The 109187-nt window shown below is 62.4% G+C and carries 128 protein-coding genes and 1 pseudogene (2 of these 129 running past the window's edge); 77 read left to right on the top strand and 52 right to left on the bottom strand.

The window, feature by feature from the left end; genetic code table 11:
* From carB to NKI01_RS15955, 3 genes are all read left to right on the top strand, one after another.
* Positions 1–771, top strand: partial view of a carbamoyl-phosphate synthase large subunit gene (carB, locus tag NKI01_RS15965; RefSeq protein ID WP_352963862.1) — the final stretch only. The gene continues 2733 nt to the left of window position 1, outside the view; only the last 771 of its 3504 coding nucleotides appear in the window; its start codon lies beyond the left edge, outside the window; it ends in the stop codon at positions 769–771.
* Positions 772–1094: 323 nt separating this feature from the next.
* The gene (locus NKI01_RS15960; protein WP_352963860.1) at positions 1095–2417 is read left to right on the top strand and encodes a DUF3696 domain-containing protein; all 1323 of its coding nucleotides are present in this window, start codon (positions 1095–1097) and stop codon (positions 2415–2417) included.
* Complete coding sequence (locus NKI01_RS15955; protein WP_352963859.1) at positions 2414–2896, top strand: hypothetical protein; 483 nt, start codon at positions 2414–2416, stop codon at positions 2894–2896. The genes NKI01_RS15960 and NKI01_RS15955 overlap by 4 nt, the downstream gene beginning before the upstream one ends.
* A 179-nt stretch (positions 2897–3075) precedes the next feature.
* On the opposite strand, the gene NKI01_RS15950 is transcribed toward NKI01_RS15955, so the two are convergent.
* The 4 genes from NKI01_RS15950 to NKI01_RS15935 form a co-directional block, all read right to left on the bottom strand.
* A complete protein-coding gene (locus NKI01_RS15950; protein WP_352963858.1) occupies positions 3076–3540 on the bottom strand; it encodes a DUF6644 family protein in 465 nt (154 codons plus the stop codon).
* Positions 3541–3924, bottom strand: a complete 384-nt coding sequence (locus tag NKI01_RS15945; protein WP_352963857.1) for a DUF6152 family protein — start codon at positions 3922–3924, stop codon at positions 3541–3543.
* 346 nt (positions 3925–4270) lie between these two features.
* Positions 4271–4759, bottom strand: coding sequence for a GNAT family N-acetyltransferase (locus tag NKI01_RS15940; RefSeq protein ID WP_352963855.1), 489 nt, complete (start codon positions 4757–4759; stop codon positions 4271–4273).
* Complete coding sequence (locus tag NKI01_RS15935; RefSeq protein ID WP_352963854.1) at positions 4752–5573, bottom strand: transglycosylase SLT domain-containing protein; 822 nt, start codon at positions 5571–5573, stop codon at positions 4752–4754. Before NKI01_RS15935 ends, NKI01_RS15940 begins: the two co-directional genes overlap by 8 nt.
* A gap of 162 nt (positions 5574–5735) precedes the next feature.
* Between NKI01_RS15935 and NKI01_RS15930 the strand changes: the two genes are divergently transcribed.
* Positions 5736–6305 (top strand): methylated-DNA--[protein]-cysteine S-methyltransferase, encoded by a 570-nt coding sequence (locus NKI01_RS15930; RefSeq protein ID WP_352963852.1) that lies wholly within the window; start codon positions 5736–5738, stop codon positions 6303–6305.
* A 52-nt stretch (positions 6306–6357) separates the two neighbouring features.
* On the opposite strand, the gene NKI01_RS15925 is transcribed toward NKI01_RS15930, so the two are convergent.
* A complete protein-coding gene (locus tag NKI01_RS15925) occupies positions 6358–6684 on the bottom strand; it encodes a hypothetical protein (protein WP_352963851.1) in 327 nt (108 codons plus the stop codon).
* Between the two features lie 300 nt (positions 6685–6984).
* On the opposite strand from NKI01_RS15925, the gene NKI01_RS15920 reads away from it, so the two are divergent.
* Positions 6985–7197 carry a cold-shock protein gene (locus tag NKI01_RS15920; RefSeq protein WP_023678332.1) on the top strand — a complete coding sequence of 71 codons (213 nt, stop codon included), beginning with the start codon at positions 6985–6987 and terminating at the stop codon, positions 7195–7197.
* A gap of 473 nt (positions 7198–7670) precedes the next feature.
* On the opposite strand, the gene NKI01_RS15915 is transcribed toward NKI01_RS15920, so the two are convergent.
* From NKI01_RS15915 to NKI01_RS15905, 3 genes are all read right to left on the bottom strand, one after another.
* Complete coding sequence (locus NKI01_RS15915; protein ID WP_352963849.1) at positions 7671–8279, bottom strand: glutathione S-transferase family protein; 609 nt, start codon at positions 8277–8279, stop codon at positions 7671–7673.
* 262 nt (positions 8280–8541) lie between these two features.
* Positions 8542–9396 carry an EAL domain-containing protein gene (locus NKI01_RS15910; RefSeq protein WP_352963847.1) on the bottom strand — a complete coding sequence of 285 codons (855 nt, stop codon included), beginning with the start codon at positions 9394–9396 and terminating at the stop codon, positions 8542–8544.
* Positions 9393–10286, bottom strand: a complete 894-nt coding sequence (locus NKI01_RS15905; protein ID WP_352963845.1) for an EAL domain-containing protein — start codon at positions 10284–10286, stop codon at positions 9393–9395. The genes NKI01_RS15910 and NKI01_RS15905 overlap by 4 nt, the downstream gene beginning before the upstream one ends.
* A 215-nt stretch (positions 10287–10501) precedes the next feature.
* On the opposite strand from NKI01_RS15905, the gene NKI01_RS15900 reads away from it, so the two are divergent.
* A complete protein-coding gene (locus NKI01_RS15900) occupies positions 10502–11704 on the top strand; it encodes a pyridoxal phosphate-dependent aminotransferase (protein ID WP_023719377.1) in 1203 nt (400 codons plus the stop codon).
* Between the two features lie 6 nt (positions 11705–11710).
* On the opposite strand, the gene NKI01_RS15895 is transcribed toward NKI01_RS15900, so the two are convergent.
* Positions 11711–12106, bottom strand: coding sequence for a (R)-mandelonitrile lyase (locus NKI01_RS15895; protein ID WP_023719378.1), 396 nt, complete (start codon positions 12104–12106; stop codon positions 11711–11713).
* Between the two features lie 44 nt (positions 12107–12150).
* Positions 12151–12744 (bottom strand): methyltransferase family protein, encoded by a 594-nt coding sequence (locus NKI01_RS15890; RefSeq protein ID WP_245278596.1) that lies wholly within the window; start codon positions 12742–12744, stop codon positions 12151–12153.
* 144 nt (positions 12745–12888) lie between these two features.
* Between NKI01_RS15890 and NKI01_RS15885 the strand changes: the two genes are divergently transcribed.
* The 3 genes from NKI01_RS15885 (at position 12889) to NKI01_RS15875 (ending at position 17307) form a co-directional block, all read left to right on the top strand.
* On the top strand, positions 12889–13755 hold the full coding sequence (locus NKI01_RS15885) for an alpha/beta fold hydrolase (RefSeq protein WP_023719380.1): 867 nt from the start codon (positions 12889–12891) through the stop codon (positions 13753–13755).
* Positions 13756–13920: 165 nt separating this feature from the next.
* Positions 13921–15972: an elongation factor G gene (locus NKI01_RS15880; RefSeq protein ID WP_352963844.1), complete on the top strand. Its 2052-nt coding sequence runs from the start codon at positions 13921–13923 to the stop codon at positions 15970–15972.
* Between the two features lie 837 nt (positions 15973–16809).
* Complete coding sequence (locus NKI01_RS15875) at positions 16810–17307, top strand: methyltransferase family protein (protein WP_352963842.1); 498 nt, start codon at positions 16810–16812, stop codon at positions 17305–17307.
* A gap of 138 nt (positions 17308–17445) precedes the next feature.
* Here NKI01_RS15875 and NKI01_RS15870 read toward each other — a convergent pair whose 3' ends face one another.
* Entirely contained in the window at positions 17446–18342 is an 897-nt protein-coding gene (locus tag NKI01_RS15870) for a LysR family transcriptional regulator (RefSeq protein WP_023719100.1), read from the bottom strand.
* A gap of 97 nt (positions 18343–18439) precedes the next feature.
* Positions 18440–19414: a thioredoxin-disulfide reductase gene (trxB, locus tag NKI01_RS15865; protein WP_352963840.1), complete on the bottom strand. Its 975-nt coding sequence runs from the start codon at positions 19412–19414 to the stop codon at positions 18440–18442.
* A 268-nt stretch (positions 19415–19682) separates the two neighbouring features.
* Between trxB and NKI01_RS15860 the strand changes: the two genes are divergently transcribed.
* Positions 19683–20159 carry an Lrp/AsnC family transcriptional regulator gene (locus tag NKI01_RS15860; protein WP_352494920.1) on the top strand — a complete coding sequence of 159 codons (477 nt, stop codon included), beginning with the start codon at positions 19683–19685 and terminating at the stop codon, positions 20157–20159.
* Between the two features lie 210 nt (positions 20160–20369).
* Entirely contained in the window at positions 20370–21266 is an 897-nt protein-coding gene (locus tag NKI01_RS15855; RefSeq protein WP_352494919.1) for a DMT family transporter, read from the top strand.
* 517 nt (positions 21267–21783) lie between these two features.
* On the opposite strand, the gene NKI01_RS15850 is transcribed toward NKI01_RS15855, so the two are convergent.
* The 3 genes from NKI01_RS15850 to NKI01_RS15840 all read right to left on the bottom strand — a co-directional run bounded on the left by NKI01_RS15850 (position 21784) and on the right by NKI01_RS15840 (position 24617).
* Positions 21784–22359, bottom strand: a complete 576-nt coding sequence (locus tag NKI01_RS15850; protein WP_352791417.1) for a D-sedoheptulose-7-phosphate isomerase — start codon at positions 22357–22359, stop codon at positions 21784–21786.
* Positions 22360–22366: 7 nt separating this feature from the next.
* Positions 22367–23845 carry a D-glycero-beta-D-manno-heptose-7-phosphate kinase gene (rfaE1, locus tag NKI01_RS15845; RefSeq protein WP_352963839.1) on the bottom strand — a complete coding sequence of 493 codons (1479 nt, stop codon included), beginning with the start codon at positions 23843–23845 and terminating at the stop codon, positions 22367–22369.
* Between the two features lie 139 nt (positions 23846–23984).
* A complete protein-coding gene (locus NKI01_RS15840) occupies positions 23985–24617 on the bottom strand; it encodes a LysE family translocator (RefSeq protein WP_023719109.1) in 633 nt (210 codons plus the stop codon).
* Positions 24618–24791: 174 nt separating this feature from the next.
* Here NKI01_RS15840 and rfaD point away from each other — a divergent pair, with 174 nt between their 5' ends.
* Genes rfaD through waaC form a run of 3 tightly spaced genes read left to right on the top strand, consistent with a single transcriptional unit; the run spans position 24792 to position 27690 of the window.
* Entirely contained in the window at positions 24792–25742 is a 951-nt protein-coding gene (gene rfaD, locus NKI01_RS15835) for an ADP-glyceromanno-heptose 6-epimerase (RefSeq protein ID WP_352963838.1), read from the top strand.
* Positions 25715–26722: a lipopolysaccharide heptosyltransferase II gene (waaF, locus tag NKI01_RS15830; RefSeq protein ID WP_352963836.1), complete on the top strand. Its 1008-nt coding sequence runs from the start codon at positions 25715–25717 to the stop codon at positions 26720–26722. The genes rfaD and waaF overlap by 28 nt, the downstream gene beginning before the upstream one ends.
* Positions 26719–27690 (top strand): lipopolysaccharide heptosyltransferase I, encoded by a 972-nt coding sequence (gene waaC, locus NKI01_RS15825; RefSeq protein ID WP_352963835.1) that lies wholly within the window; start codon positions 26719–26721, stop codon positions 27688–27690. The genes waaF and waaC overlap by 4 nt, the downstream gene beginning before the upstream one ends.
* Before the next feature lie 139 nt (positions 27691–27829).
* On the opposite strand, the gene greA is transcribed toward waaC, so the two are convergent.
* Both greA and NKI01_RS15815 read right to left on the bottom strand, forming a co-directional pair.
* Positions 27830–28303 carry a transcription elongation factor GreA gene (greA, locus tag NKI01_RS15820; protein WP_023719113.1) on the bottom strand — a complete coding sequence of 158 codons (474 nt, stop codon included), beginning with the start codon at positions 28301–28303 and terminating at the stop codon, positions 27830–27832.
* A gap of 327 nt (positions 28304–28630) precedes the next feature.
* Complete coding sequence (locus NKI01_RS15815; protein WP_023719114.1) at positions 28631–29188, bottom strand: tetratricopeptide repeat protein; 558 nt, start codon at positions 29186–29188, stop codon at positions 28631–28633.
* A 237-nt stretch (positions 29189–29425) separates the two neighbouring features.
* Between NKI01_RS15815 and NKI01_RS15810 the strand changes: the two genes are divergently transcribed.
* The 3 genes from NKI01_RS15810 to NKI01_RS15800 all read left to right on the top strand — a co-directional run bounded on the left by NKI01_RS15810 (position 29426) and on the right by NKI01_RS15800 (position 31867).
* Positions 29426–29851: a DUF3775 domain-containing protein gene (locus tag NKI01_RS15810; RefSeq protein ID WP_023719115.1), complete on the top strand. Its 426-nt coding sequence runs from the start codon at positions 29426–29428 to the stop codon at positions 29849–29851.
* Positions 29852–29927: 76 nt separating this feature from the next.
* A complete protein-coding gene (locus NKI01_RS15805; protein WP_352483137.1) occupies positions 29928–30899 on the top strand; it encodes an extensin-like domain-containing protein in 972 nt (323 codons plus the stop codon).
* Between the two features lie 170 nt (positions 30900–31069).
* Complete coding sequence (locus tag NKI01_RS15800) at positions 31070–31867, top strand: extensin-like domain-containing protein (RefSeq protein WP_352963833.1); 798 nt, start codon at positions 31070–31072, stop codon at positions 31865–31867.
* A gap of 57 nt (positions 31868–31924) precedes the next feature.
* Here the strand turns inward: NKI01_RS15800 and NKI01_RS15795 are convergent, their stop codons facing one another.
* Together NKI01_RS15795 and NKI01_RS15790 are read right to left on the bottom strand one after the other, a co-directional pair.
* Positions 31925–32446, bottom strand: a complete 522-nt coding sequence (locus NKI01_RS15795; RefSeq protein ID WP_352963864.1) for a gamma-glutamylcyclotransferase — start codon at positions 32444–32446, stop codon at positions 31925–31927.
* Complete coding sequence (locus NKI01_RS15790; protein WP_352963831.1) at positions 32446–32643, bottom strand: hypothetical protein; 198 nt, start codon at positions 32641–32643, stop codon at positions 32446–32448. The genes NKI01_RS15795 and NKI01_RS15790 overlap by 1 nt, the downstream gene beginning before the upstream one ends.
* A 123-nt stretch (positions 32644–32766) precedes the next feature.
* Here NKI01_RS15790 and NKI01_RS15785 point away from each other — a divergent pair, with 123 nt between their 5' ends.
* The gene (locus NKI01_RS15785; RefSeq protein WP_352963829.1) at positions 32767–33474 is read left to right on the top strand and encodes an LssY C-terminal domain-containing protein; all 708 of its coding nucleotides are present in this window, start codon (positions 32767–32769) and stop codon (positions 33472–33474) included.
* 47 nt (positions 33475–33521) lie between these two features.
* On the opposite strand, the gene NKI01_RS15780 is transcribed toward NKI01_RS15785, so the two are convergent.
* Entirely contained in the window at positions 33522–34541 is a 1020-nt protein-coding gene (locus NKI01_RS15780; protein ID WP_352592476.1) for a zinc-dependent alcohol dehydrogenase family protein, read from the bottom strand.
* 126 nt (positions 34542–34667) lie between these two features.
* Between NKI01_RS15780 and NKI01_RS15775 the strand changes: the two genes are divergently transcribed.
* From NKI01_RS15775 to NKI01_RS15765, 3 genes are all read left to right on the top strand, one after another.
* Positions 34668–35582 carry a LysR family transcriptional regulator gene (locus tag NKI01_RS15775; RefSeq protein WP_352856873.1) on the top strand — a complete coding sequence of 305 codons (915 nt, stop codon included), beginning with the start codon at positions 34668–34670 and terminating at the stop codon, positions 35580–35582.
* A gap of 190 nt (positions 35583–35772) precedes the next feature.
* Complete coding sequence (locus NKI01_RS15770; RefSeq protein WP_352592482.1) at positions 35773–37083, top strand: hemolysin family protein; 1311 nt, start codon at positions 35773–35775, stop codon at positions 37081–37083.
* 76 nt (positions 37084–37159) lie between these two features.
* Complete coding sequence (locus NKI01_RS15765; protein ID WP_352592485.1) at positions 37160–37897, top strand: class I SAM-dependent DNA methyltransferase; 738 nt, start codon at positions 37160–37162, stop codon at positions 37895–37897.
* A gap of 132 nt (positions 37898–38029) precedes the next feature.
* Here the strand turns inward: NKI01_RS15765 and arr are convergent, their stop codons facing one another.
* A complete protein-coding gene (gene arr, locus NKI01_RS15760; protein WP_502895871.1) occupies positions 38030–38437 on the bottom strand; it encodes an NAD(+)--rifampin ADP-ribosyltransferase in 408 nt (135 codons plus the stop codon).
* 198 nt (positions 38438–38635) lie between these two features.
* Between arr and NKI01_RS15755 the strand changes: the two genes are divergently transcribed.
* Complete coding sequence (locus tag NKI01_RS15755) at positions 38636–38929, top strand: hypothetical protein (RefSeq protein ID WP_352494911.1); 294 nt, start codon at positions 38636–38638, stop codon at positions 38927–38929.
* Positions 38930–38982: 53 nt separating this feature from the next.
* Here NKI01_RS15755 and NKI01_RS15750 read toward each other — a convergent pair whose 3' ends face one another.
* Positions 38983–39273: a hypothetical protein gene (locus NKI01_RS15750; RefSeq protein WP_352494910.1), complete on the bottom strand. Its 291-nt coding sequence runs from the start codon at positions 39271–39273 to the stop codon at positions 38983–38985.
* 168 nt (positions 39274–39441) lie between these two features.
* Positions 39442–39747: a hypothetical protein gene (locus NKI01_RS15745; protein ID WP_352963826.1), complete on the bottom strand. Its 306-nt coding sequence runs from the start codon at positions 39745–39747 to the stop codon at positions 39442–39444.
* On the opposite strand from NKI01_RS15745, the gene NKI01_RS15740 reads away from it, so the two are divergent.
* The 3 genes from NKI01_RS15740 to NKI01_RS15730 are packed head-to-tail and all read left to right on the top strand — an operon-like array spanning position 39740 to position 41188.
* Positions 39740–40300 (top strand): MBL fold metallo-hydrolase, encoded by a 561-nt coding sequence (locus tag NKI01_RS15740; protein WP_352963823.1) that lies wholly within the window; start codon positions 39740–39742, stop codon positions 40298–40300. The genes NKI01_RS15745 and NKI01_RS15740 overlap by 8 nt on opposite strands.
* Positions 40297–40770, top strand: a complete 474-nt coding sequence (locus tag NKI01_RS15735) for a MarR family winged helix-turn-helix transcriptional regulator (RefSeq protein ID WP_023719127.1) — start codon at positions 40297–40299, stop codon at positions 40768–40770. Before NKI01_RS15740 ends, NKI01_RS15735 begins: the two co-directional genes overlap by 4 nt.
* A 7-nt stretch (positions 40771–40777) precedes the next feature.
* Positions 40778–41188 carry an SRPBCC family protein gene (locus tag NKI01_RS15730; RefSeq protein WP_023719128.1) on the top strand — a complete coding sequence of 137 codons (411 nt, stop codon included), beginning with the start codon at positions 40778–40780 and terminating at the stop codon, positions 41186–41188.
* Between the two features lie 58 nt (positions 41189–41246).
* Here the strand turns inward: NKI01_RS15730 and NKI01_RS15725 are convergent, their stop codons facing one another.
* The gene (locus NKI01_RS15725) at positions 41247–41570 is read right to left on the bottom strand and encodes a GFA family protein (protein ID WP_084642673.1); all 324 of its coding nucleotides are present in this window, start codon (positions 41568–41570) and stop codon (positions 41247–41249) included.
* Between the two features lie 159 nt (positions 41571–41729).
* Here NKI01_RS15725 and NKI01_RS15720 point away from each other — a divergent pair, with 159 nt between their 5' ends.
* Entirely contained in the window at positions 41730–43775 is a 2046-nt protein-coding gene (locus NKI01_RS15720; RefSeq protein ID WP_352856867.1) for an ABC transporter ATP-binding protein/permease, read from the top strand.
* A 41-nt stretch (positions 43776–43816) separates the two neighbouring features.
* On the opposite strand, the gene NKI01_RS15715 is transcribed toward NKI01_RS15720, so the two are convergent.
* Complete coding sequence (locus NKI01_RS15715) at positions 43817–44068, bottom strand: hypothetical protein (protein WP_156948077.1); 252 nt, start codon at positions 44066–44068, stop codon at positions 43817–43819.
* On the opposite strand from NKI01_RS15715, the gene NKI01_RS15710 reads away from it, so the two are divergent.
* Together NKI01_RS15710 and NKI01_RS15705 are read left to right on the top strand one after the other, a co-directional pair.
* Complete coding sequence (locus NKI01_RS15710) at positions 44061–44534, top strand: VOC family protein (RefSeq protein ID WP_352846771.1); 474 nt, start codon at positions 44061–44063, stop codon at positions 44532–44534. The genes NKI01_RS15715 and NKI01_RS15710 overlap by 8 nt on opposite strands.
* Positions 44535–44654: 120 nt before the next feature.
* Positions 44655–45431 carry a class I SAM-dependent methyltransferase gene (locus tag NKI01_RS15705; RefSeq protein WP_023719131.1) on the top strand — a complete coding sequence of 259 codons (777 nt, stop codon included), beginning with the start codon at positions 44655–44657 and terminating at the stop codon, positions 45429–45431.
* Between the two features lie 70 nt (positions 45432–45501).
* On the opposite strand, the gene NKI01_RS15700 is transcribed toward NKI01_RS15705, so the two are convergent.
* Positions 45502–46386, bottom strand: a complete 885-nt coding sequence (locus NKI01_RS15700) for a transcriptional regulator GcvA (protein ID WP_352494906.1) — start codon at positions 46384–46386, stop codon at positions 45502–45504.
* A 192-nt stretch (positions 46387–46578) separates the two neighbouring features.
* On the opposite strand from NKI01_RS15700, the gene NKI01_RS15695 reads away from it, so the two are divergent.
* From NKI01_RS15695 to NKI01_RS15670, 6 genes and pseudogenes are all read left to right on the top strand, one after another.
* Positions 46579–46764, top strand: a complete 186-nt coding sequence (locus NKI01_RS15695; protein WP_352483125.1) for a DUF1127 domain-containing protein — start codon at positions 46579–46581, stop codon at positions 46762–46764.
* 72 nt (positions 46765–46836) lie between these two features.
* Entirely contained in the window at positions 46837–47322 is a 486-nt protein-coding gene (locus tag NKI01_RS15690; RefSeq protein WP_352483124.1) for a VOC family protein, read from the top strand.
* Positions 47319–48086 carry an SDR family oxidoreductase gene (locus NKI01_RS15685; RefSeq protein ID WP_352963819.1) on the top strand — a complete coding sequence of 256 codons (768 nt, stop codon included), beginning with the start codon at positions 47319–47321 and terminating at the stop codon, positions 48084–48086. Before NKI01_RS15690 ends, NKI01_RS15685 begins: the two co-directional genes overlap by 4 nt.
* Positions 48087–48323: 237 nt before the next feature.
* Positions 48324–48758 (top strand): FKBP-type peptidyl-prolyl cis-trans isomerase, encoded by a 435-nt coding sequence (locus NKI01_RS15680; protein ID WP_023719136.1) that lies wholly within the window; start codon positions 48324–48326, stop codon positions 48756–48758.
* A gap of 90 nt (positions 48759–48848) precedes the next feature.
* Positions 48849–48932 (top strand): annotated as a pseudogene (locus NKI01_RS15675) (helix-turn-helix domain-containing protein); the annotation flags it as partial.
* An 83-nt stretch (positions 48933–49015) separates the two neighbouring features.
* Positions 49016–49693, top strand: coding sequence for an HAD family acid phosphatase (locus tag NKI01_RS15670; RefSeq protein WP_352963817.1), 678 nt, complete (start codon positions 49016–49018; stop codon positions 49691–49693).
* 49 nt (positions 49694–49742) lie between these two features.
* Here NKI01_RS15670 and NKI01_RS15665 read toward each other — a convergent pair whose 3' ends face one another.
* Positions 49743–50723: a quinone oxidoreductase family protein gene (locus NKI01_RS15665; protein ID WP_352963814.1), complete on the bottom strand. Its 981-nt coding sequence runs from the start codon at positions 50721–50723 to the stop codon at positions 49743–49745.
* Between the two features lie 98 nt (positions 50724–50821).
* On the opposite strand from NKI01_RS15665, the gene NKI01_RS15660 reads away from it, so the two are divergent.
* Positions 50822–51214, top strand: a complete 393-nt coding sequence (locus NKI01_RS15660) for a winged helix-turn-helix transcriptional regulator (protein ID WP_352483120.1) — start codon at positions 50822–50824, stop codon at positions 51212–51214.
* A gap of 75 nt (positions 51215–51289) precedes the next feature.
* Here the strand turns inward: NKI01_RS15660 and NKI01_RS15655 are convergent, their stop codons facing one another.
* Complete coding sequence (locus NKI01_RS15655; protein ID WP_352963811.1) at positions 51290–51895, bottom strand: NADPH-dependent FMN reductase; 606 nt, start codon at positions 51893–51895, stop codon at positions 51290–51292.
* Positions 51896–51985: 90 nt separating this feature from the next.
* On the opposite strand from NKI01_RS15655, the gene NKI01_RS15650 reads away from it, so the two are divergent.
* Complete coding sequence (locus NKI01_RS15650) at positions 51986–52354, top strand: winged helix-turn-helix transcriptional regulator (protein WP_352494900.1); 369 nt, start codon at positions 51986–51988, stop codon at positions 52352–52354.
* A gap of 50 nt (positions 52355–52404) precedes the next feature.
* On the opposite strand, the gene NKI01_RS15645 is transcribed toward NKI01_RS15650, so the two are convergent.
* The 6 genes from NKI01_RS15645 to NKI01_RS15620 form a co-directional block, all read right to left on the bottom strand.
* Positions 52405–52725 carry a hypothetical protein gene (locus NKI01_RS15645; RefSeq protein WP_023719143.1) on the bottom strand — a complete coding sequence of 107 codons (321 nt, stop codon included), beginning with the start codon at positions 52723–52725 and terminating at the stop codon, positions 52405–52407.
* Between the two features lie 142 nt (positions 52726–52867).
* A complete protein-coding gene (locus NKI01_RS15640) occupies positions 52868–53263 on the bottom strand; it encodes an acyl-CoA thioesterase (RefSeq protein WP_023678380.1) in 396 nt (131 codons plus the stop codon).
* A gap of 157 nt (positions 53264–53420) precedes the next feature.
* A complete protein-coding gene (locus NKI01_RS15635; protein ID WP_352963808.1) occupies positions 53421–54392 on the bottom strand; it encodes an MBL fold metallo-hydrolase in 972 nt (323 codons plus the stop codon).
* 584 nt (positions 54393–54976) lie between these two features.
* Positions 54977–55429 (bottom strand): nuclear transport factor 2 family protein, encoded by a 453-nt coding sequence (locus NKI01_RS15630; protein ID WP_352963805.1) that lies wholly within the window; start codon positions 55427–55429, stop codon positions 54977–54979.
* 39 nt (positions 55430–55468) lie between these two features.
* Positions 55469–56110, bottom strand: a complete 642-nt coding sequence (locus NKI01_RS15625; protein ID WP_352963802.1) for a hypothetical protein — start codon at positions 56108–56110, stop codon at positions 55469–55471.
* A 130-nt stretch (positions 56111–56240) separates the two neighbouring features.
* Positions 56241–57527 (bottom strand): LuxR C-terminal-related transcriptional regulator, encoded by a 1287-nt coding sequence (locus NKI01_RS15620; protein WP_352963799.1) that lies wholly within the window; start codon positions 57525–57527, stop codon positions 56241–56243.
* On the opposite strand from NKI01_RS15620, the gene NKI01_RS15615 reads away from it, so the two are divergent.
* On the top strand, positions 57516–57818 hold the full coding sequence (locus tag NKI01_RS15615) for a hypothetical protein (RefSeq protein WP_352846658.1): 303 nt from the start codon (positions 57516–57518) through the stop codon (positions 57816–57818). The genes NKI01_RS15620 and NKI01_RS15615 overlap by 12 nt on opposite strands.
* Before the next feature lie 328 nt (positions 57819–58146).
* On the opposite strand, the gene NKI01_RS15610 is transcribed toward NKI01_RS15615, so the two are convergent.
* A complete protein-coding gene (locus NKI01_RS15610) occupies positions 58147–59073 on the bottom strand; it encodes a LysR family transcriptional regulator (protein ID WP_352963796.1) in 927 nt (308 codons plus the stop codon).
* A gap of 106 nt (positions 59074–59179) precedes the next feature.
* Between NKI01_RS15610 and NKI01_RS15605 the strand changes: the two genes are divergently transcribed.
* Positions 59180–59971, top strand: coding sequence for an alpha/beta fold hydrolase (locus tag NKI01_RS15605; protein WP_352963793.1), 792 nt, complete (start codon positions 59180–59182; stop codon positions 59969–59971).
* A gap of 115 nt (positions 59972–60086) precedes the next feature.
* The gene (locus NKI01_RS15600; RefSeq protein WP_352963790.1) at positions 60087–60671 is read left to right on the top strand and encodes a GNAT family N-acetyltransferase; all 585 of its coding nucleotides are present in this window, start codon (positions 60087–60089) and stop codon (positions 60669–60671) included.
* 36 nt (positions 60672–60707) lie between these two features.
* Here NKI01_RS15600 and NKI01_RS15595 read toward each other — a convergent pair whose 3' ends face one another.
* Entirely contained in the window at positions 60708–61388 is a 681-nt protein-coding gene (locus NKI01_RS15595) for a hypothetical protein (RefSeq protein ID WP_352963787.1), read from the bottom strand.
* Between the two features lie 322 nt (positions 61389–61710).
* Here NKI01_RS15595 and NKI01_RS15590 point away from each other — a divergent pair, with 322 nt between their 5' ends.
* The 4 genes from NKI01_RS15590 (at position 61711) to NKI01_RS15575 (ending at position 66201) form a co-directional block, all read left to right on the top strand.
* Complete coding sequence (locus tag NKI01_RS15590; protein ID WP_352963783.1) at positions 61711–62313, top strand: SMI1/KNR4 family protein; 603 nt, start codon at positions 61711–61713, stop codon at positions 62311–62313.
* 143 nt (positions 62314–62456) lie between these two features.
* Positions 62457–64073, top strand: a complete 1617-nt coding sequence (locus NKI01_RS15585; RefSeq protein WP_352963780.1) for a GMC family oxidoreductase — start codon at positions 62457–62459, stop codon at positions 64071–64073.
* Positions 64070–65281 (top strand): mandelate racemase/muconate lactonizing enzyme family protein, encoded by a 1212-nt coding sequence (locus tag NKI01_RS15580; RefSeq protein ID WP_352963777.1) that lies wholly within the window; start codon positions 64070–64072, stop codon positions 65279–65281. Before NKI01_RS15585 ends, NKI01_RS15580 begins: the two co-directional genes overlap by 4 nt.
* Positions 65278–66201, top strand: a complete 924-nt coding sequence (locus tag NKI01_RS15575; RefSeq protein WP_352705278.1) for an NAD(P)-dependent oxidoreductase — start codon at positions 65278–65280, stop codon at positions 66199–66201. Before NKI01_RS15580 ends, NKI01_RS15575 begins: the two co-directional genes overlap by 4 nt.
* A 92-nt stretch (positions 66202–66293) precedes the next feature.
* Here NKI01_RS15575 and NKI01_RS15570 read toward each other — a convergent pair whose 3' ends face one another.
* Positions 66294–67232 carry a diacylglycerol/lipid kinase family protein gene (locus NKI01_RS15570; RefSeq protein WP_352963774.1) on the bottom strand — a complete coding sequence of 313 codons (939 nt, stop codon included), beginning with the start codon at positions 67230–67232 and terminating at the stop codon, positions 66294–66296.
* 737 nt (positions 67233–67969) lie between these two features.
* On the opposite strand from NKI01_RS15570, the gene NKI01_RS15565 reads away from it, so the two are divergent.
* The 3 genes from NKI01_RS15565 to NKI01_RS15555 all read left to right on the top strand — a co-directional run bounded on the left by NKI01_RS15565 (position 67970) and on the right by NKI01_RS15555 (position 70217).
* Positions 67970–68404, top strand: coding sequence for a hypothetical protein (locus NKI01_RS15565; RefSeq protein ID WP_352963771.1), 435 nt, complete (start codon positions 67970–67972; stop codon positions 68402–68404).
* Positions 68405–68410: 6 nt separating this feature from the next.
* The gene (locus NKI01_RS15560; RefSeq protein WP_352640806.1) at positions 68411–69541 is read left to right on the top strand and encodes a hypothetical protein; all 1131 of its coding nucleotides are present in this window, start codon (positions 68411–68413) and stop codon (positions 69539–69541) included.
* A 160-nt stretch (positions 69542–69701) separates the two neighbouring features.
* Positions 69702–70217, top strand: coding sequence for a hypothetical protein (locus NKI01_RS15555; RefSeq protein ID WP_352963768.1), 516 nt, complete (start codon positions 69702–69704; stop codon positions 70215–70217).
* Between the two features lie 8 nt (positions 70218–70225).
* Here the strand turns inward: NKI01_RS15555 and NKI01_RS15550 are convergent, their stop codons facing one another.
* A complete protein-coding gene (locus tag NKI01_RS15550; protein ID WP_352963766.1) occupies positions 70226–71848 on the bottom strand; it encodes an FAD-binding oxidoreductase in 1623 nt (540 codons plus the stop codon).
* 118 nt (positions 71849–71966) lie between these two features.
* On the opposite strand from NKI01_RS15550, the gene NKI01_RS15545 reads away from it, so the two are divergent.
* Complete coding sequence (locus tag NKI01_RS15545) at positions 71967–72464, top strand: YegJ family protein (RefSeq protein ID WP_023719161.1); 498 nt, start codon at positions 71967–71969, stop codon at positions 72462–72464.
* A 15-nt stretch (positions 72465–72479) separates the two neighbouring features.
* Here NKI01_RS15545 and NKI01_RS15540 read toward each other — a convergent pair whose 3' ends face one another.
* Both NKI01_RS15540 and NKI01_RS15535 read right to left on the bottom strand, forming a co-directional pair.
* Positions 72480–73451, bottom strand: coding sequence for a hypothetical protein (locus NKI01_RS15540; protein WP_352640800.1), 972 nt, complete (start codon positions 73449–73451; stop codon positions 72480–72482).
* 73 nt (positions 73452–73524) lie between these two features.
* On the bottom strand, positions 73525–74562 hold the full coding sequence (locus NKI01_RS15535) for a CapA family protein (protein WP_352963764.1): 1038 nt from the start codon (positions 74560–74562) through the stop codon (positions 73525–73527).
* Positions 74563–74703: 141 nt separating this feature from the next.
* Between NKI01_RS15535 and NKI01_RS15530 the strand changes: the two genes are divergently transcribed.
* From NKI01_RS15530 to NKI01_RS15500, 7 genes are all read left to right on the top strand, one after another.
* Positions 74704–75957 (top strand): hypothetical protein, encoded by a 1254-nt coding sequence (locus tag NKI01_RS15530; RefSeq protein ID WP_352483099.1) that lies wholly within the window; start codon positions 74704–74706, stop codon positions 75955–75957.
* 113 nt (positions 75958–76070) lie between these two features.
* Positions 76071–79241 (top strand): excinuclease ABC subunit UvrB, encoded by a 3171-nt coding sequence (uvrB, locus tag NKI01_RS15525; RefSeq protein ID WP_352963761.1) that lies wholly within the window; start codon positions 76071–76073, stop codon positions 79239–79241.
* A 69-nt stretch (positions 79242–79310) separates the two neighbouring features.
* A complete protein-coding gene (locus NKI01_RS15520) occupies positions 79311–79796 on the top strand; it encodes a hypothetical protein (protein ID WP_023719166.1) in 486 nt (161 codons plus the stop codon).
* 289 nt (positions 79797–80085) lie between these two features.
* The gene (locus tag NKI01_RS15515) at positions 80086–81615 is read left to right on the top strand and encodes an ABC-F family ATP-binding cassette domain-containing protein (protein WP_352963759.1); all 1530 of its coding nucleotides are present in this window, start codon (positions 80086–80088) and stop codon (positions 81613–81615) included.
* A gap of 104 nt (positions 81616–81719) precedes the next feature.
* A complete protein-coding gene (locus NKI01_RS15510; RefSeq protein WP_023719167.1) occupies positions 81720–81893 on the top strand; it encodes a hypothetical protein in 174 nt (57 codons plus the stop codon).
* 128 nt (positions 81894–82021) lie between these two features.
* Entirely contained in the window at positions 82022–82450 is a 429-nt protein-coding gene (locus tag NKI01_RS15505; RefSeq protein ID WP_352483095.1) for a VOC family protein, read from the top strand.
* Positions 82451–82521: 71 nt separating this feature from the next.
* The gene (locus tag NKI01_RS15500; protein WP_023719169.1) at positions 82522–82875 is read left to right on the top strand and encodes a DUF1428 domain-containing protein; all 354 of its coding nucleotides are present in this window, start codon (positions 82522–82524) and stop codon (positions 82873–82875) included.
* Positions 82876–82984: 109 nt separating this feature from the next.
* Here the strand turns inward: NKI01_RS15500 and NKI01_RS15495 are convergent, their stop codons facing one another.
* From NKI01_RS15495 to NKI01_RS15485, 3 genes are all read right to left on the bottom strand, one after another.
* The gene (locus tag NKI01_RS15495) at positions 82985–84619 is read right to left on the bottom strand and encodes a tetratricopeptide repeat-containing sulfotransferase family protein (RefSeq protein WP_352483092.1); all 1635 of its coding nucleotides are present in this window, start codon (positions 84617–84619) and stop codon (positions 82985–82987) included.
* Between the two features lie 172 nt (positions 84620–84791).
* Positions 84792–85058, bottom strand: a complete 267-nt coding sequence (locus tag NKI01_RS15490) for a DUF1488 family protein (RefSeq protein WP_023719171.1) — start codon at positions 85056–85058, stop codon at positions 84792–84794.
* A 9-nt stretch (positions 85059–85067) separates the two neighbouring features.
* The gene (locus NKI01_RS15485) at positions 85068–85250 is read right to left on the bottom strand and encodes a hypothetical protein (RefSeq protein ID WP_023719172.1); all 183 of its coding nucleotides are present in this window, start codon (positions 85248–85250) and stop codon (positions 85068–85070) included.
* 334 nt (positions 85251–85584) lie between these two features.
* On the opposite strand from NKI01_RS15485, the gene NKI01_RS15480 reads away from it, so the two are divergent.
* From NKI01_RS15480 to NKI01_RS15465, 4 genes are read left to right on the top strand one after another with little or no spacing between them, the layout of a single operon-like run.
* On the top strand, positions 85585–85851 hold the full coding sequence (locus tag NKI01_RS15480) for a hypothetical protein (RefSeq protein WP_352815424.1): 267 nt from the start codon (positions 85585–85587) through the stop codon (positions 85849–85851).
* Positions 85848–86093, top strand: a complete 246-nt coding sequence (locus tag NKI01_RS15475; RefSeq protein WP_023719174.1) for a hypothetical protein — start codon at positions 85848–85850, stop codon at positions 86091–86093. Before NKI01_RS15480 ends, NKI01_RS15475 begins: the two co-directional genes overlap by 4 nt.
* Before the next feature lie 38 nt (positions 86094–86131).
* Positions 86132–86269 (top strand): hypothetical protein, encoded by a 138-nt coding sequence (locus tag NKI01_RS15470; RefSeq protein WP_023719175.1) that lies wholly within the window; start codon positions 86132–86134, stop codon positions 86267–86269.
* A gap of 35 nt (positions 86270–86304) precedes the next feature.
* Positions 86305–86529, top strand: coding sequence for a hypothetical protein (locus tag NKI01_RS15465; protein WP_292661267.1), 225 nt, complete (start codon positions 86305–86307; stop codon positions 86527–86529).
* 10 nt (positions 86530–86539) lie between these two features.
* Here the strand turns inward: NKI01_RS15465 and NKI01_RS15460 are convergent, their stop codons facing one another.
* Complete coding sequence (locus NKI01_RS15460) at positions 86540–86938, bottom strand: Kazal-type serine protease inhibitor family protein (RefSeq protein ID WP_352894579.1); 399 nt, start codon at positions 86936–86938, stop codon at positions 86540–86542.
* A 507-nt stretch (positions 86939–87445) separates the two neighbouring features.
* Here NKI01_RS15460 and NKI01_RS15455 point away from each other — a divergent pair.
* From NKI01_RS15455 to NKI01_RS15445, 3 genes are all read left to right on the top strand, one after another.
* Positions 87446–87658, top strand: a complete 213-nt coding sequence (locus NKI01_RS15455) for a cold-shock protein (RefSeq protein WP_006202520.1) — start codon at positions 87446–87448, stop codon at positions 87656–87658.
* 229 nt (positions 87659–87887) lie between these two features.
* The gene (locus NKI01_RS15450) at positions 87888–88100 is read left to right on the top strand and encodes a cold-shock protein (RefSeq protein ID WP_006202521.1); all 213 of its coding nucleotides are present in this window, start codon (positions 87888–87890) and stop codon (positions 88098–88100) included.
* Between the two features lie 190 nt (positions 88101–88290).
* Positions 88291–88701 carry a BA14K family protein gene (locus NKI01_RS15445; RefSeq protein ID WP_023719178.1) on the top strand — a complete coding sequence of 137 codons (411 nt, stop codon included), beginning with the start codon at positions 88291–88293 and terminating at the stop codon, positions 88699–88701.
* A gap of 81 nt (positions 88702–88782) precedes the next feature.
* Here the strand turns inward: NKI01_RS15445 and NKI01_RS15440 are convergent, their stop codons facing one another.
* The 3 genes from NKI01_RS15440 to NKI01_RS15430 form a co-directional block, all read right to left on the bottom strand.
* Positions 88783–89424, bottom strand: a complete 642-nt coding sequence (locus NKI01_RS15440) for an MBL fold metallo-hydrolase (protein WP_023719179.1) — start codon at positions 89422–89424, stop codon at positions 88783–88785.
* 181 nt (positions 89425–89605) lie between these two features.
* On the bottom strand, positions 89606–89920 hold the full coding sequence (locus NKI01_RS15435) for a hypothetical protein (protein WP_023719180.1): 315 nt from the start codon (positions 89918–89920) through the stop codon (positions 89606–89608).
* Between the two features lie 145 nt (positions 89921–90065).
* Complete coding sequence (locus NKI01_RS15430) at positions 90066–90959, bottom strand: branched-chain amino acid aminotransferase (RefSeq protein WP_352483089.1); 894 nt, start codon at positions 90957–90959, stop codon at positions 90066–90068.
* 249 nt (positions 90960–91208) lie between these two features.
* Here NKI01_RS15430 and NKI01_RS15425 point away from each other — a divergent pair, with 249 nt between their 5' ends.
* The 4 genes from NKI01_RS15425 to NKI01_RS15410 all read left to right on the top strand — a co-directional run bounded on the left by NKI01_RS15425 (position 91209) and on the right by NKI01_RS15410 (position 95136).
* Positions 91209–91736, top strand: a complete 528-nt coding sequence (locus NKI01_RS15425) for a MarR family winged helix-turn-helix transcriptional regulator (protein WP_023719182.1) — start codon at positions 91209–91211, stop codon at positions 91734–91736.
* The gene (locus tag NKI01_RS15420) at positions 91723–92442 is read left to right on the top strand and encodes a response regulator (RefSeq protein ID WP_023719183.1); all 720 of its coding nucleotides are present in this window, start codon (positions 91723–91725) and stop codon (positions 92440–92442) included. The genes NKI01_RS15425 and NKI01_RS15420 overlap by 14 nt, the downstream gene beginning before the upstream one ends.
* A 51-nt stretch (positions 92443–92493) precedes the next feature.
* Complete coding sequence (locus NKI01_RS15415; RefSeq protein ID WP_023719184.1) at positions 92494–93909, top strand: ATP-binding protein; 1416 nt, start codon at positions 92494–92496, stop codon at positions 93907–93909.
* A gap of 204 nt (positions 93910–94113) precedes the next feature.
* Positions 94114–95136 carry a glycosyltransferase family 4 protein gene (locus tag NKI01_RS15410; RefSeq protein ID WP_023719185.1) on the top strand — a complete coding sequence of 341 codons (1023 nt, stop codon included), beginning with the start codon at positions 94114–94116 and terminating at the stop codon, positions 95134–95136.
* An 11-nt stretch (positions 95137–95147) separates the two neighbouring features.
* Here NKI01_RS15410 and NKI01_RS15405 read toward each other — a convergent pair whose 3' ends face one another.
* From NKI01_RS15405 to NKI01_RS15395, 3 genes are all read right to left on the bottom strand, one after another.
* Positions 95148–95507, bottom strand: coding sequence for a tRNA-binding protein (locus NKI01_RS15405; protein WP_352483084.1), 360 nt, complete (start codon positions 95505–95507; stop codon positions 95148–95150).
* A 6-nt stretch (positions 95508–95513) separates the two neighbouring features.
* Positions 95514–96014, bottom strand: coding sequence for a type III secretion system chaperone family protein (locus NKI01_RS15400; RefSeq protein ID WP_023678420.1), 501 nt, complete (start codon positions 96012–96014; stop codon positions 95514–95516).
* A gap of 329 nt (positions 96015–96343) precedes the next feature.
* Positions 96344–96646 (bottom strand): accessory factor UbiK family protein, encoded by a 303-nt coding sequence (locus NKI01_RS15395; protein WP_023719187.1) that lies wholly within the window; start codon positions 96644–96646, stop codon positions 96344–96346.
* A gap of 130 nt (positions 96647–96776) precedes the next feature.
* Here NKI01_RS15395 and lgt point away from each other — a divergent pair, with 130 nt between their 5' ends.
* The 6 genes from lgt (at position 96777) to NKI01_RS15365 (ending at position 102671) form a co-directional block, all read left to right on the top strand.
* Positions 96777–97628 carry a prolipoprotein diacylglyceryl transferase gene (gene lgt / locus NKI01_RS15390; protein ID WP_352483082.1) on the top strand — a complete coding sequence of 284 codons (852 nt, stop codon included), beginning with the start codon at positions 96777–96779 and terminating at the stop codon, positions 97626–97628.
* A complete protein-coding gene (locus NKI01_RS15385) occupies positions 97625–98713 on the top strand; it encodes a class I SAM-dependent methyltransferase (protein WP_352910510.1) in 1089 nt (362 codons plus the stop codon). The genes lgt and NKI01_RS15385 overlap by 4 nt, the downstream gene beginning before the upstream one ends.
* A 154-nt stretch (positions 98714–98867) precedes the next feature.
* On the top strand, positions 98868–99656 hold the full coding sequence (gene pgeF, locus NKI01_RS15380; protein ID WP_352910508.1) for a peptidoglycan editing factor PgeF: 789 nt from the start codon (positions 98868–98870) through the stop codon (positions 99654–99656).
* On the top strand, positions 99656–100807 hold the full coding sequence (locus NKI01_RS15375; protein WP_023678425.1) for a M24 family metallopeptidase: 1152 nt from the start codon (positions 99656–99658) through the stop codon (positions 100805–100807). Before pgeF ends, NKI01_RS15375 begins: the two co-directional genes overlap by 1 nt.
* Before the next feature lie 54 nt (positions 100808–100861).
* Positions 100862–101482 carry a hypothetical protein gene (locus tag NKI01_RS15370; RefSeq protein WP_352591747.1) on the top strand — a complete coding sequence of 207 codons (621 nt, stop codon included), beginning with the start codon at positions 100862–100864 and terminating at the stop codon, positions 101480–101482.
* Positions 101483–101735: 253 nt separating this feature from the next.
* Complete coding sequence (locus NKI01_RS15365) at positions 101736–102671, top strand: ribose-phosphate pyrophosphokinase (RefSeq protein ID WP_023678427.1); 936 nt, start codon at positions 101736–101738, stop codon at positions 102669–102671.
* Positions 102672–102770: 99 nt separating this feature from the next.
* Here NKI01_RS15365 and NKI01_RS15360 read toward each other — a convergent pair whose 3' ends face one another.
* Positions 102771–103652, bottom strand: a complete 882-nt coding sequence (locus NKI01_RS15360) for an AraC family transcriptional regulator (RefSeq protein ID WP_352591744.1) — start codon at positions 103650–103652, stop codon at positions 102771–102773.
* Positions 103653–103781: 129 nt separating this feature from the next.
* Between NKI01_RS15360 and NKI01_RS15355 the strand changes: the two genes are divergently transcribed.
* Positions 103782–105023 carry an MFS transporter gene (locus NKI01_RS15355; RefSeq protein ID WP_352963754.1) on the top strand — a complete coding sequence of 414 codons (1242 nt, stop codon included), beginning with the start codon at positions 103782–103784 and terminating at the stop codon, positions 105021–105023.
* Positions 105024–105123: 100 nt separating this feature from the next.
* On the opposite strand, the gene NKI01_RS15350 is transcribed toward NKI01_RS15355, so the two are convergent.
* Complete coding sequence (locus NKI01_RS15350; protein ID WP_352496089.1) at positions 105124–105801, bottom strand: ArsR/SmtB family transcription factor; 678 nt, start codon at positions 105799–105801, stop codon at positions 105124–105126.
* 94 nt (positions 105802–105895) lie between these two features.
* Here NKI01_RS15350 and NKI01_RS15345 point away from each other — a divergent pair, with 94 nt between their 5' ends.
* From NKI01_RS15345 to ychF, 5 genes are all read left to right on the top strand, one after another.
* The gene (locus NKI01_RS15345) at positions 105896–106390 is read left to right on the top strand and encodes a DUF2938 domain-containing protein (protein WP_023719195.1); all 495 of its coding nucleotides are present in this window, start codon (positions 105896–105898) and stop codon (positions 106388–106390) included.
* Positions 106391–106644: 254 nt separating this feature from the next.
* Positions 106645–107289, top strand: coding sequence for a 50S ribosomal protein L25/general stress protein Ctc (locus NKI01_RS15340; RefSeq protein WP_023719196.1), 645 nt, complete (start codon positions 106645–106647; stop codon positions 107287–107289).
* Between the two features lie 23 nt (positions 107290–107312).
* Positions 107313–108038: an aminoacyl-tRNA hydrolase gene (pth, locus tag NKI01_RS15335; protein ID WP_352496088.1), complete on the top strand. Its 726-nt coding sequence runs from the start codon at positions 107313–107315 to the stop codon at positions 108036–108038.
* Between the two features lie 3 nt (positions 108039–108041).
* Complete coding sequence (locus NKI01_RS15330; RefSeq protein ID WP_352482088.1) at positions 108042–108605, top strand: hypothetical protein; 564 nt, start codon at positions 108042–108044, stop codon at positions 108603–108605.
* A gap of 77 nt (positions 108606–108682) precedes the next feature.
* On the top strand, positions 108683–109187 hold the beginning of the coding sequence (gene ychF, locus NKI01_RS15325) for a redox-regulated ATPase YchF (protein WP_352963750.1). 599 nt of this gene lie beyond the right edge of the window; 505 of the gene's 1104 nt are visible here — the first part of the coding sequence; it begins with the start codon at positions 108683–108685; the stop codon falls past the right edge of the window.

The raw sequence follows: 109187 nt of genomic DNA, 5'->3' as shown, positions 1-109187 counted from the left end.
GTCGGCGGGCTGATGAACGTGCAATATGCGATCAAGGACGGCACCGTCTATGTGCTGGAGGTCAACCCGCGGGCGTCGCGCACCGTGCCGTTCGTCGCCAAGACCATCGGGCGGCCGATCGCCAAAATTGCCGCCCGCATTATGGCCGGCGAAAGCCTGGAAGACGCCTTCGCCCATTACGGCGCCATGCCCGACCCACGCAATCCCGGCCACATCGCCGTCAAGGAAGCGGTATTCCCCTTTGCCCGCTTTCCCGGCGTCGACATATTGCTCGGCCCGGAAATGCGCTCGACCGGCGAGGTCATGGGCCTCGACCGCGACTTCGCGCTGGCCTTCGCCAAGAGCCAGCTCGGCGCCGGCGTCGACCTGCCGCGTTCCGGCACGCTGTTCGTCTCGGTGCGCGACGAGGACAAGAAGGGCATATTGCCGGCAGTCAAGCGCCTTGCCGGCCAGGGTTTCAAGGTGCTCGCCACCTCCGGCACCGCCCGCTTCCTCGCCGAGAACGGCGTCGCCGCCGAGAAGATAAACAAGGTGCTGGAAGGCCGCCCGCACATCGAAGACGCCATCCGCAACCGCCAGGTGCAGATCGTGTTCAACACCACGGACGGCCAGAAGGCGGTGTCGGACTCGAAGTCGCTGCGCCGGGCGACGCTGATGCAGAAAGTGCCGTATTACACGACTCTGTCGGGGGCGGCCGCGGTGGCCGAGGCGATCGCGGCACTGAAGGCGGGGAGCCTCGAGGTCAGGCCGCTGCAGGAGTATTTTACCTAGGCGACTAGCCAATCTCCCTCCTTGTGGGGGAGATGGCCGGCAGGCCAGAGGGGGGGTGCTGTCCCGCCGACGCCACACCCTAGATCCGTTCACCGCTTGCGGGTTCATCCTGCCTTTTCTCACCAGGCGGGTTTGAGTGGCGACCTAAGCAAAGGTCTTTTTTCCGCAGTCAACTGGACAATCTCGGTCCAATCGAACAACAGTATGTCCAACTAGGAGTCGTCTCAGAATGAGCCAAACATCTCCGATGTTCGGCGGCCCTGCTAGATTTTTATAGGATTACTCGCAATGCTCGAGTCTATACATTTTGAAAATTTTAAGACGTGGAAAAAGCAGATATAAAATTTGGAAGGATAACTGGCTTATTTGGAACTAATTCATCCGGCAAATCTAGCATACTTCAGTTCTTGTTGCTATTAAAGCAGACAAAAGAAGCAACAGACAGGAACTTATCACTAGAGTTGAACGGGCTCTACACAAATCTTGGTGGATACGGGGACGTAGTTTACAACCACAACGAAGAGCTCGACATAAAATGGAGTCTTTCTTTTTCAACATCTGACCCAATAGCGCTTGTAGATCCATCCGCCAAACGGACCCAAGCTTTTGTTAAGTCAAATGAAATAGAGCTACAGGGTAGCGTTGGACTTAGCGCCTCCGGCATTGTTGGGCGCCGCCTAGCCTATCAAGTAGGAGACAATCAGGCATTCTCGCTTACAGCTAAGCGGTCAGATTCCAACGCGTTCGATCTGAAGGCTACCGGCGGAAGCTTTCGGTTCATCCGCACGCCAGGTAGAGCTTGGCAAATCCCGGGACCGGTCAAGGGATATGCATTTCCCGATCAAGCGCGAACATATTTTCAAAACGCTTCGTTTCTCTCTGACCTGGAATCAATTTACGAAACTCAAATTGACAATATTTATTATCTTGGCCCCCTCCGCGAATATCCGAAGAGGGAATACGTGTGGGCAAGATCGCGGCCGAGAGACGTTGGTACACGCGGAGACAAAACAATAGATGCTATCCTTGCTGCAACCATCAGCAATGAAACAAGGAATTTGAAACCAAAGGCGCGCCTCAAGAGCTTTCAAGAGATGGTGGCTCATTGGCTATCTGAGTTGGGCTTAATAGAAAGTTTTGACGTCATCGAGCTGGCGAAAGGCTCAAATTATTGGCAAGCTCGCGTCGAAGTTAGGAAGGGCGGACCCAGTGTTTTACTGACGGATGTTGGGTTCGGAATTTCTCAGGTTTTGCCGATAATAACACTGCTCTATTTTGTTCCAGAAGGATCAACAGTAATACTTGAGCAGCCGGAAATACACCTTCACCCGATTGCGCAGGCAAATTTAGCTGATTTGATAATCAGCGTTTCGCAAAACAGGCGTATACAGATAATTTTTGAAAGTCATTCCGAGCATCTGCTTCTTAGACTTCAAAGAAGAATGGCTGAAGGGGAATTGAGTAATAACGATATCAGCTTATATTTCTGTGATGTAATTGATGGGAACTCAAGCCTACACCCATTGAAGATCGACTTGTACGGCCAAATTGAAAACTGGCCACAGAATTTTATGGGCGACGCGTTCGGCGAAACGCTGGCGGCCGAAAAGGCCCGGCTAAAGCGAATGCGGGCTGAATCTAAATGAGATATGTGGTGGACACTAATGTTCCCATAGTTGCAAACGGGCGGGATACAAATGCCTCCGCAGAGTGTAGGCTTTTTTCCATAGACTTCTTAGAAAACCTTATGGCAAAAGGTCACCTCATATTGGATGTTGGAGGAGAAGTTGAGCAAGAGTATTCAAGGCATTTAAGCATCGGGCAACCCGGGGTGGGAAATAGATTTATCCAAGCGTTTTTGACAACTGCAGTTAAACGAGTAGAAAGAATAGAAATCACAAAAGCAAAGGACGGTAGCTACGATGACTTTCCTTCATCAAAAGCGTTAAGGACCTTCGATCTAAGTGACAGAAAATTTGCTGCTCTTAGCAAAAAAAGCGGCGCGCCAGTCGCCAACGCGGTGGATTCGGATTGGTTGGAGCACAAGGAAGGTCTTGAGAAGTGTGGCGTAAAAATCCACTTCATCTGCGGGACTGACAAAACTAAATGGACGAAGCCGAAATAGCATAATCCTCATTTTCGTCTATTAACATCGATCTGACCGCCGTCGAGCACGGTAGGCCGAGCGCCCGGACCTGGCCGACATCACCGGCACCTCGATAACTTCTTTCTTCATGGCAAGCTTCCCTGGAATTGCAGGGAGCTTATCTGTCCGCCTTGGCAAATCCAGTGCGCTCAGTCGCCCTAGTCGAGAAACCCAATGAACCGCCCCGCAAACAGCACGGACGTCCACAACACCAGCGAAAGCCCCGCCAGCACGGTCATGGTCCCACCGGCCGGCTCGTCACCGCCTTTTGCGCGGCGCATGAAGACGAGGAAGTTGGCGCCGGCGAGAAGGATCAGGGTCATCTTGGCGAGAAAAATCGGCATCGCCGCATATTCGCTCGCCCTGACCGAAAACAGCAGCGAGCCCGTGACAAGCGCGCCGCCGAAGGCGGCCAATGCGGTGCGGCGCAGCAGCGCCACGAACGCCGCCTGCGGCAGCGAGCGGAAGGCGCCCAGGATCCTGAGGTCCATGAGCCAGACGCTGGTCAGCAACGCGCCGATCGACATGATGTGCAGCGCATTGACGATGGGGTAGGCGACGAAGGAGGACTTCAGTCCCCGCACCAAAGCGAGTTGCTCGATGCCGGCGAGGAGCCCGTCCATTCAGGCCGGCGGCACGCGGTCGGGATAGACGTCGTAAGTCTTGCCGCCGACGATGATGCGGACTGCTTTCATGCGCTTTTCGCTCTCGTCGCGCGAGCGGTGGCCGATCGCGGTCACCTCGTCGCCGACCTTGGCGACCTCCTCCGTGAAACCGGCGGCGATCGTGCGGGACGGCGGCGCCATCTCCACCCGCCAGGCCTCTCCCTTCGCGTCGACGTCCAGCGTGGCGTGCGGGTTGCCGATATAGATGGCCGTGATCGTGCCTTTGAGTTCGAAAAACCCCTCCTGGGTCCACGACCAGCCGTGATGGGCATAGGCTGCGGTTTTGGCGGCAAGGATCACCGCCGCGGCCAGCGCGACGCTCCGGTTGAAAGGTGACTGCATCGCTCGTCTCCTCGGTTCCGGCATTAGAGGGTAGGTCAGCGCGCGGCAGCGTCAAATCACATGAGGGCCTTTTGGGTCGCTGCGCTCTACGGCCATAGCAACGGCATGTATCCTAGGGTCTGCGCTCCGCTTCGCGTTCGCTCCGCCCTAGGATGACGAAGCGAGGGGAGGTTTCCAGCCAATCTCCAACGTCCGCGATTGGCCTTATGCACTGTACCTTCGTCATCCTAGGGCGGAGCAGGAGCGAAGCGACGTCGCGGAGACCCTAGGATCCATGCCGTTACCTTCGAGTGTCGCAGCCTCTGCTGAGCATCGCCGCACTTACCGAGGCGCTTGCCCCGACCTCTCACCCCGCCCAATCCACCTCGACCATCCCCAGCCGCTGATAGAGCCTGACGGCGGCGGCGTTCTCGACCGTGTTGGTCTTGAGATCGACATGTTCGGCGCCCCGCGCGCGAAACTCGGCGAAGGCGTGCCACATCAGCGCCTCGGCGACGCCCTTGCCGCGTGCCTCGGGGTGGACGGCAAGGTCCTTGACGAAAGCCCGCGTCCAGCAGAGCGCGGCGCCGGCCAGCCGGCCCTTGCCGTCGATGACCAGGAAACACAAAGCTGGGTCGAATTCCGCGTCGGCCGAAATGCGCGGCCACCATTCGTCGAACGGCCCGTCGGCGCCGTCGTCAAACACCGCGGTCAAAAGCGCATGAAGAGCAAGCGCATCGGCGGCTTCGAAGCCGCGCATGAAAAAACCTTCCGGCCAGCGCGCAGCGAGAAGCGTGTCGTCCAAAATCTTGCGCAGGCGGATGTCGTTTGGCGCCGGCGGGCGCGGCTCAGGCATCGGGCTGCATGCGGCGGCGCAGGCTATCGCTGCCGAGGCCGGTTTCGCCCAGCATCCCCTTGCGCTTGGCGTCGTAATAATAGCCGCTCTGGTAGAGCCGGTCGGCGCGCTTGGGGTTGCCGCCTGAGACCAGCCAGGCGCCGCGCAGATATTTCACCGCATATTTCAAATTGGTCTCGGCATCGAACAGGCCGCTTGCCGGCCCGTCATAGCCCATGCCGCGCGCCGTCGCGTGCTTGATCTGCATCAACCCCCAATGGCCGTGATTGTAGGCTTTCGGGTTGAAGGTGCTCTCGCGGTTGACGACACTGCGCACCAGATCGACCGGCACCTGGTAGAGCGCGGAATATTTCTCGATCAGCCGCTCGATCTCGCTGCGGCCGCGGGCGTTCGACTGGCCTTCAGTGGGATCGATCGCGGCCAGAGCGGCCGGGTTCTGCGGCACCGTGTAGGAAACCGGCTGAAGGCCGGGCATGGCGGCGGTCTGTTCGGTGACCGGCATGGCGACGGCGGCCGTCGCGGTAACAGGCTGGGCATTGGCGGTCATGACGGCGGGGGTAGTTGCCGCCAGCGGCGTCGGCCCGGCAAAGGCGGCGGCCGGCTCGATCGGCAGCGCCGCTGTCTGGGCGATGCCGGACGGCTCCGGCAGCACCGAAACTGTATCGGGCAGCGCCAACGTAAAGCCGGCATCGGTATTGGCCGTATTTTCGGTGAAGGCTGGCGCCGGGGTCGCCGGCGAAGTCGAGGTGCAACCGCTGAGAGCGGCCACGGCCAACACCGCCGCAAGGACGGGAAAGAGGAATTTTGCTGGCAAGCGGCGCTCGGGTCCGGTTCGTCGGGTGTTAAGAAGTCCTTACACCAGCATCTTTCCTCGGGCAATCCGCGGTAGCCGGTGGTTTTCGGGTGGCGAGCCGGGTCGCGAAATGCGATATTGTTCTGGATTTGTACTTCGAAGGATTCCGGAAAGGAGCACGCCATGGACGCCTCTCATGCCACCGCCGGCCACGCGGTCTTCGAAACCGTGCTCGGCTTCATGGGCATCGCCTGGAGCGATACCGGACTGACCCGGCTCTGCCTGCCGCAGCGCAACCGCGACGCGGTAGAGCGCCGGCTGCTGCGCCATGCCGCCGCCGAGCAGCCTGCGAAGCCCGAACCGCAATGGGTTGCCGAGCTGATCGCGTCGATCAAGGCCTACGCCGCCGGCAAGGACGTCGATTTCTCCGGCGTGCCGGTCGATCTCAGCGGCGTCGACGAGTTCCGCCTGGCGATCTATGACGCGGCGCGAAAGCTCGCCTTCGGCGAAACCACCACCTATGGCGAACTGGCCAAACGGGCCGGCCATGCCGGGCTGGCGCGCGAAACCGGCGCCGCACTCGGCGCCAACCCGGTGCCGCTGGTCATCCCCTGTCACCGCATCCTTGCCGCCGGCGGCAAGATCGGCGGCTTTTCCGCCCCCGGCGGCTCGGCCACCAAGGAAAAGATGCTGGCAATGGAAGGCGTACGCGTCGGTCCGCCGCCGCCGGCGCAGGTGTCGTTCGGGTTTTAGGTGTGCTGATATTCAGGCGAGGCCGGCACCCGGCGCACCCATCTCGACCAGCCTAATCCGGAAGCAGCCGCCGGCGGAAGCGCCGATCGAATTCCACCCGCTTGCATGTATAGACGGTGCACGAATTCGTATCGGCACTCGGCACGGAGGCCCGCGCCCTGACCTCGCCGATGTCGCAGAATTGCTGGCTGCGCACGTAGCGGTCGTAGAGCGCCAGCCCCGGCACGCGCGCCGATCTGTAACGCAGGATGACCGCGCCCTCGCGCGCGATCGTCGCCTGCACCTTGCCGCAGCTCATGCGGGTCGGGTCGTAGCGCGAGCCCGCCTGCGCCTCGGCGGCCACCAGCGTCAGGCAAGCGGCAAGCAGAACGATTTTCATGGCCCCTCTCCCCAAAACCCGGTCGCGCCCGAAGCCGACGCGATCCTCCCGGGTCAGGCGCGCAACAACGACGCTCTCACGCGATTGGGGCGGCCGTTGGGCAGCGTTGCCGCCGCGCCATTTTCCGCCCCGTCTTGTTTTTTGCGCGAAAGCATATTATATGCGGTCCATTGATATTTCGGCCGATCGATCCGGGCCTCGCGATCTTCGCGTTTGCTGACGTTCTATCTCCAAAATCTCGATACAAACCGGCTGGGTTTCGGTCCAGTCAAACTAAAGCAAACGTAAAGGACTATCGAAATGGCAACAGGTACGGTCAAGTGGTTTAATTCCACCAAGGGTTTCGGCTTCATTCAGCCTGACAGCGGCGGCGCGGACGTTTTCGTTCACATCTCCGCAGTCGAGCGTGCTGGACTGTCGACCCTGGTTGAAGGCCAGAAGATCAACTTCGAGATCGAGCAGGACCGCCGCACTGGCAAGTCGTCCGCTGGCTCTCTGAGCAAGGCAGCCTGATTTTGCGAATGGCGCGCCCCCGGGGATAGCCCCGGGCCCGCGGCAAGTCACGGATGTACTGGCGGTCGCGCGAGAAGCGCGCCGGAGCGGAAGACCCCGACAAGCCGAAGCAGCAGATTGCTGCCGGCCCGGCCAAAACGCTCCCGATCAGGCTACCAAGCATGGGAAGGCGGGATTTTGTCCCGCCTTTTTGCTGTCTAGATTTTAAACGCCGACAATTGGCGAAACCGGCGATACAGCTCCTTCTCCCCGTCTCTATACGGGGAGAAGTGCCCGGCAGGGCGATGAGGGGCAGCGCGACGCATCAGAACTACTAATCGCAGAGCCAAGCACGACATTATCACGACAAAGGCTGGCGCCGCCCCTCATCTGGCTGCCGCCATCTTCTCCCCGTATAGTGACGGGGAGAAGGACGCTTTCGCCGAAGCTTTCGCCAATTGTCAACGTTGCTCAGCAAAGTCGGCGAGTTGCACTCAACCCACCCACTCCAGCGGCACGTGCCCCGGATCGGCCTCGACCCTTTTCAGCCAGGCGGCCACCGCCGGATAGGCGTCGAGCTGGAAGCCACCCGTCTCGGCGGTATGCGTATAGGCATAGAGCGCGATGTCGGCGACGCTGAGCGCATTGCCAGCGAAGAAGCTGCTCCCGGCTAGGTGCTTGTCCATGACGCCGAGCGCCTTGTTGCCGCGCTCCAGCGTCAGCGCCAGCCGCTCGGGCGTTGCGTCCTTGGCTCTTTCAGGGAAGGTCAGCAGCGCCCTGCGCACGGCGATATAAGGCTCGTGGCTGTATTGCTCGAAGAACAGCCACTGGTAGGCCAGCGCGCGTTCGTATCTGTCCGCCGGCAGAAATCGCGTGCCTTCGGCGAGATAGAGCAGGATGGCATTGGATTCGGCCAGCCACCGGCCGTCGTCGAGTTCGAGCAGCGGCACCATGGCGTTCGGGTTTTTCGCGACATAGTCGGGCTTGCGCGTGTCGCCGGTATGCGAGCTGACCTCGACATTGGTGAAAGCGATGCCGAGCTTGGCCATCAACAGGCGCGGCTTGTAGCAATTGCCGCTGTCGATCATTCCATAGAGTATCATCGGTGCTCCCCGTTGCTCGCAACCACCCGTCTCAGGGCTTGATCCAGCCTCTATCGCGGCAGCGGCGGCTTCATCCAGTGATTTGTTTTGGCGTAACCATCAGCGCCGCTGATGCATTTCAGGATATATCGAGATTCAAGTCAGGCCGAGCCGAGAAGGGTGGGTTCCGAGAACCGGAGGGGAGCGTACTTTGGGTACGTGAGCACCGGAAGCGCAGGAAACCGCCGTTCGCAGGCCGGCATCACTTGAATCTCGACATATCCTAGCCGAACAAGGGGATGACGTTGTTATCCCTGCCAAGCAGCCTGTCGATCGACAGAGGCTCCTCGTCGAACAGCGTACCGGCCAGCGCCGGCCGGGCAAGGTAAAAGCCCTGCAGCAGGTCGACGCCGCCATCCAGCGCGACGCGCAGATGCGTGGCGTTCTCGACGCCTTCGACCAGCACCTTGGCGCCACGGTCGTGCAGCGTCGAAACCAGCGGCCGGAAAAACCGCTCGGCGGCGGCATGGCGGCAGAATTCTGCGAACCAGGTGCCGTCGATCTTGACGATGTCGGGCTGCACCAGCGCTACCCTTTCTTCGGTCGAATGCCCGGTGCCGAAATCGTCGATGGCGATGCGGACGCCGTCGCGCCGCATCTCGCGCGCCAGGCTGACAAGCACCTTGTCGCCGGCCGCCTGCTCGGTAATCTCGCAGACCAGCATGCCGGGATGCAGGCCGAAATCCGTCAGATGCCTGGTCATCAGCCTGATTTCGGCCAGCGCCCGTGCGGGGTCATCGTTGATCAGCGGATTGTAGTTGAAGAAGAGGTCGAGCCCGTCGACGCCGATGTTGCGGAAGTTGCGCAAATGCAGCACCCGACATATGGTTTCGACAAATAGCCGATCCGCTGCCGGCACGCCTTCGAAGAACATTTGCGGCGCCACCGGCCTGCCGGCACGATGCGGCTCGATCAGTCCCTCGACCGCGACGGCGGCGAGAAATCTGCCGCGCGACGCGAAGACCGGCTGGTAGGCGCTCCTCAGCCGGAATGCGCCGTAGACGCCATATTCGATGCCGACCTCGTCGGCAAAGATCGCCTCTCCGACCTTGCGCCGCATGTCGGCTTGCCCGGTCACGATGCCACCCTGCGGCCAAAGGGCCGCATCGGCCGTCGCGATGGCGGAACCGCCGCAGGCACCTTCTCCGCATCGGCCGACACCGCGGCCGCCTGCCCGCTCGTGTCGAAGACGCGGAAGCTGGTCGGCGCGAGCTCAGGGCGCGCCAGCACGTAGCCCTGCACCATCGAGGCGCCCGACTTTTCGGCAAGCTCGAGCTGCCAGCCCGTCTCGATGCCCTCGAATACCGTACGGATGCCTTGCTCTTCGAAGCTGGTCACCATGGCGGTCAGCAAGGCGAAGCCGGCACCGGATTCCATCAGCGTCATGATCCAGTCGGCATCGAACTTGACGATGTCGGGTCTGAGTTCCTTCATACGATTGATGTCGGATTCGTCGGCGCCGTAATCGTCGACGGCAATGCGCAAACCGTTGCCCCTGAGCGCCTCGACGAAATTGTAGAGCGTTTCCTGCGACGCCGATTTCTGCTCGGTGACCTCGCAGACGACGCGGCGCGGATCGATGTCGGCCTCGTGCAGCACCAGCCGCATGTCGCGCAGCGCCTTGTCGGCGATGCCGCGGTCGGTGAACACCGACGGATCGAAATTGATGAAGATGGAGGCGTCTCGCGGCAGGCAGGCGCCGGCGTTCAGAAGGTGCAGCGTCCGTGTCAGCGCCTCGATATGCAGGCGGTCGACCGCCGGACAGCTGTTGAAGAAACTCATCGGCTGCTGCGGCTCGCCGTCGCGGAACGGCCGGATCAGCCCTTCGAAGGCGACGACGGAAAGCTTGCCCTTGTTGAAGGCGAAGATCGGCTGGAAAGCGCTTTGCAGCGTATAGAGCCCCCAGACACCGCTGGCGGTGCCGTCATCATGGCGGATGATATGGGCAAGCTCGATGCTGCGCGTCACGGTTCCTCGCTGTACGAGACTGGCAGACCGGCCACGGTCCTGCCGTTCAAGCTTTTACCGATCGTTGATGAATTTATTGTTGCCAGCATTGCGCGTTGGCTCATTCGACAATGCCTGCGCTGGGCTTGCGCCGGGGCTTGCGCTTGACCAGATGATGCGACATGAGAGGCGCCGCGGCGCCTTCGCCGCGCCGGTGCTTTCTGGAGATATCTCTCATGGCCTTTCTTGCCGACGCCCTTTCCCGCGTAAAGCCTTCCGCGACCATCGCGGTGACGCAGAAAGCGCGCGAGCTGAAAAACGCCGGCCGGGACGTGATCGGGCTGGGCGCCGGCGAACCGGACTTCGACACCCCCGACAACATCAAGAACGCCGCAATCGAGGCGATCCGCCGCGGCGAGACGAAATATCCGCCGGTCTCCGGCATCGTGCCGCTGCGCGAAGCAATCGCGAAAAAGTTCAAGCGTGAGAACAATCTCGACTACCGGACGGAGCAGACCATCGTCGGCACCGGCGGCAAGCAGATCCTGTTCAACGCCTTCATGGCGACACTGAACCCCGGCGACGAGGTGATCATCCCGCGGCCCTATTGGGTGAGCTATCCCGAAATGGTAGCGATCTGCGGCGGCACCTCGGCCTTTGTCGAGACCTCGATCGACAACGGCTTCAAGCTGACGGCGGCCGTGCTGGAGAAGGCGATCACGCCGCGCACCAAATGGCTGTTGATGAACTCGCCGTCCAACCCCTCGGGCGCCGCCTATACCGAAGCGGAGCTCAAGAGCCTGGCCGACGTGCTGTTGAAGCACCCGCATGTCTGGGTGCTGACCGACGACATGTACGAGCATCTGACCTATGGCGACTTCGTCTTCAAGACGATCGCCGAGGTCGAGCCTAAGCTTTATGAGCGCACGCTGACCATGAACGGCGTGTCGAAGGCCTATGCCATGACCGGCTGGCGCATCGGCTATGCGGCAGGCCCGGTGCCGCTGATCAAGGCGATGGACATGATCCAGGGCCAGCAGACCTCCGGCGCCTGCACCATCGCCCAATGGGCGGCGGTCGAAGCGCTGAACGGCCCGCAGGATTTCATCCCGAAGAACAAGGCGATCTTCCAGGGCCGGCGCGATCTCGTCGTCTCGATGCTCAACCAGGCGCGCGGCATCACCTGCCCGTCGCCGGAGGGTGCTTTCTACGTCTATCCCTCCTGTGCCCAGCTGATCGGCAAGAAGACCAAGAGCGGCAAGGTGATCGACAGCGACGAAACCTTCTGCTCGGAACTGCTCGAGGCCGAGGGCGTGGCGGTTGTTTTCGGCTCGGCCTTTGGCCTCGGCCCGAACTTCCGCATCTCCTACGCCACATCGGAGACACTGCTCGAAGAGGCCTGCACGCGCATCCAGCGCTTTACTGCCTCGCTGGCCTGAGACGTTTCAGCCGCCATACTGCTCGTCGCTGACCTTCTCCAGCCAGTCGACATGCAAGCCGTCGAGCGCCTCCTGCATGGCGATGTGGGTCATCGCCGATTTGGCCGCGGCGCCGTGCCAGTGCTTTTCGCCGGCCGCAAAGGAGACGACGTCGCCGGCCCTGATCTCCTGGATCGGCCCGCCCCAGCTTTGCGCGAGGCCGGCACCGGACGTGACATAGAGCGTCTGGCCGAGCGGATGCGTGTGCCAGTGGGTGCGGGCGCCGGGCTCGAAGCTGACCAGCGTGGCCCTGAGCCGCGCCGGCGCCTCTTTCTCGATGATCGGCGTCTGCAAAACCCGGCCGGTGAAATATGTCTCCGGCGCAACGATCGTCGGCACGCTGCCGCAGGCAATGATCTTCATCGTCGCAATCCTCGATTTGATTCCTCGGTGTGCGGACTTAGACCCTACCACTTTCGTCCGATGCCGGCTGCATGTCCTGCCCGGCTACGGGCAAGGCGAGGCCAGAACAGGCCGGTGCGCGTGCGGTAGGCGTTGTAGGCATCGGCCAGCCTTGTCCGCGAAAATTTTCGCTCTTCGTCCAAGGCCGCGATCACATAGATCGTAACGATGCCGGCGACCGGCACCACCGCCCACACCGACCAGGTCGCGATGCCCCATCCGATCCAGAAGATGATGTAGGACGTGTAGAACGGATGGCGGACATGGAGATAAGGGCCTTCGGTCACCAGGCTGTCGGGATTGTCCGGATCGAACGCGAAACGCAGCCGCGCCTTGCGTGAGACCGAGATCGCCCACCAGAAAAGCGCCGAGCTTGCCAGTTCGATGGCGAGCCCGACGATCTTCGCTGCAACCGGCTGCCGCTCGATCCACAGCAGTGCAAGAAAGAACAGCGCCGTGCCGACCACGACGGCCGAAATGATCATGGCGCCTTGAGACATGCTCGATGACTGGAAATGCGCGCGCATCGACCAGGCATATTGGCCGAGCGTGGCGATGCTGCTGATCGAGAGGAGAAGGTCGAGTGTGGATTCCATCATCAGGGTCCCGGGGTTAGCTGTGGTGGATTCGCTGCATCATACTCGGCAGAAACCGAGAAATCATTTCTTAACCACCGTTCTAAACAACATGGTGACCTCGGCATGCGATGTTGACCTCGAGACAATCCGAAGGTCCAACCAGCTATGGCCGTTTCCCACCGCACGATCCGCACGCCGCAAGCGGATTTGCGCCTCAGCCAGTCGTCGGGACCAGGCATCCCGCTTGTCCTGATCCACGGCTCGGGCAGTTCGCGCGCCGTATTCGCCCGCCAGTTCGACAGCCCGTTGGCCGCTGCCCATCGATTGATTGCTTTCGACCTGCCCGGCCATGGCGAATCGTCTGACGCCCGCGATCCGGCGACGGACTACACCATCGCCGGCCTTGCCCAGTCGGCGGCTCAGCTCCTCGATGCCTTGGGGATCGGCCGCGCCGTCGTCTTCGGCTGGTCGCTTGGCGGGCACGTGGCAATCGAGCTCGCGAGTTTCCACCGCGCCGTCGGCGGGCTGATGCTAACCGGCGCGCCGCCGGTATCCAAGGGCCCTTTCGGCATGCTGCGCGGCTTCCATGCGCATTGGGACATGCTGCTGGCGTCCAAAAAGACGTATTCCGAACGCGATGCCGAGCGCTTCGAAACGCTCTGCTTCGGCGACACCGCCGACCCGTCCTTCCGCAAAACCATCCTGCGCACCGACGGCCGGCTGCGCGCCGCGGTGACGCGCGGCATGCTCACAGGCAAGGGCGCCGACCAGCGACAGGTGGTCGAGCAAGCCGCATTTCCGGTCGCCATAGTCAATGGCGAGAACGATCCGTTCGTCCGGCTCGGCTATTTTGAGACGCTCGCCTACGGCTCGCTGTGGGAGCATTGCCAAATCGTCCCCGGCGCCGGGCATGCGCCTTTCTGGGAACGTGCGGACCTGTTCAATCCGCTGCTCGCGCGCTTTGCCGAGACGGTGGCAGTGCAGCGCGTGGACGCAACCCCGCTGGCGTCGCGCCTAGCCGGCACCGGCTGAACCCGAACGTCAACTTCAAATCCCTTCAACTTCAAATCCCTTGCCCTCCCGGCCTGCCCGTGGGACGATGCCCTTTGGGTAGGTGGCAAATTGAAAAAAGCCTCGCCCGCGACGGCCGACAGGCCGGCCGCCGCTCACAGGGAAACGCCTGAGTGGAGGTCAGCCATGGGTACTCGCGCCGGAGGACGACGCACGGGACCGAAATGCATTGCCATAGTCGGTCCCTTCGCAAGCGGTAAGACGACACTTCTCGAAGCCATACTCGCCCGTACAGGCGCCATTCCCCGCCAGAATCCCGCTTCGTCGGGAAATACCGTTTCCGATCATTCGCCCGAGGCGCGTGCCCATGCGATGAGCGTCGAGGCGACCTTCGCTACCACCGAATTCATGGGCGAGCCGTTCACCTTCGTCGATTGTCCCGGTTCCATCGAATTCTCCTTCGAAGCCGAGCCGGTGCTGGCCGCCTGCGACGTCGCCGTGGTCGTCGCCGAAGCCGACGAGAAGAAGATTCCTGCCCTGCAGCTGATCATGCGCAAGCTCGATGATCTCGGCGTGCCGCGCATCCTGTTCCTGAACAAGGTCGACAAGGCGATAGCAGGCGTGCGCGACACGCTGAAGATGCTCCAGCCTGCAAGCTCGGTGCCTCTGCTGCTGCGCCAGATCCCGCTGCGCAAGGACGGCGTCGTCATCGGCTCGATCGATCTTGCTCTGGAGCGAGCCTACATCTACCGCGAATATGCCGAGAGCGAGGTCGCGCAGATCCCGAGCGACGACAAGGCGCGCGAGCTCGAGGCGCGCTTTTCCATGCTGGAGACGCTCGCCGACCATGACGACCGGCTGATGGAGCAATTGCTGGACGAGATCGAACCGCCAAAGGATGCCATCTTCGACGATCTTGCCGCCGACCTGCGCGACGGCATAGTGACGCCGGTGCTGATCGGCACCGCCGAGAAGGGCAATGGCGTGCTGCGCCTGTTGAAGACAATCCGTCACGACGCACCCGACATCGAGGCGACGCGCCAGCGTCTCGGCGCGCCCGATGGCAACGCCACCGTGGTCCAGGTGATGAAGACCGTCCACACCGCGCATGGCGGCAAGCTATCGGTGTCGCGCATCCTGTCCGGCCAGGTCGCCGACACCGCCGAGCTGTTCCTTTCCAATGGCGAAACGGCAAAGGTCTCCGGCATCTACAAGATGCTCGGCAAGGACCAGATCAAGCTGACTTCGGCCAAGGCCGGCGACACGGTCGCGCTCGGCAAGCTCGACGCCGTCAGGACCGGCCAGACGCTGAGCTCGACCAAGGGCGGCATCAAGCCGCTGGTCACGCTGGCGCCGCCGCAACCGGTCTTCGCCTTCGCGCTGCGGCCGAAAGAGCGCAAGGACGAGGTCAAGATGTCGGCGGCCATCCAGCGCCTGGCCGAGGAAGATCCCTCGCTCAACCTGCATCACAACCAGGATTCGGCCGAAACCGTGCTGTCCGGCCATGGCGAGATGCATCTGCGCGTCGTGCGCGAGCGGCTGGAAGGCAAGAACCAGATCCCGGTCGAAGGCCATGTGCCGGCCGTGCCCTACCGCGAGACGATCCGCAAAGCGACGCAGCAGCGGGGCCGCCACAAGAAACAATCGGGTGGCCACGGCCAGTTCGGCGACGTGGTGATCGAGATCAAACCGCTGCCGCGCGGGTCAGGCTTCCAGTTCACCGATACGATCACCGGCGGCGTCGTGCCGAAGACCTACATCCAGTCGGTCGAGACCGGCGTGCGCGATTACCTGAAATCCGGGCCGCTCGGCTTCCCGGTCGTCGATGTTGCCGTCAACCTTTCCGACGGCTCCTACCATGCGGTCGATTCCTCCGATATGGCCTTCCAGATGGCGGCGAAGCTGGCGATGAAGGAAGGCATGGCCGCGTGCTCGCCGGTGCTGCTCGAACCGGTGATGAAGGTCGAGATCGTCACGCCGTCCGACGCGACGTCGAAGATCATCGCACTGATCCCGCAGCGGCGCGGCCAGATCCTCGGCTATGACGCGCGGCCCGATTGGCCCGGATGGGACGTTGTTGAGGCGACCATGCCGCAGGCCGAGATCGGCGACCTCATCATCGAGCTGCGCTCGGCCACTGCGGGTGTCGCCAGCTACCGGGCCGTCTTCGACCACATGGCCGAACTCACCGGCCGGCTGGCCGACGAAGCGCTGAACGCCAACGGCAAGGCCGCCTGAAACGGCAGCTTGCGGCCAGAACACAAGGAAGCACACAAGGAACCGGCGCCCGGATCATCCGGGCGCCGTTTCGTTGCGGACCGTCTTCGTGGGAGGCGAAACGGCAGGTCCGCCGCATGCTTGCCGCCGATGCGTGGCGGCGGAAGAAGGTTCGGACGCGGTAGCTGCCTGAGCCCGGTCGTCCGAGTGATGCCCCCATCCCCCGGACGAGCCACACCGCGTCCTATGTTCTGCTTAATCGATTTGGCGCGCCCGCGGCATGTTACCCGAGGTTACATGTCACTGTTACGCGACCGTTCCGGCCAATTTTCTGGCGATGTGTTGGTTTCGGGCAACAAAAAAGCCGGATCAATGAAGACCCGGCTGAGTTTGATTGGAAGTGCCTGTTAAGGCTAACCTCCAGAGGGGAACACTCGAGAGCGCTAATGGGAGGAGAACGCGCTCAGGAGATGATCTATATATGTGCTCTTCATGCCCAAGAAACAAGCATCTATTTTGCAACACTCACATGCAAAAAGGCGCCGGCTGTGGTCTAATCCGTCCCGAAGCGCAATAGGACCAGTTGAATCGCTGAAATACAGCCTGCGGCAAGGCAAAAATCGATCCACGGCCGCGAATCAGCAGCGATTCCTGCTCGGAAAATCGAAAAACGCAGGATGACGTGGAATCGTGCAGCACGCGTTTGTTTTTTCGGCAGCCAGACCTTGCTGGGTGCATGTCGCCCAAAAGCCCGCCATCGAGCTTGACCTGAGGTGCGGCGGCTTGGGTTACATGCCGGACAAGACCTGAAGCGCGTTGCGGGAGACCGTTCAAGGCCGCGCCCGTAAGGAGACCTCCATGCGGCCCACTTCGGCGATCGCCGGCAGCGTCATCTTCCTCGCTGTCGCGCCCGGCGTGGTCGCCGGACTGTTGCCTTGGCTGCTGACCGATCGCTATCGCCTGCCCTGGTCGAGACTGCCCGGTTTCGTTCCTGTGGGCTGGCTGCTGGTTGTCGCCGGCACAGCCATACTGCTGCACGCCTTTGCCCGGTTTGCCCTGGAGGGCCTGGGTACGCCCGCCCCGGTCGCGCCGACCGAGAGGCTGGTCGTCGGCGGCATCTACCGCCACGTCCGCAATCCGATGTACGTCGCCGTGCTGTCGATCGTCCTCGGCCAGGCATTGCTGTTTTCGAGCTGGACGGTCGCCGCCTATCTAGTCATCGCCGCGGCCGCCATGATCTCCTTCGTGAGACTATACGAGGAACCGACGCTTGCCCGCCGCTACGGTGACGAATATGAGGCCTACCGCCGTGCCGTACCAGGCTGGCTGCCCCGCCTGACGCCTTGGCGCGGGTAATTTCTGGACGCCGACAATTAGCGAAACCGGCGATACGGCCCCCTTCTCCCCGTCACTATACGGGGAGAATGACGCTTTCACCGAAGCTTTCGCCAATCGCCGGCGCTGCTCGGAAAAGTCGACGAGCTGCACTAGAAACTAAAACGACCAGCTGCGCGCCTTGGCGATGATGAAATCGCGGAAGACATGCAGCTTCGCCTGGTTCTTCATCGCGTCGGGATAGGCGAAATAGGTGTCGAAGGACGGCACCTCGGTCTCGGGCAGCAACTGCACCAGCCCGGAATCCTTGCTGACCACGTAATCCGGCAGCATGGCGATGCCGGCGCCGCCCTGCACCGCCCGTTTGATCGACAGGATGTCATTGATCTGCAGCGTCGGCACCCTTTGCCCGCCTTCGAAATCGCCGACCGTTTCCAGCCAGTTCAGTTCCGACAAATGCGCCGGCACCGGCACGCCGAAGGTGACGATGCGATGGGCCTTCAGCTCGGCGATCGAATTCGGCTTGCCGTATTTGTTCACATAGGAGGGCGCCGCGTAGAGATGGAAATGCACGGTGAACAGGCGGCGCTGGATGAGGTCGGGCTGCTGCGGCTGGCGCAGCCGGATGGCGCAATCGGCCTGGCGCATTGTGAGGTCGAGCTCCTCATTGGCGAGGATAAGCTGCAGGCTGACCTCGGGATAGAGCTCGATGAATTCCTGCACGCGCTCGGTCAGCCAGCCGGCGCCGAGGCCGACCGTGGTCGTCACCCTGAGCACGCCGGAGGGCCGGTCCTTGGTCTCGGTCAGCCGCGACTTGATGGTTTCGAGCTTCATCAGCACGTCGTGCGCCGTGCGGAACAGCATCTCGCCCTGTTCGGTCAGAACCAGGCCGCGGGCGTGGCGATTGAACAGCGGCACGCCGACGTCATGCTCGAGCGCGCTGACCTGCCGCGAGATCGCCGATTGCGACAAATGCAGTGTTTCCGCGGCATGGGTGAACGACCCCGCTTCTGCTGCGGCGTGAAACACGCGTAGCTTGTCCCAATCCAACGCCATGATTTCCCCTCGTCCTGTTTTCTGGCGTCCGCCTGTTTTGGCGTCTGAATGAAAAATCAGGCTTTTGCGCGGCTTTTCTCAGCCGCTTATTCAACAATCACTCCGCCGCTTCGCGGTGAACCTCGATCCCCGCCAGATATTTTTCCGCCTCGAGCGCGGCCATGCAGCCAAGCCCGGCCGCCGTCACCGCCTGGCGGTAGATATCGTCGGTCACGTCGCCGGCGGCGAACACGCCCGGCATGTCGGTGCGGGTCGAATCCGGTGCCGTCCACAGATAACCGTTCGGCTTCTGCTTCAGCTTGCCGGCAAACAGCTCGACCGCCGGTGCGTGGCCGATCGCCACAAACACGCCGTCGACCACGAGATGCATCTCCTGCCCGGTCACCACATTGCGCAGCTTCAGCCCTTCGAGCGAAGGCGGCATCGGCGCCTTGCCGGGCCGGCCGGTGATCTCGTCGACGACCGTATCCCAGATGACGCGGACATTGTCCTTCTGCAGCAGCCGCTCGCGCAGGATGCGCTCGGCGCGGAAATCGCTGCGCCTGTGGATGACGGTGACGCTCTTGGCCAGGTTGGAGAGATAGAGCGCTTCCTCCACCGCCGAATTGCCGCCGCCGATCACCGCGACATCCTTGCCGCGATAGAAGAAGCCGTCGCAGGTGGCGCAGGCCGAGACGCCAAACCCCATGAAGGTGTGTTCGCTCGGGATGCCCAGCCACTTCGCCTGCGCGCCGGTGGCGATGATCAGCGCGTCGGCGGTATAGGTCGTACCGGAATCGCCCTTGGCGCGGAACGGCCGCACATTGAGGTCGACCTCGGTGATGATGTCGTTGACGATGTCGGTGCCGACATGCTCGGCCTGCTTGAGCATTTCGCTCATCAGCCATGGGCCCTGGATCGGGTCGGCGAAGCCCGGATAGTTTTCGACATCGGTGGTGATCATCAGTTGCCCGCCCTGCTGCAGGCCGGCGACCAGCATTGGCTTGAGCATGGCGCGGGCGGCATAGATCGCCGCCGTATAGCCGGCAGGGCCGGAGCCGATGATGAGAACAGGCGCGTGCTTGGTGATCATGAAAAGCCTCTGCGGGGGAGCAGCCATGGATTGTGGCATGAACTCTCGTCGATTGTTGCGCGTAATGTAAGTGTTGCCTGCGACGCCAGCAAGGCAAGTTGCCGTTCGTCCCCGGAAAGCTTCCGCACCGGCGACGGCGACAAGCAACCGGTAGCAAGATGATGCGAAAATCCTCGATCCACCGGATGGAATAGACAGCAAAGTCGTTTAACTACAAAGTCGCGAAAGATTCTTTCGCGTCACCACGGAAGCCCGCACGGAAGCCGCCATGCCGATCAAGGCCGATCTCGATGCCATCGACTGGAAGATCCTGCGCGAGCTTCAGCAGGACGGGCGCATGACCAATGTCGAACTGTCGAGCCGCGTCGGCATTTCGGCGCCGCCATGCCTGCGCCGCGTCAGGCGGCTGGAAGAAGCCGGCATCATCCGCGGCTACCGCGCCTTGCTCAACGCGCCGGCGCTCGGCCTTGACGTCGTCGCCTTCTGCCTGATCGGCCTGCATCACCAGGCCGACGCCGAGCTCAAGACCTTCGCCGAGCGCACCCGCGGCTGGCCGATCGTGCGCGATGCCTGGATGGTGTCGGGCGAGTCCGACTTCCTGCTGCATTGCGTGGCGAGCGACCTCGGCACCTTCCAGACCTTTGTCATCGAGGAACTGGCCTCGGCAGCCAATGTCGATACGGTGCGAACCGCGCTGACCATCCGCCGGGTCAAGGATGAAGGGCTAGTGGCGTTCCACGCCTGATCCGGACCGCAGCAACGGAAGCTTTGATATTCGACAATAGGAATTCTAAAACACTTTAGAATATTAATTCCAATATTAATATTCTAATAAATCTCGTCGATTCAGGCAAAACTTCCAATATAATCGCCAGTTTAATTCGTATTATCGTCTGCACTTACACTCCGAAATTAGACAGGCGAAGCGTTGAGCACGACAGCACCGACACGCTCAATGTCGGCAAGCGACTGGGGGCAGTTGCTGCTTCTGGGTTTTCTGTGGGGCGGCACCTTCTTCTTCGCGCGTATCGCGGTAGCCGAGATTCCGCCACTGGCCCTTGTCCTTTATCGGGTGTCGATCGCCGCCTTGGTTCTGCATTTATGGCTGAGGACATGTGGCATTTCGTTCGCTCCCGCACTGGCGAGGTCCGGCTCCTTCCTGTGCCTGGCTTTGCTCAACAACGTGATTCCGTTCTCTCTGATCTTCACAGGACAAACCGAGATTGGTGCGGGTCTTGCCTCTATCTTCTACGCAACAACACCTCTGTGGACGATCCTCATTGCAAACCTGCTGACGGCGGATGAGAAATTGTCGGCAACCAAGCTTGCGGGAGTGGGGCTCGGAATCGCCGGAGCCGCCATCATGATCGGCCCCGGGCTGCTGTCCAATCTTGGTGGCCCTGCCTGGGCGAAGCTCGCCGTGATCGGGGCGGCCATCTCATACGGCTTCGGCGTCGTCTACGCCAAGCGGTTCAAGAACATGAAGCCATCGGTGGTGGCGACCGGCCAACTCACTGCCTCCACCATAGTCATGTTACCGATCGTTTTCCTTCTCTACAGTCCGGCGGCGATCGTGACGTCAAGCGTCCCCATATGGGCGGCAGTGGCTGTTCTTGCGGTCTTCACGACGGCGCTGGCATTCATCCTCTATTTCAACCTGATCGCCTCGGCCGGAGCGACAAACGCTTCCCTCGTGACGCTTCTGGTGCCTGCCAGCGCGATCCTGCTTGGCACAGTGTTTCTCGGGGAAAGGCTGGAGCCGTTCGAGTTCGCGGGGATGACATCGATCATTGCAAGCCTGCTCATCATAGATGGCCGGCTTTTTCGCCGCTGGATGACGCAAAAATCCTAAACTTCGCGACATTGGCAGAAGCCAACTAATTGTGCTCTGACCCAAGCGCCTCGGTCGATACGGTGCGAACCGCGCTGACCATCCGCCGGGTCAAGGACAAAGGGCTGGTGGCACTTTCAGCTTGAGAGACCAGGCAAAGCGCCTGCGAAACAAAAACCCGGAAACAAAAAACCCGCCTCGGCGGGCGGGTCGTTGGTGGAAATCATCACCATACCCAAATTAGTAGCATAGCTGCCGGCACAAAGCAAGAACAAAATTGTCTTCAGCGTTGAAGATTGGCGAAAACCGAGGCTACATCCAATCTCCCCCCTCGTGGGGGAGATGTCCGGCAGGACAGAGCGGGCGTGAAGGAACGCCAACCTCGTTCACCTGCGACCAGCCGATAACATGTCTGAGGGCATGATTGAAAATCCATCGACAGGTCGGCGGGACAGCGCCCCCCTCTGCCCTGCCGGGCATCTCCCCCACAAGGGGGGAGATCGGCAGCTTCAGCGCTGGCGCCTAATCGAATACCCAATCACCCCGCGTCGCAGAGGCGCGTTTCGACCATTTCGCAGAGATGGTGGTAGAGGCACAAATGCCCCTGCTGGATGATCGGCGTCGAGGTCGAGGGTACGTTGAGCAGGATGTCGGATAGCGGCTTCAGCTTGCCGCCGGTGTCGCCGGTCAGGCTGATGACCGTCATGCCCATCATGCGCGCCTGCTGGGCGGCGGCGAGAATGCTTGGCGAATTGCCGCTGGTCGAGATGGCGAGCAGCACGGCGCCCGCCGAGCCATGCGCCTCGACCTGGCGCGCAAACACCGTGTCGAAGCCGTAGTCGTTCCCCCAGGCTGTCAGCACCGCCGCATTGGCGGGCAGCGCGATGACGTTGTAGGCCTTGCGCTCCCTGAGGAAGCGGCCGACCAGCTCGCCGGCAATGTGGATGGCATCGCTGGCCGAGCCGCCATTACCGGCGATCAGCAACGCCTTGCCCTGCGAAAGCGCGGCGACGACGGCGCTGACCGCCCGCTCCATCTCGCTGGTCAGGTCGCGCTCGACCATCGCCAAAATCGCGGCCGCCGAGCGGGCCAGGTAATCGTTCAGTTCGGACATGAAATCCTCAGTTCCCGGCGCGCAATCTGCCGATGGTGCCGGTCGTGCTCTTGCCGGCAACGAGATCGACCAGCACGACGCGCCCGCCGGCCTTCTGCACGACATCGGCGCCAACCACCTGATCGACCGTATAGTCGGCGCCCTTGACCAGTATGTCGGGGCTCAGCGCCTCGATCAGCGAAAGCGGCGTATCCTCCTCGAAGATGACGACAGCGTCGACGGAGGCAAGTGCTGCCAGCACGCAGGCCCGGTCATGCTGGTCGTTGACCGGGCGCCCCGGCCCTTTCAGCCGGCGCACCGAGGCATCGCTGTTGAGGCCGAGCACCAGCCGGTCGCACAGGCTGCGCGCCGCGTGCAACAGACTGACATGGCCGGCATGCAGGATATCGAAACAGCCATTGGTGAAGCCCACGCTCAAGCCCTCGTCCTTCCAGCCCGCCACCAGCCGCGCGGCGGCGGCGGCATTGAGGATGGCATCCTTGTGGGCAACCGGACCATGCGAGCGAAACAGCGCGCCGGTGAGTTCCTCGATCGTCAGCCGCGCCGTGCCGCGCTTGCCGACGACAACGCCGCCGGCGGCGTTGGCGATCGATCCGGCCATGACGCGATCCGCCCCTGCAGCAAGCGCCAGTGCAAACGTCGCGATCACCGTGTCGCCGGCGCCTGAAACGTCGAACACTTCGCGCGCCTGCGTGGCGATATGCCGGGCGTCGTCCGCACCGATGACGCTCATGCCCTTTTCGCTGCGCGTCGCGACGACGAAATCGAAACCGTGCGCCGCAATCAGCTGGCGCGCCGCCGCCTCGATCTCGTCGTCGGCGAACACCGCGCGGCCGACCGCCTCGCCGAGCTCCTTACGGTTGGGCGTGATTGCCGTCGCGCCGGCATAACGCGCATAGTCGCTGCCCTTCGGATCGACCAGCACCGGCTTGCCCGCTTCCCGACAGATCGAGATCAGCTCGCCGGCGACGCCGTCGAGCAGCACGCCCTTGCCATAGTCGGACAGGATGACGATGTCGGCGCCGACCAGCGCGTCGCGGAAATGCCCGACCATCATCGCCCGCTCGGCATCGCCCAGCGGCTTGATTTCCTCTTCGTCGAAACGCAGCACCTGCTGGTTGAGCGCGCTGAAGCGGCTTTTCGACGACGTCATGCGATCGGCATCCTGCGCCAGCCCGCCGGTGTCGACGCCAAACTCGTCGAGCATGCGCATGAGGTTCTTGCCGGCCTCGTCAGCACCGATCACTGAGACCGGTATGGCGGCGGCGCCGAGCGAAACGATATTGGCGACGACATTGCCGGCGCCACCCATCGCCAGCGTTTCGCCGCGCCCGTGCAGCACGGGGATCGGCGCTTCCGGCGAAATGCGCTCGATTACGCCATTGACGAAACGGTCGAGGATGAAATCGCCGACCACCAGCACGGTGGCGCTGCCGAAGCGCGAGATGGCGCGGTGAAGAGGTTCGGGTGAAGGCAGCTTGATCATGTCAACGCGCGGGAGAGCCGATTTCAGTGACAGGGAAATTCGATTGGCAGGGCCGGCCGTTCATGGCGATGCCGATATACCGCAATTCCAGCCAACGCAACGGCAGGCCTTCGACCGATCGCGGCAGCGCGACGGTGCGTCAGCTTTTCTGCAACGCGACATGCACGCCCAGCCCGACGAGCACCGCACCGCCGGCGCGCCGCATCAGTCGTTGCGCCCGGCTCGAGCGCCGCAGCCTGGCGGTCACCGCGCCGGCCAGCATCACGCAAACAATGTCGGCCGACGAGAACATCAAATTGACGATCGTTCCAAGCACGACGAACTGCAGCCAGACCGGAAACCCTGCCGAGGCATCGATGAATTGCGGCAGGAACGCCATGAAGAAAATCGCCGTCTTGGGATTGAGCACCTCGACGGCAACGCTCTCGAAAAAGGCGCGGCGGGCGGATTTCGGCTGAATTCCCGGCAAAACCGCATCGCCTTGGGCCTTGGCGCGAAACAGCGAAACACCGAGCCAGATCAGATACAGTGCACCGACCAGCTTGACCGCCATGTAAAGCACCGGCACGGCATGGAAAAGCACCGACAGGCCGACAGCGGCGGCGAAGACATGGACATAGCCGCCGAGATGGATGCCGAGCGCCGCCATCAGGCCGGACCAGCGGCCGCGCGCCATGGTTTGCGCGGCGGCATAGAGCATCGCCGGACCGGGGATATAGGCGAAGATCGCCGTGGTGGCGAAAAAGGCGACAAGCAGTTCGGTTGACGGCATTACCTTGCTCCTGTCGCCGGTCGGCCGGCAGGCCGACCGAAACGAGACCTTTGCGGCGCCACTATGACGCTCATCCTGCCGCCCGCCACCTGCTTTGTCGACAGCCCGGCCCGGCTCCCCTATAAGGCCAGAATCCCACAAGGCTACAACCGACACAAGGTACCAGAGGCTTTCATGATCATCGTCACGGGCGGCGCCGGCATGATCGGTTCCAACATCGTCGCCGCGCTCAACGCCGACGGTTTCAGCGACATCCTCGTCGTCGACGACCTCACCGACGGCCACAAGATCGCCAATCTCGCCGATCTCGAGATCGCCGATTATCTCGACAAGGACGATTTCCTGGCGCGGATGGAAGCCGGGGACCTCGGCCGCATCGAGGCCGTCTTCCACCAGGGTGCCTGCTCGACCACCACCGAATGGAACGGCAAGTTCATGATGGAGGTCAACTACACCTATTCGAAGCACTTGCTGCACGCCTGCCTGGCCCTGCGCGTACCCTTCCTCTATGCCTCGTCCGCTTCGGTCTATGGCGGCAGCGCCAAGTTCCGCGAGGATCCGCAATACGAACGGCCGCTCAACGTCTATGCCTATTCGAAAAAGCTGTTCGACGACTATGTCCGCCGCACCGTGTTCGATACCGACCATTCGCCGGTGGCGGGCCTGCGTTATTTCAACGTCTACGGACCGCGCGAGGCGCATAAAGGCGCCATGGCCTCGGTCGCCTTCCATTTGTTCAACCAGGTCGAACGCGGCGAAAACCCCAAGCTGTTCGGCGCCTATGACGGTTTCGGGCCCGGCGAGCAGAGCCGCGATTTCATCCATGTCGGCGATGTCGCCGACGTCAATCTGTGGCTGTGGAAACGCGGCTCGAGCGGCATCTTCAACTGCGGCACCGGCAAGGCCCAGCCGTTCCGCGCCATTGCCGAAACGGTGATCGATACGCTCGGCCAAGGCCAGATCGAATTCATCGAATTTCCCGACCACCTCAAGGGCAGCTACCAGAGCTTTACGCAAGCTGATATGTCCCGCTTGCGCGCAGCCGGTTACAATGGCCAGTTCCGCACAGTGGAAACCGGCGTCAGAGACTATGTCGAATGGCTGAAAGCCCAACGATCCTCGTGATCGGCCCACGCTGGGTGGGCGACATGGTGATGGCGCAGTGCCTGTTCCAGGCGCTGAGGGAGCTTCATCCGAACGCCGCCATCGACGTGCTGGCGCCGGCCTGGGCAGCCCCCCTGGTCAAGCGCATGCCCGAAATACGCCAGCAGATCGATCTGCCGCTGAAATCCGGCGCGTTCGAATTCCGCGTCCGCAGGCGCTTCGGCCGCCTGCTGCGCGGCCGCTACGACATGGCCTATATCCTGCCGGGCAGCTGGAAATCGGCGCTGATCCCGTTCTTTGCCGGCATTCCGCGCCGCGTCGGCCATCTCAAGGAAATGCGCTATGGGCTGCTGACCGACATCGTGCCCTTGCCCGATCGCCTGAAACGGCGCACCGCGCAGGCCTATTTCGGCCTTGCCCAGGGCGGCGGCTTCCGGGCTCCCAAGCTTGCCGTCGATCAGGATAACCAGGCGGCACTGCTCGGCCGTTTCGGGCTGACGGCGAGGAAATTCGTGGCACTTATGCCCGGCGCCGAATTCGGCCCGGCCAAGCGCTGGCCGAGCGAACACTATGCCGGCCTCGCCCGCGAGATGATGGCGAAGGGGCTTGGCGTCGCGCTGTTCGGATCGAAGAACGACGCCGAGGTGACGGCTGAAATCGCCGCGCTTGCGCCGGGCGCCGTCGATCTCGCCGGCCAGACGCGGCTGGAGGATGCCATCGACCTGATCGCCGCGGCGAGGCTCGCCGTCTCCAACGACAGCGGGCTGATGCATGTCGCCGCCGCGGTCGGCACGCCGGTTGTCGCCGTCTACGGCTCGACCTCGCCGCAGAACACGCCGCCGCTCGCAGAGCGTCGCGAACTGGTCTGGCTCGGCCTGTCCTGTTCGCCGTGCCACAGGAAGACCTGCCCACTCGGTCATCTCAACTGCCTGAAGACGCTGGACGTCGAACGCGTCGTGGTGGCGGCGGAGCGGCTGCTGGAAATGCCGGCCGCCGCATGAAGGTGCTGATCGTCAAGACGTCGTCGATGGGCGACGTCATCCACACCTTTCCGGCAGTCGAGGACGCGCGTCGCGCCCGGCCCGGCCTGTCGTTCGACTGGTGCGTCGAAGAGGCCTTTGCCGGCATCGTGGCGCTGCATCCAGCCATCCAAACCACCCACAGCGTGGCGATCCGGCGCTGGCGCAGGAAGCTGCTCGAGCCCGGCACATGGCGGGAAGTGGTCGGCTTGCGCAGCGCCTTGCGCGATTGCCGCTACGACCTCGTTCTCGATGCGCAAGGCCTGCTGAAATCGGCGCTGGTGGCGCGGCTGGCGGCAGCACCGATCGCTGGGTTCGACCGCTTGAGCGCCCGCGAGCCTTCGGCGAGTTTATTCTATGGCCATCGCTACGCCGTGCCGCGCGACCTGCATGCCATCGAGCGCACGAGACGCCTGTTCGGCCTGGCGCTCGGTTACGAGCCGGATTTTTCCCGGCTGGAATCGGGCATCGTGCCGGCCGGAAGATCGACTTTTGCCGGTGAAAAGACCGCCTTCCTGCTGCACGGCACCAGCCGCGAGGACAAGAAATGGCCGGTCGCGGACTGGATCGAAACCGCCCGCCTGCTGGCGGACAAGGGAATAGCGCCGGTCACCACCTGGTCGAACGACCGGGAAAAGGCAGTTGCCGAGGCGATCGCCGGCGCCGTTTCGCAAACCGTGGTGGTTCCCAGGTCGCCGCTTGCCGAGATCGCCGCTGTCATCGGCGGCTCAGCGCTAGTGATCGGCGCCGACACCGGCCTGACCCATCTCGCCAGCGCCTTCGGCGTGCCGACGGTGGCGGTATTCCTCGCCACCGAGCCCGGCCTGACCGGCCCGCGCGGCCCATTCTCATCGACGCTGCTGGCCAGACCCGGCCGCAGCATCACGCCGCCGGAGGTGATGGCGGAAGCCGAGAGATTGCTGGCGCTTAAATTACAAGGCGCTGCATAGGACCTTTTCAGAATTCGCTCTGGCGAGTCGAATAGCGTGGTTTTCGAGAACCGGAGCGGAGCGTATTTTAAAGTACGTGAGCACCGGAAGCGCAGAAAACCGCGCTAGTTGGCCGCCAGAGTAGAATTATCAAAAGGTCCTAGATGAACTGCACCTGGACGATCTCGTAGCCCCTGGCGCCGCCCGGTGCGTTGACCTCGATGGCGTCGCCGACTTCCTTGCCGATCAGGGCACGCGCGATCGGCGAGGAGATCGAGATGCGGCCGGACTTCACGTCCGCCTCCTGGTCGCCGACGATCTGGTAGGTCTTTTTCTCCTCGGTATCCTCGTCGACCAGCACCACGGTGGCGCCGAACTTGACCTTGTCGCCGCTGAGCTTGGTGACGTCGATCACCTCGGCCCGCGCGATCAGATCCTCGAGTTCGTTGACCCGGCCCTCATTGAGGCTCTGCGCCTCTTTTGCCGCGTGATATTCGGCATTTTCGGAGAGGTCGCCATGCGAGCGCGCTTCGGAGATCGCCTCGATGATACGCGGCCGCTCCTGTTGCTGGCGCCAGCGCAGTTCTTCCTTCAATGACGCGAACCCCTCGCCTGTCATCGGGACCTTGTTCATATGCCTGACCTTTCCTGCCGCCGCCCCCGCAATCGGGAGCGACCTTGTCGATGGTACAAAAAGAAAACGGTCCGGCAGCCTCGGGCTAACGGAACCGTCTCACCACAATTTCGCAAGATATAGCAATCTTCGCGGGTTTTTCACGTCCAAAAAGTCGGTTTTTGAAAAATCATCCACCAATTGCGCGGCTGACCCGACGTCAAGCGGGTTTCCAAGATCGCATCGTGTGTACTGTGATGCCAAATCCCGGTTGTGCCAAACGTGCGCAGCACAGAAAAAAACCGGCTGCGATCGCTCACAGCCGGTTATGACGAGCGTTCCGGAGGATCAGCTCCTCATGAAATGATCGATCTGCTCCGACAGCATGCCGTATTCGCGAGATCCCTTGCCCGTGCGCTTCTCGATTTCGCGGAGCTGTTCCTGGGCGCCGGCAAGATCGCCGATCTGCAGGTGCGCCTCGCCGAGATATTCGCGCACCAGCGTGTAATTGGGGTCGATGCGCAGCGCTTCCTCGTAATAGCCGAGGCCGACGGTGATGCGGCCGGAATGGCGGTGCGAATAGCCGAGATAGTTGAGGATGCGCGGGTCCTGCTTGTTGGCGGCGAGGCTGAGCACGGCGATCGCCTCGTCATAGCGTCCATCCATCGCCAGCGCGCGACCGGCATCATAGATGCTGTCGTCGTCCAGCATACCTTGCTTCGGCGAGACACATTTCTTCTGCTTCTTGTCCCAGGCCTCCCCCTTCTTGCACTGGCTCTGGCCGCCGCCGCCATTGCCGCCGCCGCCGCCACCACCTCCCCCGCCTTCACCAGCCGAAAACGCCGGAGCCGCAATCAGCGGCAGGGCGGCCATGGCCATGGCACAAATCAGCAATCGTCTGCGCATCGAACTCTCCTTAGAACCTGACAATGCAACACTAACGCCGGGCCGAAGCCGTTTCGTCCCCGGAAAATGCCATTCTATCTCAAAACCGCGATCTCTCCCAGCAAGGCCATCTTATCCCTGGAACAGAGGGCATCGGAAATCATGGTTCACGATCAACGCCGACGCGCAAGAGAACGTGACGAGCGCTGCAAATCCGCTATCATCGGGCCGACCGAGCACGAAGCAGGGAGACGGCCGGTGCAGCAACGCGTTGAACGAGACTGGGAGCTTTCGATCGGTCCCGACACCGTGCGCCTGTTCATCCTGAAGGCGAAGGCGCTCAGCGCCGCCGTCAACGAAGACTATGCCGACGGCGCCGAGCACGAGGTAGAGCTCGACGGCAACGCGCACGACAACCACCATCACGACGGCCTTGCCGAGGAAAGCTCCGAAAATCTCACCGAGGAGGAACTGCGCGAACTGATCGACGACCTCAATGTCGACGAAGCGGCCGAACTGATTGCGTTGGCCTGGGTCGGCCGCGGCGACTATGACGCGACGGAATGGACGGACGCGCTGACCGCCGCCCGCGAGCGCGCCAACAAGCGCACGGCAAAGTACCTGCTCGGCATGCCGCTGCTGGCGGACTGGCTCGAGGAGGGCCTGGAAGCGATCGGCGCGTGACTGCGCGGTTACCGATTGTGATCGCCGGCCCCCCTCGCCCAAGGCAACTTCCCTGCATTCTGGCCGTTGCGAAGTAATGGCGGCGTTTGGCTTTTTCAGATTGGGTAGATTGCTCCTGGCCGTTACGGCTACGTCGCTGACGGGACCCGCTCTGGCCAAGGCGCCCGAACTGCCGCAAACTGCACCGGTTCCGCAGTTCAACCAGGAAGCCACTCCGCCGTCGCCAGCCGACATCCCGGTCCCCGAACCGCGCCCGGCGGATGCCCCGGAGGCTGAGCCGCCCCAAAACGAGCAGCCGCAAAACGGGCAGCCCCAAAATGGCCAGCCCAAGACCCAGCAGCCGGAGCCGCCGGCGATTGCACCACAGCCTCCTGAAAAGCCGGCGCAGGCTGAGCCGCCGGCAAGCCCACCGGCCGCGCCACCAAACCCGGCCGAGGCAGACAAAAAGACGGAGCAAGAAATCCTTCCAGATCCTCGCTCGGCCGCCATTGCCGGGAAGGAAATGCCGGCCGAAGAATTGGCCTGCCGCAGGCGGCTGAAGTCCATGGGCGTCGATTTCGAGGAGCGCAAGCCCGAGCATGATACGGCGGTCGGTTGCTCGATCCCTTACCCGGTCGTGCTGAAAACGCTCGGCAAATCCATCGCCATCGGTCCCGAAACCGAGCTCAATTGCCAGATGGCGGAAGCGGCCGCCCGCTTTGCTGCTTCGGTCATCCAGCCTGCCGCAAAGGCCGAGTTCGGCACGGATATCAAATCGATCGGCCAGGCCTCCGCCTTCGTCTGCCGGCCGCGCCACGCCGGCGGCAAACTGTCGGAGCACGCCTTCGGCAACGCCCTCGACATCGCCAGCTTCACGCTTTCCGACGGGAAAGAGATCGATGTCGGTCCAACGCCGCCGCAGAAGGACGCGGAATTCCTGGATGCAGTGCGCAAGGCCGCCTGCGGGCCGTTCAAGACCGTGCTTGGCCCGGGCAGCGACGCCGATCATTCCCTGCATCTCCACTTCGACCTCGAACCGCGCCGCAATGGCGGCACGTTTTGCCAATGACGCCGGGCGCCGACAGTGGCGCCGCAATTTGGCCGCAGGCGTGAACGGCGCCGCTGATTTTTCCTTTACACTTCAGGTTTAGAGTCTGTGCCATCCAGGGACAGGGACCCTTCCGATGGCCGGGCTATTTGGCGCTGCGCTTGCCGCTGCGCGGCACAGGACGCGCGCGCATGGCCGGCAGGCTTGCCGCCATGCTTGCCATTGCGGCGATCTCCGCCTGCAACACCGGCAGCGTATTGTCGCTGCAGCCGGCCGTCGATGTCGGCAGCCAGACCGCTGCCGTTCCGCCCAATTCCGACCCGCAAGATTCCGGCCCCCAAGATTCCGGCCCGGAATATTCCGGCATGCAGCGCCTCGTCCCGTCCAACCCCTATTTGACGGCCGCCTATCCGCGCTTGGACAACCCGATGTCGCCGGCCGAACAGATGCCGGCCGCAGAGATCGATTGCCGCAAGGAACTGAAGCGCCTCGGCGTCATCTACACCGACGTTGCGCCGATCCACGAAGGCCAGTGCGGCATCGACTATCCGGTCAAGGTCTCGGCCATCGGCAGCGTCGAGATGAAGCCGGCCGCGACGCTGACCTGCGACATGGCCGCCACCTTTGCCGGCTGGACCAGGAACGAACTCGTCCCGTCGGCCCGCTGGCGCTATTTTTCAGGCGTTAAGACCATTCACCAGGGCTCGAGCTATTCCTGCCGCAGGATTGCCGGCGAAGGTGTTTTGTCGGAACACGGCAAGGGCAATGCGCTCGACGTGATGAGCATCGAGCTCAACAATGGCGACGACATCGACGTCCGCAAGCCCGGCCTGTTCGCCTTCCGCGCACGCGGCTTCCTCAACAATGTGCGCGCCGACGGCTGCCAGTACTTCACCACCGTGCTCGGCCCCGGCTACAATTACGATCACCGCAACCATTTCCATTTCGACATCAAGAACCGCAAGAACGGCTACCGCGCCTGCCGCTGACCGTTCCGGTTTTCACATGAAATAAATGGGACAAGCATACGTGCGAGAGCGCCCGGATCAGCTGCGTTGCGTGCCGCCAGTGGAAGCCTTGATGTGCTGCGCCACCAGATCCTGGACGTGCCACAAGTTTCTGTCGCGGATTCCGCTTTCCTCGAGCATGCTGACGGTGCGGAACAGATACTGGGCGGACGAACCCCAATGTCCGGCTGCGCGCGCCAATGTCTGTGCCACCTGATCGAGCGGCAGCCGCCCGGCATAAGCCTTGCCGTCGGGCGCCGCGACGAAGGCCAGGGCGCGTAGCGGACCGTCGCTGGTCTCGACCCAGATCCAGCGCGGCACGTTGGTAGGCGGGTTGGCGTCGATCTCCCGTCGCATCAGCCGACCGAGTTGCCCAAAATGATCTTCTGCCGGAAGTCTGTAGACAACGCCTTTGCAACTGCCGCCCCGGTCCAAAGCCAACATCAAGGCCGGAACATCACGGGTTCCGCGCCAGCGGGTCAGCTTCAGGCAGAACGAGCGGTGCCATCCCGGCGCCGTAGCCGGGCGCCGCTCGACATAGTCGAATTCGGGATTCCAGATCAGCGAGCCGTAGCAAAGACCCAGAGCACTTCGGGCCGGTATTCCAGCAGCAGCTGCTCGACAAGACCATCGAACTCCGCGTCGGTGTGTTCTGTCGTCCCGGGCTCGGGGCCGGGGTCGGGCTCGACACGTTCGACCGGCGCGACAAGGTCGGCGGTCAACGCCATGGCAGTGCCGCGCGCCGGTTTGCCCTTCATCACGCCCTCATTCGTGCTAGCCGGTTCTACGCCATTTCATGCTAAAATATGACGATAGACCGGCTGCGCGTCGCTTGCCAAGGATTTCCGGCGTGACGGGCCTGCCAGTTTGAGCGCCAATGCATGAGCCAACGAAGCCTTCGACGACGTGCAACGACCTGGCTGGTGGCATGCTGTGCCGCTTATCTTTCGCTCGCCTATTTCGCCGCGCCTGAGTTCTGGACGTTGCGGGACCGCAATTTTCGCAATCAGCAATTCGAGATGGTGACGCACACGCCGCAAGGCATTCCGGGCGATCCGATCAATGTCGGCCTGGTCGGCACCAAGAAGGAGCTTGTCCATGCTTTTGCCGTCGCCGGCTGGGATACGGCAGACGCGATCACGCTGAAGACCGCGATCGAGATCGGCGAAAGCGTACTGTTTAACCGCCCCTATCCCGACGCGCCGGTCAGCCGGCTGTTGTTCGAAGGCCGCGCCCAGGACCTCGCCTTCGAAAAACCGGTCGGCGCCAGCGCCGACCGGCGCCACCACGTCCGCTTCTGGCAGACCGATGCGACCGGCGACGACGGCCGGCCGCTTTGGCTGGGCTCGGCAAGCTTCGATCGCGGCGTTGGCCTCAGCCACGATACCGGCGCGATCACCCATCACATCGGCCCCGACATCGACGCCGAGCGCGACGAGTTGATGCGCGACCTCGCCGCTGCCGGCATACTGATCTCGACCAGCCAGATACCAGGCGTCGGCGCCACAAAGGCCGGGCGCAACGGCGAAGGCGATCCCTATTTCACCGACGGCAAGGCCATTGTCGGCGTGCTGCTGCAACTGCCGTAGGCGCCATCAGCCTTCCCGTCTGACAGCCATTTTCGTGCCGACGGGGTTCAGGGCACGGCGATCACGATCTTGCCGAACGGTCCCGTCTCCAATCGCTCAAATGCCTGCGGCACCTCGTCGAAGCCAAACACCTTGTCGATCACCGGCTTGATCGCAAGCGTCTCGATCGCCTGGTTCATCCGCTCGAAAGCGCGGCGATGGCCGATCGATATGCCCTGTACGACGATCCGGTTGCGCAGGAACGGAATGATCGGGAAACTAAGCTCCATGCTGCCGAGAAGGCCGATGAGCGACAGCCTGCCGTCGGCGCCCAGCGCATTGAGCGAGCGCCGCGCATTGTCGCCGCCGACCATTTCCAGCACATGCCTGACGCCGGCGCCGTTTGTCAGCTTGCGCGCCGCCTCGTCCCATGCCGGCTGGCTGCGATAATTGATTCCCTTCCAGGCGCCGAGCGCCTTCGCCCGCTCGAGCTTCTCGTCGCAGCTCGAGGTGACGATGGCGCGCAGGCCTAAGGCGGCGGCAAATTGCAGCGCAAACAGCGACACGCCGCCAGTGCCCTGGATGAGAACGGTTTCGCCCGGGATCGGCTTGGCCGCCTCGACCAGCGCGAACCAGGCCGTCAGCGCCGCGATCGGCAGCGTCGATGCCTCGATGTCGCTGAGCGACGGCGGCGCCGCCACGGCGGCATCCTCATGAAACAGCACATGCTCGGACAGCGTGCCGGGCAGTGACGAACCCAGCGTATGCTTGTGCAGCACGGGCGGCGCGTCGCCGTCCGGCCAGTCGGCGATGACCTGGCCGAGCACGCGCTGCCCGATGCCGAAGCGGCTGACTTTGCCGCCGATCGCCACCACCTCGCCAACCGCGTCCGATGTCGGCACGAACGGAAAGCTGAGGTCCGGTATCAGCACGCCATCGACGATCATCCTGTCCTTGTAATTCAGCGATACCGCTGTGACGCGCACCAGCAGGTCATGCCGCCCGGGTTGGGGCAGCTTGCCCTCAGCCGGCTTCAGCCTGGACAGACCGAAACCGTTCATCTGCCAGGATTTGTTTTCGGTGCTCATTTGGTTCGCGCTCCGCGGTTGATGGCTGCGCGGACATTTACGCCGTTTCACTATGGAGAAAAGAGCTTCTATGTGGCATGTTTTGCAACGGATTAATGAGTGAAACTCTACAATAGGAGCGCTTCATTGGAATCGGCCAATCTGCAGGGCATCGTCGCATTCGTTCATACCGTGGAGGCTGGCAGCTTCACCGGCGCCGCTGTCCGGTTGCATGTCACGAAATCGGCGGTCGGCAAGTCGATCGCACAGCTGGAACAGCGATTGGGCGTTCGCCTGCTCAACCGTACCACCCGTAGCCTCAGCCCAACCAGCGAGGGCCTGAGCTACTATGAAGCCTGCGTCAGGGCGCTGGCCGAGATCGAAGCCGCCCAGTCACTGCTCGCTTCCCGCAAGCAGGTGCCTTCCGGGCGGCTGCGCGTCGACCTGCCTCTGGCTTTCGGCCGGCGATGCGTCGCCCCGGTGCTGTTCGACATTTCCAAAAAATTCCCGGATCTGACGATGGAAATCTCGTTCAACGACCGGCGCGTCGACCTGATCGAGGAAGGCATCGATCTGGCGGTGCGCATGGGCGATCTCGACGACAGCCTTTCGATCGCCGCGCGCCGCATCTATGCCCAGCGTTCGGGCATCGTCGCCGTCCCCGCCTATCTCGACGCCCATGGCAGGCCGCAATCGATCGAGGATCTCGCCAGGCATAGCCTCATCGGCTACGGCCGCGACGGCGCTGTCCATCCCTGGACCGTCAGGCATGCCGACGGCCGTCTCGAAAAATTCGCGCCCAAGGCGCGGCTGGTGCTCGGCCACGGCGAACCGATGCTCGATGCGGTACTGGCCGGCTGCGGCATCGTCTTTCTGCCGACATGGCTGACGGCCGACAGCATCAGGCGCGGTGAGCTCGAAATGGTTCTGTCGGACTGTCTTGTCGAAAATACCGCGGTGCATGCCATCTGGCCGGTAACACGCAACCTCGCGCCAAAGGTGCGCGTCGTTGTCGACACCCTGATCGAGCATTTTTCCGCGCCGCCCTGGGATGCCGCTTGATTGCTCCGCCGGCTAGTTGAAAAGACAAAGGGCCATTGCTTAAGGTTTGCGCTGCCAGGGCGGCGCCGATTTCGACAATTGATAACCTCCAACACGAATTGGGCATTATCTTTTCTGTCTGAAGCGATTGCCCTGAAAAATCGCGACCGTCCTATTTTCGAAAACCGCGTGGCAATGCTATGGACCCGGCATGCTTTATGCTGAAATTGCCATCGTGGTCGTCCTCATCTGTGTGAACGGCCTTCTGTCGATGTCCGAGCTCGCCATCGTCTCGTCGCGGCCGGCGCGCCTCAAGGCGATGATCGACCGCAACGTCAAGGGCGCTGGCCGGGCTCTGGCGCTCGGCGCCAATCCGGGCAAATTCCTGTCCTCGGTGCAGATCGGCATCACTTTGGTCGGCGTCTTGTCCGGCGCCTTTTCCGGCGCCACGCTTGGCGAGCGGTTGGCCACCTTCCTGGTGTCGGCCGGTATCCGCGAAAGCCTCGCCGACCCGCTCGGCGTCGGCATCGTCGTCGCCCTAATCACCTATGGCTCGCTGATCATCGGCGAACTGGTGCCCAAGCAGATCGCCTTGCGCGACCCCGAACGGGTCGCCGTCAGGGTCGCTCCGGCAATGACCATCCTCGCCAGCATCTCGGCGCCGCTGGTTTTCCTGCTCGACTTTTCCGGCCGTGCCCTCCTGTGGCTGCTTGGCCAGCGCGGCCAGAGCGAGGAGAAGGTTACCGACGAGGAGATCAAGATGCTGGTCGCCGAGGCCGAGCACCACGGCACCATCGAATCCGACGAACGCCGCATGATCGCGGGCGTCATGCGGCTCGGCGACCGTGCCGTGCGCGCGGTGATGACGCCGCGCACCGAGGTCGACTGGATCAATTTGCAAGCCGACGAGGCCGCCATCAGGAAGCTGCTGATGGATACCCAGCATTCGCGCCTGCCGGCCGGCGACGGCGGCGTCGATGCCATGATTGGTGTCGTCCAGACCCGCGACGTGCTGGCCGCGATGCTGGGCGGCCGCGCCCTGGACCCGCGCCGGCACGTGCGCACCGCCCCGATCGTGCATGACCAGGCCGACGCGCTGGATGTGCTTGCGACGCTGAAGGAATCCGACGTGCCGATGGCGCTGGTGCACGACGAATACGGCCATTTCGAAGGCATCGTCACCCCGGCCGACATACTGGAAGCGATCACCGGCGTCTTCCGCTCGGACCTCGATGCCGGCGACGAGGAAAACGCCGTCAAGCGCGAGGACGGCTCATGGCTGCTCGCCGGCTACATGCAGGCCGACGAGATGGCGGAGGTTCTCCGCATCGACCTGCCCGAGAACCGCGACTACGAAACCGTCGCCGGCTATGTGCTGTCGCATATGCACCATCTGCCGGCGACCGGCGAATGCGTCGACGCGCAAGGCTGGCGCTTCGAGGTCGTCGACCTCGACGGCCGCCGCATCGACAAGCTCATCGCCACCCGACTGCCCGGCGCCCACCGCGAGGTCGTGCGGTAACGATCGACGCGACTTATGGGCTATATGCTCGCGGCGACACCGCTCGCACAATCAAAGTTGATTGGGAATACCGCCTATGGTCGACCACCTTTTCGCCGACCCGTATCTCGCTGCCGTCTACGATGCCTGGCACCCGAGATCTGCGCGCGACGACTATGATTTCTACCTGCCCCGCATTCTAACAGCAGACGCGGTGCTTGATGTCGGATGTGGAACGGGCACCCTCCTTCACGAGGCACGCCTGGCCGGACATTCAGGGCGGCTCTGCGGCATCGACCCAGCACCCGGCGTGTTGAATCGCGCACGAACGCGCACGGATATCGAATGGGTCCTCGGCGATCTCCAATCGGCCGGCTGGACAGCCGAGTTTGATCTCATTGTGATGACGGGGCATGCATTCCAGGCCCTTGTCAGCGACGAAGACCTGCGGGATTTGATGGCGGCTGCGCGACAGGCCCTTGTGCCAGGCGGATGCTTCGCGTTCGAGACGCGGAACCCTTCTGTGCGGGCGTGGGAGCGCTGGACACCCGAAAATGCGGTCGTCGTTGAGCTACCTGACGGGTCTCTGGTGCAGATCACAACAGAGGTGATCATGCCGTTCGATGGACAGACGGTGACATTCACCCACAGGTTCGGCGGAAAGCATCCGAGCCTTCCGCAAGTTAGTCGCAGCACCTTGCGATTCCTCGACACGGACGCCTTATCGAGCCTGCTGGGGAACGCGGGGCTACGGATCGAACAGCAATTCGGCGGCTTTGACGGCAGCCCACTTGGCCCTTCGAGCCCCGAGATCATCACGTTCGCGACGAGATGAAAAGGAGTATCCGCTCTCCAACCTGCAAGGAACGACAACTCGCGGACCCATTGCGGACGTGGAGCCGTATTTCGCGGCGACTGCCGCCGACCGTAGGTCAGAGCCAAGCTTGGCAATCGCAGGATTTAGCGATCAATCGATTGCCTCGATGCCTTGCGCCTTCAGCCGTTCGATATGGTCCTTCATCTCTTTCAGCCGCTCGGGGGAGTGGCCCTGCCACTCGGCGACCTCGCCCGTGATCCTGAGCGGCTCACGGGAGCGATAGGACTGCGTCGGATTGCCGGGAAATTTCTTGCCCGTAAGATTGGGGTCGTCCATGATCGGGCCGGTTGGCTCCACGATATAGACCCTTTCCCGTCCGTCACCAGCGGCCAGCTCTGCACCCCAGATGGCCGCATCCAGAGTGCCGGTCAGATAGACCCAGGCTGCCTGCTTTCTCGCGCCGTAATTGGAGCTGTAGCCGGCTTCTATCAGGTCTCCCGGTTTAAGGTCGACCCGGGTGCCGTGGTAGAATTGGCGTGCGTTGTCGGGGGCTGTCATCGGCTCGCTACCCATCCTCGCTGTCTCAGGCATCATGGTGCCGTGGTGCGCACTATTTCATGCACGTCACCAAATCAAGCATCTGGCCGTGCGGTTATCGGCTCCCGACACCCATTCCGGTTATCCCGCCCGATGCACGCTATCGGTCGGCTGCCGGTGCGGGTATTATCGGCGCCTGTACGTCGCTATGGTGGAAAAATGGATCTGCAAACCTTCAGGGATTCGATTGCGAAACCACAGCCGCCAGACGGTTTGAGCCCTGCCCTGCAGGCGCTGTGGTGGGATGCAAAGGGCGATTGGGCTAAGGCGCACGAGTGCGCGCAGCGGCGCGACGATACTGCGGGCATGCACGTGCATGCCTACCTCCACCGCAAGGAAGGCGACCAGTCGAATGCGGAATATTGGTATCGCCGCTGCAACGCCGCGCCATCGACCTTAAGTCTTGACGAGGAATGGGAAGAGTTGGCGCGTGCACTTTTAGGGCAAAGCTGACGCCTGCTCGGCCCCTCGCAAAATAGCCGGTCCTGCAACCACTTGCCGGGGCTTCAGCTGGCGCCCTGTGGCATGTCCCTGCCGTTCCATTCCGCAGTGCGCGCCCGCGCCTCTTCGGCGATCAGCTTGAACTCCCGCATCTTCGCAGCCTCGATGGCGAATGCGCTGCTTGGCAGGACGCCGGGGTCCTCCTGACTGTTCTGAAACTGAAAACGGGCCTCCAGCTCGGCCCATATTCGCTCGGGTGCCGTATCCTTGCTGGCAAGCAGTGCGACGACCAGCGCCAAAGTCTCGCGCTGGGCGTTCAGCCGCCCTTCGATCTCTTCATTCGGCAATTCGGACATGCGGGTCGCTTCCAGTTTCTGGCTCAACGGCAAAATCGCACCCTTGTTCCGGAATTCAGCGCCTGCGCGGTCGGGCTGAGCGGCAGATGCTCGCGATCGCTGTCGCGCTGATCTTTTCTCCTCCGTTCTATTGACTCCTCAATATATGACGTTTCATACGATGACATATCATCTAATGGAGAGGAAAAAATGAAAGTACATGCCATCCGGACCGGGTCGGTCCGCATCAAGACGGCCCAGATCGAAGGACGCGGCCATGGGCTTGCCAGCATCTTTGCCGACAGGAACTGGTCCGGCTGGTTGCCGACCTTCGCCTGGGCCATCGAGCATGACGAAGGCGTCATTGTTGTCGACACTGGACAGGCGGCGCATCTGCTGAACGGGCACGGACGCTCGCTGCATCCGTTCTTTCGCTGGGAAGTGCACTTTCGTATCGAGCCGGAAGAAGAGATCGGGCCGCAGCTGCGTGGGCATCGGGCCGCGCGACGTCAAACGGGTGGTGCTCACGCATCTGCACATGGACCACGATGCGGGCTTGGTGCATTTTCCCCATAGCCAGATACTCGCCGCCCCCAGTGAGATCGACACGGCGTCGGGTTTCATGGGAATGCTCCGCGGCTACCTGCCGCAGCGCTGGCCCGACTGGTTCAACCCCATACGGCTCGAGCTCGACGATGGACCGTTCGGCCAATTTGCGGCGAGCAAGCGCTTGACCAAAGCGGGCGACGTCGTGGCGATCGCAACTCCTGGTCACACTGCCGGTCATCTTTCGGTGCTGGTGGAGGATGGCGACGCAACGCTCTTTCTCGCCGGCGACACGTCTTACAACCAGGCACTGATGCTTGCCGGCAAGGTGGACGGCGTGGGACCCGATACAAAAATTGCCGCCGCCACCCTGCGAGCCGTCCGGCACCTCGCCGAGCAGCAGCCGACGATCTATCTGCCGACCCATGATCCGGAGAGCGCCGTGCGGCTGGCGACGCGTCAGCTGGTGACCGCCCCGGTCGAACTGGGAGCGGCGGCATGAAACCAGAAGAGGAGCTCCGATTCCTCATTCTCGGCGCCCAGCGCGAAGGCAACAGGCTGCTTACCGACTTGCTCTCGCCGCTTGGCGTCACCCCTTCCCAGGCTGAAGTCATCAGCTGCCTGAAGGCCGGCGGACCAATGTCGCTCAATGCTGTTGGCAAGCTGCTGGTCTGCGAGACCGGCAGTCCCAGCCGGCTGGTAAGCACGCTGGTCGAGCGGGCGCTCGTCGTCAGGCGGGAAAACTCCGACGATCGCCGGCAGGTGGAGCTCGAACTGACACAGGAGGGGCACCGGCTCGCCGCCGAAATCCGGCAGGTCGAATCCCGGCTTTACGGATGGCTGGGCCAGCGGCTCACGCCGAACGAGGTCACAACCGCCGTCGGGCTGCTGCGAGTTCTGGTCGCCGGAACAGCCGCCGGCAACGCAATCGCCCGGCGCGATGGGCCATCATCCGATCTCCCGAAGGAATAAGTCACAAATGTTCGACATATCAATCGAGATCGACAGGCCTGCCCAGACCGTCTTCCGTCATATCGAGGATATTGAAGCGGCTCCGGCCTGGTACTCGGCTGTGCAGTCCGTAGCCAAGCTCACGGCCGGCCCGGTCGGGCGGGTCCTCGAAAACATCGTGGAGGTCACCGAGTTCGAAGTCGATGCACTGCTGACTTTGTCCAGCTTGAGCGGGCCGACGCCATTCACCTACCGCTTTCGGCTGGCGCCGACAGGCCACAGAACGCATCTCCACCTCGAGGGTTCGATTACCGGCAAAGGGCTTCCCGGGCCGATGGCGCTTCTCGCGCCGCTCGCGTCCAGCTTCTTCGAACGCGGCATGCGAATAAATCTTGAGAGCCTGAAGCGAATTGTCGAGACTGCTCGTCCAGCAGAGTGATCCCTGAAGTTCTGTTGCAACTCTGTGCCAGCGTCTGCACGCATCGCCATTTCGCTCCTCAAGCGACCTTGGGCAAGCCTTCCAAACAAAGCCATTTATGTTTCCTGTCAGGCCAGTGGAGCGTTGCCGGGGCCGGAAAATGCGGGTCCTCCAGACAGCCGACCGAGACCGACAGCGCATCCTTCAATCCTTCTGCCCGCATGAAAACGACCGATCCGCAAATGGTGCAGAATGTCTGCTCCAACCATTGTCCCGACGACCAGGTTCTGCGCCAGAATCTGGTCTCCCCTTTCTGTCCGACGAGGGCCGCGTCGGCGTAGATGGCCCGGTACGAAAACGCCGTCCCGGTGCATCGCTGACACTCCAGCCAACTGCACGCGATGCGCCTGCCGGCGGAGCTGCGTCGCGGTCACAGGAGCCGATGCAGGAGCGAGGCCGCTAGGGCAGCCGGCAATCATGAGCGAAACCCAGGCGCTGTTGGCAGCTGACCATCTCGAGCGGACGCTATGAAACCTTCTGATTTTTAAGCCGTTATCGCCGGATGCCCGAGGCTAGATTCAAGCCGAAATCGGTTGACGCCGCCCAATTGCGCGATGCCGAGAAGTCGCGCCACGAGAAACAATCGACTGTCGAAGCCGCGTCCGAGGTCGTCGGCGAGGCCGCGCCGCCGCCGGATTTCATCGAACCCGATCCGGAGCTGACACCCGAAGAGGCCGAGCAGGCGCGCAAGAGGTACCTGCTGAAGCGTTTCTGGATCAGCGCGCGCGGTTACTGGGGCAGCATTGGCGATAGGCTCGCTTGGCCGTGCACGATCGGGCTGTTGGTCCTGATCGTCACCAATGTCGGCTTCCAGTATGGGATCAATGTCTGGAATCGCGCGATTTTCGACGCCATTGAGCAACGCAACGCCCATACCGTATATCGGCTGAGCGCCGTTTTCGTGCCGCTCGTGCTCGGAAGCACAAGCCTTGTGGTGGCACAAGTCTTCTTTCGTATGACGATACAGCGCCGCTGGCGCTCCTGGCTCACCACCGCAGTCATCGCACGTTGGCTCGCAAGCGGCCGCTACTATCAGCTGAACCTCGTCGGCGGTGACCACAGCAATCCCGAAGCCCGCATCGCCGAGGATTTGCGGATTGCCACAGAATCGCCCGTCGATTTCATTGCCGGTGTCATCGTCGCATTTCTGTCGGCCTCGACCTTCATCGTGGTGCTGTGGACGATCGGCGGCGCCTTGACCCTGCCGATTGCAGGTTCGACCGTCACCATTCCCGGCTTCCTGGTCGTCACCGCGGTAATCTATGCCGCAATCACGTCCACCTCGATGGCGGTCATCGGCCGCCATTTCGTCCACCTCTCCGAGGAAAAAAACCAGGCGGAAGCTGAGTTCCGCTACACGCTGACGCGCGTGCGGGAAAACGGCGAGAGTATCGCATTGCTCGGCGGCGAGGAGGAGGAGCGCAGCGGCATGGACAAGACATTCGCCCATGTGCTCAGGCAGTGGGCGCTCCTTGCAGGCCAGCACATGCGCACAGCGCTGGTGTCGCAGGGGTCGAGCCTGTTTGCGCCGGTCGTGCCGGTTCTGCTTTGCGCTCCAAAGTTTCTCGAAGGCAGCATGACACTTGGACAGGTAATGCAGGCTGCCTCGGCCTTTGCCATCGTGCAGGGCGCGTTCGGATGGCTGGTCGACAACTACCCCCGTCTCGCTGATTGGAATGCCTGTGCACGGCGCATCGCCTCGCTGATGATGTCGCTCGACGGGCTTGAGCGGGCGGAACAGAGCAACACCCTTGGACGCATTAAGCGCGGCGAAACCGAAGGCGATGCGATGCTTGGGCTGAACAATCTCTCCGTGTCGCTCGACGACGGTACCGCCGTGGTCAAGGAAACCGAGGTCGTGATCAAACCAGCCGAGCGGGTGCTCGTTGCCGGCGAATCCGGCTCAGGCAAGAGCACGCTGGTGCGGGCCGTCGCAGGCCTGTGGCCGTGGGGTAGCGGCAGCGTCAACATCCACGCCGACAGACGGTTGTTCATGTTGCCGCAACGGCCTTACATCCCCACCGGGACGCTTCGCCGCGCAGTCGCCTATCCAGGCGCCGCCGACAACTGGACGCTGAAAAAGATCAAGGCGGCTCTCGACAAGGTGGGACTCGATTATCTCAACGCCAAGATCGAAGAGGACGCGCCATGGGACCAGACCTTGTCGGGTGGCGAAAAGCAGCGGCTCGCCTTCGCGCGTCTTCTGCTGCACAGCCCCGATATCATAGTGCTGGATGAAGCAACCTCAGCACTTGATGAGAAGAGCCAGGACAAGATGATGGAGATGATCATTCGCGAATTGCCGAAGGTCACCATCATCAGCGTAGCGCATCGCGCCGAGCTGGAAACCTTTCATAGCCGCAAGATCACGTTGGAGCGTCGCGAGGGCGGCGCAAAGCTTGTCAGCGATATCGATCTCGTCCCGCGCAAGGGCAGACGGAACTTGCTTGTGCGCCTCCTGAGGCACCGGGGCGCCCAACCGAAAGCCAGCACGCCCTTGAGCAAAGCGGCGCTGCCCCAAACAAAGCTGCCCCAGACAAAAAAGTGAAGGCCACCGGTCGGGACCCGGCGGACCGTCGCCCGTTCGAGTCACTGCCCACATCTGGTCTTAAAAGTGCCAGCCGTGATACCTTGATGCCGTGCAGGTGTTGCTGTCGGAACGTCAGATGGCACGAGCGCATTCCATTTTCGTAGTGCAACGCCGAGGCTGGCTGTGCAAAAGCCCGGATTGACTTCAAGGCCCGGGTTGATTTCAAAAGCCCAGGTTGTTTCCAAAAGCCCAGGTTGATCAAAAGCCCAGGTTGATTCAAAAGCAAAGGGACCAGCAATGACAATCGCCAAGAACACGATCTGCCTTTGGTATGACAAGGACGCCGAGGCTGCGGCCCGCTTCTATGCCGAGACTTTCCCCGACAGCTTGGTGAAATCCGTCCACCGCGCTCCCAGCGACTACCCGTCCGGCAAGGCGGGCGACGTGCTGACGGTCGAGTTCACGGTCGCCGGCATCCCCTGCCTCGGCCTCAATGGCGGTCCCGCGTTCAAACACAACGAAGCCTTCTCCTTCCAGATCGCCACCGACGATCAGCAGGAGACCGACCGCTACTGGACCGCCATCGTCGGCAATGGCGGCCAGGAAAGTGCCTGCGGTTGGTGCAAGGACAAATGGGGCATCTCCTGGCAAATCACGCCGCGCGTTCTGACCGAGGCGATGGCTGCCGGCGGCGACGAAGCAAAGCGCGCATTCGAGGCGATGATGGAGATGAAGAAAATCGACGTTGCCGCGATCGAGGCAGCGCGGCGCGGCTGATAGTGCTGGGGTGACCCGAAGCAGAAGTCGGTGCATCACCCGGCTGAGGAGATCATCGACAAGATCAGAGCGGAGCGGCTGGGAATGCCGCCGTGCCCATCATGTCCAGGCAGGCGTGCGATGGTGTTGAACTGCGCCGAGTTTTACGACGCCGAGCTGCGACGGCACAACGAGGTCTTCAGGGCTGCCGTCAAGGCGGGAACGCGTGATCGCGTGCTCGATATCGGATGCGGCTCGGGACAATCTTCTCGCGATGCTGCCCGCGTCGCGGTGGAAGGCAGCGTGCTCGGGGTGGACGTATCGGCCGAGATGCTCGAGTTCGCCCGGAGGCGTAGCGCGGACGAGGGATTGCGAAACGTCGCCTTCGAGCGCGGCAATGCGCAATTGCTGGCGTTTCCGCCTGCCGGCTTCGATCTGTGCATCAGTCGCTTTGGCGTGATGTTCTTTGCCGATCCGGCGGCGGCGTTCGCCAATATCGGCCGGGCGATGCGACCAGGGGCACGTCTTGTGTGGATGGTATGGCAGGGCCAGGACCGCAACGAGTGGGCGACTGCCATTCAGCGGGCGATTGCGCCGGGGACCGCCATATCGGCAGCCGCCGCCACCCCGTTTTCGCTCGGTGACCCCGTCATCACCGCGGAGGTCTTGCGTGCGTCCGGTTTTGTTTCGGTCGACTTTGCCGAAGTGCATGAACCGGTTTTCTATGGCCTGGACGTCGACGCGGCTTATGACGCTTTGCTTGGCCTGCAACTGGTGAAGGATCCGCTGGCTAGCGCGGATGTGGATGTCGCTGCGGCGCTGCGGCGGTTGCGCGAACTGCTCGACGCGCGCTTGACCGCGGACGGCGTGCTTTTCGACTCGCGTGCCTGGATCATCACCGCAGTTCGGGCGAGCTGATAGTAGCGGTTTTTCGGACATTGATCTGTAGGCGAACTGTCCCCTCGGCTCGGCCTTCCCGTCACCCCATTTACGGCGTGACTTCCGAAAGCAGCCAATCCCGAAAAGCCTTGACTTTGCGCTGACGGATCGCCGCTGGCGGGTAGACGAGATAGAAGCTGGAGGGGGATTTCAGGGCGTGGCCGAAGGGCCGGACAAGTCGCCCGGCGGCAAGGTCGGCTGCAACGAGCATGGTCCGGCCGAGCACCACCCCTTCGCCTTGTGCTGCCGACTCCATGGCAAAGGTGGCAGAGTCGAAGGTAATCCCGCTCTGCGGGTCCACGCCCTCGACCCCGGCGCTTGCGAGCCAGGTCGCCCAGTCGATCGGAAAGCTGTCACGGATCAGCGTGTGATGTTTGAGATCCTGAGGCGTGCGGAGCGGATGTGCACCCTCAAGAAGCTTTGGGCTGCACACTGGAAACACCTCCTCGCCGGTCAAAAACTCTGACGTGAGCCCCGGATAATTTCCGCTGCCATAGCGGACCGCGACATCGATGCCGTCGCCGAGGAAATTGGTCAGCTTCCCGCTCGTCGAAACCCGCACATCGATGTCGCCATGCGCGCGGTGAAAGCGATAGAGGCGTGGCACCAGCCATCTCCCCGCGAAGCCATCGGAGGTACTGACGTTCAGTGTCGAGCTCGAATAGCGGGCCGTTGCTGCAGCGGTGGCGGCGGCCAACTGGTCGAGCACCTCGCGCACCGCCCGCGCATAGGGCTCGCCGACGGCGGTCAGGCTCACCGAACGCGTACCGCGCTCGAACAGCTGCACACCGAGCTGATCCTCAAGGTTCTTGATCGCCCGGCTGATGGCGCCGTGGGTGACATGAAGTTCCTCTGCCGCCTTGGAGAAACTCAACAGGCGCGCCGCGGCCTCGTAGCTCGGCAAGGTGGTGAGGGGAGGCAGCTTCCGGGGCATGATTCGATACCTGCATGTGTGAGCGTTGCTCACATACTGTCGCCGATAAGTCGTTTGTCGTCCAGACCGGAAGACGGCATGTTTGCTCACGTAATCAGTCATCCGCCGCCGCTGCAAGAGGCAAGTCTGATGTGACTGATACTCTCGCTGACGAAAGTCGCGGGGCAACCGCCCACATCCACGGAGAGCACCATGAGCGCCAAACGAGTTGAACCCATCGTCGACGTCCTGACCGGCATGGCCGGCCGCATCCTCGCCTCGAGCAGCCGGCGCCGGACCGAGCGGCTGATTGCACGCTTCTCGACCCGCCGGCTCGAAGACCTCGGGTTTGCCCGCGACTGGGACGGCTCGATCTATCGGCAGTCGGACCGCCGCTAGCCTGAACGAAAGTAACGGCGGACAGGTTCTTCGCGAAAGATCGCTGTCGCAAGGAATTAACGGAGAACGGACATGGCCACCATCCATCCATTCCTCTGGTTCAACACCGACGCCAAGGAGGCCCGCGATTTCTATCTCTCGGTCTTCAAGAACGGCAAAGTGCTCGAGACGATCGAATACACCGACTGGGTGTCCGGAACCAACAAGACGGTCCCGCATGCCACCTTCGATTTCGAGCTCGAGGGACTGCACCTTACAGCGCTCAACGCCGGGCCGCAGCCGCCCTTCAACGAGCGGCTCTCGCTCTACATCGAGACCAAGGACCAGGCCGAGACCGACTACTACTATGAGGCGCTCACCGCCGGCGGCGGCAGGGAACAACCCTGCGGCTGGCTCACTGACAAGTTCGGCGTCTATTGGCAGGTCATCCCGGAAATCCTGCCGCGGCTCAGTGCCGATCCGGATCGCGAAAAGGCCAACCGCGTCCGGCAGGCGATGTATGGGATGCGCAAGATCATCATCGCCGACCTCGAAGCCGCCTACGCCGGCAAGGCTTGACCCTCACCTACATCGCAAACGAATGGAGACCTCCCGTGACATCGCTCGTGGACAGGAAAGTCATCGTCGTCGGAGGCAGTTCCGGCATCGGTCTTGGCGTCGCGGAAGCTGCGCTCAACAGCGGAGCTAAGGTCGTGATCGTCGGGCGGTCGCACGAGAAACTGCAGGCCGCCGAACGGGCGCTCAATGCGGGTAATCGCGTGACAAGCTTGGTCGCCGACATGACCGACGAAGCGGGCGTCGCTCGCCTGTTCGACAAAGTCGGTGCGTTCGATCACCTCGTATCGACAGCCGGAACACTGCCGCCCGGCGACCCCATCGAGCGCGCCGACATGGAGGCGGTGCGGCGCTTCGTCGACAACAAGCTGATTGGCGCCGTCATGCTCGCCAAGCACGCGGTGCGCACCCTGAGGGCCGACGGCTCCATGACCTTCACGTCGGGTATCAACAAGGACAAGCCGCCGGTGCCGGGAGGCTCAGTCGTCGCGGCGATTGCCGACTCATTCAGCTACTTCGCCCGCGCCCTGGCGCTCGAACTGGGCCCGATGCGCGTCAATGTCGTGTCGCCCGGATGGGTCGACACACCGATGTGGGACATCGTTGGAGAAGCCAAATCCGGCTTCTTTGCCGACATGGCTGCCCGGTTGCCATCGAGAAAAATTCCGACCGCTGCGGACGTCGCCGCCGCCTACCTCTACCTCATGGAAAGTGACTTCACGACCGGCGAGACAATCCGCATCGATGGCGGCCATAACCTGATCTAGCCGCCATTTGCACGCCGCCTGAATGGGTTGAGGCGGCATGACCGCCAGTCCGGCGCACTCCTGCCGGAGGCGGCGAGCGCCGGCGGCGTCATACCGACGTAGCTCAATCGGGGTTTACATCGGCAGCCAGGCACCTAGTTTTAACGTTTCGCGCCGTGCACTTGAGTGCGTGGATGATCGAGGACGGGACCGTGAGCTCTGGCCGGCCCCTCAAAACCTTCCAAAAGGATGACTACCATGACACAGGCCAAGAATGGCGACACCGTGCGCATCAATTACAATGGCCGCCTCGCAGACGGCACCCAATTCGATTCTTCCGGCAACGAACCGCTGCAATTCACGCTGGGTGAAGGACAGGTGATTCCCGGTCTTGAAACCCATGTCGAGGGCATGGAGGTGGGCGCGAAAAGCACCGTGACTGTTCCCGCCGAGGCCGCCTATGGCCCCCACCGCCCCGAAGCGGTCATGACCGTTGACCGCGCCCGCGTACCAGACAACATCAACGTCGATATCGGCACTCGATTGCAGGTCAGAACCCCAGAAGGGCGCCCCATGCCGGTAACAGTCGTCGGCGTGGACGACGCCAGCGTCAAGCTCGACGGCAATCATCCGTTGGCCGGGCGGGATCTGGTGTTCGACGTTGAACTGGTCGAGATCGTTCAGGCGGCGTAGGGCACGGTCAAGGCCGTGTTGGCTATGACCTGGGGTGACGCACTTGCGCCGGAGATTTCGGCGGTGCGTCACCTGTCGGAGGAAAAGACCGCGAGCAGCGCGGCGTTCGCGGTCGGTTACGAAAGCGTGTCACAATTCACCCGGGAGCACGGTCGTCTGTTCGGTCTCGCTTGACAGCGGACTTCTCGTGACCGCAAAGTCTCATGATGCGGGCGATTGGTTGGAATAGAATTGCGCGTGTCGGGGCAATCGTGCTGATGATCGGCACAAATGTTCCTGTGCCGGCAAGTTCCGATTCGCTCCTTCTCACAAGCCCGTCCCAGCCAGCCAATGTCGGCGATGCGATGCTGGCGGCTGCCAATTATCATGATTCCGGCGACTATGATCGCGACCTTGCCGCAGTGGCGAAGCAGGCCGGCGACTGGGTCGTCAAGCGCGCGACGGAGGTGCCTCGCCCCGCACTGGTGCTCGACATCGACGAGACCGCTTTGGCCAACTGGGAAGTGATCACACGTGACAATTTCGGCCGCCCGATCAGCGGTGCCTGCGATATCGCAATCGACGGTCCCTGTGGCTGGGCCGCCTGGGACCAGCTTGCGAAGGATCCGGCCATTGACCCGGTGCTGGAGGTCTTCCGGCAGGCGCAAACGGCGAAAGTCGCGGTGTTCTTCATCACCGGACGTCCGGAGGACCAGCGTCAGGCAACCGAACAGAACCTGCAGTCGGCCGGCTATGCCGGCTATGAGCACCTTTACATGGTCCAGCCTGGGGCCAAATACGGCTCCGCCGCAGATTTCAAGGCACCCATAAGGGCCGAAATCGAAAAGGCCGGCTACACGATAATTGCCAATGTCGGCGACCAGCCATCCGACTTGTTCGGGGGGCATGCCGAGAAGCTGTTCCTGCTGCCAAATCCGTTCTATCGGGTTCGCTGACGGCCGGAACGGCACAAGCCCGGATCCCCGGCTCCTTGCCGAGCACCTACTAGGGTATCAAGACGACCTTGCCGGTCGCGCCGCGCTCGTCCAGCAGGCGATGCGCCTGACTGGCCTGGTCGAGCGGGAAGCGACCGCCGTTGGTCACTTTAAGCTCACCATTTGCCGCCAGATTGAAGAGCCCCGACAGGCCGTCACGGAGCACGTCTGGAGAAAGCAGCGGCAGCAGTGCAAAACCCCTCAGCGACTGGTTGCGGCCGATCATCGCCTCCATCTCCGGGGCGCCGAGCGCGTATCTGCCAAGTGCGGCAAACGCCAGCTCTCCGCGAGGTGCCAGAGCCTCCAGCGCAACCGCCGTCAGCGGGCCGCCGACAATGTCGTAGACGATGTCGACGCCGGCGCCGCCGGCCGCTACCCGGATGCGCTCTGGCCAGTCCGTTTTGCTGTAGTCGACGGCAACGTCGGCCCCCAGCGACAAAGCAAGATCGAGCTTGGCCTTGCTGCCGGCAGCCGCGATGACATTGCTCGCCCCTGCCCGCTTCGCAAGCTGGACAAGCAACGAACCGACGCCGCCCGCGGCAGCGGCGACCAGCACCGATTTGCCGGCCGGCGGGCTTTGCCGCGACAGATGCAACGCCGTCAGTCCTTGCACCATCAATGCCGTCGAGGCTTCGAACGAGAGCGCATCCGGCAAGGGCACGGCCAGGCTTGCGTCAATCGTCACATAATCGGCATAGCCGCCTAACGGGCGGCTCGAGGCGAACAACGGCGCGGCGACGCGCGTGCCGAGCAAGGAAGCATCCACCCCATGCCCGAGCGCCTCCACGATCCCGGCGGCCTCGACGCCAAGGATCATCGGCAGTTGCGGCGTCACCGCGTAGCGATCTGCGCGCATCAGCACTTCGAAGAAATTCACCCCGGCCGCACGAACGCGGACCAGGACCTCGCCGGCTTGCGGCTCGGGCTTCGGCACCTCAACCATTTCGAGAACGTCAGGGTCGCCGAAACGGTTCAGTTGAATGGCTCTCATCACATGCACCGATCGTTATTGGCATCGGCCGCTGTTTGCCACTATCTGCCTGGCTTCGACCACACACCGATTTGTCCGCCGCTGACCGGGAGGTGACCATGGCCAAGCTGATCAAGAGACTGCCGATGCTGCCGGCCGAGCGCGCGCTGAAAGTGATTTCGGGCCGCTGGAAGGCGATCATCCTCTACCATCTCTTCGACGGGCCGCGGCGGCTGTCGGCGCTGCAAGGATTGATGCCCAATATCACGCAGAAAGTGCTGATCCAGCAGCTTCGCGACATGGAAGAGCACGGCCTCGTTCGCCGCGAGATCTTTGCCGAGATCCCCTCGCGCGTGGAATATTCGGCGACGCGGCTCGGCCTCAGCCTCGAGCCCATCCTGCTGGCACTTTGCCAGTGGGGTCAGCACCACGCCGACGAGTTGAATGAGATGGACCGCCTTGCCGATTGCATCATCAGGCCAAGGCAAGCGCAGGACGCGCATGCCGTCTGAAAAAAACGGGCGGCGCATGCGCCGCCCTGAATCCTTGGGAGAATTAATCCTTGGGAGGATTGTTCGAACCTGCGCTCAGGCCGCCTTGACTTCCTCGGCGACGGCATCGGCCTGACGCGCCGTCTTCAGTACCCTGGCCCACCATGCAATGTCGTTGACGAGCGCGGTTGCCGCCTGGTTGAGGTGCTCGAATTCATCGAGCTTCTTCTCACCTTGCTTGACGGCAAGGAAATCGGCCCAGGCGATGTGGACGGCGGACTTCACCGGCGCCATCTGCAACTCGACCGCATGCAGCCTCAGCTGCTCGACCGCACGCGCGCCACCAACGCTGCCATAGCCGACGAAGCCGGTCGCCTTCTTGTTCCACTCGTTGGCGGCGTAGTCGATGGCGTTCTTCAGCACGGCCGTCGGGCCATGATTGTATTCGGCGGCGGTGAAGATGAAGCCGTCGAATCCGGCGACCTTCTTTTGCCAGCGCTGCGCCACTTCGTTCTGCGACGGCGCCCAGGCGGAGGATGCGACCTCATCGAAGAACGGCAGCGGGAAATCGCGCAGGTCGACGACTTCGACATCGATGTCGGCATGCGACCTGGCGATCTTGGCAATCCATTGGGCCGGGACGTCGGCAAAGCGCGCGGCGCGGGTCGAACCAATGACGATGGCGATTTTGGGTTTTGACATAGAGGGGCTCTCCTTACAGGAATACTGGTATCGTTTAGATACCTGCGCTATATGAGTAACTGGCCGCTCAATGTGCAAGGAGGCACTTTTTTGTTACCAAGGCACCCGCACCGCACCGAGGACTGCCGCGCCATCTCGGAAATCCTGCAGCGCGTCGGCGACAAATGGACCGTGCTCGTCGTCGGCAAGCTCGGCGACGGGCCGCTGCGTTTCAACGAGCTGCGCAGCGCGGTCGGCGGCATTTCACAGAAGATGCTGACCACCACTTTGCGCGGGCTCGAGCGCGACGGCTTCGTCACGCGCACCGTGTTCCCGACCATCCCGCCGCGGGTCGACTACGAATTGACCGACCTTGGCTACGAGCTTCTGGTGCCGGTCGGTGCACTCGGCGAATGGGCGCGCAAGAACACCGAGCGTGTCAAGGTCGCGCGCGAAAAATTCGACGCCATGCACAGCTGAGCCCTTGCGCTGCAAGGGTTTGAACCTGACGGGGATCCTCCGGATGAGCCCTACTGCTGTAATTGCATCTTGCTCTTCGGCAGCTTCTCGATCCGGTTCCATTTCGGGTTGGGACTGACCACCTTGCCGCCAATCGTGCAGGTCGTGGTCGTCTCCTTCCGGCAATTGCTCACCGTCGTACCGCTGGTGTCGCATTTCGTCGCCGAGCAGATCTCGCACTTGGCCGCCTGCCCGTTGATGGTGCGGTTTTCCGACGTGCAGGTGGCGCCTGGATCGCCTTTTTTGACCTCGGCAAAAGCGCTTGCGGACGACAGGCAGAGCAAGGCTGCAAACGCACCGGCCAGGGCAGCGTTCAGCATGTGTTGACGCATTGTCTTTCCTCCCAAGATCCCGTCGCTCGCGCTGCAGGCGCGCATGCGGGAACCCGTTGGTCAAAGACCACGCCGCATCGCTGCCCGCATCCCCCGCGCGGGAGAGACGGCTGTTTAAATCCATCTTCTGGAATCAGGCCGGTCAGCCTTCCGCGGGAACCGCCTTCGGCTTGCCTTCGCCGTCCAGCGCCACCATGACGAAGTCGGCATGGGTGACCTTCTCCATCAGGTCGGAGAGATAGCGCTGCGCCCAGGCCTCGACCTTGAGCGTCATCGAGGTGCGGCCGACGCGTTCGACATGCGTGTAGATGCACAGCGTGTCGCCAATCTTCATCGGCTTGGCGAAGGACATTTCCTTCACCGCCGCCGTCACCACGCGGCCCTTGGCGCGCTCGGCGGCGCGGATGCCGCAGGCGAGATCCATCTGCGCCATCACCCAGCCGCCAAAAATATCGCCCGCTGCATTGGCGTCGGAAGGCATGGCCAGCGTCCTGAGCGTCAGATCGCCGATCGGCCGCCCGTCCGCGTAATGCACCATTTGGCCAATCCTCTCGAAGCCGATCGTCCGATCCCGTATCGTCATGGCACGGACAGGTCAACGCCACTGAATAGTGTCGCGGCCTGACGTTCGGCGATGCACTCTATGGCCGAGGTGAGAAAGCTGGCGCGCCCGAGCGCTTACCAATAGGTGCGCTTTACAAAGCGGGCCACGGCGTCGGGACGTAGGCGTAGGCGTTGCCTTCGCGGATCACATGACCGATGCCTGGGAAGGGCAGGTGCATGCCTGCGACGAGCAGGCCATCCGCTGACACCATGTCGAGCACCTTCTTGCGTGTGGCGATTGCGGCCTCCTGGTCCACGTCGAAGGCGATTGCCCATTCCGGATGCGCAAATTGCAGCGCGGAGGCGTGGATTACGTCAGTGAAGAGCAGCAGGTTGGCATCACCAGAGCCAATCCGAAGCGCGAGATGCCCCGGCGTATGTCCGGGCGCAGGCAATGCCCTGATTCCGGGCGCGATCTCGACCTCGCCTTCGATCTTCCTGACTTTGCCATCGTAAGGCACCAGCGATTTGCGCGCTATTTCGAAGTACGGCTTCATCTGGTCGGGCGCCTTGGATAGGATCCCGTCATCGTGCCAGAAAGCGAATTCCGGCGCGGCAACCACGACCTCCGCTGCCGGGAAGGCGGCCTTGCCGCCAATCCCGACAAGGCCGTTGGCATGGTCGGGATGGAGGTGGGTGATGATTACCCTGTCGATTTCTTCCGGCCTGACGCCGGCGGCTGCGAGCGCCTCAGGTATATGTCCCAGTATAGGCCCCATCGCCGATGCCGTGCCGGTATCGATCAGCACCCGCCTGTCGCCCCTGGTGACAAGGTAAGCGTTGACCGAGGTCGGGAGTGCCTTTGGCAGGAATGCCTTTGCCAGGAGCGCTTCAGCGGCAGCCGGATCGGCGGAAGGGAAGAGTTCGAGGCCAAGATTGAGGTAGCCGTCGCTCAGCGCAGTAATCTCGAGGTCGCCGAGCATAAACCTGTGGGCGCTCGCAAGCGAAGCCGGAGACGGGGCGGCGATAGCCGCAGCGTTGCTCGCAAAGAGGTTGATAGGGGAAAGTAGCAGGGCGCTGGCACTAAAGGCGCCAAGGCCGAACGTTCGACGGTCGATATTCATGGTCTTGTCCTTCGAATGTGCAGATGAAACTAGTCGCAGGCTACGGGGTCGCCGCCAGGGCAGATGCCGACCCCTCGGACCACTCTTCGAGCGGGGTCGGCGCGGGTCATGGCGAACTCCTTGCGACATCAATAATGCGCCTCACAAGCAGCTGGAATAGCGACGGGATGCAGTTCACTGCTGCAAATTATGCAGCAATCAATTTAGGCGGGTAAGGCCGCTCGTTTGGCCGTCCGCTGAACGGCCTGGCCGAGCCCCGGCTTTGCCTACTGGACAGGCTTCCGAGGCTCGAGCGCTCGACGCAACGTCGGCGCCTCTTGCTCGATATGATCCCACAGACGGTTGGAGATCGGCCCGTGCGGCCGGTCGCGGCGCGCCACCGCGAACTCCTCGGTACGGCCTGGCAGATGACGGCCGGACGCTCCACGCGAACGCAAGGAATGGCCGGATTGCTGGACTAGCCGGACGTTGAATGTGGATCAATTCGGGCTGAAAAGAAGCAAAGTTCTGGCTCCATGACGGCGGCAGAGCCGATGGTCCCGCCAGCGCAATTCCTTTCCCTGCCCGTTTCGGACCGACGCTTTTCAGAACGCGAAATCCGCGGACTGAACGACATCGGCTGGGAGCCAGGTTTCATGAACCTGCAAGATCTCGTGCCCGCGGCTGTAGCCGCGATCGCGGACCACCATCGTCGTGACCCGGCCATTGTTCGGTTCATCGGAGTCCTTCGCGTCGCGTTGCCATTCGTGGTAGTTCACGACCGCCAGGTCGGCGCTTTGATGGCTGATCCGGATGTCGCGTATTTTGATACGGAAGGCCGGATTCGATCCGTAGATGCTCTTCATGTAACCTGCGAAGTCTTTTTTCCCGAACGCCCTGCCGCCTGGCATGATGGCGACCAGATCGTCGCTGATCCGGTCGAGCGCGTTCTTCTTGAACGTCGCGTCGTCGCCAGGGCATCGGCCCGCCACCCAGTCGGTGAAGAATTCGTGGATGTCGTGGATCGTCGCCTCGATTTCCTTCGTTTGAAGGGACATTTTTTCCTCCTGTCTCAAGATGATGCTGGATCAGGCGCTTTACGCCGCGGCTTGCCCCGACCGGACGCTACTTGAGGACAGCCCGTACCACGTGAGCCACAGGCACATGAGAAGCGAGGAAATCAGCCAGATCGGACCCCCGATGCCGATCCCGAGCTGCTCACCGAGTGTCCACCCGGTTGCCGAAAGGATACCGAACGCCGAGCCGACGATTGCGGCCCATCGGGGCAGTATCCCGACGTTATCGCGGGCGTCGTAATACGCGACAAGCGCTGTCGCCAAGGCCAGCGCCCAGAATCCGTTACCCATGCCGCCGGAAAACGCCCACCAGGTCATGAAGGCGTTGGTGTCACCCCGGTCGGCCGCGACCGCGACCACCGATGCCTCGGCGACTGCGGTGGAGAACGTGGTCAGGGCGCCGAGAGCCATCACCATCCAGGCGGAACTCAGCATCGGCGAATGCCGGACCCGGGGGTCGAGCGCCAGGTTCAGGAACGAAGCGCCGGCGATCAGGAACAGCGCCGCTGCCGCCGTCCAATGGACCGTAGCCCATCGCCCATGGCCCTCGGCGATATTCTGCATCTGAACAGACAAATCCGCGTCCGGTGGCCCGTGAAAGACGAGCGCAGCCGCCAGCAGCAGCGTTCCGGTGGCGAGCCAGACACCGCCGGGCCCGCTCATGCTGTTATTATTCGTTTGCATCGGGAAAACCTCCTGTGGCCTTTGCCACGCCATGAAGTTTAGACCCGCGCCACGGTTGCCCGCTTCGGCGTAAATACCCACGCAGCGAGAAATTTTGGCTTGGGTAGGATTACCCAGATACGCCCATGCCGATCAGGCCGTGCTCGACCGCAAAGGCCGTGGCTGCCGCGCGCGTGCGCACGTTCAGTCGCGTCAGGATATCGCTAACGTGACGGTCTACCGTCCGCTGGCTCAGACTGAGCTCGCCGGCAATTTCCGGGTTGGTCAGGCCTGACGCGATCAGGCGCAGAACCTGCGTCTGTCTGGGGGTGAGAGCTTCGCTGCCTGTCGCCGTCATGATAGCCCGCAGCTTGCCGGCAACGGCTTCGTCGGGGCGCGCGCCGAGCTCGCGGAAAAGTCTTATCGCTTCGTCCAGTTCGGTCTGCGCCGCTTCAGTATCGCCGGTTGCGAGACAGGCCCGCGCTGTCAGCACCCGCATCCGGGCAAGATGATAGGGCGCCCGAAGGTCCCAGAGGATCTCCACTGCGCGCCGGATATGGGCCAATGCCTCCGCGGCTCGACCAGCATGGATCAGCACCCGCGCGGTAGCCTCGGCGGCTGCGGCGCGGACTGCATCCGCGGAATATTGGCGCGCGCAGTCGCGCAGTGTTTCGCACAGTTCCCAGGCGTCATCGGCCGAACCGACAGCGAGAGTGATTTCCACCGCAGCCGGCAAGAGGCGGAGTTTGCCCGGCATGTCATCGACCGACTGCAGTGCGCGGCGGATCGCCGAAAGGGCCGGCTGCTCGTGCCCCTGCTGCAATCGCATAAGCGCCAGTCCCGGCTGCGGATCGAACCCGAGCCTGCTCGCTGCGCGATAGGCGGCATCGGCCTCGTCCCATTGGCCGCGGAGGCGAAAGACCTCGCCCTTCTGGTAGAATGCCGGACCGGCGTGGTGCTTCGAGGGCCCCTGCTGAAGGCGGATGCTGGCGACACTGGCCTCGCGGCCGGCCTCGTCCCAGTGGCCGTCGAGGATCAGGATTTCGGCCCGGTGGATCAGGCATCGGCCGGTGAAGGCAACGATGTCGGGCTGTCCCGCGCACCATCCGATCAGCGCCGATGTCCATTCCCTCGCCCGGCTCGTGGCATGAAATTTCTGACAGATCTCGATCACGCTGCAGTAGACCAGCCCGGTAACGATCGGTGAGAGCCGGCCCGAGGTGACCGAAACCATCGCTTCGTCCAGCAGTTCGAAGCCGCGCACATAGTCGCCGCGCACGATCAATATCCGACCCTGAAGGTGGCGCGCGATAGCCAAGAGGTCCGGATCTTCGCAGCGCTGTCCGATCTCCGCGGCACGTGTTGCGTGGGTGAATGCTTCGTCCGGACTGTCGGCGGCGAGGCATTGTTCGACCATTGGGAGCTGAAGGTAACCTTGTTCTGCACATTCCGGCGCATGATCCGCGACCAACCGGTTGGCGCGGGTCAGCCATCCGCTGCCTTGGGCGAATTCGCCGCGAAACATCAGGGTGAGCCCGATCCAGAAGCCGCAACGCGCTGCGGATCGTTCGCGTCCGTTCCGGAGATGCTCTTCGAAGGCCCTCTCGTAGTCCCGAACGAATTCCTCCTCGCGCCCAAGCATGTAGGCGGCTTCCCCGAGGCGCTGGAGCTCGGCGCCGCCAAGTTCACTGCGGCGGTCTCTGTCTGACAGTTCGCGGTGAAGCCTGGACCAATCTCCGCGATTGGCTAGCTCCGCATACGGATCCGATGCAACCGCACCGTCTTCCGGCGACTTGTCGGGTGATCGGTCGGAGGGCGCGGGCATATCCTCAGAATAGCACATATCTTGCTGAGGAGGTGGCGGCAGGTTACCGATGTGGCAGAAGTTCGTTTCGGGCGCAATCGAGCCGTTCATCGCGTCCGCCGCCGAGGATCGGGAAGGGGTCGCGCTCTGCCGTCTGCAAGGTGTTTGTCCAGCGACTGTTGTGTGGCGAAACCGGCTAAAATCCCTGTCGTGTGAAACGTGTCATGGCCGCTTAGGGTGTCATTTCGCCCTCTACCGGAACCGCCCCCAACGTCGGCGCCTCTTGCTCGATATGATCCCACAGACGGTTCGAGATCGGCCCGTGCGGCCGGTCGCGGCGGCGCGCAACCACCAACTCCTCGGTACGGCCTGGCAGATGACGACCGGCAATGGATTGCAGGCGTCCGTCGCGCAGCTCTTCCTCGATCAGGAAGCGGGGCATGTGGCCCCATCCGAGGCCCTGCAGGATGATTTCCTTCTTCATGCCCTGATCGGCCACCATGCATTGCGGCGCACCCTCGATCATGAAGTAGTCTTGTTGCGGCGAATGGCGGGCCGTGTCGCGCATGACACATTGGGTGAACGCGTGCATCTGATCCGGCGTGATTGGGTGCTTGATGCGCTCCGGCAGAAAGCCCGACGCCACTACCGGAACAAATTGCACCTTGCACAGATCGATCCATTCCACCCGCGGGTCGCTCTTGTCGATCCAGTGCAGGATCAAATCGGCTTCGTCATCGAAGAGGCGCTCCCACGGGCCGCCCACCGCCTCGAAGTGCAGATGCAGGCGTGTGCCCGGACACTGGGCGAAGAACCGTGCGAGCATGCCCAGTGCCTGCGGACGCGGGCACAGGTCACCGATCACCACATGGATCTCGCTTTCTTCGCCCATTGACAGCTGAGCAGCATGAAGCCGCAAGCCCTCGAGCTCGCGCAGCAGCGATTGTGCCCTGCGATGGAACGACAGCCCTGCCTCGGTGGGGCGCACGCGATAGCCGCTGCGATCCAAAAGAACGAGGTCGAGTTGCCGTTCCAGCTTTGCCACGGCGGCGAATATAGCCGGGTGCGAGCGATGCAGCATGGCCGCCGCAGGCTGAAAGCCGCCGGAGCGGACCACGGCGTCGAAGCATTGCAGGTCGTGCAAGGTGAATTCGGCCATGTCAGCTTCTATTACAGAGATAGCCCTATCTTTGTAATATCATCAAAAGCGCGCCGCAACTAGGCTTTGCCACATTCAACGCTCCAAGAAGGAAGGTGTATTCACCATGAATAAGCTGGATTTCGTGACCGTCGGCGATGGTACCCGCATCGCCTACCGCATCCACGGCGACGCCGGGAAACCCGTGCTGATGCTGTCGAATTCCATCGCCACCACACTGCGGATGTGGGACATGCAGGTCAACGAGCTGTCGAAGCATTTCCGTGTTCTGCGCTATGATTTTCGCGGCCACGGAGGGTCGAGCGTTCCGGCCGGCGCTTATTCGCTCGACCGGCTTGGCCGCGACGTGATCGAGCTGCTCGATGCCCTGGCCATTGAACGCGTACACTTCCTTGGTCTGTCGTTGGGCGGCTTCGTCGGGCAGTGGCTCGGCATCCACGCGCCCGAGCGGATCGAACGATTGATCCTGAGCAACACCTCATCCTACCTCGGACCGGCAAAGCAGTTTGACGAGCGGATTGCCGCCGTGCTGCAGGCGCCGGATATGTCCGAAACCGCCGAGATGTTCCTGGGCAACTGGTTCCCTGAAAAAATGCTGGCGGCCAACGGGCCCGTCATCGAAGAATTTCGCGCCATGCTGCTGGCTATCGACCGGCAAGGCTTGGCTGGTTTGTTCGCGGCGGTTCGCGATGCGGACCTTCGCCGAACCATAGCGCTGATTTCCAGGCCAACGCTGGTGATCGCCGGCCGGCACGACACTGTGACAGCCGCCAGCCACAGCGAGCTGATCGCGGCGACGCTGCCCGGCGCAAAACTGGTTGTCCTGCCCGCGGTCCACTTGTCGAATGTCGAGTACCCCGCCGAATTCATGCAGGCCGTGCTCGGTTTTCTGCGCTGAGTTGGAGCACGGCGGGGATGCTGAGCGAATGCCGTTTCGAACATCACCCGCATGGACCGCAACCTATGATGCGCTAGCGCGCAGTGCAGGCTAGACTGGGCAATATCGATAGGGAATGACGGCTGACATGGAACTTGGCTTTCGCCCACTGACGCCCGATCTGTGGCCGGCACTCGAGGGCCTGTTCGGTGACAGCGCCGTCTGCAGTCGCTGTTGGTGTATGTACCGACGGATCGGTCGATCTTATCGAAAGCGGCCCGGCGAGGAAAACAAGGCAGCGTTCCGGCAAGCCGTCCAGCATGGTCCGCCTCCAGGTTTGCTTGCTTTCGACGGCGATACCGCTGTCGGATGGTGCCAGGTGACACCGCGAGATGCCCTGCCCTGGCTCGATCGGCTGTGGCAGATCAAGCGTGTGGATGATGCGCCGGTCTGGTCCTTGTCCTGCCTCTACGTGCGAAAACGATACCGCAGGCGGGGCGTAACATTCCAGCTGATTGCGGAAGCACTGGAAGTCGCAAGGCGCGCAAATGCTCCTGTGCTCGAAGCCTATCCTTTCGACGCCGACGTATCGCCGAGCGCTTCCGGCAGCGGATATGCCTCCACCTTCGCGCGCGCCGGGTTCAGGGTCGTCGCTCGCAGAACGCCGGCCCGCCCGATCATGCGCTATGATTTCAAGCAGATTGCCGATCATCGCCTGTGATCGCAGCTTGAAGTTTCGGCTATGGGTGGAAAGTTGTCATCCAGCCGCTATTGCGCCCGCTTCGCTTCTCGCTTTTGTGAGGATGGTCGTCTCCGGCGCAACGGCAAATTGCTCACAAAATGCATCGATGTGATGCTGGCCCCGACCCGCGTCTCCAACGGCAATAAGGGCCAAGCCCCAGGCGAGGTCTGTTTGCACATAGTTTTCCAACGAAAAACGTCGAAATTTCATCTTGGATCGTCGTTCGAAACTAGCAGCAATGTCCTTTAGTGCAGTGATTCTGGACCAGTCCTGCTGGGCAGCATTGAGCGCCGCCAAAGCTGCGCGTTCAACCTGATAGGAGCTATCGCTACTATAGAATGAGCACCAGTTGGGAATCCGGCCCGATGAATCAATCGGGTCAATGCAAAGGTCAAAATTCGCTGACATCGCCGTCCTTTTCCACCGGAAGCTTCCGCCTCTGAAAAGTGGCACAAAGTCGATCGAGACGCCCCAACAGGCGGAGAAGGTCATGCCTTTCAACATCTGAAATTTCAGCAGATAGCGTATGTGATCTGTTGGACGGCCAATCCAGAACAAATCCCCTACTCGTTGAAAATCGGATGCCAAGCCGCCTTCCAACGCTCCAGCGGCAATGTCGCCCAACGCTTTACCACGCTGAGGCTCACGACCGAGGTCTGGCTGCCGACGAAATCTTTCGATCAAGCGGGAGAACATCTAACCTCTTCAACGGCAATCGTAAATGTTGAGCGTCACCGGCGAACATTACTGAACGCAAACAGATTAATCAAAGCCGTAGCGAGGCTCACCGACATTGCAACAGCAAGACTAGACTTCCGCAGCGGATCGCAGCTTGGCAAGTCCCACGTCTCCGGCCGAACGAACTGGCTGGCGACCTTAGGTTGTAGGCGCGAAAGTCACCGTCGGGCGTGATTACCAACTCTGTGATGTTCGCCCGTTGTTTTCGATGTGATAGATCAGGTTGACAAGGTAGACCCTAGAACCCGTCAAAAGTGAGTAAATGGAGCTATTAGGGACAATGCGTTCGCCGGAAGAATGGTCAAGCAATGAAGACGCTCGTGCATACAGAGAACTCCGAACCCTAGTCGATAAATGGAAACGCCTCGGGACGAAGACCTATCCGGATGGAACGGAGTGGATTGGCCATACCCCGCATCGAGCGCCTCAAGCGTATTTGCATCAGCTGTACGCACCACTTGGCGCCATCGGAATTGGGCAGATGGAGTCTGAAATTTCGCGTCGACTCCCAGATAATTTCCGTTGCTTTCTCATGCTCCACAACGGGATAGGCCTGTTTGCGAATTATATAAGCGTCTATGGGCTGCGACGCAGCTGGTCACGCACGAATTTGGTGGAGGCGGGTCAACAACCCTTCTCCATACTGGAACCAAATATAAAGAGACGACCAGGCAATGCACCAGACGATGTTCTCTTTATTGGTGCGCTAGGGGACAATGACGATTTAATTGGCATGAATCCGGACGGGGGGGTCTTTCGCTGGGAGAGTGATGATCCTCTGTCCAATTCGACCAAGTCCTACTCAAGCGTGTTCACCTTCCTGCTGGAAGAAGCCAATGAGGCGGCGGCCCTGTTCGACCCGGATGGGCGCGAACACGACTGAACTCGGGCAGCAGGCGACAGGCTGACATTTAAACTGAATATCCCCGGTCGCTTTTTTCACATCAGATGCCGGAAGACCCGGCGACGCCGCGCCGCGCGCGAGTCTAGGTTAGAGGCCGAATTCCGGAGCCGACCGCAGCCACCATGCAGACCTATGATTTCATCATCGTCGGCTCCGGTTCGGCCGGCTCGGTCCTGGCCGAGAGACTGTCGGCTTCCGGCCGCTTCTCGGTGCTGGTGCTTGAGGCCGGCGGCAGCGACCGCCGCTTCTACGTGCAGATGCCGCTCGGCTACGGCAAGACCTTCTTCGACCCGGCGGTCAACTGGAACTACAAGGCCGAGCCGGACCCCGGTCTCGCCGGCAATGTCGACCACTGGCCGCGCGGCAAGCTGCTCGGCGGGTCGAGTTCGATCAACGCCATGGTCTGGATCAGGGGCGCGCGCGAGGATTTCGATGCCTGGCGGAATGCCGGCAATCCCGGCTGGGGCTTCGACGACCTGCTGCCTGCGTTCAAGGCGCTGGAAGACAACCAGGCCGGCGCCGACCAGTGGCGCGGCGTCGGCGGGCCGCTGCATGTCACCGACTGCTCGACCTCCGTCCATCCGCTCACCAAGCGTTATCTCGCCGCCGCCAATCAAGCCGGCCTGCCGCTCAACCCGGATTTCAACGGCGCCTCGCAGGAAGGCGTCGGCGTCTACCAGATCACCACCAGGAATGGCCGCCGCATGTCGGCGGCGCGCGCCTTCCTGCGCCCGGCAATGAAGCGCAAAAACGTCCGCGTCGAGATCAACGCGCTGGCGACAAAGATCCTGTTCGAGGGCAAGCGCGCCGTCGGTGTCGAGTATCTTCAGAATGGCGAGACAAAGACCGCCCGCGCCGGCCGCGAGGTCATCCTGTCGGGCGGCTCGGTCAATTCGCCCCAACTTCTCCAGCTCTCCGGTGTCGGTCCATCGGCGCTTCTTGCTGGTCTGGGCATTCCTGTCGTTCACGCCAACGAGAATGTCGGGGCAAACCTGCAGGACCATGTCGGCATCAACTACACTTTCAAGGGCAGGCTGCCGACGCTCAACCAGATCCTGCGCCCATGGTGGGGCAAACTGCTGGTCGGCATGCAGTACGTGTTTTTGCGGTCGGGCCCGCTGTCGCTGTCGATGAACAATGCCGGCGGCTTCTTCCGCACCGATCCGGCCACGGCACGGCCCAATATGCAGCTCTATTTCCAGGCGTTCTCGACCGTCATTCCGAAGAGCGGCGAACGCCCGATCCTGACGCCCGATCCATGGCCGGGCTTTTCCATCGGGCTGTCCAATTGCCGTCCGTCGAGCCGCGGCGAAATCATGATCCGCTCCGCCAATCCGCGCGATTATCCCAAAATCGTCGCCAATGCCTTTTCGACCGAGGCGGACGTCGCTGAAATGCTGGCGGCGGTGAAATTCGTCAGGAAGATCGCCTCGATGCCGGCGATGGCCGAGATCATCGAGGAAGAGGTTTTGCCCGGTCCCTCGATCACCTCCGACGCGGATCTCATTCAGGATTTCAGGAAGCGCTCGGGCACGGTCTATCATCCGGTCTCGACCTGCCGCATGGGGCCGGACCCGGCGCGCGCCGTCGTCGATCCGCGCCTGAAGGTGCATGGCCTCGAAGCCCTGCGCGTCATCGATGCCTCGATCTTTCCCGACAATATCACCGGCAACACCAACGCCGCCGCTATCATGACCGGATGGAAAGGCGCCGAACTGGTTCTGGAGGATCAAAAATGAAAATCACCGACGTCAAGACCTGGGTGGTCGGCAATCCGCCACCCGGCATCGGCGGCAAGTATTTCATCTTCGTCAAGCTCACCACCGATGGCGGCGTCGTCGGCTATGGCGAGGCCTACAACGCCACCTTCTCGGCCCATGTCACGGCGAGGATGGTCGAGGACATGGCCGAGCGTTACCTCGTCGGCCGCGACCCGCACGATGTCGAGAACTTCTTCCGCCGCGCCTATTCGTCCGGCTTCACCCAGAGGCCCGACGTGTCGGGCATGGGCTGTTTCTCGGCGCTGGAAATCGCCTGCTGGGACATTATCGGCAAGGAGGCCGGCAAGCCGGTCTACAAGCTGCTCGGCGGGCAGGTGCACGAAACGCTGCGTTCCTATACCTACCTCTACCCGCACAGCGGCAGCGTCCATTCGGAGGATGCGCGCGGCAAGAACGTCTACAACGATCCCGATATGGCCGCCGCCTGCGCGCTCGAATATGTCGAGCAGGGTTTTAACGCGGTCAAGCTCGACCCGGCCGGCCCCTACACCGCCTTTGACGGCCACCAGCCGCGCCTCGTCGACATCGACCTCTCCGCCCGAATGGTCAAGGCTATCCGCGAGGCGGTCGGCACTCGCGCCGATATCCTGTTCGGCACGCACGGCCAGTTCACAGCTTCGGGTGCACTGCGCCTCGCCCGCGCCATCGAACCCTACGATCCGCTGTGGTTCGAGGAGCCGGTGCCGCCCGACATGCCCGAGGTCATGGCTCAGGTGGCGCGCGGCACTTCGATCCCCATCGCGACAGGGGAAAGACTGACCACCAAGTTCGAATTTGCCCGCGTCATCGAGAACCGTGCGGCGACCATTCTTCAGCCCGACCTCGGCCGCTCCGGCGGCATTCTCGAAACCAAGAAGATCGCCGCCATGGCCGAAGCCTACCACATCCAGGTCGCGCCGCACTGCTACTGCGGACCGATCGTCGGCGCCGCCAACATCCAGCTTGCGGTGACGCTGCCCAATTTCCTCATTCTGGAATCGCTGAAACAGTGGGACGGTTTTCACGCGAAGCTGCTCAAGAAGAAGATCGAATGGCGGGACGGCAACGTCATCCCGTCGAAGGAGCCGGGCCTCGGCGTCGAGCTCGACGAAGCCGTCTGCGAGGCGCATCCCTGGACCGGCAAGGACCTGCATTTGCAGATGCTGCAGACGCCGTTGATGCCGTGAGCGCGCGTCAGAGCTATGCCTTCGTCGGTCTTGGCCATCTCGGCGGCCAGCTCGCCGCCAACCTGATCCACAACGGCTTTGCCGTCACCGTATTCGACCGCGACCAGGCGGCCGTCGAGCGGCTGGTGATGCTTGGTGCCGATGCCGCCAACAGCCCGGCTGATGCCGCTGGCCGCGCCGGCAATGCGATCACCTGCCTGCCCTCGCCAAAAGTCAGCGAGGCGGTGCTGGCCGGCCCCGGCGGATTGCTCGAAGGCCTGCCCGCAGGCGGCAGTTGGATCGAGATGTCGACCACTAGCCAAGACGAGATCGTGCGCCTTGCATCCCTCGCCTCGGCAAGAGGCGTCGAGACGCTCGAATGCCCGGTCACCGGCGGCGTGCATCTGGCAGCCGTCGGACAGATCACCGCGCTGGTCGGCGGCGACGCAGCGCTTTATGCGCGCCACCGCCCTGCCGTCGAGGCGATGTGCGCGCGCTCGTTCCTGATGGGTCCGGTCGGCTCGGCGGCGGTGATCAAGGTCATCACCAACATGCTGGCCTTCATCCATCTGGTCGCCGCCGGCGAAGCGCTGATGCTGGCCAAAAAGGGCGGGCTCGACCTTGCCCAGTCCTATCACGCCATCGTCGCCTCCTCCGGCAACAGCTTCGTCCATGAGACCGAAAGCCAGCTGGTGCTGAACGGCTCCTACGACATCGGCTTCACCATGGATCTGGCGTTGAAGGATCTCGGCTTCGCCCTCGGCATGGGTGAAAAATTCGGCGTGCCGCTCGAGATTGCCTCGCGCGTCGACGCAATCTTCAGGCAAGGCAAGCAGGCCTATGGCGGCAGCGCCTGGTCGACGATGATCGTGAAACTGCTCGAGGATGCCGTCGGCACCGACCTGCGCGCACCCGGTTTCCCGGCTAAACTCGCAAGTTGATATTGGCCGGATTATCAATCGATTTCAGTCGATTGGAGAGATCGCCGGAACCAGAGCCGCAGTCAACTGAATCAAAGTCTTAACAGCTTGATTCAATATCTCAGCGTCAATGCGCCGGGCAGGATCTCGAAAGTCGCTGGTATGCGACCCGGCGATTCGCCGTCTATGTCGATCAGCGCGGCGTTCTTTTGCACATCGCCGAGCGGCTCGACAACCACTTTCTTGCCGCGCAGGATGGTGATCGCAGGATGGTTGCGGTGCCGCCCGCCATAGAGCAGGCGGATGTCCCAGATCAGCTTCAGCTTGCCGGCGGCGCGCAGGATGACGATGTCGAACTCGCCGTCGTTAAGCTCGGCGTCGGGCGCGATCATCATGCCGCCGCCGAAGAATTTGCCGTTGGCCACCGCCACCAGCGCCATGCGCACCTCGACCGGGGCACCGTCGTCGATGGTGATCGCAACGTCCTGGAAGCGGTAACGGAGGAATTCCCAAACCGTGCGCCAGTAGAACAGCGCCTTGGCCGAAACCTTGCCCTTGCGCTTGTCGGCATTGACGGCACGGTCGGTAGCGCCGGAAAGCCCGAGGCTGGCGATGTTGATGAAATGGCGGCTGGCCAGTGCGCCATGGTCGTCGACATAGCTGATGCAGCCGGCATCGACCTTGCGCGGCTTGGCCTCGGCAATCCGCTTCAGCGTCAGATCGACATTGTTCGACAGGCCGAGCCCGCGGGCAAAGTCGATGCCGGTGCCGCAAGGCAGCAGCCCGAGTTCGGCCGTCCGGCCGCTTTCCCGGAAAGCCTTCAGCAGCCCGTCGGCGACTTCGCTGGCGGTGCCGTCGCCGCCGGCCGCGATCACCAGCTCGAAGCCGATGGCGGCAAGGTCGAGCGCCAGCCGTTCGGCATCCCCCTCGGCCTGCGTTTCACGCAGCTCGAAATCACCGAAATGTCTTTTCAGCGAAGCCGCAACCTCGGGCCAATGCCGCTTGAGCCTGCCGCCGCCGGCGATCGGATTGAGAACCACCGCGACCTTCAAGCCTGCCTCCCCAAGGCCATCGAACACGCCTTCCAATCATTTGCCGGCATTGAAGCCCGCGCCGGCCTGCGGGGCAAGGGTCGATTACCCGACAATGCGGCTTCGGCATCGAGGCGGCAAATCCCGACCGGCGGCGGCAGAGATCGGAAAGTCGCTATTTTGGCAGGGTCAGTCCCCGATAATCCCGCTATCCACAGGCATGCGGCAGTTCCGCCAAACGCTTATCCGACGTACGTTAAAACCCATCTCAGGCGGCTACCGATCGCCACGCCGAAAGGCAAAGCGGAACGGCGGATTTCCTGAGGCCCGTACGGCCCTGAACGAGAACAGGCTTGCTTGTTGGAGGGATGGACGCCGAGACCTACGGGGCCGCGGAAAGCGTGCGAACGCCGACGGCGGACCGATGCTGCCATGAAGGACGGCAAAAACCTTCGATGGCGCGCTGGGCAAAGCTCGCAAGAGTGGAGACCGGCGTGGTCCGGAACGGACGCTGCCCTCGGGTGGCGACTGGCAGGACCGTCAAAATCAAGGCCGGCATGGCGCGACATCTTTCGGGAGTTGCTGCCGCGACCGTGTCCTGATCTGACAGGGAGGCGCTGGGAGAAATCCCGGCGCCGACTGTCTTTGTGGCCCCGCCTGACGATTTTGCCGGCGACGCTTCACGCTGCGCCAAAATCAGCTACTATCCATTTGTCGTCGGGGGCCGTTTAAAGGGGCTGACGGCAGGGGGACATTTCATGACGCTCATCCAGAAGCTTGCTGTTGCCTATGCTTTCCTGTTCTTCGGCGTTGTTGCCATCGGCTATGTGCCGGCTTTCAACGACGCCGGCGGCAATCTGTTCGGCCTGTTCTCGCTGCAATGGTACGACGATTTGCTGCACGCCTTCTCCGGCGTCTGGGCGCTGGCCGCCGCCTTCATCTCGCACCGCCAGGCGGTGTTCTATTTCAAGCTGTTCGGCTCGGTCTATCTGTTCGACGGCGTGCTCGGCCTGGTCACCGGTTCCGGCTGCCTCGATGGCGGCATCTTCATCAACGGCTTCCGCTCCCTGAACGACATCGAATTCCCGGCCCGCTTCTTCGTCAACCTGCCGCACATCTTCATCGGCGGCTTCGCCGTCTATGTCGGGTTCTGGCTGTCGAAACGTGTGTACGACCATTTCGCCACGGCCTGACCGGCCATGTTCCTGTTCCGCTGGCTGAAGCGCATCATCAAGGCGATCCTCTGGCTCGTCGTCATTGTCGTGTTGATCCCGATCGCCGGGCTGGCCTACGGCTTTCTCACGACGCCGTCGCTGGACACAACACCATTGCCGGGGATCGCCGAGGGTGCCCCGCCAAAGGCGCTGGCCGACAAGGTCCGTGCCGAGATCCCCGGCTACCAGCGGCCGGAGGAATCGACCTTTCTGACCTATCCGGAATGGGCCATCGTCTACGCCGCCCGCGAATATGCCGGCTTCATCGACAAGAACCAGCCGAGTGGTTTTCCCTATCTCTCCTATATCGGCCGCTTCTGGCAGGACTATGCGATGGTCGTCCGCGCCAGCTCCGCCTACAAGTTCAACCTCAACAACCACCAGATGCTGGTGATCATCGGCACCAGCCACACGATCGAGCACGCAATCCAGTGGGCCTATGAAAATACGGTCGGCCGCATTACCGAAGCGACGGCCGGCAAGCGCACCGCCGTCGACATCTACCAGGCCAAGGTAGCGGCCGACTATGCTGGTTTTCTCGACCAGGTGCCGTGGTACCAGTTTCCCTATGCCGAAAAGCGTGCCGGCCTGTTTGCCGTCCAGCCGGCAGCGGACGACAGCGCCGTCCGCACCAGCGAACGCAAGCTCGCCTTCGGCCTCGCCTACACCATCAAGCAGGGTTACGCCGATCTGATCAAGTCGGCGCTCGCCGCCACCACCGACCCGGCCTTGCTCGACATCCACGTCTGGGCCAAGGGTCCGGTCAGCGAGGTGACCCGCAACGAGCCCGACACCTTGCTGGAGCGCGATCTCGGCGCCGACGGCACGGTCTTCGTCACCAGGCGCTATCAGGTGTTCACCGACATGATCCCGCGCCTGATCGGCAAGGGCGTCTCCTTCGTCGAGATCGGCGGCAATGACGAGATCATGGTCACCGTGCTTTCCAATGACGAGATCAATGTTCCCCAAGGCGCACGCACCTTGTTCAGCTACCCGCTTCCGGCGGAACCTTCGACGCGCCGCACCGGCCTGACCGTCGCCGTGCGCAAGCTGCACATCGTGCTGCCGGCGCTGATGACGGCAGGCGCCAGGCTCGAACACGTCTACGATTACTGAGGCCTTTCAGTCACAGCCGGCCTCGGCAAGACGCTGCGTGACGCTCCGCCACGCTCATTCCACAATCGCGGCCAAATCCCGCCTTGTTCCGCAACGATTGATGATGCCGTAGCACTTTGATCTTGCGCACATGCGCCGGGCAATTCGGAGGGACAAGACCGTGATCAAGACCGCCCTTGTCGCCATGACCATCGTCGGCTGCGACTGCGACGCCAGGCTTTGCGAATATATCGGCGAGACGCCCGCCAAGTGGTCGACCATCGCTGAATGCGAAGCGGCAATGAAAAGCCAGATGCTGCGCGAGCGCAATTTCGATTATCCGCTGGTCTCGGGCATCTGCCGGACACAGAACTCGTCTTCGTCATCGCAGCTCGCGGCGACCACTTCGGAGCCCGAATTGACGACGGCCAGCACGGCCGCGACAGAGCCGCTGCCAGCAGAACTGAGCCATCGGCCCAGTGCAGCGGTCGGAACGCAGGCGACGGCGACGGAAACAGAAGCCGTCCGGCCGGTCGCCTACGAAGCGGCGGTCGATGGCGGCAGCGCCCTGCTCTACCGCACGAAGACCGGGTACGCCGTGGTCAAGACCGATCTCGGCCGCGCCGCATCGGCAACGATCGGCATCGCCAGGCGCTCGGCGAACTGGCTGGCGGCGAAGCTGCCTGACGGTCTGTAACCGGCACTTCAGGCCGTGCCGATCAGTGCCTTGATGGCGCGGTAAAAAGTCGAGGAAAACAGCTCCCCCGGATCGTATTGCCGCTTCTTCGCCAGGAAGGACGGCAGTTCCGGATAGGAGGCAAGCAGCTCCTTGCCCGTGTAGTGGAGTTGGTAGGGCAGGAAAAAACGCCCGCCATGCTTGATCGTCACGTCGATTAGCGCCCTTGTCAGTGCCCGCATCCTGGCATTGCCGTCGGCGTCGGTCGGCTGATTGATGTAGAGCACCAGCGAATAGGCCGGCTCCGGCGCATAATTCAGCGCCACATCCTCCTTGTGGACGATGCGTACCGACGCGTTGAGCACCGGCAGGCTCTGGTTGCGCAGGATCTCGCGCGCTTCCGCGATGAACGGGTTATAGGCCGCCCGCGGGATGAAATATTCGTGCAGTATGTCGGTCTCGTCGAGCAGGTCGTTGAACAGATAGGGCACTGAATCGTGCATCGGGTTGTTGCGCGTGACCAGGCAGGCCTCGCCCTCGGCCATTGCCGTCGTCCGCGCCACCGTGCAGCTCTCGAATTGCGGCTCCAGCGTCTTTTCGGTGAACCATTTCAGCTCCTGGAACAGGCTGCCCCATTTCGCCAGGTTGATGATCACCCGCTTGAGCCCAACCGAGCCCGGTTCACCGATTGCCGGCTGGTCGGCCGGCGGCTGGTCGGCGACCTTGTCATAGCGATAGACGATCATATCCTCGAGGAAATTGCCCGGCGCAGTCGACAGATGCCCATAAAACAGACCAATCGCCCTGTTTGGCTCCAGCGCCTCGGCGAAGAACGTCGGGAAATCGTCCGATTTGATGATCTCGCGCGAGGTGCGGTAGACGGCGTTGTCGACGATGTCGAGTGTCGCCTCCAGCACCACGCCGAACAGGCCGTAGCCGCCGACGACGTGGCGGAACAGCTCGGTGTTTTCGGCCGGTGAGCAGGTCGTCACCGAACCGTCGGCCAGCATCACCCGCATCGAACGGATCGAGCCGGCGACCGAGCCGGCCTGATGGTCCATGCCATGCGCGTTGACCGACAGCGAGCCGCCGACCGAAAAGATGTCGGTCGACTGCATCGCCTTCACCGCGAAGCGCGGGTGCAAAAGGTTCTGGATGTCGTGCCAGCGCGCGCCCGGCTGCAAGGTCATCGCCTTCGCCGCCGCATCGACGCTGATCTTGTTGAATTTGCGCATGTCGAGGACCAGTGCGTTATCGTCGAAGGCGTGGCCGCCCATCGAGTGGCGCACCGCCGCGACCGAGACCTTCAGGCCATTGGTGCGGGCAAAGGCCAACGCGCTCGCAATGTGGTTTTCCTCGCTGACTTCGATAACGCCGTAGACCGGCGTCATCGAAAGGCCGCTGGCATCGTTGATGTCGCCGCCCTTGGTCAGCCATGGCAGCGACGGATCGTAGGCTGGCGCGTTCTCCAGCGGCTTCAGCGCCAGGTCGATGCCGTCAATGTCGGCAATGCGCCCGGAATTCTTCTGCGCCGACGGGCCGCGGGCCAGCCGCGCCACGGTCGTGCCGCCCCAGACCATCGCGCCGCCGACCACCGCCGCACCCAGCAGCAACCGCCGCGACAGGCGAAACCCCTTGCGTTCCTCGATCATAGCCCCACCCCACTGTCCCAGGAATAGCGCCGGATGGAGACAAAAACCAGTTGCCAATCAGACGTTCGGCGAATGATGATCCGGTTTGTCTGGCGGAAATGTCGAAAGCAGTCTCACCATGAAGCTTGCAGCCCGTACCGCACTTGCCATGTTGCTCGCGTTTGCTCCGGCATCATCAGCCGGCGCGCAGACTCCTGGTCAAGGCGACGACAAGGTCGTCAGCGTAGCTGGCGACGATCCGGAGATGGCGGCCGCTATCGAGCAGGCGCGTGCCGGTCTCGACGACTTCCTGGCATTGGCCGACGCGCCGCCATCCGGAACGGCCGACTTCCAATTGAAAGTCATGGTCAGGGATGGGGACGCCACTGAACATTTCTGGGTCATTCCCTTCCACCGTACGGCGGCCGGATTTGCGGGAACCTTGGACAACGAGCCGCAGACCGTTCACAACGTCGTGGCAGGCCAGGAGATCGAATTCAGCCGGGACGATATTTCCGACTGGGGCTATATGAAGAACGGCCGCCGGGTGGGAAGTTTCACTGTCTGCGTTCTCTTCAAAAAGATGTCGAAGGATGACGCCGACTATTATCGCCAGAACTATGGCTTCGATTGTTGACGGCTGAATTCCAGTTCAACCGGCTTCTACATCCTTCACGCCGATCTTTCGTACCAGTGCCGCGGTCGCCAGGATCGCGCCCATGTCGGCGATCATCGGCGCGACGTGTTTGGTGTAGTCGAGACGCGTGGAGATATCCGGCAGCTCGAAGAAATTCCTTTCCTGCGGCAGCAGCAGGAAACCGTCACTGCCGCTGAGCGCAACGCGTGCCGGATCGTTCGGCCGGGTTTCGCCGAGCCATTGCAGCGCCTGCGCCAGCCGGCCGGTCACCAGCGGCCGCGCCGCCTCGATATTGTCGGTGCGGAACTCGTAGGCGGCATCGAGCTCCGGCACGCCGCTGGACAATTCCTGCATCTTGCTGCCGAAGATGCCGCGGAAGAAGCCGACGACCTTGTTGGTCCGGCGCGCGGCGACCAATGTGCCGGGGAACGGCACGATCGTCTCGAAGGCGACGATGACGCCCTTGAACACTGCCGTCGTGCTCTTGCCCGTCCCTTCCCGGAGATCTGCTTCGTAAAGCTCGAACGGAAACCCTTCATAGCGGCCGGAAAAAACATCGTCGAAAGACTGCCGGTTGAACGGGCCAACCGTCTCGCGCGGCAGCCGGTCGAACGAATTCGGCTTGATATTGTGCCGGTACCGCATGTCCTCGATGAAGCCGAAGACGATCGGCAGCAGCGTGCTGCGGAACGACTGCTGCAATTTGCCCGCCGGCTTGATCGCCTGGAAATAGAGCAGGATCGCCGCCAGGAAGCCGCCGATATAGAGGAACACATGCGGGGTCGAGAACCACTGCTCGTTCGGGTCGGCAACCCCGTTGAAAAGCCAGGCCACAAGCGCCACGAACACCAGCAGCAGTCCGATGAACATCGGCACCCGCCAGCGCGTCTGGCGATGGGCCGAAGCTCTTTCGGCCTCGTAGGCCTCGATGTTCTTCCTGATGCCGGCGATCACCGCTTCGCTCGGCATGAAATCCGCTGTTTCCATCGCCCACCCGCCGCCACAAGCCTGCCCGCGTAGCGCATGATAGCCGGTTTTGTGGACCGCGTCAGCGCAGCCGTCAGCGCGCGGCGAAGATCGCATCAAGGCGGGCCAGAACCCTTTGCCTCGATTTTCCCGCCAGCGCTTCAACCGGCACCAGCCGCTCATGATCGCCGGTGCGCAGCCGCATGAAGGCATGCAGCCGGTAGGCGGCGATGGCCCCGCACGTGCCGGGATCGGCGCTGATGTCGACGACGAGAATGGCGCCGATACGGCTCGGCCATGGCTGGCGCGCGAAGGCGGTGCCGAAGAAATCGCCGAGCCCATAGGCGACGAGCGTCTTGCCGAGCCGCTCGATCGGCTGCACGACATGGGCATGATGTCCGGCGACCAGGCCGACGCCATGTTCGGCCAGAAGCCGCGCCAGTGCCCGCGTCTTCGCACGTGGAAAATGCCGGAATTCCCAATCCCAATGCGGTACCGCGCAGAGGAGGTCGACACTCTCAACTGTATCGCGTGGCCATTGTCCCGGATCGCTTGCCATCGAGACACGGCCCGCGAACTGGACCGCGTCGGCATTGCGCCACAAGGTAAAGGCGGCAAGGCCGATGGTCAGTTCCCCGACTGCAAACCGCTCGACTGGAGCCCCAGCACCGATCGTGCGGATGCCGAGCCGCGCCAGCGCGGCAACGGTCTCGTCGAAGCCGGCAATGCCCTGGTCGAGCACATGGTTGTTGGCCAGCGACAGCACCAGTCTTTCCGGCGAAATGCCGGCGGCGGCCAGCGCCTCAGCAAGAAACCGCTCGCTCATCGCATGGTGCGTGCCAAGCCTTGTGCCCCAAACAGCGCTCGGCCGTTCCACCACCGGGCTTTCGCAATTGCCGACTACCAGATCGGCCGAGGCGAGCAGCGCCGCGATCGCCGGATCGCATTCCGGCGCGCTGCGATTGGCCACCGCCGAGATGTCGCCGACGAAAGCCAGCCGTACCGTCCGCACCGGCGCCGGTTCGAGCAGGGTTGCCGCCATCGGAGCGAAGCCGCGAGCCGCGCCGCCGAGCGAAGGCCGGAGGAAACGGGGAAGCCAGGACAGTTTGTAGGAAAGCGGATAATTCGACACGCGACGCCCAATCGTTTGCTCTGTGTAGACCGTCCGCCGGATTGATTGAAGCTTCGACTGTTATCGGTGAACCACAGGGCTACAGGCGCGCGAACCAAATGCGTGTATGATCCACTGCGGAGCGACGAAGGGGCGATCACGATGACGCGTTTTTCCAGGCTGGTGGCATGCGCCATCGTTCTTCTCCTGCCGCTGTCCGCGGCCAGCACCGCAGCTCCCGAACCGGCGGCCCTGTTCGAGGCAAAAACCGTGGCCGAGCGCGACAGCGCGCTAGCCGCGCTGGAAGCCGCCGCGCCCGGCGATCCTGCATCGGCCTACGCCACCGGCGCCGGTGAATTCTTCACCGCGCTGGAGATCCTGGCCGGCGGTCTGTACCGCCACGGTTTCGAAAGCCCGCAATCGTTCATGCTGCCGCTGATGCGGCTGCCGGTGCCGGACAATGCCGATCCCGAGCCGCTGACCTACGAACAATTCCGCGCCATTCTCGTCGCCTTCCGCGACCGGTTGGAGAAATCCGCAGCCACGCTGGGCTCGGTACCCGCCGACGCCGACATCGGCATGGTCATCGACCTGACCCGTCTCGGCATCGACCTCAACGAGGACGGCCAGATCGCGCCGGACGAAAGTGCCGCCGCGGTCATGGCGTCTCTGTCACGCGGCGGCGGTGCGCCAGACGCGGCCGCACCCGCCCTCACCTTCCGCTTCGACCGCGCCGACGGCTACTGGCTACAGGGCTATTCCGAATTCCTGATGGCGCAGGCCGATTTCTGGCTGGCGCATGACTTCAGCAACACCTTCGACGGTTCGTTCCATGTGCTGTTCCCGCGCGCCAACCTGCCGCTGCAGGACACGCTCGTTCCGCCGGACGGCGGCATGAGCGGCGGCATGTTGTCGTCCGAATGGCGCATCGCCGATTTCATCTCGCTGGTCCATCTCGTCAACTGGCAAGTGGTCGAGCCGGAGCGCCGGCAATCGGCGCGCCGCCATCTCATGGAAATGATCCGGCTGTCGCGCGAGGACTGGAAAGCCATCCGCGCCGAAACCGACAATGACCGTGAATGGCTGCCCGGGCCGCAGCAAAAAGGCGCCAGCCCGCTCACCGGCCTCGACGTCGGCGAGCAGCAGGTGCAGGCCTGGCTCGCCGCCTTGGCCATGGCCGAGGATCTTCTGGAAGGCCGCACCTTGCTGCCGCATTTCCGCATCGCCGACAAGGGCATCAACATGAAGCGCTTCTTCGACGAGCCGAAGCCCTTCGACCTGGTGCTGTCGATCACCGGCCCGGCCATCGCGCCCTATCTCGAGCGCGGGAAGATTCTCACCAGCGAGGAGTTCGACCAGATCCAGCGCCAATTCGGCGGCGCCGGGTTTCTGACGTTCGCGTTGTGGTTTAATTGAGCGGGAAGCTTGGAGGATGCTCCTGACACCCTGCTGTCAGCAGCCAAATTGCGCGCAGCACCCCTCACCACTCCGCTCTTTCCATTTTGGCCGATACCTCCCATATTCGGGCCATGGCCAGACTCTCTGACAAGAAAACGCCGCCGCCGGCGAATGACGATCGCGCTTCGCCGCCCAAGCGGCGCAGCCCGCTGACCGATTTCCTCGATGCCTCGGAGCCACTGCACGGCTTTGCCGAAGCGCCGCAGGCCGAGTTCACCGGCGCGCCGCTAACCGGCTCGATCGCCGACTGGGCCGAGCAGATCGAGCAGGAAGCCGAGAAGGAAGGGCGCGTTTCCGGCAAAGTCGGCGGCAAATTAGCGAAGCCGGCGAAAAAGATCCCCGAGCGCTCGTCTTCCCCCGGCCGTACGGCACGCGGCACGTCGATGGGCGGCGCGGCTTCGGCGCGGGAGCGCACCGCGGCCGGTCTCAATCCTGTCGCCGGCCTCGATGTCTCACTGGAAGAGGCCGAGACCATGGCTTCGGGCGGCGTCACCGCCACCGTCGCGGCGCTGTCGGCGCTGATCGAATCCGGCAATCCGCTGCACAAGGACGGCGTGCTGTGGACGCCGCACCGCCCTGCCCGACCGGAGAAATCCGAAGGCGGCATCGCCATCAAGATGGTCTCGGATTTCGAGCCGGCCGGCGACCAGCCGACGGCGATCAAGGATCTGGTCGAGGGCGTCAACAGCAACGACCGCACCCAGGTTTTGCTCGGCGTCACCGGCTCCGGCAAGACTTTCACCATGGCCAAGGTGATCGAGGAGACGCAGCGCCCTGCTCTGATCCTGGCCCCCAACAAGACGCTTGCCGCGCAGCTCTATTCCGAGTTCAAGAAATTCTTCCCGGAAAACGCCGTCGAGTATTTTGTCAGCTACTACGACTATTACCAGCCTGAGGCCTATGTGCCCCGGACCGACACCTACATCGAGAAGGAATCCTCGATCAACGAGCAGATCGATCGCATGCGCCACTCGGCGACGCGCTCGCTGCTCGAGCGTGACGACGTCATCATCGTCGCCTCGGTCTCCTGCATCTACGGTATCGGCTCGGTCGAGACCTATACGGCGATGACCTTCCAGATGCAGATCGGCGACCGCCTAGACCAGCGCGCGTTGCTCGCCGACCTCGTCGCCCAGCAATACAAGCGCCAGGACATAAACTTCGTCCGCGGCTCGTTCCGGGTGCGCGGCGACACGATCGAGATCTTCCCGGCCCACTTGGAAGACCGCGCCTGGCGCATCTCGCTGTTCGGCGACGAGATCGAAGCGATCACCGAATTCGATCCGCTGACCGGCCAGAAAACCGGCGAGCTGAAGAGCGTCAAGATCTACGCCAATTCGCACTATGTGACGCCGCGCCCGACCTTGAACCAGGCCATCAAGTCGATCAAGGAAGAACTCAAGCATAGGCTGGTCGAACTCGAACGGGCCGGTCGGTTGCTGGAGGCGCAGCGGCTGGAGCAGCGCACCCGCTTCGACCTGGAGATGCTTGAGGCGACCGGCTCCTGCGCCGGCATCGAGAATTACTCGCGCTATCTGACCGGCCGCCAGCCGGGCGATCCGCCGCCGACCTTGTTCGAATACATCCCCGACAATGCGTTGGTCTTTGTCGACGAAAGCCACGTCACCGTACCGCAGATCGGCGGCATGTATCGCGGCGACTTTCGCCGCAAGGCGACGCTGGCCGAGTACGGGTTCCGCCTGCCGTCCTGCATGGACAACCGGCCGCTGCGCTTCGAGGAGTGGGACGCCATGCGCCCGCTGTCCGTCGCGGTTTCGGCAACGCCCGGCGGCTGGGAGATGGAGCAGTCCGGCGGCGTCTTCGCCGAACAGGTCATCCGCCCGACCGGCCTGATCGACCCGCCGGTCGAAGTGCGCCCGGCCAAGAGCCAGGTCGACGACGTTGTCGGCGAAATCCGCGAGACCACCAAGGCCGGCTACCGCACGCTGGTCACCGTGCTGACCAAACGCATGGCCGAGGATTTGACCGAATATCTGCATGAGCAAGGCATTCGCGTGCGCTACATGCACTCCGACATCGACACGCTGGAGCGTATCGAGATCCTGCGCGACCTGCGCCTCGGCGCCTTCGACGTGCTGGTCGGTATCAACCTGTTGCGCGAAGGCCTCGACATTCCCGAATGCGGCTTCGTCGCCATTCTCGATGCCGACAAGGAAGGTTTTCTGCGCTCCGAGACATCGCTGATCCAGACCATCGGCCGCGCCGCCAGAAACGTCGACGGCAAGGTCATCCTCTATGCCGACCAGATCACCGGCTCAATGGAGCGGGCGATGGCCGAGACCAACCGCCGTCGCGAAAAGCAGATGGAGTGGAACGCGGCCAACGGCATCACCCCGGAATCGGTCAAGTCGCGCATTTCGGACATCCTGGACTCGGTTTACGAGAAGGACCATGTCCGCGCCGACATCTCGCAGTTCACCGACAGCGCCGGCGCGATGATCGGCAACAATCTGAAAGCCCATCTCGACGCGATGGACAAGCAGATGCGCGACGCCGCCGCCAACCTCGATTTCGAGAAGGCGGCCCGCATCCGCGACGAGATCAAGCGGCTGCGCGAGATGGAGCTGTCCATCTCCGACGACCCGCTGGCCAAATATGCCGACATGGAAAGCCCGGTTTCGGGCCGCGAAAAGGGCAAGCACAACAAGGGCGTGGCCAAACATCGTACATCAGAGGAGCGGGAGCGTTTCCGCAGGCTCGACGAAGCACATGCCGCTGAAGAAGCGGCCAAGGCTGCCCGGCCCAACCTCTTCCGCAAGCCGGCGCTGGACGAGATGGGCGCCGACGGTGCCGTGCCGGTGAAGAAGCCGCTATTCGCCAAACCCTCGCTCGACGCCATGGGACCGGGCACCGACATGCCGACGCTGGCCGGCGCGGTGTCGCGCTCGCTGTTCAAGAAGCAGTCGGCATCGGAAGCACACGGCTCCGACTTCGGCATCCCGGGCGAGCCAAACAAGCCGCTGTTCAAGAAGAATTCGCTGGACGAAATGACGGTGCGGCGGACGGAAAAACCGGTCGAAGGAAAAGTGCCGGCCAAGCCACAGCCGATCTCCCCCCTTGTGGGGGAGATGCCCGGCAGGGCAGAGGGGGGCGCGAAGGATCGCGACGATTCCGTCAAGCCAGTCGTTCGTCAGCGCGCCGGCATCGGCTCCTACGAAGATCCAGGCGACGCCCACCGCGAAAAGCGTCGTCCTGGCAAGACTGGCAGACCAGGGAAATAGCAGCGGTTCTACCCATGGCGCTCCTCAAGCGACACATGTAACTTCACGCCACCGCTTGGGCGGCTACAGATGATGACGCGTCGTTTCTTTGGACTTCTCGCCGCCGTTGCCGCAGCCTTCCTGCCGTCACGCGCGACGTCTCAAACAACGAGCGCGCCGCGGCGCTTGCAGGACGACATTCCGGTCGCCGCGCAATGGATATCCAGCGCATTGCAAAGTTCGGGCTATCGCGTCGATTTCACGCCACGGAGCATATCGGAGGTAGAACGGTTCTTTCGCGAGCAGACGAAGGATGGAGAACCCATCTCTGGCGGGTTGATTTCACAAGATGTCGGGCCACGCCTGTTTGCGTTGGGATGTTACTGCGGTGAGGTGCTCCGCAAGGAACTCGGTGGGCATTGGCTGACGGATGACAACGATCCCGAAGGGGAAATCAACGCGGCCCTCGAAGTTGCAAGTGGAGTGACCTGCTGGCCCATGCAACGGGTCATGAAGCGGCTGCGCAGCAGCGAGGAGGACTTGGTGGCCTGGGCCGAAGGGATCAGGCGAGGCTGACACCCCGCATTCCACCCCTCCCTTGCCATCCGCCCTGCCTTTGGTGTAATCGCTTCCCCTCACTCAAACTTCTTGAAAGGAGGGCTGCGTGTCTTTCGACCACCATCGTCAGCGTGGCCCGATTTCTGCCCTGCGAGCTTGCTTGCAGGGCTGACCAGGGACGGTCCGGGTTTTCCCGCTTCGATTTTTTGGTCTGCCCTTCGTGGTGCCGCAACGCCGAGCCTGATGGCCAGCACGCGCACCGTCAAAGTGCATTGAGCCGGACTCCGGCAAGACCAGAGAAATCAAAATGGCCCTGATCAGCCTCAAGTCCCTCGGCGTCACCATGAGTGCGCCGCTCTTCTCCAACCTTGATCTCACCATCGGCGCCGGCGACCGGCTCGGCATCGTCGCCGCCAACGGCCGCGGCAAATCTACCTTGCTGAAGTGCGTGGCCGGCGAGATGGAGCCGACATCAGGCGACATCACCCGCACGCGCGGCCTGCGCGTCGGTTATGTCGAGCAGGTCATTCCCGCAGCGCTGGCCGGGCGCAGCTTTCATGAGGTGGTGGCCGACGCCTTGCCAGCCGAGCACGCCGAAAGCGAGCTGTGGCGCGTCGATGTGGTCCTCGATTCGCTCGACGTACCCGAGCCGATGCGCGAGCGGCCGATGCGGGCATTGAGCGGCGGCTGGCAAAGGCTGGCGCTGATCGCCCGCGTCTGGGTCACCGATCCCGACGTCCTGCTTCTCGACGAGCCGACCAACCATCTCGACCTCGGCAAGATCAGCCAGCTCGAGACCTGGCTGAACGCGCTGCCGCGTGAGGTGCCCGTGGTGATCGCCAGCCACGACAGGGCGTTCCTCGACGCGACGACCAACCGCACGCTGTTCCTGCGCCCCGAACAGTCGCCGGTGTTTTCGCTGCCCTATTCGCGGGCGAGGCTTGCGCTGGACGAGGTCGACGCTTCGACCGAGCGCAAATTCCAGCGCGACATGAAAGTGGCGCAGCAGCTGCGCCGGCAGGCGGCCAAACTCAACAATATCGGCATCAATTCCGGCAGCGACCTTTTGACGGTCAAGACCAAGCAGCTCAACCAGCGGGCAGAGCGCCTGGAAGAAGCGGCGGCGCCGGCACACCGCGAAAGATTGGCGGGCACGATCAAGCTCACCAATCGCGGCAGCCATGCCAAGGTGCTGATCACGCTGGATGATCTGGTGGTCGGAACGCCTGACGGCACGGTTCTGTTCAGCACCGGCAAGCGCCACATCTGCCAAGGCGACCGCATCGTCCTGCTCGGCCGTAACGGCGTCGGCAAATCACGGCTGATCGGCCTGATCCGGAACGCCATCGTCGAGCCGGAAATGGCGGCGCAAAGCCTGAAGGTGACGCCGTCGACGGTGCTCGGCTATAGCGACCAGGCATTGTCGGGCATCAGCGGCGACGACACGCCGCTGGCGATGCTCTCGCACAGATTCGACGTTGGCGAGCAGCGCGCCCGCTCGCTGCTCGCGGGCGCCGGCGTCAGCATCGACATGCAGGAGCGCAGGATTGGCGTGCTGTCGGGCGGACAGAAGGCGCGGCTGATGATGCTGGCGCTCAGGCTCGCCAATCCCAATTTCTATTTACTCGACGAGCCGACTAACCACCTCGACATCGACGGCCAGGAGGCACTGGACGCGGAATTGCTGGAACATCAAGCAAGCTGCCTGCTTGCCTCGCACGACCGCTCCTTCATCCGCGCGGTTGGCAACCGCTTCTGGCTGATCGAGAAACGGCGGCTGACCGAGGTCGACGACCCGGAAGCTTTCTTCCGGGAGGTTGCCGAGGCCGACGGTTGAAAAATTGTGGAAAAAAATTCCGGCGCTCTGTCGGATGATGATCGCATGCCACGTCCTTGGGTTGCCGACACGGTGATGCCGGCGCCAATCGAGGAGAAAGCATCATGTCTATTCTGTCATCCATAGGTCACGCCGTGACGCGTTACTCGGCGGCTCGCGCCCGTTATCGCAGCGAACGCGCCATCCTTTCATTGCCGATCGAGTTGCGCAAAGATATCGGCTGGCCGGAAATCGTCGTCGACGCGCAAAACAGCCCACGGATTCGCATCGAAGGTTGAAAGGTGGCAGTTGGCCGTTGCGGCAGGCGCCATTTCGAATCCAAAAAACCATCGGCCGTGTAGGATCGTCGCCATTTCGTTCGTCCTGTGGTTCGCAAAGGCAAACCAGACGCAAAGAGGAGCATGACATGAATGACCAGGCGCAGACCCAGCCCGCCGCCAAAGTGCTTGGCGGATTGACGCCCTACCTTCAGTTGGACGGCGCTTTCAAAGCCGCCGAATTTTACCAAAAGGCCTTCGGTGCCGAGCAGGTCTTTGCCTATCCGCCGGACGAACAGGGCCGTACCATGCATATCCATCTCCACATCAACGGTTCGACGCTGATGCTTTCCGACTTCTATCCCGAGCATGGAATGCCCGCTGTGAAGCCGCAGGGCTACACCATGCAGCTCCATCTCGGCAGCGACGACATCGACGCTTGGTGGAAGCGGGCCATCGAGGCGGGCTGCGAGGAAGTCGTGCCGTTGCAGGTGATGTTCTGGGGCGACCGCTGGGGCAATATGCGTGATCCGTTCGGCGTCGAATGGGCAATGAACGCGCCGGTGAAAGCGGCTTAGGATCCCCACACAGGTATGTACCGGAAATCACCGCTCAAGAGGGCGGAAAACAATCGCATGGAGGAAATCAGATGTCTTATGTCGATGGTTTCGTACTTGCCGTGCCGAAGGCAAAGCTCGATGCCTACAAGAAGCTGGCGGAAACCGCCGGCGCCGTCTGGAAGGAGCACGGGGCGCTTGCCTATGTCGAATGCGTCGGCGACGACGTGCCCTATGGCGAGATCACCTCGTTCCCGCGCGCCGTGCAGGCCAAGGACGACGAGGTCGTCATCTTCTCGTGGGTCGTCTATGAATCGCGGCAGAGCCGCGACGCGGTGATGGCCAAGGTGATGGCCGACCCACGCATCAAGTCGGACTGGTCGACGATGCCGTTCGACGGCAAGCGCATGATCTTCGGCGGCTTTCAGCCGTTTATGGAGCTTTGATGCATGTCGCGCAGCGGTTTTGCGATAACGACATGCATAAAGACAAGGATCTAAAGCGCGTCGCATGAGGCCGATCGAGCGCGACGCGCTTTTAAGGCCCAGCGGCGCTCTAAGCCAGCCTGTCGAGCAGCGGCTTCAGCCGGTCGCCATAGCGCTTCCACAGATCGACCGAGCCCTGATACATCGGCTGCCGCACTTGCGCGGCGGACGCCGTGCGCACCGGCCGGTCGGTCCGGTGAAACGACAGCACGGCGTCATCCCATGGCAGGCCGAGATGGGCGATCAGTGCTCGCGACTGGCCTTCCTGGTCGGCGACGAAATCCTCGTAGCGAACGTCGTGCACGACATCAGGCAGCACGGCGTGCCAGTGCGCCATGATGTCGGTGTAGAGATTGTGGAAATCGGCGAGTTCGCCGAGATCGTAGCCGTAGCGGTGGCTGTCGCCGCGGAAGTGCACCTTGTAGATCGACAGGCAGGTCGCTGCCGCATCGCGCGCGCAATGGATGATCTTGGCCTGCGGCAGCATCATGTGGATGAAACCGACCAACAGGAAATTGCCGGGCATCTTATCGGTGACGTGCCGGAACCCGGGATAGCGGGCGTGCAGCATATCGAGATAGGCCTGGCCGGCCTCGGCATAGGCCTTATCGGACATGTCGGCGATGCCCCAGGGAAAGCCGCCCTTCATGCTGAGCGGAAACTGCTTGCCGACCGCCGTCTTCAATATGCTGAGCTCGCCAGCGCCATAGACTTGCGGGTGGCTGGCGATGATCTGCTCGACCAGCGTGGTACCGGAACGAGGCATGCCGACAATGAAGATCGGCGTGTCGTCGGTAATCCCGCTCGGCCTGTGCTTTTCAAAAAAGGCCTTGTCGAACACCGCCTTCATCGCCTCGAACTCGCCGCGCGTCTTGTCGGCGTCGTAGTCGATGCCCTGGCGGCGGATCGCGTTGCCTTCGGCGAAATAGTCGAAGGCGCGACCATAATCCCTGAGGTCGTCATTGGCCTTGCCGAGGCCGAAGGAAAGCTGCATGCGCGGCAGGCTGCCTTGCGGCGCCCTGGCGTGCTCCGCCTCCATCCGGGCAAGCTCGGCGTCGCGCTCCTTCTGGCGCTTGACCTGGGTGAGCATTAGCCAGGCCCTTGCCATGCCGGGATCCACCGCCAGCGCCTGCCTGAAAAGATCCGCAGCCTCGTCGAGACTGCCCTTTTCCATCAGCCCGACACCCAGGCCATGCAAAAGATCGGCATCCTTCGGCCGGATCGTCAGCGCCTCGCGAAAAACAGCTAATGCCTCATCCAGCCGGCCCGCTTCCTGCAGCGTCTCGGCAAGCCCGACACGGGCGCGGACATGGAACGGGTTGCGGCCGATCGTACCGCGATAAATATCCTCGGCGCCTTCGAATTGGCCGAGCTGCTTCAGCGACGAGCCGAGATTGTCGCGCGCCGCCAGTTGGTCCGGCCTGGTTGCCACCACCTTGCGGAAGAGATCGGCTGCGGCCGCGACCCGGCCGAGGTCGCGCAGCACGGTGCCGAGATTGTTGAGGAAATCCGGATTGTTCGGCTGCAGCCGAACCGACTGTTCGATCAGCGCCAGCCCCTCGGCGCTGCGCCCGGTCTGGTGCAGCAGAAGCCCGAGGAAATGCGCGGCGGCCGAGTGGTTAGCCTTTTGCGCCAGCACCTGACGGTAAAGCGCCTCGGCCTCCTGCCGGCGCCCCGCCTGGTGCAGCTGCAGCGCCTGCTGCACGTACTGGTCAAGCCCCAGCGGCGGCTGCCCGCCTGAGCCGTAACGTGCGCCTGCCGGTTGTCTCGGATTTCTGTTGATGGGAAACCTGCCGTGTTGTCCGCCTGCCGCGATCTAGGCCATCGCTGCGGCGCGTGCAAGAGCAGACGACGGGCACTATGGAGCAAACCCCAAACTAGCGGAAGTCGGCCGGCGTCAGCACATACATGTTCCTGCGGCCATGCGAGTAGGCTTCGCGCGCAATATCGTGGATCGACGAACGCTTGGCGTCGAAGGCGCTGAGAAATTCGGCTTCGGCTCCGCTTGCGGCCGGGTTTGCCGCCGAAAGTGCCGCAACCTCGACGAAGAACGGGACTTCGAACATGCCGTCATGGCCGACGAAACGAATACGCTTGGCCGCCGCGTCGTAGGAACGGCTGGGATTGGGAAAATTGAGTGTCATGGCTGCGCGTCAAATCAGGCGGTTGCTTTCGGCAAGCTGGCGCGCCCGCCGCACCGTGCCATCGGTGTCGGCAAGCCTTCGCCTTGCCGCCTCGTCGCTTCTTATCGTGAGGCGCGGCGACATAACCTTTATCGGCTTTGCGACGGGATTGACTGCAACTGTCGGGACATCCGGTGTTCTTGCGGAATTCATGACTCTCTTCCTTTCATACCTAAATAAATACAAATGCCGGAGGAATTTTTCCGGAAGTTCTTCAAACAATTTTTGAGGTGCACCGGGATCGTATCATCGTTCTGCAAATAACTATAGAAAAGTAATTTTGCGTTGGTAGGGGTAAGAGGCCGGAATCTTCTTGAATAAGCCGCATTTTCGGACTAATGGTATGAAACCGTTTTTGGGTCATGCTTGGGCCCTCGCGGCGTCAGGGTTCTCGGCCCGCCAAACTGATCCAAATCGCCGACACCTGGTACCGCAATGCAGGCTCCGCTTTCGGAGCCAGGCCGGAAAGAAACTTCAAGGCACGAGAATGTCTGCCCGCACCACTCATTCCATCGCGCATTTCGCGGCACCTTTCGTGCTTGGCGGCCTGGATGGCATGCAGCCGGCCGGCGACTATGACATCGACCACGACGAGGAACTGATCGACGGCATGTCGTGGCTTGCCTGGCGCCGCGTCGCCACCTTCATCCATCTGCCGGCAAGGACGGTGAAAAGCCCGACCGGCCGGCTTGTCGCCGTCGACTACGCCGAACTCGAAGCAGCGCTTCGGCACGACCAGGAGAATGCCACATGATCCGCTTCCAGCAGAGTGCGCGGCGCACGGACACGCCCTCGCATATCTTCACCGTCGGCCAGACTGTTCGCATGAAGAGCCGCACCGGCCTTGCCCAAAAGACCGCGGAGCTGTTCCAGATAAAGAGCCGGCTGCCGGTCAAGGACGGCTCGCCGCAATATCGCATTCGCAGCGATCAGGAGACCTATGAGCGGGTCACCACGGAAGACAATCTCGAACCGGTCGACAACCCGGCCAACTGAGCCGAAAGCAATCCGCAACACGTATAAGGGATCAGAAAATGGCCAAGGGTCAACAGCGCAGCAATCGCGAGACACGCAAGCCCAAGAAGGACAAGGTGGCGGCAAAACCGGCCTCGCCCTTCGGCTCGGCGGTCAAGCAGGCGGAGACCGCTGTGAAACCCAAGTCCAAAGGCTAGGGTTCGATCGCACGACAATCTGCCTGGAGGCGTGCTTGAACTTCGTCATCGAGTTCTACCGCTCGCGCGATGCCGACGAAGCGATACTCGATCGAGTGTCGCTGGAGGCACCGAACCTGCGCGCCGCCCTGCAAGGCGCCGCCACGCTGCTTCACACGCTGATGATGCCGCAGATCCCCGATCGCCTGCGCATCTCCAACGAGGACGGCGCCGAGCTCTACGTCGGCCCCGCCGATGGTGCCTATCCGGACGAACAGTGAGGCCGGTGCGCTAGCACGGCCCATCATCGACCACCCGATAATCCGCCGCGCGGGCTTCGCATTCGTTGGGGAATGTGCGCAGCTCGCCATGGCGACGAGCGCAGACCGGGCGGTATTCGCGGGTGCAGAATGTCTGCTCCTCACCGCCGCCACCACCGCCGCGGCACTCGCCCTCGCGAATGATGCGGTATCCGGCCCGTTCGGCAAGGCAGGCATTGGCGAAGGTCTGGCGGTCGCCGCCGCGCCGGGCGCAGACCGGGTCATATTGCTTGGTGCAGAATTGCAGCCCCGGCCGTGGCGGGCGCGGCCCTGGCCCCTCGTCGACCACGACGGTGCAGGCCGCAAGAATTGCCGACAGGAACAAGATGGAAAAACCCTGCCGCGAGAAGATTGCCGCAAGAAGCCGCATGAATATTCCCTCCCTCGAAACTCCCGCCCCCGCATAATCGCGCCTGCATCGGGCCGATCCTCGTCAATCTCGCCATTCTGCTGCCAAATGCAACCCCCGTTTGTAGCCTGGCGCATGCAAACCAAGGCGGGTTGCCGGCGCAAGTCCAAAACAGCACCGGCCCAGCTTGCTGGACCATGCCTGGGTTGCGTCTGGCCGATGACCGCGCGGAGAACCAGTTCTATCGGTGCGATGCGTCGGGATGCGCCTGTTGGGCCGCCCGCGGCTCTATCTTGCAAGCATCACGTTTCCGTGCGATAAATTTTGTGTTCGGGCATTTGCGACCCGGAGAGCGGAACGTTTTGGACGACCTTTCCCCGATACTGTGAATCTCTGACAGCCCCGTTTTCGGCGGGGGGTTTTACCATGCGCCAATGCATGACTGCCGAAGCAACCACCGGGACTTGCCCACGGCGCCAGGCGGCGGGCGGAACCACCAAGACTGACACGGGTGAAGGAGTTTCCCCAATGGCCCAGACCGGCACCGTTAAATTCTTCAACGCTACCAAAGGCTTCGGCTTCATTACGCCCGATGGCGGCGCCAAGGATGTATTCGTCCACATCTCGGCGATAGAGGCTTCCGGGCTGCGCACGCTCGTCGACGGTCAGAAGGTCACCTTCGATGTCGAGCCCGACCGTATGGGTAAGGGTCCGAAAGCGGTAAATCTCCGCGCCGCCTGAACGGCGGCGTGCCGCGCGTCCTTTCGGGTGTGTGAGGATGCTGCAAGGCTTTTGGTGTGAACTCGAATTTTATAAAGGCGCGGCGGTTTTCGTCGCGCCTTTTGTGTTCCGGGATGCTTGCCGGCACCCGCAAAACTTTCTCTTGCCGATGGCACTAAAATAAAGGACAAATTTCCGTCCGGGCATTTGCCGGCCCGAGACTGGACTTGTGGGATCAAAGGAGCTTCCCATGCCGCAGACCGGCACCGTCAAATTCTTCAATCACGCCAAGGGCTTCGGCTTCATCACGCCGGACGACGGGGCAAAGGATGTCTTCGTCCATATTTCGGCCGTGCAGGCGTCGGGTCTTCCCGGTCTTGAGGATGGGCAGAAAGTGACATTCGACACCGAGCCGGACAAGCGCGGCAAGGGTCCGAAAGCCGTCAACCTGTCGATCGGCTGAACCAGCCCCGGACAGAATGGACGTGGCCGGTCTGGCCTGCGGTGTTTGCCGCATGTTTGAACCCCAGTTAAATGAACCGCTTGGTCAAATTTCGTTCAGCCCCCGTTCAGCCACGGTCGCATATTAATCTTCGTTAAAGCCGGACCGCATCCCCCCGAAAACGACCCGGGCCGGCACGAAGGAGACCGACATGAACGGAATTTTCAAGACTGCCATCCTGTCCGCCGCGGTCGTTGCGACCACGCTTGCGACCTTGCCTGCGGCCAGTGCCGATGAATGGCGCCATCACCGCCGCCACCACGGCCACGGCGACGCCGTTGCGGCCGGCGTCCTTGGTCTTGCGGCCGGTGCCTTGATCGGCGGTGCCCTCGCCAGCCCGCAGCCCCGCTATTACGACCCGGCCTATGATGATGAATACTACCGGCCTGCCCCGGTGCGCCGTTATTACGTGCAGCCGCGAGTAGCCTATGCCGAAAGCTATGCGGAGCCGTGGACCCGCGGCTGGTACGAATACTGCTCGGACCGCTACCAGAGCTTCAACGCGCGTACCGGCACGTTCACTGGCTATGACGGCGAACAGCATTTTTGCACCGCCAATTAAGACAGTTTTCCTGTCCTGAACAAAAGCGCTGCCCGGTGGGTGGCGCTTTTTGTTTTTCGCGGTTTTCAGACCAGGCCGGCTTTAGACCAAATAAGGATTGCTCCGCCGCTCCTCACCAAAACGGCCGCCGGGACCATGGCCACAGATGAAGCCGATGTCGTCGCCCAACGGCAACAGCTTCTCCTTGATCGAGGCGATCAGCGCGGCGTGGTCGCCGCCCGGCAGGTCGGTGCGGCCGACCGAACCGCGGAACAGCACGTCGCCGACATGGGCGAACTTCGCCGCCCGGTTATAGTAGACGATGTGGCCGGGTGCGTGGCCCGGACAATGGAATACCTCAAACACCTGTGAGCCAAACGAAACGGTCTCGCCCTCGGCGAGGAACCGGTCGGGGACACAGTTGCGCACGGGATCGGTGATGCCGTAGCGCTTTGCCTGGTTCTGGAGATTGGCGAGCAGCGGACGGTCGGCGGCATGCGGGCCGATGATCTCGATATCGAGCGCCTCCTTCAGTTCCATGGCCCCGCCGGCATGGTCGATATGGCCATGCGTGATCCAGATCGCGCCGGCAGTGATCGCATTGTCCTTGAGCGCCGCCAGCACCTTGTCGATGTCGCCGCCCGGATCGACGACGACGCCCTGTCTGTCGTCCATGTCGAAGAGGATGGTGCAGTTCTGTTGGAACGGCGTGACCGGCACGATGCCGGCGTTGAGCTGACCCATATTTGTCCTTTCACACTGTCGGAGCTCCGCGCGTCCCCTCGAACGCGTCAGGAAAGCTCTAACCTTGTTGAATCAGGCCCTGATGTAGAGACACACGCGGACGGCGTCCACCGCTCCCGCAAACGGCAAACGAAATGGGCGGCCGAAGCCGCCCATTTGAAAAGCCTGAAACGTCGAAAGCTTATTTCTTCATCGCGTTCATGACCGCACCGATGATGCCGGTCAGGATGGCGCCGCCGCCGGCACCGCCAACGATGTTGGGAATGTTCAACGCGCTGCCGGCCCCTGCCGCCGTGGCGGCTGCTGCCGGATCGACCGCCCCACCGCCCAGCAGGCTGCTGAGGATGGCCGCCCCGCCGACGCCGCCAACAGCGCCGCCCAGGATTTTGGGAAGCTGACCCATCGCCGCCGTCTTGATAGCCGCGCCCACCGCCTGACCACCGATGATACCCGTAATCACCTGAATAATGATCGGAAGAAGCGTGTTCATATCCATATTTCCAATCCCTCCATAGCTGCCAGCCTCCCGGGCCGACGCCATCATGAGACGCCGAATTGGACGAAAGTCAAATGCGCAAACGCTTAAATAAAAGGGGCGGCCCGAAAACCGCCCCTACTTGATAAAAAAGCTGTGACTTTCGTTATTCTGCAGCAATCGCGTGGTTGGGTTGAACGGCTGCAGAATAGTCATTCATCAGCGTCTTGGCGATCTCACCGACCTCGAATCGGTACGGGCCGATCTCCGAAACCGGCGTCACCTCGGCCGCTGTCCCGGTGAGGAAGCACTGCTGGAAGCCTTCAAGCTCTTCCGGCATGATGGCGCGCTCGATCACCTCCAAACCGCGGTCCTTGGCAAGGCCGATGACCGTGCGGCGGGTGATGCCGTCGAGGAAGCAATCGGGCTTGGGCGTATGGATCTTGCCGTCCTTGACGAAGAAGATGTTGGCGCCTGTCGCTTCCGCCACCTGGCCACGCCAGTCGAGCATCATGGCGTCGGCATAGCCCTTGGCCTCGGCGGCATGCTTGGACATGGTGCAGATCATGTAGAGGCCGGCCGCCTTCGATTTCGACGGTGCGGTGCGCGGGTCGGGGCGGCGCCATTCGGCCATGTCGAGGCGGATGCCCTTCAGCTTCTGCGCCGGGTCGAAATAACTCGGCCACTGCCAGATGGCGATGGCGCAGTTGATCCGGCTGTTCTGCGCCGAAACGCCCATTTGTTCGCTGCCGCGCCACGCGATCGGCCGGACATAGGCGTCCTGGAAACCTTGCTTCTTCAACAGCGTGCGGCAGGCGTCGTCGATCATGGCGACCGAGTAGGGTATCTTGAAGCCAAGCAGGCGCGCCGACTCATGCAGGCGTTCGGTGTGGTCGGTCAGCTTGAAAATTTCGCCGCCATAGGCGCGCTCGCCCTCGAATACCGCGCTGGCGTAGTGCAGCCCGTGGGTCAAGACGTGGATCTTGGCGGCGGCCCATTTGACGAATTCGCCGTTCATCCAGATAAAGCCGTCCAGTTGGTCGAAGGGAACGGATGCCATGGTAACCTCCCGCGGGCGGCAGCCCGCACATCATTGTGTCGTTGCGTGTTTCGCCTCGGCCGCCGCGGGCGGCCATTGTCTCAAAGCGTAGGCGGATATTTAAGGTCTGGCAAACTCAGGAAGTTCCGGAAAAAAGGGCTTCGTTTGCCTTTTCGTTCGCAATCCGCCGAAAAGCTTGCCAAAAATTACCATCGCGCGGAAAATACGTCAATAGTGCTGACATAATTTCCTGCTTCACACGGAGAAAAGATGACGAGCCACGCAGCCGCAGAGCCGATCAGGACGGCGATCACCGACGAGGATGGCATCGATTTCGCCATCATCGAGTTGTTCTTCTTCGCCTATCGCGACTTTACCTCCGATCCGGACCAGATCCTGGCCGACTACGGTTTTGGCCGTGCTCATCACCGGGTTCTGCATTTTGTCAATCGCCGGCCCGGCCTGACGGTCGCCGAGCTCCTCGACGTGCTCAAGATCACCAAGCAGAGCCTGGCGCGCGTGCTCAAGCAACTGATCGACACCGACCATATCGTGCAATTGCAGGGCCCTCGCGACCGCCGCCAGCGCGAGCTTTATCCGACGGCCAAGGGCCGTGCGCTGGCGCTGGCACTGGCGCGGCCACAGTCGCGCCGCATCCATGCTGCATTGGAGGATTCCGGAGCCACCGAACGCGCCGTTATCGAACGGTTCCTTGAGGCGATGGTCAATCCGGAACTAAGGGCGCAGATCGACATTGTGCCCGCAAAGATGTCAGGGAAAAGCCATGGAGACCATTGAGAGGGTTGATCATCCGACAGCACCGGAAGACGACGCGCCGCATCTGCTGGTGGTCGACGACGACACCCGAATCCGCAATCTTCTGAAACAGTATCTGACCGAAAACGGTTTTCGCGTCACCGTTGCCGGAAATTCCGGCGAGGCGCGGCGCAAGCTCACCGGCCTCGATTTCGATCTGATCGTGCTCGACGTCATGATGCCGGGTGAAAGCGGCGTCGATCTCACCAAGGCGCTGCGGGCGGAAAAAAACGTACCGATCCTGATGCTCACCGCACTGTCCGAAACCGACAGCCGGATCACCGGGCTCGAGGCCGGCGCCGACGACTATCTGCCAAAACCGTTCGACCCGCGCGAGCTGATCCTGCGCATCAACAATATCTTGCGCCGCGGCGGCCCCGCGACGACGCCCAAGGTCGAACAGCTGGTCTTCGGCCCCTATACCTTCCAGATCGCCAGGCGTGAGCTGAAGCGCGGCGGCGAGGCGCTCAAGCTGACGGACCGCGAGCAGGAAATCCTGGCGATCTTCGCTGCGCGTGCCGGCGAAACGATACCGCGGCATGAGCTTGTCGGCGACGAGTCCGAGGTCGGCGAGCGCACGATCGACGTCCAGATCAACCGGCTGCGCCGCAAGATCGAACGCGATCCGTCCAATCCGGTCTGGCTGCAGACCGTGCGCGGTATTGGGTATCGGCTCAGCGTGGAATAGAATGCCGCCGACAGCGGTCCTTTGCTGGGCCGCCGGTGAGCGAAAAGACGAATGGCGACCACGCAACTCGAACGGCCGGAAGATGGCGGCTTGAGCGCCCGCGCGACGCGGGCGCTGAAGGCCGTGCCGCGCGCTTGGAACCGTTTCTGGCGCCTGGTGTCGCTTTACATGCCGAAGCGGCTCTATGCCCGCTCGCTGATCATCGTCATCGCGCCAATGATCATGCTGCAGTCGGTCGTCGCCTTTGTCTTCATGGAGCGCCATTGGCAGACCGTGACGCAGCGCCTGTCGCAGGCCACGGTGCGCGACATCGCCGCCATCATCGACCTGATAGAGACCTATCCGCACGACGCCGACTACGCCAACGTCATCCGCATCGCCCAGGATCGCATGCAGTTGAAGGTCGACCTCCTGCCGCCAGACCCACTGCCGCCACCCGGGCCAAAGCCGTTCTTCTCGATCCTCGACGAGATCCTTTCGTCCGAGATCACCCGCCAGATCAACCGTCCGTTCTGGATCGATACGGTCGGCAATTCAAATATCGTCGAGGTCCGCGTCCAGCTCGAGAACAAGGTGCTGCGGGTCTTCGTGCGCCGCAGCCAGGCCTATGCATCGAACACCCATATTTTCCTGATCTGGATGGTCGGCACCTCACTGGTGCTGCTGATGATCGCCATTCCCTTCCTGCGCAACCAGATCCGGCCGATTCTGACGCTGGCCGAGGCGGCCGAGAGCTTCGGCAAAGGCCGGCCGATGCCTCGCGATTTTCGCCCGCGCGGCGCCGAGGAAGTCCGCCGCGCCGGCTTTGCCTTCATCCAGATGCGCGAACGCATCGAACGCCAGCTCGAGCAGCGCACCGCCATGCTGAGCGGCGTCAGCCACGATCTGAGGACCATCCTCACCCGCTTCAAGCTGCAATTGGCGCTGGCCGGGACCAAGGCGGCCGACACCCAGGCACTCGACCAGGATATCGACGACATGCAGTCGATGCTGGAAGGCTACCTTGCCTTTGCACGCGGCGAAGCATCGGAAGACGCCGGCCGGTTCGACCTCGAAGCCTTCTTCGACAAGCTTCGCGAGGAAGCCGCGCTGCGCAAGCGCAAGCTGTCGACCGTGCTTGCCGGCGATCCGCATGTCCATGTGCGCCCCAATGCCTTTGCCCGGCTGCTGTCCAACGTCGTCGGCAATGCATTCCGCTATGCCAAGACGGTGGAGATCAATGCCAATCATGGACGCGGTTCGCTGCTCGTCACTATCGACGATGACGGTCCGGGCATTCCGCCCGAAAAGCGGGAGGATGTATTCAAGCCTTTCGTGCGGTTGGACGAGGCCCGCAACCTCGACGCCAGCGGCACCGGCCTTGGCCTTTCCATCGCACGCGACATTGCCCGCAGCCATGGCGGCGACATCGTCCTCGAACGCAGCCCGCTCGGCGGCCTGCGGGCGGTGATCAAGGTTCCGGCTTGACGGGAGCGAGGCCGGCCTTCATCCGCCCGTCATGAAACCATGGTGAAGAGCGCCAATGAAGCGCGCGATCCTGATTGATTCGGCCCTGCGGCCTCATTTCGACCCCGCGCCTGCCCGGGTGCGCTGGTGCGAGGCCAGAGCGGCGGCGTGGTCGCCGTTCAGGCATCGCGGCAAAGCAATCAAGCTCTCCGCCAAGGGACCGCCATGCGCATCCTGATGGTCACCGATGCCTGGCGCCCGCAAGTCAACGGCGTCGTCCACACGCTGGAGCGCCTCTCGGAGACTTTGAAATCCTTCGATGTCGAGACGGACTTCCTGACGCCGAACATCTTTCGCACCCTGCCTCTGCCGACCTATCCCGACATCAGGCTGGCGCTGACGACGCCGCACCGCGTGGCGCAGCTGATCGAGGCACGCAAGGCGGATCACATCCATATCGTCACCGAAGGACCGCTCGGCATTATGGCGCGGCGCTACTGCCGCAACGCCGGCCGTCCGTTCACGACCAGCTATCACACACGTTTTCCGGAATATCTGAGCGCGCGTCTGCCGGTGCCAGAAGCATGGGCCTATCGCTGGCTGCGCGATTTCCATAATTCGGGACAGGGCACGCTGGTCGCCACCCAGTCGCTTGCCGACGATCTTGCGGCACGCGGCTTCACCAAGCTTCGGCCATGGACGCGTGGCGTCGATACCGATCATTTTCGGCCGGATAAAAGAAAGGACCTGGGGCTTCCGGGACCGATCTTCCTCTGCGTCGGCCGCGTCGCGATCGAGAAGAACCTGCCGGCTTTCCTCGACCTGGACCTGCCCGGCAGCAAGGTGGTTGTCGGCGAAGGGCCGGAATTGGCGAAGCTGAAGGCCAGATATCCCGATACCCATTTTCTCGGCCATCGCCCGAACGACGAACTGGCCGAGATCTACGCCTCGGCCGACGTCTTCGTCTTCCCCAGCCGCACCGACACATTCGGCAACGTCATTATCGAGTCGTTGGCCAGCGGCACGCCTGTCGCAGCCTATCCCGTCACCGGGCCGATCGATATTGTGGGCGACGGCATAGGCGGCGCAGTCTCGCAAGAGCTGAGGCAAGCAGCGCTCGCCGCGCTTCTCGTCGACCGCACCGAGGCGCGGCAACGTGCTATGCGCTACAGCTGGAAGGCCTGTGCAGAAATGTTCATGGAAACGGTCGAAGGAGCACTGGGTACCACGCGAAAACTGGCCGCCTGAGCAAACCGCAGTTAGAATAACCTGCCGCCGTCCGGCACCTTGTGCTCGATCGCGCCGAGGACGACGGCGCCCTCTTCATCGGGAAAACCGAGCGTCAGCACTTCCGACATGAATGGCCCGATTTGACGCGGCGGGAAATTGACCACCGCGAACACCTGCCGGCCGATCAGGCTTTCAGGTGTATAGTATTTCGTGATCTGGGCCGAGGATTTCTTCACCCCGATCACGGGACCGAAATCGATTTTCAACTTGATCGCCGGCTTGCGCGCCTCGGGAAAAGGCTCGGCCTCGACGATCGTGCCGGCGCGGATGTCGACGCGGTCGAAATCGGCGAAGCTGATCTCGGTTTTTCTCGCGTTGCTCGAACCCATCGACGGTCAGGCGTTTCCGTAGGTTTCGAACAGCACGCCGGCCAGCGCGTCCTTGGCCGAAGTCCCCGACCAGACGACGAACTGGAAGGCCTGAAAATAGCATTCGCAGGCTTCCAGCGCCGACGACAGCAGCACCTCGACCTGCTGGCTCGACGGCTCAACCCCACCGGCCAGCAGCAGCGACTGGCGGAACATGATGGCGCCTTCCTGCTCCCAGAGGTCGAAATGCCCAAACAGCATCTGTTCGTTGATCAGCGAAAGCAGCCGCATCACCTCGAGCGCGCGCGCCTCAGGCACCTTGATGTCGAAAGCGCAGGCCAGGTGCAGCGCCTCGTAGTCCTCCATCCAGGAGAATGAAACGTGGTAGTCGGTCCAGCTTCCGGCGACCGAGATCGAGATCTCGTCATCGCCGGCCCGCTCGAAGGACCAATCGTTGTTGTGCGCCACCTGCTCGATAACATCCACCGGATGGATTTCGCGGGAGAATTCGAGTTCGAGAAGTTCCATGAAATGCTTCCTGTCGTTCTGGGAGCGCCACCACACGCTCCGCGGGAGAGGCACACTCGAACAATTCTGCCTAGAACTCGGACGGCCAGGACTTCGTCAACGCAAAGACCCCGGACCGGACCCCACCGCCCGGCGCATGACCCTGCTCCGAATCATGCAACAAATTCAGTCTATTGATCGGGAGTCGCGTGACCAGCCCAATTTTTCGCACTGCGTCATTCGCATGTGGAAAGGCGCTGTCGGAAAGATCCACGCAGTACCGGTAAGCGATTCACGACAAAGCGCTTTTTGCGATCCGGCTTTGTGGAAAAGTTTAACGAATATTTTTATTATTTTTTTGCACGCGGCTTTGCCGAAGCCGCAGGCGCTGCCTGACCGGTCATTTCGGCAAGCTTGGCCTCGAGCGCTTCGATGCGAGCAGCGAGGCGGGTGTTTTCTTCCCTGGCCTTCGCCGCCATGTCGCGAGCGGCCTCGAATTCCTCGCGCTGCACGACGTCCATGGAGTTGAGTATCCGCTCGGCCTGGCCCCTGAAGGCGGTCTCCACCTCGCGCCGCACGCCTTGCGCGGCACCGGCTGCGTCGGTCATCAGCTTGGCGAATTCATCGAGAATGCGGTTCGGTCCGGTCGCCATGGCAAATCCTCGCTTGGTCGAATTGACGTAGTGGCGCACGATGCGGAATGCAAGGATATGCTCGCCTTGACCCTGCCAAAACCCTGCCGCATGGTCCGCGCCCGAACCTGACCGGAACCGGGAGACCCTGTTGAGCGAATATTTGCTGCCGCTGGCTGCCCTGCCCTTCCCCAACATCGATCCGGTCATCGTCCGGATCGGACCGCTGGCGGTGCATTGGTACGGCGTCGGCTACATCGTCGGCATCCTGTTCGCCTGGTGGTATGCCAAGCGCCTCGTCACCAACCCGAAACTCTGGCCCGACGGCACCCTGCCGATGAAGCCCGTGGATCTCGACGACTTCATCGTCTGGGCGGCCATCGGCGTGGTGCTCGGCGGACGCACCGGCTACGTGTTGTTCTACGACCTGCCGCGTTACATCGCCAATCCGCTCGATGTCGTCGCCGTCTGGCAGGGCGGCATGTCGTTTCATGGCGGCCTGCTCGGCGTCATTCTCGCCATGACGCTGTTTTCCCGGGCGCGTGGCATCCGCACATGGTCGCTGTTCGACGTTGTTGCCGCCGGCGTGCCGGTGGGGCTTGGCCTCGTTCGCCTGGCAAACTTCATCAATTCCGAACTATGGGGCCGACCGACCGACGTTCCATGGGCATTCGAATTCCCCAATGGCGGCCCATTTGCACGCCATCCGAGCCAGATCTACGAGGCGCTGCTCGAAGGGCTGGTGTTGTTCCTTGTCCTGCGCTTTCTCACTCATTCGCGGCTCAAGCTGAAGACGCCGCGCTTCGTCGGCGGCGCCTTCATTGCCGGCTATGGCGCCTCGCGCGTCTTCGTCGAATTCTTCCGCGAGCCCGACCAGCAGCTCGGCTATCTCCTTGGCACGAGCTGGCTCACCATGGGCATGGTGCTGTCGCTGCCGATGGTGCTGGCCGGCATCTGGGCGATGGCTACAGCCAAGCCGGTGACAAAACCGCAGCCCGCATGACGCCGCTGAAGACACGCATCGCCGAGCTGATCGGTGCGGTGGGACCGATCCCCATCAGCGAATACATGGCGCTCTGCCTGTTCGATCCGCAGGACGGCTATTATAAGACACGCGAGCCGTTCGGCGCCGCCGGCGACTTCGTCACCGCGCCGGAGATCAGCCAGATGTTTGGCGAGCTGGTCGCCGTCTGGCTCTACCAGGCATGGCTGGCGATCGGCCGGCCGACGCCGGTCGCCATCGCCGAAATAGGCCCCGGCCGCGGCACGCTGATGAGAGATATGCTGCGCACGCTTTCGCGGCTCGATCCGACGCTTACCGCCAGCGCATCATTCGCCTTGATCGAGACCAGTCCGCGGTTGACCGAGGTCCAGAAACGGACGCTTGCCGGGACGTCGGCCACCATCGCCTGGAATGAAACCATCGACACACTACCGCAGGGGCAGCTTCTGATTGTTGGCAACGAGCTGTTTGACGCGGTGCCTATTCGCCAGTTCGTCCGCGCCGGAGCCGGCTGGCGCGAACGGATGATCGGTCTCGACGATGCGAACCGGCTGCGCTTTTTCGTCGGCGCCGGCTCGCTCGATCCGATGCTGCTGCCGGAGGGTGCCGAGAATGCGCCGCAAGGTGCGATCGTCGAGGTGGCGCCGGCCCGCGCCGCTCTGATGGCGGCCATCGCCGGGCGACTTGCCGGATTTGGCGGCGCCGGCCTGTTTCTCGACTACGGTCACCTCCAGCCCGGCATCGGCGACACCTTGCAGGCCTTGCGCAAGCACGATCATGAGGACGTGCTGGCCAATCCGGGGGAGGCCGATCTCACCGCCCATGTCGATTTCGCTGCCCTCGCGGCAACCGTTCGGGCACACAGCCTCGATGCCCACCTCTCCACGCAAGGTGAATTCCTGCTCAAAATGGGGCTTCTCGAACGAGCTGGCCGGCTCGGCGCCAATGCCGATCAGGCAGCTCGTGAAAAGATCGCGGCCGACGTCGAGCGCCTCGCCGGTCAGCAGGCCATGGGCGAGCTCTTCAAGGTGCTTGCCATCCTTCCTTCCGGCATTGCCGTTCCGCCGTTCGCAAGCGCGGATTGACTTTTCGCTGCCGCCTCTACCACTCTCCCCTCTCCGGCCGCGCCCGACATCAACTGCACTCGCCTTCAACTGCGCCGCCTTCAACTCGCCTACCTTCAACTCGGCCGCCTTCAACGCGCTTGACGAAATCGCCCATACGGACAACAAAGCCGCCATGCTGAATCAGACCAAACCGGATCCCGTTCGGTCGCCCTTGCTGGAAACGGCGCAAGGCATCCGCCACGGCTACTTCACACGCGTCGGCGGCATTTCCAGCGGCATCTACCGGGGCCTCAACATCGGCACCGGATCGAGCGACGCCCAGACGCTGGTGCGCGAGAATCGCCGCCGCGTCGCCGAATGGATGGGCGTGGCGGCAAGCCATCTGCTGACTGCTCATCAGGTTCATTCGCCGGACGTCGTCATCGCCAGGGAACCTTTTGCCGGCGAGCGTCCCAAGGCCGACGCCATCGTCACCGACCGGCCGGGCATTGCCATCGGGGCCTCGACCGCCGATTGCGGACCGGTCCTCTTCGCTGACGCCGAGGCGTGCATTATCGGAGCCGCCCATGCCGGCTGGAAAGGCGCTTTCACGGGAGTGCTGGAAAACACCATCGCGGCAATGGAAAGCCTCGGCGCCCGGCGTGACCGCATCGTCGCAGTGCTCGGTCCTTCCATCGGCCCACAGAATTACGAAGTCGGACCGGAATTCGTCGCCCGCTTCGTCGACGCCGATGCCGGTAATGCCCGCTATTTCGCGCCCTCCGCAAATGCCGGACACGCGATGTTCGATCTCAACCGCTACACGGTCGACCGGCTGACCAAGGCTGGCGTCAATGCCGAAGGGCTCGGCCGCTGCACCTATGCCGAGGAAGAGCTTTTCTACTCCTATCGGCGCAGCACGCATCGCAACGAGCCCGACTACGGACGGCAGGTTTCGGCAATCGTTTTGGAGACTGACTGATGGCGCTGCATTTCGAACGCTCGGAATTCGACGCGCGGCGCGATCGACTGATGATCGAGATCGCCGAAAAGAAGCTCGACGCCGTCCTGCTGTTTGCGCAGGAAAGCATGTATTGGCTAACCGGCTACGACACGTTCGGCTTCTGCTTTTTCCAGTGCCTGGTGGTCAAGGCCGACGGCTCGATGGTACTGCTGACGCGTTCGGCCGATTTGCGCCAGGCACGCCACACCTCGATCATCGACAACATCGTTTTGTGGACGGATCGCAACGGCGCCAATCCGGCGGTCGACCTGCGCAATTTGCTCAACGAGCTTGACCTGCTCGGCGCCCGCATCGGCGTCGAATACGACACCCACGGCCTGACGGCATATAATGGCCGGCGCCTCGACGAGCAGTTGCAGACCTTCGGGCAGATCGCAGATGCCTCTGGCATTGTCAGCCGGCTGCGGCTGTTCAAGAGCCCGGCCGAAATCGCCAAGGCGGAAAAAGCCGCAAATCTGGCCGACGACGCGCTGGACGCAGCACTGCCGCTGATCAAGCAGGGCGGCGATGAGGCGCTGATCCTCGCCGCCATGCAAGGCGCGATCTTTGCCGGCGGCGGCGATTATCCGGCCAACGAGTTCATCATCGGCTCGGGCGTCGACGCCCTGCTCTGCCGCTACAAGGCCGGTCGCCGCAAGCTCACCAAGAACGACCAGCTGACACTCGAATGGGCCGGTGTCTTCCATCACTACCATGCGGCAATGATGCGCACGGTGTTGACCGGCAAGGTATCGAAACGCCACCAGGAATTGTTCGATGCCGCCCGCGCCGCGCTACTTGCAGTCGAGAAGGCGATGACACCTGGTAATACGTTCGGCGACGTGTTCGACGCCCATGCCCGCACGCTCGAAGCCCACAATTTGACCAAGCACCGGCTCAATGCCTGCGGTTATTCGCTCGGCGCCCGCTTCACCCCGTCCTGGATGGATATGCCGATGTTCTATCAGGGTAATCCCGAACCGATTGCGCCGAACATGACGCTGTTCGCCCATATGATCATCATGGACTCCGAAACCGAAACGGCGATGACCCTTGGCCGCACCTACCTGACGACCGAATCCCAGCCGAAGCCGCTGTCCCGCCATGATCTCGACTTGATCGTGCAGTGAATCCATAATGGAAAAAGTGTGAGGGGCGTTCGTCGCCAAGGAGTTTTCAGGCTAATGAGACGATCGCATGTGACGACCGTGTCATTGCTCGCGGCGCTGGCGCTGGCGGCTTGCACCAATGCGAAGGACGTTCTCGAACCCTCGGCCATCGCCCCGCAATCGACCCAATCCCTGCCCGGAGCCGGCGGCGCCGCAACGCCCCCCTCAACTGCGGCGCCGTCTTCCGGCACCGCGCCAACTGCAGATACAGCGCAGCCTCCGGCGGCAGCAGCCGTGCCGCCCGCCAAAAGCGCCGCTGCCATTGCGCGAACCCGGCTGCAGGTGGCGCCGATCGTCGGCGCCTCGGTAGAAGCCGCGACACCGCTGACCGCCGAGCTTCAGACACGCGCCAGGCAGCGTGGCATCACCTTGGCCGGCAGCACCGACCAGACCCCAACGCACGTGCTCAAGGGCTATTTCTCGACCATGACGGAAGGCAAGGACACCACCGTCATCTATGTCTGGGACATCTATGACCCGGCCGGCAACCGGCTGCATCGCATCAACGGCCAGCAGAAGGCGCCCTCCGTCGGTGGCGGCGAAGGCTGGGCGGCGGTCGCGCCGGCGACCATGCAGGCGATTGCCGACCAGACAATCGACCAGTTCGCCACCTGGCTTGGCGGCGGCGCCGGCTGACCTGGAGCATGATTCCGAAAAGTGGAATCCGGTTTTCGGAAAAGAGCATGCTCAGACTGAAAGATAGAAGCTATCCCGATTCTGTCGGCATCGAAGTGGGCCTATCGCCGCATCGTCAAGCCGTAAGCGATTATTGAGATTAGCCGGCGGATTCCCATTCACGACGCTTGCAATACCGGCGCGGGCCGCTAAAAGCCCGACTAAGAGGCTGGAGTGCTATCGGAGTCTCTCAATCCTTCGCCAGGAACGGTGCATGAAGCTCTTCGCGGGCAATTCCAACAGGGTGCTGGCCGAATCAGTCGCCCGCTACCTCAACATTCCGCTGGGCAAGGCCAGCGTCAGGCGCTTCGCTGACCAGGAAATCTTCGTCGAGATCCAGGAGAACGTGCGAGGCGAGGACGTCTTCATCCTGCAGTCCACCTCGTTCCCAACCAACGATCATCTGATGGAACTGCTCATCATGATCGACGCCTTCATGCGCTCCTCGGCCAAGCGTATCACTGCGGTTATTCCTTATTTCGGCTATGCCAGGCAGGACCGCCGCGCCTCCGGCCGCACACCGATCTCGGCCAAGCTGGTAGCCAACATGATCACGCGGGCGGGCGTCAACCGGGTGCTGACGCTGGATCTGCATGCCGGGCAAATTCAGGGCTTCTTCGACATCCCGACCGACAATCTGTTTTCCGTGCCGGTGATGGCGCGTGACGTGAAGGCGAAATACAAGCAGCTCGCCAATGTCATGGTGGTGTCGCCGGATGTCGGCGGCGTGGTCCGCGCCCGTGCCCTCGCCAAGCGCATCGATGCCCAGTTGGCCATCGTCGACAAGCGTCGCGAGCGCCCCGGCGAATCGGAAGTCATGAACGTCATCGGTGACGTGCGCGGCAAGGATTGCCTGTTGATCGACGACATCATTGATTCGGGCGGCACGCTATGCAATGCGGCCGATGCGCTGCTTGCCGACGGCGCCACCAGTGTCACCGCCTATACTACCCATGGCGTTTTGTCCGGCGGCGCCATCGCCCGCATCGGCGCCTCGAAACTGCAGGAACTGGTCATCACCGATTCCATCCAGCCGACCCAGGCAGTGCTGGACGCCGCCAATATCCGCGTCATCTCCATCGCCGAACTGATGGGCGAGGCGATCTCCCGCACGGCAACCGAGGAATCGGTGTCGAGCCTGTTCGATTAATACATGTCGCGCAAAAGTGAGCAGCGGTTTTGCGACAACGACATGCATAAAACAAGACCCTAAAGCGCGTCGCATGAGACCGGTCGAACGCGACGCGCTTTAGGGCTGCGACTCAGGCCGAGCCGGACCGCTTATTCGCCGCACACCTTCACCAGCATCACGGGCGCCGAGCATGTAACCGCGTGGCGAGGCTCCCAGCATGCGCTTGAACATGGTGATGAACGCCGGCACGCTGTCATAGCCGAGATCGAGCGCCACCCTTGTGATCGGCTCGCCGTCGGCCAGCCGTGGCAGCGCCGCGAACAGACAGGCCTGCTGGCGCCAAGTCGACAGCGACAATCCGGTCTGGCGATGAAAGGCGCGGGTGAAAGAGCGGCGGCTCATGCCGACGATAGCGGCCCATTCATCGATCGTCGCGTGCGGTGACGGTGCCGAGACGAAGCGCCGGCACAGCGCTGCCAGCCTTGCGTCGGACGGGAACGGCAGTCCGAGTGGCCGTTGCGGCAGGTTCGGGATTTCGTGCAGCAGGAGCTTCATGATCAGCCCGCCCCGCCCCTCCAGCTCGGCGCCCTGCGGCAGCTTTTCCGATTCCACGATCAGGCTGTGCATCAGGTCGGTGATGCCGACGACGCGCAACCCGTCCGGCAGGCCGGGAATGGCCTCCGGCATCACATAGACGGAGCGCATGCTGACGTCGCCCAGCATCTCAACCGAGTGTTCGGTGCCGGCTGGGATCCACATCGCGTGGTTGGGGGGCACCATCCAGCGCCCATGCCGCGTCGTCACCAGCACGACACCGACCAGCGCGTGCAGCAACTGGCTGCGGCTGTGATGGTGCCGCGGCACGTGATAGCCGTCCGGATATTCGGTCGGCAGCGCCACCGCCGGCCCGACGGCCTGCTCCAGCCATTGCCAGCGACGTTCATGCAACAGCCCAAGATCGGTATCGCCCGCTCTGAACATTTCCCTGCCATGCGGCATCAGCTATGGCCCACTTGCGAAACTATTGGACCAAACCACGAAAGAAGTCGCGTGACAAGCAACGTATAAGGCAGCCGGCCCATAAGACCGCCTGCGGGAGCGCCCGCCAAAAAGACCACGGAGCCTGCCTTGACCGATACCACAGCAACCGCCGACGCCAAGCCGGCAGCGGCCAGCCACATTTCAGCTCAGGCGACGGCCTTCACCGTCATCCTGGCGGTGAGCTTCTGCCATTGCATCAACGACATCATGCAGTCGCTGCTGTCGGCGATCTATCCGCTGCTGAAGGACAATTACGGTCTCGATTTCTGGCAGATCGGCCTTTTGACTTTCACCTTCCAGGTGACGGCATCCTTGCTGCAGCCGGTGATCGGCATGATTACCGACAAGCGGCCGATGCCGTATTCGCTGCCCTACGGCATGGCCTCTTCGTTGATCGGCCTGGTCGTGCTGGCCTATGCTGGACATTACTCGCTGCTCCTCATCGGCGCCTCGCTGATTGGCATTGGCTCGGCGATCTTCCACCCGGAATCCTCGCGCATCGCGCGCTTCGCCTCTGGTGGCAGGTTCGGCCTGGCACAGTCGCTGTTCCAGGTCGGCGGCAATTTCGGCCAGGCCATGGGGCCGCTGCTGGCAGCCTTCATCGTCGTGCCCTTCGGCCAGACCAGCATCGCCTGGTTCGCCGGCGGCTCGCTGATCGGCATCATCGTGCTGTGGCAGGTCGGCGGCTGGTACAGCCGCCTGCGTGCCGCGCAGAGCACCCGCAAGGCGGCAGGCTTCGTCTCGCCCTTCCCGCGCCGCAAGGTGATGGGAGCGCTGCTGGTGCTGACACTGCTGGTACTGACCAAGAACGCCTATATTTCCAGCCTTGCCAGCTATTACACCTTCTATTCCATCCATAAATTCGGCGTTTCGGTGCAGATGTCGCAAGTTATGCTGTTTCTGTTCCTCGGCGCCTCGGCCCTGGGCATCCTGCTCGGCGGCCCGTTCGGCGACCGCTACGGGCAGAAGGCGATGATCTGGTTCTCGATCGTCGGCGTGCTGCCCTTCACCCTGGCCCTGCCCTATGCCAATTTCGAGTGGACGATGGTTCTCACCGTGCTGATTGGCCTGATCCTGTCCTCGGCCTTCTCGAACGTCGTCGTCTTCGCGCAGGAACTCGTGCCCGGCCGGGTCGGCATGATCGCCGGCATCTTTTTCGGCTTCGCCTTCGGCATGGGCGGCATCGCGGCCGCCGTGCTTGGCGTCGTCGCCGACATGAAAGGCATCAATTTCGTCTTCCAGGTCTGCTCGTATTTGCCGCTACTCGGGCTGCTGACGGTTTTTCTGCCTAACATGAAGGAAGCGAGGAAGGTGACCACGGTCGGGTGAAGCCCGGGTTCGGTTTCTAAGCGAATCCCCTCTTCCGACGCGCCCGTCCAGCCGCCTGCGGTTATTTGGGCCAGGCCCGGCGACGCCGATTTGGCGGCCGTCAGCCGCTTTCGTAGTTCGTTCCCTCTACACCCAGGCCTGCAGCTGCCCACTCGGGCAAGCCGCCTTCGAAACGGCGCGAGGCCCAGCCTCGTGCCCTCAGGATTGCCAAAGCGTCGGCCGACAGAACGCACTGGACCCCACGACAATAGGCGACAACGACCTTCTCTCGTGGAAGCTCCGCAAGCCGCTGCTCCAGCTCATCAGCGGGAATGTTGATCGCACCCGGCAAATGCCCCGTCGCGAATTCGTTCTGCGGCCTGACATCGAGCAGCACGACTTCGTCGTTTCGCATGCGGCGCACGAGTTCCTCGCGCGAGATGTTTTCCAGCCTGTCCGGCTGGCTAATGCTGTCGTTGATAAACTCACGGATCTGCTCGCGTCTATGGTTTGCAAGGCTTCGCAGCGCCGCGAACACGTTTTCGATTGGGACATCTGCAAGCCGGTACAGAACGCGTTTTCCGTCTCGCCGGGTCTGCACCAGGCCCGCTCGCTTGAGATGTTGAAGATGCTGCGACGTATTCGCCAATGCGATCCCCGAAAGCTGCGTCAGCTGCTCGACGGCCAGTTCGCCATCGGCAATGTGACGCAGCAGAACCAGCCGGTGGGCATGCCCCAAGGTGCGGGCGAGATCCGCTACTTCGTCGAAGATCGGGTGGTGAACGTCCGTGCTTTTCATTTGACTTGGCTAGCATTAATTAATCAATCAATCAATATGTTGAATGATTGATTCTAATTGGTTAATGTCTGACGGGTGAAACAGGAGAGCAAAAATGTTGGAGTTCGTTGTCCGTGCGGCCGTCATTGGTATCGGCGCGACAGCCCTGATGGACCTTTGGGGATGGTTTCTGAAGCGAATGCTCGCGATTCCATCGCTTGATTACGCCTGGGTCGGCCGCTGGATCGGACACTTTCCGCGTGGCCGTTTCGCGCACGCGAATATCGCGCAAGCTGCTCGCGTTCGCGGCGAAACCGCCATTGGATGGAGCGCACATTACGCGACCGGCATCGTATTTGCCGCGGCGCTGATTGGAGTGTGGAGCCTCGACTGGGCACGGCACCCGACAGTGCTTCCGGCCCTGTTGGTCGGCGTCTGCACCATCGTCGCCCCGTTCTTCGTGATGCAACCGGCTTTTGGGATCGGCATCGCGGCTTCGAAAGTTCCCAATCCGCGCACTGCGCGCCTGCGCAGCCTTATGACCCATCTGTCCTTTGGCGTCGGACTGTACATTGCAGCATTGCTTTCGGCACTGCCGTTTCCGGCCTGACATTGATGGGACACGGTCCGTCCCTGGGCACCTTCCACCCCGCTTGCACCTCGCGCCGCCTTCCGCTATAGAGCCGCCACCCGCGTAGACACCCTTGGAGGCAACGCGGCGGAAGGCCGCCTTCCCGCATGATCCCGAAAAGTGGATTCCGGTTTTCGGACCAGGTCATGCGTTAGCTATGTCGGCTTTCGACGTTTACGGCCCCGGCACGTTGCCGGCCGCGAACGCTCCAGAACAACGCGAAAGGAAATGCCATGAGCCACGATACTTACGAGCTCAAGGCCGAAGCGCGCGAACAGGTCGGTAAGGGGTCCGCCCGTGCAGTTCGCCGCAACGGTAAAGTGCCTGCAGTGATTTACGGCGACAAGCAGCCTCCCCTGGCGATTGCGCTGACCTATAAGGACATCTACTACAAGATCCATGGCGGCGGGTTTCTGACCACGGTCGCCACGATCGATGTCGACGGGAACAAGATCCAGGTTCTGCCCAAGGACTTCCAGCTCGACCCGGTCAAGGATTTCCCGGTCCATGTCGATTTCCTGCGCATCGGCAAGGACACCGAAGTCAATGTCGACGTGCCCGTGCACTTCATCAATGAAGACAAGTCGCCCGGCATCAAGCGCGGCGGCGTGCTCAACATCGTGCGCCACGAGGTCGAATTCCACTGCCCGGCCAATGCGATCCCGGATTTCATCACCATCGATCTCACCGGCACCGATATTGGCGATTCGATCCACATTTCGGCCGTCACCTTGCCGGCCGGCGTCAAGCCGGTGATCTCCGACCGTGACTTCACCATCGCGACCATTGCCGGCTCCTCGGCGATGAAGCCGGAGGCCGTAGAAGAGACGACTGAAGCGGCTGCGCCCGAAGCGGCTCCTGCCGCCGAAGAGAAGTAACCCCTTCCCGCCCGGAGGCGACGATGCTTGTCTTTGCAGGCCTCGGCAATCCGGGCGCGAAATACGCCAACAACCGGCACAATGTCGGCTTCATGGCGGCGGACGCGATCGCCCGCCGCCATTCCTTTTCGCCCTGGTCGAAGAAATTCCAGGGGCTGATCGCCGAAGGCACGCTTGCCGGCGACAAGGTGATCCTGATCAAGCCGCAGACCTTCATGAACCTGTCCGGCCAATCGGTCGGCGAAGCCTTGCGCTTCTATAAGCTCGGCCCTTCGGCGCTGACTGTCTTTTATGACGAGATCGACCTTGCCGCCGGCAAGGTTCGGGTCAAGGTCGGTGGCGGTTCCGGCGGCCACAACGGTATCCGCTCGCTCGACCAGCACGTCGGCAAGGATTTTCGCCGTGTGCGCATCGGCGTCGGCCACCCCGGCGTCAAGGAAATGGTGCACGGCCATGTGCTCGGCGATTTCGCCAAGGGCGACCGCGAATGGCTGGACGTGCTGCTCGACGCAATCGCCGATGGTGCCGGATTGCTTGCCAAGGGCGACGACAATTCGTTCATGAATCGCGTGACGCTGGCGCTGCGCGAGAAGCTCACGCCGACGGGCGACGACGACCGCCCGCCACCCAAGGCGCCAAAGGTGCAAAGCCATGTCCGCCAGGCGCGGCCGCAGCAGCCAGCGGCCAAGCTGCCCGAAACCGGCCCGATGGCGGCGATGCTGAAGAAGCTTTTTGGCGGCAAGGACTGAGCCATGAATATGGATGACGTCCAGCAATTGGTTCGCCGCGTAAGGCAGAAGTATGTTGATTATTTCGTCGCCGCTGCCGGCGAACTTGCTCGCAACGGCCAAGGATCGCATGCGACCGAGGTCAAGTTTTCGAACGTCGATTCCTTCTATCGAAATCTCATCGCGGTTGATTTCGTCGGCAATGACGGACAGCCAAATCCGCAGTTCATCAATAGCGATACCTATGTGAAATTCTCTCCGGATATTCACGCCGGGATCGGTGGAATGGATGTCCTCATCTCACCGTTCAAGTGGGACGAGGTTCATTTCAAATTCCCCGTAAATGAGCTTGACGGCGATCTCTTCGACGAATGGTTTCGCGGCTGGTTCGATATCGATGGCGAGCGTGAAACATCGGAGACCGTAGGAAGCATCATTCACAGTGCGCAATTGCTCGAGGGGCAACTGACGATCGATTTCGGAACCGCGGATGTCGACGCGTTCTGGCATCTTCTGCAAATACTGAGCAGGTCCGGCGTTCACGCGTTGGCGATAGGCACCGATGACATCGCGCAGCGTCTGAATTGAATTGCGCCTTGACGATCGTCGGCGCTTTCGCCCATAGCCCTGATCAAATTTCGATTTCCCGATAGGACCAGACAAAAATGGGTTTCAAATGCGGCATCGTTGGCTTGCCCAATGTCGGCAAGTCGACGCTCTTCAATGCGTTGACCAGGACGGCGGCGGCACAGGCCGCCAATTATCCGTTCTGCACCATCGAGCCGAACACCGGCGAGGTGGCGGTGCCCGACCCGCGCCTGCAGAAGATCGCCGCGATCGGCAAGTCGAAGGAGATCATCCCGACGCGCATCTCGTTCGTCGACATTGCCGGCCTGGTGCGCGGCGCCTCGAAGGGTGAAGGGCTGGGCAACCAGTTCCTCGCCAACATCCGCGAGGTCGACGCCATCGTCCATGTGCTGCGCTGTTTCGAGGATGACGACATCACCCATGTCGAGGGCCGCATCGATCCTGTCGCCGATGCCGAGACCGTCGAAACCGAATTGATGCTTGCCGACCTCGACAGCCTCGAGCGCCGCATCGTGCAGATCCGCAAGCGTGCCGCCGGCAAGGACAAGGAGGCAGCGACCGTACTTCCCATGATGGAAGCGG

Source organism: Mesorhizobium sp. M0815, assembly GCF_040319995.1.
Taxonomy (GTDB): domain Bacteria; phylum Pseudomonadota; class Alphaproteobacteria; order Rhizobiales; family Rhizobiaceae; genus Mesorhizobium.
This window is presented reverse-complemented; position numbering and strand designations above follow the sequence as displayed.

Bases quoted from the DNA above. Each gene is read 5' to 3' on its own strand.
- greA (WP_023719113.1), bottom strand. From the start codon at position 28,303: ATGAACAAGGTCCCGATGACAGGCGAGGGGTTCGCGTCATTGAAGGAA.
- NKI01_RS15660 (WP_352483120.1), top strand. From the start codon at position 50,822: ATGGCCAAGCTGATCAAGAGACTGCCGATGCTGCCGGCCGAGCGCGCG.
- NKI01_RS15485 (WP_023719172.1), bottom strand. From the start codon at position 85,250: ATGAATTCCGCAAGAACACCGGATGTCCCGACAGTTGCAGTCAATCCC.
- NKI01_RS15395 (WP_023719187.1), bottom strand. From the start codon at position 96,646: ATGGCGACCGGACCGAACCGCATTCTCGATGAATTCGCCAAGCTGATG.
- NKI01_RS15875 (WP_352963842.1), top strand. From the start codon at position 16,810: ATGCGGCCCACTTCGGCGATCGCCGGCAGCGTCATCTTCCTCGCTGTC.
- NKI01_RS15595 (WP_352963787.1), bottom strand. From the start codon at position 61,388: ATGTTCTCCCGCTTGATCGAAAGATTTCGTCGGCAGCCAGACCTCGGT.
- NKI01_RS15840 (WP_023719109.1), bottom strand. From the start codon at position 24,617: ATGCCGTCAACCGAACTGCTTGTCGCCTTTTTCGCCACCACGGCGATC.
- NKI01_RS15330 (WP_352482088.1), top strand. From the start codon at position 108,042: ATGAATATGGATGACGTCCAGCAATTGGTTCGCCGCGTAAGGCAGAAG.
- NKI01_RS15655 (WP_352963811.1), bottom strand. From the start codon at position 51,895: ATGTCAAAACCCAAAATCGCCATCGTCATTGGTTCGACCCGCGCCGCG.
- NKI01_RS15545 (WP_023719161.1), top strand. From the start codon at position 71,967: ATGAAGCTTGCAGCCCGTACCGCACTTGCCATGTTGCTCGCGTTTGCT.
- NKI01_RS15920 (WP_023678332.1), top strand. From the start codon at position 6,985: ATGGCAACAGGTACGGTCAAGTGGTTTAATTCCACCAAGGGTTTCGGC.
- NKI01_RS15515 (WP_352963759.1), top strand. From the start codon at position 80,086: ATGGCCCTGATCAGCCTCAAGTCCCTCGGCGTCACCATGAGTGCGCCG.
- NKI01_RS15915 (WP_352963849.1), bottom strand. From the start codon at position 8,279: ATGATACTCTATGGAATGATCGACAGCGGCAATTGCTACAAGCCGCGC.
- NKI01_RS15890 (WP_245278596.1), bottom strand. From the start codon at position 12,744: ATGATGGAATCCACACTCGACCTTCTCCTCTCGATCAGCAGCATCGCC.
- NKI01_RS15815 (WP_023719114.1), bottom strand. From the start codon at position 29,188: ATGCGCAGACGATTGCTGATTTGTGCCATGGCCATGGCCGCCCTGCCG.
- trxB (WP_352963840.1), bottom strand. From the start codon at position 19,414: ATGATCACCAAGCACGCGCCTGTTCTCATCATCGGCTCCGGCCCTGCC.
- NKI01_RS15590 (WP_352963783.1), top strand. From the start codon at position 61,711: ATGCGTTCGCCGGAAGAATGGTCAAGCAATGAAGACGCTCGTGCATAC.
- NKI01_RS15670 (WP_352963817.1), top strand. From the start codon at position 49,016: ATGATCGGCACAAATGTTCCTGTGCCGGCAAGTTCCGATTCGCTCCTT.
- NKI01_RS15860 (WP_352494920.1), top strand. From the start codon at position 19,683: ATGCCGATCAAGGCCGATCTCGATGCCATCGACTGGAAGATCCTGCGC.
- NKI01_RS15700 (WP_352494906.1), bottom strand. From the start codon at position 46,386: ATGCCCCGGAAGCTGCCTCCCCTCACCACCTTGCCGAGCTACGAGGCC.
- NKI01_RS15880 (WP_352963844.1), top strand. From the start codon at position 13,921: ATGGGTACTCGCGCCGGAGGACGACGCACGGGACCGAAATGCATTGCC.
- NKI01_RS15790 (WP_352963831.1), bottom strand. From the start codon at position 32,643: ATGAAGGGCAAACCGGCGCGCGGCACTGCCATGGCGTTGACCGCCGAC.
- NKI01_RS15540 (WP_352640800.1), bottom strand. From the start codon at position 73,451: ATGGAAACAGCGGATTTCATGCCGAGCGAAGCGGTGATCGCCGGCATC.
- NKI01_RS15460 (WP_352894579.1), bottom strand. From the start codon at position 86,938: ATGCGGCTTCTTGCGGCAATCTTCTCGCGGCAGGGTTTTTCCATCTTG.
- NKI01_RS15360 (WP_352591744.1), bottom strand. From the start codon at position 103,652: ATGCCGCATGGCAGGGAAATGTTCAGAGCGGGCGATACCGATCTTGGG.
- NKI01_RS15785 (WP_352963829.1), top strand. From the start codon at position 32,767: ATGAGCCAACGAAGCCTTCGACGACGTGCAACGACCTGGCTGGTGGCA.
- NKI01_RS15925 (WP_352963851.1), bottom strand. From the start codon at position 6,684: ATGAAAATCGTTCTGCTTGCCGCTTGCCTGACGCTGGTGGCCGCCGAG.
- waaF (WP_352963836.1), top strand. From the start codon at position 25,715: ATGGCTGAAAGCCCAACGATCCTCGTGATCGGCCCACGCTGGGTGGGC.
- NKI01_RS15520 (WP_023719166.1), top strand. From the start codon at position 79,311: ATGATGACGCGTCGTTTCTTTGGACTTCTCGCCGCCGTTGCCGCAGCC.
- NKI01_RS15640 (WP_023678380.1), bottom strand. From the start codon at position 53,263: ATGGTGCATTACGCGGACGGGCGGCCGATCGGCGATCTGACGCTCAGG.
- NKI01_RS15510 (WP_023719167.1), top strand. From the start codon at position 81,720: ATGTCTATTCTGTCATCCATAGGTCACGCCGTGACGCGTTACTCGGCG.
- NKI01_RS15410 (WP_023719185.1), top strand. From the start codon at position 94,114: ATGCGCATCCTGATGGTCACCGATGCCTGGCGCCCGCAAGTCAACGGC.
- NKI01_RS15340 (WP_023719196.1), top strand. From the start codon at position 106,645: ATGAGCCACGATACTTACGAGCTCAAGGCCGAAGCGCGCGAACAGGTC.
- NKI01_RS15730 (WP_023719128.1), top strand. From the start codon at position 40,778: ATGTTCGACATATCAATCGAGATCGACAGGCCTGCCCAGACCGTCTTC.
- NKI01_RS15475 (WP_023719174.1), top strand. From the start codon at position 85,848: ATGATCCGCTTCCAGCAGAGTGCGCGGCGCACGGACACGCCCTCGCAT.
- NKI01_RS15690 (WP_352483124.1), top strand. From the start codon at position 46,837: ATGGCCACCATCCATCCATTCCTCTGGTTCAACACCGACGCCAAGGAG.
- NKI01_RS15950 (WP_352963858.1), bottom strand. From the start codon at position 3,540: ATGGACGGGCTCCTCGCCGGCATCGAGCAACTCGCTTTGGTGCGGGGA.
- NKI01_RS15585 (WP_352963780.1), top strand. From the start codon at position 62,457: ATGCAGACCTATGATTTCATCATCGTCGGCTCCGGTTCGGCCGGCTCG.
- NKI01_RS15400 (WP_023678420.1), bottom strand. From the start codon at position 96,014: ATGGAACTTCTCGAACTCGAATTCTCCCGCGAAATCCATCCGGTGGAT.
- NKI01_RS15645 (WP_023719143.1), bottom strand. From the start codon at position 52,725: ATGCGTCAACACATGCTGAACGCTGCCCTGGCCGGTGCGTTTGCAGCC.
- NKI01_RS15855 (WP_352494919.1), top strand. From the start codon at position 20,370: ATGTCGGCAAGCGACTGGGGGCAGTTGCTGCTTCTGGGTTTTCTGTGG.
- NKI01_RS15440 (WP_023719179.1), bottom strand. From the start codon at position 89,424: ATGGGTCAGCTCAACGCCGGCATCGTGCCGGTCACGCCGTTCCAACAG.
- waaC (WP_352963835.1), top strand. From the start codon at position 26,719: ATGAAGGTGCTGATCGTCAAGACGTCGTCGATGGGCGACGTCATCCAC.
- NKI01_RS15470 (WP_023719175.1), top strand. From the start codon at position 86,132: ATGGCCAAGGGTCAACAGCGCAGCAATCGCGAGACACGCAAGCCCAAG.
- NKI01_RS15780 (WP_352592476.1), bottom strand. From the start codon at position 34,541: ATGAGCACCGAAAACAAATCCTGGCAGATGAACGGTTTCGGTCTGTCC.
- NKI01_RS15350 (WP_352496089.1), bottom strand. From the start codon at position 105,801: ATGAAAAGCACGGACGTTCACCACCCGATCTTCGACGAAGTAGCGGAT.
- NKI01_RS15630 (WP_352963805.1), bottom strand. From the start codon at position 55,429: ATGTCCCTTCAAACGAAGGAAATCGAGGCGACGATCCACGACATCCAC.
- NKI01_RS15850 (WP_352791417.1), bottom strand. From the start codon at position 22,359: ATGTCCGAACTGAACGATTACCTGGCCCGCTCGGCGGCCGCGATTTTG.
- NKI01_RS15505 (WP_352483095.1), top strand. From the start codon at position 82,022: ATGAATGACCAGGCGCAGACCCAGCCCGCCGCCAAAGTGCTTGGCGGA.
- NKI01_RS15610 (WP_352963796.1), bottom strand. From the start codon at position 59,073: ATGGCCGAATTCACCTTGCACGACCTGCAATGCTTCGACGCCGTGGTC.
- NKI01_RS15800 (WP_352963833.1), top strand. From the start codon at position 31,070: ATGGCCGGCAGGCTTGCCGCCATGCTTGCCATTGCGGCGATCTCCGCC.
- NKI01_RS15770 (WP_352592482.1), top strand. From the start codon at position 35,773: ATGCTTTATGCTGAAATTGCCATCGTGGTCGTCCTCATCTGTGTGAAC.
- arr (WP_502895871.1), bottom strand. From the start codon at position 38,437: ATGACAGCCCCCGACAACGCACGCCAATTCTACCACGGCACCCGGGTC.
- NKI01_RS15705 (WP_023719131.1), top strand. From the start codon at position 44,655: ATGGTGTTGAACTGCGCCGAGTTTTACGACGCCGAGCTGCGACGGCAC.
- NKI01_RS15930 (WP_352963852.1), top strand. From the start codon at position 5,736: ATGGACGCCTCTCATGCCACCGCCGGCCACGCGGTCTTCGAAACCGTG.
- NKI01_RS15695 (WP_352483125.1), top strand. From the start codon at position 46,579: ATGAGCGCCAAACGAGTTGAACCCATCGTCGACGTCCTGACCGGCATG.
- NKI01_RS15720 (WP_352856867.1), top strand. From the start codon at position 41,730: ATGCCCGAGGCTAGATTCAAGCCGAAATCGGTTGACGCCGCCCAATTG.
- NKI01_RS15735 (WP_023719127.1), top strand. From the start codon at position 40,297: ATGAAACCAGAAGAGGAGCTCCGATTCCTCATTCTCGGCGCCCAGCGC.
- NKI01_RS15945 (WP_352963857.1), bottom strand. From the start codon at position 3,924: ATGCAGTCACCTTTCAACCGGAGCGTCGCGCTGGCCGCGGCGGTGATC.
- NKI01_RS15605 (WP_352963793.1), top strand. From the start codon at position 59,180: ATGAATAAGCTGGATTTCGTGACCGTCGGCGATGGTACCCGCATCGCC.
- NKI01_RS15600 (WP_352963790.1), top strand. From the start codon at position 60,087: ATGACGGCTGACATGGAACTTGGCTTTCGCCCACTGACGCCCGATCTG.
- rfaE1 (WP_352963839.1), bottom strand. From the start codon at position 23,845: ATGATCAAGCTGCCTTCACCCGAACCTCTTCACCGCGCCATCTCGCGC.
- rfaD (WP_352963838.1), top strand. From the start codon at position 24,792: ATGATCATCGTCACGGGCGGCGCCGGCATGATCGGTTCCAACATCGTC.
- NKI01_RS15415 (WP_023719184.1), top strand. From the start codon at position 92,494: ATGGCGACCACGCAACTCGAACGGCCGGAAGATGGCGGCTTGAGCGCC.
- NKI01_RS15480 (WP_352815424.1), top strand. From the start codon at position 85,585: ATGTCTGCCCGCACCACTCATTCCATCGCGCATTTCGCGGCACCTTTC.
- NKI01_RS15765 (WP_352592485.1), top strand. From the start codon at position 37,160: ATGGTCGACCACCTTTTCGCCGACCCGTATCTCGCTGCCGTCTACGAT.
- NKI01_RS15745 (WP_352963826.1), bottom strand. From the start codon at position 39,747: ATGCCCACGCAGCTGCGGCCCGATCTCTTCTTCCGGCTCGATACGAAA.
- NKI01_RS15450 (WP_006202521.1), top strand. From the start codon at position 87,888: ATGCCGCAGACCGGCACCGTCAAATTCTTCAATCACGCCAAGGGCTTC.
- NKI01_RS15345 (WP_023719195.1), top strand. From the start codon at position 105,896: ATGTTGGAGTTCGTTGTCCGTGCGGCCGTCATTGGTATCGGCGCGACA.
- NKI01_RS15560 (WP_352640806.1), top strand. From the start codon at position 68,411: ATGTTCCTGTTCCGCTGGCTGAAGCGCATCATCAAGGCGATCCTCTGG.
- NKI01_RS15680 (WP_023719136.1), top strand. From the start codon at position 48,324: ATGACACAGGCCAAGAATGGCGACACCGTGCGCATCAATTACAATGGC.
- NKI01_RS15500 (WP_023719169.1), top strand. From the start codon at position 82,522: ATGTCTTATGTCGATGGTTTCGTACTTGCCGTGCCGAAGGCAAAGCTC.
- pgeF (WP_352910508.1), top strand. From the start codon at position 98,868: ATGCTGAATCAGACCAAACCGGATCCCGTTCGGTCGCCCTTGCTGGAA.
- NKI01_RS15430 (WP_352483089.1), bottom strand. From the start codon at position 90,959: ATGGCATCCGTTCCCTTCGACCAACTGGACGGCTTTATCTGGATGAAC.
- NKI01_RS15385 (WP_352910510.1), top strand. From the start codon at position 97,625: ATGACGCCGCTGAAGACACGCATCGCCGAGCTGATCGGTGCGGTGGGA.
- pth (WP_352496088.1), top strand. From the start codon at position 107,313: ATGCTTGTCTTTGCAGGCCTCGGCAATCCGGGCGCGAAATACGCCAAC.
- NKI01_RS15940 (WP_352963855.1), bottom strand. From the start codon at position 4,759: ATGCCTGAGCCGCGCCCGCCGGCGCCAAACGACATCCGCCTGCGCAAG.
- NKI01_RS15805 (WP_352483137.1), top strand. From the start codon at position 29,928: ATGGCGGCGTTTGGCTTTTTCAGATTGGGTAGATTGCTCCTGGCCGTT.
- NKI01_RS15755 (WP_352494911.1), top strand. From the start codon at position 38,636: ATGGATCTGCAAACCTTCAGGGATTCGATTGCGAAACCACAGCCGCCA.
- NKI01_RS15665 (WP_352963814.1), bottom strand. From the start codon at position 50,723: ATGAGAGCCATTCAACTGAACCGTTTCGGCGACCCTGACGTTCTCGAA.
- NKI01_RS15885 (WP_023719380.1), top strand. From the start codon at position 12,889: ATGGCCGTTTCCCACCGCACGATCCGCACGCCGCAAGCGGATTTGCGC.
- NKI01_RS15635 (WP_352963808.1), bottom strand. From the start codon at position 54,392: ATGAATATCGACCGTCGAACGTTCGGCCTTGGCGCCTTTAGTGCCAGC.
- NKI01_RS15625 (WP_352963802.1), bottom strand. From the start codon at position 56,110: ATGAGCGGGCCCGGCGGTGTCTGGCTCGCCACCGGAACGCTGCTGCTG.
- NKI01_RS15530 (WP_352483099.1), top strand. From the start codon at position 74,704: ATGACGCGTTTTTCCAGGCTGGTGGCATGCGCCATCGTTCTTCTCCTG.
- NKI01_RS15455 (WP_006202520.1), top strand. From the start codon at position 87,446: ATGGCCCAGACCGGCACCGTTAAATTCTTCAACGCTACCAAAGGCTTC.
- NKI01_RS15405 (WP_352483084.1), bottom strand. From the start codon at position 95,507: ATGGGTTCGAGCAACGCGAGAAAAACCGAGATCAGCTTCGCCGATTTC.
- NKI01_RS15375 (WP_023678425.1), top strand. From the start codon at position 99,656: ATGGCGCTGCATTTCGAACGCTCGGAATTCGACGCGCGGCGCGATCGA.
- uvrB (WP_352963761.1), top strand. From the start codon at position 76,071: ATGGCCAGACTCTCTGACAAGAAAACGCCGCCGCCGGCGAATGACGAT.
- NKI01_RS15445 (WP_023719178.1), top strand. From the start codon at position 88,291: ATGAACGGAATTTTCAAGACTGCCATCCTGTCCGCCGCGGTCGTTGCG.
- NKI01_RS15620 (WP_352963799.1), bottom strand. From the start codon at position 57,527: ATGGTCGAACAATGCCTCGCCGCCGACAGTCCGGACGAAGCATTCACC.
- NKI01_RS15900 (WP_023719377.1), top strand. From the start codon at position 10,502: ATGGCCTTTCTTGCCGACGCCCTTTCCCGCGTAAAGCCTTCCGCGACC.
- NKI01_RS15365 (WP_023678427.1), top strand. From the start codon at position 101,736: ATGAAGCTCTTCGCGGGCAATTCCAACAGGGTGCTGGCCGAATCAGTC.
- NKI01_RS15435 (WP_023719180.1), bottom strand. From the start codon at position 89,920: ATGGATATGAACACGCTTCTTCCGATCATTATTCAGGTGATTACGGGT.
- NKI01_RS15750 (WP_352494910.1), bottom strand. From the start codon at position 39,273: ATGTCCGAATTGCCGAATGAAGAGATCGAAGGGCGGCTGAACGCCCAG.
- NKI01_RS15420 (WP_023719183.1), top strand. From the start codon at position 91,723: ATGGAGACCATTGAGAGGGTTGATCATCCGACAGCACCGGAAGACGAC.
- NKI01_RS15370 (WP_352591747.1), top strand. From the start codon at position 100,862: ATGAGACGATCGCATGTGACGACCGTGTCATTGCTCGCGGCGCTGGCG.
- NKI01_RS15425 (WP_023719182.1), top strand. From the start codon at position 91,209: ATGACGAGCCACGCAGCCGCAGAGCCGATCAGGACGGCGATCACCGAC.
- NKI01_RS15955 (WP_352963859.1), top strand. From the start codon at position 2,414: ATGAGATATGTGGTGGACACTAATGTTCCCATAGTTGCAAACGGGCGG.
- NKI01_RS15490 (WP_023719171.1), bottom strand. From the start codon at position 85,058: ATGACACTCAATTTTCCCAATCCCAGCCGTTCCTACGACGCGGCGGCC.
- NKI01_RS15565 (WP_352963771.1), top strand. From the start codon at position 67,970: ATGACGCTCATCCAGAAGCTTGCTGTTGCCTATGCTTTCCTGTTCTTC.
- NKI01_RS15550 (WP_352963766.1), bottom strand. From the start codon at position 71,848: ATGATCGAGGAACGCAAGGGGTTTCGCCTGTCGCGGCGGTTGCTGCTG.
- NKI01_RS15870 (WP_023719100.1), bottom strand. From the start codon at position 18,342: ATGGCGTTGGATTGGGACAAGCTACGCGTGTTTCACGCCGCAGCAGAA.
- NKI01_RS15895 (WP_023719378.1), bottom strand. From the start codon at position 12,106: ATGAAGATCATTGCCTGCGGCAGCGTGCCGACGATCGTTGCGCCGGAG.
- NKI01_RS15580 (WP_352963777.1), top strand. From the start codon at position 64,070: ATGAAAATCACCGACGTCAAGACCTGGGTGGTCGGCAATCCGCCACCC.